This is a genomic window from Allorhizobium ampelinum S4 (genome assembly GCF_000016285.1).
Taxonomy (GTDB): Bacteria; Pseudomonadota; Alphaproteobacteria; order Rhizobiales; family Rhizobiaceae; genus Allorhizobium; species Allorhizobium ampelinum.
On the sequence record NC_011989.1, the window covers coordinates 3,381,588 to 3,496,930 of the forward strand.

Consider the following 115,343-nt stretch of genomic DNA (forward strand, 5'->3'; position numbering starts at 1 on the left):
AAGAGCCATTGAGAATGGCTCTTCGCATTCCCTATGAAAAAACATCAAGCCTCTGATAAAGTTGATATATTTTCTATTTTTCAAGTCAAGCATGCATGAGCATTTTGGAGACTTGGTATAAAGCATCGTGCCAATTCCGCTTTTCTGCACGATGCTATCAAGCCAGATCGATAAAAGCCGAGATCAAAGCGTCTTCAGCCCGTCGATCAGGTTTTTGGCGTCCTCACTGTCCCATACGGCGGGGCCATTCATGGAGCCGAGCAGGCAACCCTTGCCATCGATCGCCAGCGTCACCGGCAGGCCGAAAGCCAGACCCTGCTTTTTCAGTGCATTGAAGACGCCCATGGAGCTGTCGCGGTAAAAGCCGAGATGATCGATGCCGTTGTCGCTGAGAAAGGCTTTCGGCCTTTCGTCGCTGCCACTGTCGATATTGATCGCCACGACCTCAAATTTATCACCGCCCTTGGCCTGTTGCAGGCGGTTAAGGGCGGGCATTTCCTCCCGGCAGGGCAGGCACCAGGTCGCCCAGAGGTTGACCAGCAGCGGCTTGCCCTTGAAATCCTGGAGGCTCTTGTCGGCGCCGCTGGCATCCTTGAAGGTGAGACCGGTAATCTGGCGCGGCGGATTGGCCGCCACCACAGCCGCAACCTGGCCCTTGATCAACGGGTCAAGCGTCTTGACCGCCTGTGCTGCCGTCTCACACCCTTGGGCGACAGCGATTTCAGAGCCATTGCCAGACCCCGTCTCCTTCACGTATACCGCAACCGCGCCGGCCAACACACCGGCAATCGCCGCAAACGCAATCAGCTTGGCGGAAGGAAGTCCCAGCGGTCTTTTTTTCGTCATCGACGTCTCCAGGATCTATTGAGCATGGCCGAGGACACCAAAGACACGACATCCTCCAACCAGATGTGGGGCGGCCGTTTTGCCTCTGGCCCGGCGGCCATCATGGAGGAGATAAACGCCTCAATCGGTTTCGACAAGAAGCTCTATGCCCAGGATATCCGCGGTTCGATTGCCCATGCCACCATGTTGGCCCATCAAGGCATTATTTCCGGCGAAGACAAAGACAAGATCGTCACCGGGCTGAACACGATTTTGTCAGAGATCGAAGCGGGACAATTCACCTTCTCCCGCAAGCTTGAAGACATTCACATGAATATCGAGGCGCGGCTGGCCGACCTGATTGGTCCCGCCGCCGGTCGCCTGCACACCGCCCGTTCGCGCAATGACCAGGTGGCGCTGGATTTTCGCCTCTGGGTCAAGGAAGAGCTGCAAAAAGCCGAAAGCCTGCTGACAGACCTGATCGCCGCCTTTCTCGACCGTGCCGAGGAACATGCCGAGACGGTCATGCCCGGCTTTACCCATTTGCAGACCGCGCAGCCAGTCACCTTCGGCCATCACTGCATGGCCTATGTGGAAATGTTTGGCCGGGATCGCCAGCGGGTACGCCACGCTATCGAACATCTGGATGAAAGCCCAATCGGTGCTGCCGCTCTTGCCGGCACCGGCTATGCTATCGACCGCCATATGACCGCAAAGGCGCTCGGTTTTCGCGAGCCGACTCGCAATTCCATCGATACCGTGTCAGACCGCGATTTCGCGCTGGAATTCCTGTCGATTGCCGCCATTTCGGCGGTGCATCTGTCGCGTTTGGCAGAAGAAATCGTCATCTGGTCAACACCGCAATTCGGCTTTATCCGGCTCTCGGATGCGTTTTCGACCGGCTCCTCGATCATGCCGCAGAAAAAGAACCCGGACGCCGCCGAACTGGTGCGCGCCAAGACGGGCCGGATCAATGGTTCGCTGATTGCACTTTTGACCATTATGAAGGGCCTGCCGCTCGCCTATTCCAAGGACATGCAGGAAGACAAGGAACAGGTCTTCGACGCTGCCGAGAGCCTGGAACTGGCGCTGGCCGCCATGACCGGGATGATCCGCGACATGACTGTGCGGGCCGACCGGATGAAGGCCGCAGCCGGTTCCGGCTTTTCCACGGCCACCGATCTGGCTGACTGGCTGGTGCGCGAGGCAGGGCTTCCCTTCCGCGACGCCCATCATGTCACGGGCCGGGTTGTCGCCCTGGCGGAGGAAAAAGGCTGCGATCTTGCCGATCTGCCGCTTGAGGACTTGCAAGCCATTCATACCGCCATCACCGCCGATATCTATTCGGTCCTGACGGTGGAAGCCTCGGTTGCCAGCCGCAAAAGCTATGGCGGCACGGCACCGGACGAGGTGCGCAAGCAGATCAAATGGTGGCGTGGCCGCAACTGATCGTCAAACCCGATCGATCCATCACAAAAATCGGGATGCATAGAGCCCGGTTTTTGGCTAGACATAGGCCCACCACCACGTTGGACAGGATATTATGGCTGTTTCCTATCGAAGACTGATGATTTCTGCCACCTTGCTCGGTGCCGCCAGCATTCTGGTAACCGGCTGCGGCCGCAAGGGCGATCTGGACAAGCCTAGCACGCCGGTTGCCCAGCAGAACAAGGCGGACGCGCCAACCCAGACCAAGGCGCCAGAGAAGAAATTCTTCCTCGATCCGCTTCTGTGATAGGCGCACCGTGAACCATTTCCAGTATCGCGATGGCATTCTCCATGCCGAGGATGTGTCCGTTCCAGACATCGCCAAGGCGGTCGGCACCCCCTTCTACTGCTACTCCACCGCAACGCTGGAGCGCCATTACCGGGTGTTTTCCGAGGCCTTCGACGGCGTCGATTCCATGGTCTGCTACGCGGTCAAAGCCAATTCCAACCAGGCGGTGCTGAAAACCCTTGGGCAATTGGGTGCTGGCGTCGATGTGGTCTCCGAAGGCGAATTGCGCCGGGCGCTGGCAGCTGGCATTCCCCCCAGTCGCATCCTGTTTTCAGGCGTCGGCAAGACCCCGTCGGAAATGGATCTCGGGTTGGAGGTCGGGATTTACTGTTTCAATGTCGAATCCGAACCGGAACTGGACGTCCTCAATCAAAGAGCGCTGAAAGCCGGTAAAACGGCGCATGTCTCCTTCCGCATCAACCCGGATGTTGATGCTGGCACCCATGCGAAGATTTCCACCGGTCGGAAAGAAAACAAATTCGGCATTTCCTATGAGCGCGCCCGCGCCGTCTATGCCCGCGCCGCCAGCCTTGAAGGTATCAAGGTCACCGGTATCGACATGCATATCGGCAGCCAGATCACCGATCTCCAGCCATTTGCCGAGGCCTTCAAGCTGCTGCGCGACCTGGTGACCACGCTGCGGGCCGAAGGCCACACTATCGATCACGTCGATGTCGGCGGTGGGCTTGGGATTCCCTACAAAGACGACAACAATCCGCCGCCCGACCCGGCAGCCTATGCAGCCATCGTCAAGCAGCAATTGGCCTCGCTGGACTGCCGGATCGTCGCCGAGCCGGGCCGGCTGATCGTTGGCAATGCCGGTATTCTCGTCACCGAAGTGATCTATGTGAAGGACGGTGGCAACAAGACCTTCGTCATCGTCGATGCCGCCATGAACGACCTGATCCGCCCGACGCTCTATGACGCCCATCACGAGCTTCGTCCGGTGCTGCTGTCTGCGGCCAGCGCCCCGCGCATCCGCGCCGATGTGGTCGGGCCGGTCTGCGAGACCGGCGATTATCTGGCGCTCGACCGCGAAATGAGCATGCCAAGGCCCGGCGACCTGATCGCCATCGGCTCGGCAGGGGCCTACGGCGCTGTTCAATCGAGCACGTATAATACGAGACGACTGGTGCCCGAAGTGCTCGTCAAGGGCGACCAATTCCACGTGATCCGGCCAAGGCCGAGCTATGAGGATATGATCCGGTTGGACAGCCTGCCCGATTGGCTGGCATCCTGAGCAGGCTGTCTTTTCAGGAGATAGCGTTCACAATTTAGCCGGATGGCTGAAAAAACCACCCCTGTACCGGGCCTGCCCCTCGTCTTCGCCACAAACAATGCTATCCTAACATGTCAACGCTGTCGTGAACCGTATGAGTTGCGATGCGCAGTATAAGCGTTGAGATGACAGGAAACCGGAGACTGCCCATGACCGCTTCCGGCACGAAAAAGAGCCAAGTTGCTCTAAACGGCGATCAAAAGCTGGCCCGCAGGCTGGCCGTGAACCGCTGGGCGGCAAGGCTCGTGCTGTTTTGTGAGCGGTTGCTACCCCTGCTGCTGCTTCCAGCCTCGATTGCCGCCATTTTCCTGTCGCTGGCCTGGCTCGGCTTTTTTCGCGAGGCACCCAGCTATCTGCGCTGGCCGCTGGTTTTCCTGTTGGTTTTCGGCTTTCTCGCCTCGCTTTTGCCTCTGGCCCGTCTGCGCTGGCCTCACATTGGCGAAGCAGACCGGCTGCTGGAAGAGCGCAATCATCTGCCGCATCAACCCATCGGCGTGCAGGGTGAGGAACCGGCCTTCGACACGCCTTTTGCCCGCGCCCTCTGGCATGAGCACCAACGGCGCATGGCGACCCGGATCGCCACGCTCGATGCCGGACGGCCAAAGCCTGATATCGCCCGCTTTGACCGCTTCGGCCTGCGCGCCTTGCCCGCTCTGCTTTTGGCGGTAGCCTTTGCCTATTCCGGCTCGAATGGCGCTGGCCGTCTCACCGATGCCTTTCTGCTGCAAGACAGGGACGACGCCGCCCCTACCCTGCGCATCGATGCCTGGATTACCCCGCCGGGCTATACGGGCCGCCCCCCTGTTTTCCTCACGGGACGCAATGGCGATGGCACCCAGGATATCGCCGTTCCCACCCAATCGGTGGTCACTGTACGGTTGACCGGCAGCACCGGAGACGAACAGGTAGACTTCAAACCGGCATCCGGGGCAGCGGCAGTCGCTTTCCAAGCGGTCAAGGCCGACCAGGAAAACACGCCCGGCCCCTTGGCCACCCCCTCGCCTAGCGTCTCGTCAGCGACGCCAACGCCCGCCCAGACGGACGGCAGCGCCCGTACGCTGACCCTGACATTGGGTGAAAGCGGCACGCTGGATCTTGGTAACAGGCAATGGCCGCTGAAGGTCATTCCCGACCATGGCCCAACCATCGCCTTTGACGGCATTCCGAAACGTGCGGTCAACGGAGCGCTGGAAATCGGCTTTACCGCCCGCGACGATTACGGTCTGCTGGAAGCGCGCGCCGAGATCGTCCCTGTGGATGCAGATCCGCAGGCCAGCCCTCTCTATCCCCTGCCCGAGTTCAAGCTGGACCTGCCAAGCCGCAATGCCCGCGACATCAAAAGCATATCGAGCCGCAACCTGACCGAACATCCGCTGGCTGGAAAGAAGGTGCGCATCACCTTGATTGCCAAGGACGGATTGGGCCAGGAGGGCCGCAGCCCAGCCCATGAGATGATCCTGCCGGGCCGCAATTTTTCCGAACCGCTGGCCGCCGCCGTGGCCGAACAGCGTCAGGTCTTTGCGCTGGACACGCGGCAGATGCCCCGTGCCTTGGCACTCAACGAAGCGCTGACGCTGCGCGCCGATGAAACCATTCCGCAGCTTTCCCATTACCTGCTGATTTCCTCGGCCCATGCCCGTATGCAGATGGCCAGCACGACCGAAGCCTTGAAGGACACGGCAGATTATCTCTGGGAAATCGCGCTTGGCATCGACGATGGCGATGTGTCACTGGCGGAACGCAAGCTGAGCGAGGCCCAGCAGAAGCTGGCGGAAGCGCTGGAGCGAAATGCGCCCGATGCCGAAATCAAGAAGCTGATGGACGAGGTCCGTCAGGCAATGCAGGACTATATGAAGGCTCTTGCAGAGCGCCAGCAGCCGCAAAACGGCCAGCAGAACCAGCAAAGCGCTCAGAAAATGCTGACCCAGCGCGATCTGGAAAACATGATGAACCAGATCGAGAACCTGGCCCGTTCCGGCAACAAGGATGCCGCCCGCCAGATGTTGCAGGAGATGCAACGGATGATGAACAATCTCCAGGCCGGACGTCCACAGCGCTCCAATCCGCAGCAGCAACAGCAGACCAGCGAAGCGCGCAAGCAGATCGACAAGCTCGGCCAGATCATGCAGGACCAGCAGAAGCTGATGGACCAGACTTTCAAACTGGATCAGGAATTACAGAGCCGGTCACAGATGGGCGATGACCTTCAGCCGGAAGACGGTGACGGCATGAGCCAGGACAATCCTCAGGCTGAACCAACGCCCGATGGCGATCAAAACCAGCAACAGGGCCAAAACCCGGACCAGAACCAGAATAAAGACAGCGCCGGAAAAAATCCCTCCTCACCGGATCAGATGACCGCCGAGCAATTGCGTGAAGCGCTCAAACAATTGCGCCAGCAGCAGGATGCGCTTGGCAAGCAGCTGAAGGGCGTCCAGGACGGACTTGGCAAGCTCGGCATCAAACCGGGGGAGAATTTCGGCCAGGCAGGCCGGGAAATGCAGGGCGCGGGCGAAGCACTCGGCAAAAGCCAAGGAGACCGGGCGGTGCAGGGTCAAGGTCGGGCGCTGGAAGCCCTGCGCCAAGGGGCGCGTGATATGATGAACCAGATGATGCAGGCCATGCAGCAAGGCCAGGGGCAAGGTCAGGGCCAGGGGCAAGGCATGGCGGAAGGCAATCAGGGCGGTCGCGACCCGCTGGGGCGGCCACGGTCAACCACCGGACCGGATTTTGGCGAGCGCGTCAAAGTCCCCGACGAAATCGACGTGCAGCGCGCCCGCGAAATCCTTGACGCGATCCGCAACAAGCTGGGCAATAATGCAAGCCCCGAAGTAGAGCGTCGCTATCTGGAACGGTTGCTGGACATGTAATGGAAGGGCGAGGAGGGGCGCTCGCGCCCTTCAAGTCCATCAAAACAAATGACCGGATGGACCTGCAATCCGTTCCAGGCGAACGTCGCGAGACCAACCGAATACCGTCAGGCTGTCAAAGCCTGTGCAACGGCCTTGCGGATATCGGGAAGCGCAAAGGGCTTTGGCACGACATCGATGATTTTTTCAAGCAGATCGTCGGCCCGTTCGCGCTGTTCGGCATAGCCGGTCATCAGCAGGATTTTCAGGCCCGGAAAATCCGAATGGGCGCGGTGCGCCAGTTCGATCCCATCCATGACCGGCATGCGGATATCCGACAGCAGCAGATCGAAATTGCTGGTAGCCAGCATTTCGAGACCCTCGGCGCCGTCTGCCGCCTCATGGGTTTCATGTCCGTCGAGCCGCAACGCCCGGGCAACGAAGGACCGCAGGGCATCCTCGTCTTCGGTAATCAGTATCTTGGCCATATCGCATTCCCATCTTGAAGCCTGCCACATCACCATTCGACCAAACGCGATCAACGGTTGTCATCATGCGGCATGTTGTACCAGGGCATGAGGATGCTCACGCATCCCCGCCGCTACAGCGCCCTCCCCGAATCATAGAGGATGGGTGGCGCTGTCATTACTGAAGCAAATCACCAGTTTTTCCTTTGCGAGAGGTAAACAACCGGCAGCCAAGACGAGAGGATGGTTAATAGTTTCTACCTGTTGAGCGCGATGACGTCCCACTTCAGGACGCCAGCCGCAATAAGGCATTCACGCCATAAATATTTGTAATCAATATCTTTTATCGCAGATTATGACGCTGCATCGCCGGTAACAACACCGACAAAAGGCAATTCGCGGAAAGCGTGAGCGACATCCATGCCATAGCCGACGACAAAATAATCCGGGCATTCGAAACCGACATAATCGGCCTCGCACACTTCCTTGCGCTTGACCTTCTTGTCGAGCAGCACGGCAATGCTAACATTGGCAGCACCCCGCTCATACATCAACGTGCGGGCAAACAGCAGGGTTCGTCCCGATTCCAGGATGTCGTCGATCAGCAAAACATTGCGGCCACGGACATCGCTGTCGATATCCTTGAGGATCTTGACCCCCTGCGACACAGTGCCGGTGCCGTAGCTGGACAAGGTGATAAATTCCACCTCCGGCGCAATGCCGACATGATGCAGCGCCCGGATCAGATCAGCGGCGAAAATAAACGAGCCTTTCAAGATCGAAATCACCAGAAGATCCTCGGAAGGACCATCGACAATCGCCTTGGCGATCTCGATATTGCGGGCGGCGATCTGTTCGGCTGTGAACAAAGGTTCGATATTTTTTCCGCGAACGACAGGCATGGAGTCTCCAGGATTTCGCTGCCGATCTTCAGGCGACAGGGTTTTCTTTCACCCTGCCGATAGCACAATCAGGATTGCGAGGCATCCTTAGGTGCAAAGGAAAGCTTGAGTTCCGGTTTTTTTCCACCGGGATGGCGCAGCCGGGCCGCAATGCCACGGCTATGGCCGACACCGATTTCCGGTGCGGGCGGGGTAATCAGCGTGGAGGCAACAAGACGACCCTCCGAATAGAGATCCGCCCTTATATCCGGCAGAGCCTGCGTCGTCGCGGCATGATTCTCAACAATCGCGTTGACCAGCAGGACCGGCATGCCGCCAGCAGTTTGCGGGGTCAGGCTGACATGGGTTATGTCGAGCGGGTTTCTGGCCGGGACCGCCTCCGTGCCGCCAATCAGGCAAAAGCCACCGGCGCTGAAAAACATCAGCACGGCAAGGGCTGCAATCAACGAGGTGAAAGACCGTTCCGATAGCTGCCCAAGGCGATTTTCCAACCGGACGACATGCCGGACAACATGATTGACGATAGAATGCAGCACGCCCTGCGGTGCTGGCGCCTGTGGCCGGTATGGGGTCTTCATTTCCGCCTGGATTCGGCTGCGAAGCGCGCCGACGGGATCACCGACCGTGACGAATTTCGCATCGCTCACATCTTCCGCCAGTCGGAAGCCGGGACGCGGCATGGGCCGATAGGGCCGCTCGGGCGGCAGGAGATCGATATCGGGTTCGACATATTTAGGCCGAAAACGGAATGCGTTCATGGAACCCTCGCCAGAGCAAGTCCGGATATCGGAAAATGTGACCCCGATCCCGGCTTGATTGAAACAGATGAAGCACCCTTGATCGAAAGCTTCGCACCAGCCAGATGCGATAGAATACGAAGGGGCATTGAAACCTATCCTTTCAAGTCGTAAATTCGAATGGTTAATGATTTGTAAAAAATCACCGGATTGGCGCCGTAACATCGCGGCGTTTACCAAATGGTAACCGGAACCGTTAAGAACTGAGCAGTCGTCAACAGGCTCAAGCCCGGGTTTATCCATTGATCCACTTCGAAAATGTCGGCCTGCGATACGGGATGGGGCCTGAAATCCTCCGCGACCTGACCTTTGACATCCCAAAGCGCTCCTTCCAGTTCCTGACCGGGCCGTCGGGGGCTGGCAAGACCACGCTTTTGCGACTGCTGTTCATGTCGCTGAAACCGACACGTGGCCTGATTCGCAGTTTCGGTCGTGATATTACCCAGATTCCACGCGATGAATTGCCTTTGCTGCGCCGCCGGGTCGGCATCGTCTTCCAGGATTTCCAATTGCTCGACCATTTGACGACCTATGAAAATGTCGCATTGCCGCTGCGGGTTCGCGGCAAGGACGAGGCGAGCTATAAGCAGGATGTGCTGGAACTGTTGAAATGGGTGGGGCTGGGCGAGCGTATCAACGTGTTGCCGCCAATCCTCTCAGGCGGGGAAAAGCAGCGCGTTGCGATTGCCAGAGCCCTGATCGACCGGCCCGAAGTGCTACTGGCCGACGAGCCGACCGGCAATGTCGATCCGCCAATGGCGCGCCGCCTGCTCAGCCTGTTTCTGGAGCTGAACCGGCTGGGCACCGCCGTGGTGATCGCCACCCATGACCTGACCCTGATGGACCAGGTTGATGCCCGGCGGATGATCCTCACTGAAGGGCGGCTCGATATTTATGAATGACCGCAAATCCGCGCCGCAGCCGCCGAAAAAAATACCCCTGAGCCCACCACTGGCCAAGACCCCGCCACCGGCCAAGAGCCCAGCGCCGGAGCGGGCCAAGGCACAAAGGCGGGTGGAAATGCAGGTGCGCCCCACCGGCCCCATCCTGCCACCCTCCAACATCCAGGGCAATGCGCTGATGGTGGTGATCGCTATTATGGCGTTCCTCGCCTGTCTGACACTTGGCGCGGTGTCGATGATACGCGGAACGGCAGCGAGCTGGCAAAGCCAGATCTCCCGTGAGGTGACGATCCAGATCAAGCCGGACGACACTGTCAACATGGATGAGGCCTTGACAAAAGCCAAGGACCTGGCGCTGACCTTCGTCGGCACCAAGACGGGACAGATTGTCGATGAGGCCGCAACGGCCCGCCTGCTGGAGCCCTGGCTCGGCACCGGACTGGATATCAACGACCTGCCGGTGCCTCGGCTGGTCATTATCACCATTGACGAGAACAACCCGCCTGACTTCGCCGCCATGCGGGATCTTTTGACCTCGCAGATCCCCCAGGCCTCGCTGGATGATCACCGCACCTGGGTGGATCGCCTGGTATCGATGGCCCGCACCACGGTGCTGATTGGCTTTGGCCTGCTGATCCTGGTGTTTACCGCCATGGTGCTGACGGTGATTTTTGCAACGCGCGGCGCCTTGTCCGGCAATCGACATATTATCGAGGTCCTGCATTTCGTCGGTGCCGAAAGCCTGTTCGTGGCGCGGGAATTCCAGAAGCATTTTCTGAAGATCAGCCTGAAGGGCTCCGCAGCTGGCGGGCTTGCCGCAGCTGGCCTGTTCGCACTGGCCAGTATCTGGCAGGACAATACGCTCGCCACACCGCAAGCCGATCAGGCCACCGCCATGTTTGGTCGGTTCGAAATCGGCTTTACCGGCTATCTCGGTATTTTCGCCACGATGATCGTTATTGCTCTGCTGACAACGGTCACGGCCAGGTTGACTGTGATGCGTGCCATCTATGAAATCGACCAGATCAGGTCGGACCCTAGCCGCAGTGGCGGGTTGCCACCCGAATGATCTTTTTATACGTCCTCGATGCGAGGATGCACCAGCATCCTCGATGCAGTCCCATTACCCACGAGCAATGATAATGCGCCAAGCAGACCCTGATAAGGATCGAGGCAGCCGGACCGCCAAACTATTCCATCGGCAGGCACCGCTGCGCCGCCTGCTTCGCTATGGAGGCTACGCCATTCTCCTGTTGATGGCCTGTCTTGTCGCTGGCTTTCTGCATTTTGCCGATGACGTCACAGCGATGATGCCGCCTGCTGAGCCCAAGGCTGATGCCATTGTCGTGCTGACGGGTGGCTATCAGCGCATCGACCAGGCTGTCGACCTGTTGCGCAAGGGATCGGGACGGCGACTGTTGATCTCAGGGGTCCATCCATCGACTTCGCCCGCGACGATCCGCAAAATGACGCAAGCCTCGCCCGATCTGTTTGCCTGCTGTGTGGACATGGGCTACCGCGCCATTGACACCATCGGCAATGCCAATGAAACCGCCCAGTGGATCCACGACAAGGGCTTCTCCTCGGTTCTGGTCGTCACCAGCAATTACCATATGCGCCGCAGCTTGATGGAACTGCGCCGTACAGATCATGAAACCCAGTTTATTCCCTATCCAGTCGTCACCGCCGATTTGCGCACCAGGGCCTGGTATGCCGATCCCAATGCGCTGCGTACGCTGATGTCGGAATACGCCAAGATCCTCATTGCCTATACCCGCGATCTCGGCGGCTGGGACAATTGGCAGGGGCTTCGCACGCCTGGCAATGCATCGCAGCAATCCTCCCAAAGCTAGTCGGACCTGCGATGTCGAACCATCTTCCTCTTATTGGAAAATTCGTATAGGCAGGGCCATCTGTCGGCGGAATATCTTCATGCTTGCTTTGCGGTCCCATGTTTTCAACGTGCTGTTCTATGCCTGCCTGATCCTCTGGATGGTCTTGGCCGCGCCGATCTATTTCATCTTGCCGCGCAAAATAGCCTATTCCGTCCCCAAGACATGGGCGCGATTCAGTCATTGGCTGATGAAAACCGTGGTCGGCACGACATTCGAAATTGAAGGCCTGGAGAATATCCCGCACTCCGGCTACATCCTCGCGCCAAAGCACCAATCCTTCTGGGATACCTATGCGCTTCTGCCCTGGCTGGACGATCCGGTCTATATCCTCAAGCGGGAATTGATGTGGATTCCGTTCTTCGGCTGGTATGCCGCCAAGCAGAACATGATCCCGGTCAATCGCGGTGGACGGGGTAAAGAAATGGTCAAGGTCATGCAACGTGCCGCCGTGGAAGTGCGCAACGGCCGTCAATTGGTCATCTATCCCGAGGGGACAAGACGCCCGCCCGGCGCCGACCCTGAATATAAATTCGGCATCGCCCGGCTTTACCGCGACCTCAAAGTGCCGGTCGTGCCGGTTGCCATGCATGCCGGCCTGTTCTGGCCGCGGCGCAGCCTGATGCGCTATCCCGGGCATTACAAGATTCGTATCCTTCCCCCCATCCAACCGGGAATGAAGCCCGATGCATTTTTTGAAACATTGACCCGCCAGCTGGAGACGGCCAGCGATGCACTGCTGCTGGAGGCCGCCCAGACCAATCCGGATCTCCCCATGCCGCCGACCGCCAAACACCGTCTTGAAACCATGAGAGCGCAGGAACAGGCCAAGAACCCGTCATAACGTCGGTTTGTTCAGTCCCTTGACCACGTGTTCCAGCCAATGATCACGGATGCCTATGCTGCGCAGGTGTTCCACGGTATTCTCGACATAGGCCCGGTTATCACCCGACTGGCCGCTGGCCTGCGCGGTAACCTGTACCGCCTCCTCAACGGTAATCGCTCCCGCATATTGACGGTGGTTTCGGTCCACCACATAACCAACGCCAAGCACCCGCCGTCCATCAGACAATTGCAAGCGCAACGTTCTTTCCTGATAGACCATCGTCACCAGTTCCCGCGCTCGCAAATAGTCCAGCGTTTGCGTCCATGCCGATGGACTGACGCGAAACGCCACACCGTGGCAGGAACCGCCGCGATCCAGCCCCAGAACCAGACCGGGCGTCTGTTCGGTGCCACGATGCACGAAAGATCGAACACAAAGGGAGCGACGAAACCCGTGGGCCCTGGCACCCTGCCGTTCTTCATGGACAAAGCCGGGATTCCACATCAAAGATCCGTAGCCAAACACCCAAAATTCGTCCATATCGCACGTCATAATGCTCGCTCCTGCTGTCTCATTCTCGAATTCTGATAGGTTCGGGTTGAAATTATCCAGCAGAAATGAATTTTTACAGCAGTCTTTGCACTGATAACCGGTGCTGGGCTCTGATGACTCAAAAGTCGCTTCAGTGACCGCTGGGCAAAATGGAAGACAATTGGAGAAGCGCATGGCCATGTCCAGCCGGACGAAGAGACCACGGAAGAGATCGCCAGTTCTCTTGGTGGGCATTGTCCTTGTCCTGCTCGGTATCCTCTACACCGCAGGCTGGTTCGCCGCTGCCAATTACGCCACGACGAAACTCGAACATGCCTTTGATGGCGATAATCCGCTGGCCTCTGCCCTCGATTGCCCGGGAATGCGGATGAGTGGCTTTCCACTGCATATCGGGTTGAATTGTACCAAAGTGTCGGTCAACGACAGCCGCAATGGTATTACCGGATCCTCAGGCGCCTTCCGGTCATCGGCCGAAATTTTTCGGCCCGGCAGAATCAAATGGGAAATCGACGGGCCAGCCATTCTGCAAACCTCCACCGGGCTTGCCGGTGCTTTTCAGTGGGACAGTTTTCGCTCCACTCTGTCGCTCGGCATGAACGGCGTCGATTCGTCAGCAAGCGTGATCCAGAAATTGCAGGCCAACCTGACCGATGCACTCTCCGGTCGGGTTCTGAGGATCGACGCCACTGAGAGCCGGACGCGGCTGCAACGCGATGGCGAGGATCTTGTGGGAACCGCCCGCCTGACCGGAATGGATTTTGGCCAGGACGACCGTAACCCCGATCTGCCGCCCATGGCCGCACAGTTGGATGTGAAATTACTCGGCCAGGCCCGCGCCCTCGATATCGAACATCCTGAACCCATAGAATTGCGGGGTCTAAGCGGCGACATCCGCAATCTGCAAATCGATATGGGCCAAGGCAGGACGATCACCGCCAGTGGACCGATTTCCATAGATAACGCCGGCCTTGCCAATGGCACGCTCAAGCTGGAAATCGGCAAGGTCGATGCCTGGCGCGACCTGGTGATTGCCGCCTATCCCGAAACCAAGGACATCGCCCGGATGGCTGCCAAGGGGTTGAAAGCGGTCTTCCTCGGCCAGAACCAGGGCCAGGTGACCCTTCAGATCACCAATGGCGTCGTGGTGCTGGGCTTCATCCCGCTTGGTAATATCCCGCCCATCTGAACCGGCCGCGAGACTGTTATCCGTTCGTCTTGCCATCCAGCCCATGACGGCCGAAATCCGGCACGTCCACATCCTGGCCAGCGTCGATGATCGAGCGGCGTATGGTGCGGGTGCGGGTGAACAGTTCGAACAGTTTATCGCCCTCCCCCCAACGGATCGCCCGTTGCAGATAGGCGAGGTCTTCTGAAAACCGCGCCAGCATTTCCAGAATGGCGTCCTTGTTGTGCAAGCAGACATCGCGCCACATGGTGGGATCGGACGCCGCCAGACGGGTAAAATCGCGAAAACCGGAGGCGGAATATTTGATGACTTCCGATTCCGTCACAGCTTCGAGATCATCCGCGGTGCCGACGATATTATAGGCGATGATATGCGGAAGATGCGAAACGATCGCCAATACCTTGTCATGGTGCAGCGGGTCCATTTCATCGACGCGCGAGCCCAGTGCTTCCCAAAAACGCTTGAGCCGGTCAATCGCCTGCTGATCCGTATTCTCCAGCGGTGTGAAAATGCACCAGCGTCCATTGAACAACCCGACAAAACCGGCATCGGGGCCAGATTTCTCCGTGCCAGCCAGCGGATGGCCCGGAATGAAATGCACATGATCCGGCATATGCGGCGCCATTTGCGCAATGACCGAAGCTTTGGTGGACCCCACGTCTGTGACGATAGCTCCCGGCGCAAGATGCGACGCAATCTGGATGGCCACCGCTTCGGACGCCCCGACCGGTACCGAAACGATCACCAGATCGGCCCCTGCAACCGCCTCGGCAGCCGACGTCGTATAGCGATCCCCAAGCTGCAATTCCTCAGCCCGCCGCAAGGTATCCACCGAGCGGGTTGAGACGACGATCTCACGCGCCAGGCCAAGCGCACGCACGTCACGGGCAATGGAAGAGCCGATCAGGCCGATGCCGATCAGTGCGATCCGGTCAAACTGAATGCTGGCCATCACGGCTTGCCCATAAATTCGGTCAGGGCATCCATCACGCCAAGATTGGCCTCGGGCGTGCCGATCGACATGCGCAGCGCATTGGCAAACCCATAGCCCTTGACTGCCCGCAGGATGTAGCCACGGCTGGTCAGGAATTCATCGGCCTCCGGCGCCCGCTTGCCATCAACATCGGGAAAATGGATGAGCAGGAAATTGGTGACCGACGGCGTGACCTTCAAGCCGATCCCCTCGAAGGTTTCCGTCAACCGGTCCAGCCACTCGAGATTGAAATCCACGGCCTTATCGGCAAAATCGCGGTCAAGAATGGCAGCGGCACCCGCAGAAATCGCCGGGGCATTCATGTTGAACGGTCCGCGCACCCGGTTCAGGGCATCGAGAATGGCAGCTGGACCATACATCCAGCCGATCCGCAGCGCTGCCAGCCCGTGGATTTTAGAGAAGGTGCGGGTCATCACCACATTGCGGTTTTCAGAAACGATTTCCAGCCCGGCTTCGTAATCGTTACGGCGAACATATTCGGCATAGGCCGCATCCAGCACCAGCAGCACATGTTTCGGCAGGCCAGCAACCAGACGGCGAATATCGGCACCCGGCACATAGGTCCCCGTCGGATTGCCAGGATTGGCGATGAACACCATCCGTGTCTTGTCGGTCACCGCCGCAAGAATGGCATCGACATCGACGCGGCAATCCTGCTCCTTGACCGTGACCGGCGTCGCGCCTGCCGCCATGATCTGAATACGGTAGACCAGGAAACCATGCTCGGTGATAACAGCCTCGTCGCCCGTGCCCAGATAGACATGGCAGAGCAGGCCGAGCAGCTCGTCCGAACCATTGCCGCAGAGAATATTGGCCGGGTTCAGCCCGTGCGCACTGGCAATCGCCTCCCGCAGCTTCACAGCCTGGCCATCGGGATAAAGCTCCAGATTGGCAGCACCCGCCTTAAATGCCTCGATGGCCTTCGGGCTTGGTCCCAGCGGCGTTTCATTTGATGACAGCTTGAACACTTTCGCAACGCCAGGGGCATGTTCCTTGCCGGGAACATAGGCGGCAATATCGAGGATCCCCGGGCGTGGAACGGGCTGGTTCATGGTGCTGCTCATTGACGCGATTTCCTGATTCTGACCTTGAACCTGATCCGGTTCAAACAATTTACGCAAGTAGCCCGGAACCTCTATTTTGTCGAGGGCGGCAAGAGGGTCTGGCGTGTGGTTGGCACGCCCTGCGGGCTCAAAACCGGAGCAAATACCCGGCGCGACGCGCGCATGGCAACGGGCAGGCCCTGATAGAGCCGCTTTTGCGCCTCGACAACAATAACGCCGGCAAAAGCCGGTGACAGCATGCGACCGAAGCGCTCGAAGGCACTATGCATTTTCAACATGGTTCTGAGCTTCGATGGAGGGAAAAACAATGCCTCGGTGCTGGCTCCGGGGGTAAAATTGGTCTCGCGCAGCAGCGCCGTCAACTGGCCCCGAGAATAGGGGCGACCGGAGCCAAAAGGCGTATGCTCCATCCGCGCCCAGACCCCGCGACGATTGGGCACAACCATGACCAACCGCCCACCCGGTGCCAGAACCCGCCAGATTTCCTTGAGCGTCTCGCGCGGATTCTCGGCAAATTCCAGGGAATGGACCATCAAAACCCGGTCGATGGAACTGTCGGGCAGCGGCAATTCCTCATCGAACACCAGCGACGTGGCCGAAAGCTCACCCGGCGGCCAGTTCACCGCGCCTTGTCCGGCAGGCATGAAGGCGAATGTGCGCTCGGTATCGGCCCGAAACCGATCCAGGTACGGCACCGAATAACCCAGCCCCACCAGCCGCTCCTCCGGCAGCCGCGCCCAGAGCGACGACAGCGCCATAGTAATGGATTGCTCGGCGGCATGACCGAGCATGGTGTGATAAAACTGACGAAGATCGACTATATCCACATGCATGGCATGATTGTTAGCAGCCAGTGGTTGGACATCAAGGCCCCAGGCACTAGATTTTCCTCAAATCGCCCTGCAATCGCCACTGCAAAGCCAAAGGGTCACCCCGATGAAAAGCCCGGATATCGAAATCTTCCCGTGTCGCACCGACAATTACGGTGTGCTGGTCCATTGCCCAGAAACCGGCTTGACCGCGTCCATCGATGCACCGGAGGAAGGCCCGATCGTGGCCGCTGCCGAAAAACGCGGCTGGCAGATCAGCCATATCTTCACCACCCATCACCATAATGATCATGTCGAAGCCAATCTGGCGCTGAAGCAACGATATGGCTGTGAGATCATCGGGCCGGTCAACGAGGCTGTCGCCATACCCGGACTGGATCGGTCCGCCTATGATGGGGAAGAGTTTTTATTCGGACCGCACCGGGTCCAGGTGATCGAAACGCCGGGCCACACGGCAGGCCATGTCTGCTATCATTTTCCAGACGCCAAACTGCTGTTTGCCGCCGATACGCTGTTTGCGCTCGGCTGCGGACGGCTGTTCGAACGCCCCGCTGCCGACATGTGGCATTCCCTGCAAAAGCTGGCCGTGCTGCCGGATGAAACCGCCATCTATTTCGGCCATGAATACACGCTTGCCAATGCCCGTTTCGCCCTGACCATCGACCCTGACAATGAGCGGCTGCAAGCCCGTGCCCGCGACATCGAGGCGATGCGGGCGCAAGGGCAGTTCACCATTCCCACCACCATGTCTCTGGAAAAGGAAACCAATCCCTTCCTGCGGGTGGCCGATCCAAAAATCCGCCGCAACCTGGTGATGGAAAGCAAGAGCAATGAAGAGGTGTTTGCCGAAATCCGCAAGCGCAAGGACAATTTCTGATGGCCGATGCCGATGAGATCATTGCAGCGCTGGCCATGCAGCCCCACCCTGAAGGTGGCTGGTACAGCGAAACCTTCCGCGACGGCGCAGGTGGAGCGCGTGGCCATTCCACGGCCATCTACTATCTGCTGAAAGCAGGCCAGCGATCGCATTGGCATCGGGTCAAGGACGCCGCCGAGGTCTGGCATTATTATGCTGGCGCGCCGCTGGCGCTTTACCGTTCGAATGACGGACAATCCGTGGAAACCTTGGTTCTTGGTAGAGACCTTGTGCGCGGCGAGCGACCCCAGGCCATCATTCCAGCGCTTAGCTGGCAGGCCGCGGAAAGCCTTGGGGAGTACACACTGGTTGGCTGCACGGTCGCACCGGGCTTTACTTTCGACGCTTTCGAAATGGCCCCGCCGGACTGGGAACCAGGTCAGCCTCTTTGATAACCTGGCATACTGTTATGCTTCAGGCCCCCATGTGCTTCAGGCCCATGTCAGCATGAACCGCTTTGTTGCGCTGCAAAATCCGATTTTTTTGGAGTGGCAACATGACGATGAATATACCTCTTAATGTGATCGAATCGCGCGGCACGCGCTACAATAGCGGCATGATCTGGCTGCATTGGGCAACGGCGCTGCTGGTGCTCACCCTGTTTTTCTCGGCGGAAATCTGGGAATTTACGGAAAAAGGCGGTGCGCTGCGCAATGGCCTCAAGGCACTGCATTATGGTGCCGGAATCACACTGTTCGCAGTGTTTATACTGCGGCTTGTCTGGCGGATCGCCAGTCTTAAAACGCTGCCAGAGGAAGAAAAAGGCGTTTTGGGGTTGATGGCGAAGGCTGTGCATTATCTGCTCTATTTCGGGCTTGCCGCGCAGATTTCCCTCGGCTTTCTATGGCGCTGGTCGCAAGGCAAACCCGTGGACTTCTTCGGGCTGTTTTCCATTCCCGATCTCATCGGTATATCGCCTGACTATCGCCATCTGCTGGGTGACATGCATTCTCTCCTCGCCTGGATCATCATCGGCGCGGCCACTCTGCATGCCGTTGCGGCGATTTTCCATCATACCGTGCTGAAGGATGGCGTGTTGATGAAGATGATGCCCGGCAGGTAACCGTCAAGCCGCATCTTCGATGGCTGTCTTGCGGCGGAACATGCCGCTTGCAGCCAGGACCGCGCCACCCGTGATCAGCACACAGGCACCAAGAATGCGCAGGTTTGCCTCACCAAAACCAAAAACCAGCAGCACCAGCGTCGATAGCAACGGGGCGGCATAGGACGCTGCCCCCAGGATCTGGATATCGCCATTCTTGACCCCGTAATCCCAGGCATAGAAGGCTGCTCCGACCGGCAACAGCCCAAGACCCGCCACAGCAAGCCACTGGCTGGCGCTATCCGGCCAAACGGACGTTTCGAGCCAGAGGTGGCAGAGCAGCGACAACAGTGCCGTGGCGAGGCAGAAGCCGGTCACCACATCGGTGGAGACCGCATCGAACCGGCGCGTGACCAGCGAGTAGCTGGACCAGGTCAAGGCGCAGAGCAGGGCCGCGCCATAGCCCATCGCATAGGCCGGATCAAAGGACAGGCCGTTTTTGCCGATGATCAGCACGGTGCCGCATAGCCCGGCAATCGCGCCCGCCATATGATACCAGCGCAGCCGCTCCCCCGGCAGCAGCGCTGATCCAAACACGATCAACAGCGGCCAGAGATAGGCAATCAACCCGGCTTCCACGGCAGGGGCATTTCTCAGCGCCGTGAAGTACAGGAAATGATAGCCGAACAGGCCAGCAATCCCGATCACCCAGACCTTGACCGGTTGTTTCAGCAATTTAAGCCGCTCCGGTCGGACAACGAAGGTGGCAATGCCGGGAAGACTGCCGATGGCAAAGCAGATGGCCGAGAGCTGGAAGGGCGGCATGGTGCCGGACGCTGTCGTAAACAGCGCCAGAAAAGACCACATCAAGATGGCTGAAAACCCGATCAGCGTTGCCCGAACCTTCATCCGCCCCTCATAATTTTACCGCTGATCAGGCTCCAAACCGGGTCGCTGTGATCGACAGCGTTCCCACCCGCGTTGGCACCCGCGCATAAACAGGGGCATATAAGGTCATGGTTCCGGTCTTGGCAAACCAGATTTCCATATCGTTGGCGCTGCGCAGATATTCGATATCGCTGCGGCCCTTGTTAAAGCCGGATTTCGGCACATAGCGAACGGAGCAGACGATCGCCTCGCCGGAAACATTGCCCGCGGTAAACTTGTTCTTGCCCTTTGGCGACATCACCAGGTCCAACCGGCTTTCACCATCGAAAATCGGCAGGGTCCGGGAGCAGATCTTGCCATCATCTGGCAAGGTCAGCCCACCGACCGGATCGAGCACTGAGCGTAGATCCCCGGCACTCACCGGTATCCAGCGATCCTTGTTACGGTTCGGTTGAGGGGTGATTGTCGTGGAGACGACATTGCCGCCCGCATAACGCACGTCATAGACCCGCGTCCTTTTGCCCCGCGTATAGACCAGATTGTAATTGCTGGCCTGCAAATGCTTGTCATCAGCCACCTGCCCCGTCACCTTGGTCTTTGCATCGAGACTAGTGAAGACATTGGCAATGCCCGCCGACGAGATCGTGCCGGTAATGGTGTAGCCGGGACGTGTGACCTCGGTAACGAAGGTCGCACGGGCGACGGGCAGACCAAGCAGGGTGACGCGGTATTCATTGCGATAGGTCTCTCCTGCAAAGGCAGAACCGCTCCCAGAGGCCAGCGGAGCGCCAAGCGCGACCAGCAGAAAAGTCAGTTTACGAACAAGCTTAAAACGCATTGCGACACCATGGCTCCAATGTCTGTTACCCCTTCATTTATGACGTTCACTATGGCAAGACCATAGCCGAAGCGTCGATAAATCCGCCCTTTTGCCAAGGTTTGTCTTGACGGGGCGGCTTCAGCTGACTATAGAACCGCAACTTTCCAATCAGACCGCGTTGGATTGCGCCCTGGGTTATTGCCCGGAAAGCTCTCTGACTGCCAATAAGAATAGGTGCATCATGTCCCGCAGTTGCGAATTGACCGGCAAGGGCGTCCAGTCGGGTAATAATGTAAGCCATGCCAACAACAAGACCCGCCGCAAGTTCCTTCCGAACCTGTGCGATGTTACGCTGATTTCCGATGCCCTCGGCCAGCGCTACCGTCTGCGCGTCTCTGCTGCTGCTCTTCGTTCCGTCGAGCATCGCGGTGGCCTGGATGCCTTCCTTTTGAAGGCAAATGAAACCGAACTGAGCATGCGCGCTCGTCTGCTGCGCCGCCAGATCGTCAAGAAGACCGCAGTCGCCGCCTGATATCAGGCAGCCACAGCATTGACATAACGAATGGGCTTGAACGGTAAAACGTTCGAGCCTTTTCGCTTGGGCCGTTCTTGCCAAAGTCTTTGGCATAGCGGCAAATATCGACCCTTTCTTGTTATGGCCAGTCCGCATGTGGGCTGAGCTATAGCTGGTGGCATCTCCCAGGATAAAAAAATGCGGATCACACGGCACATCTTCGTCTACAGCCTACTCATGACCCTGGTTGTGGTCGCCTCCAACATCCTCGTGCAGTTTCCGCTGTCGGGGCAATTGGCGGGCGTGCAGCTCGGCGACCTCTTGACCTATGGTGCCTTCACCTATCCGGTCGCCTTTCTGGTCACGGATCTCACCAATCGCCAGTTCGGCCCGTCCACGGCCCGCAAAGTGGTGTTTGTGGGCTTTCTGGTGGGCGTGGCGCTATCCTTCGTCACCGGGCAGCCACGCATCGCCATTGCCTCGGGCACTGCCTATCTGGTCGGGCAATTGCTTGATATCAGCGTCTTCAACCGGCTGCGCCAGCAGGACTGGTGGAAAGCACCGCTGGCCGGTTCACTGTTCGGCTCGGTACTCGATACGGTGATTTTCTTCTCGCTGTCCTTTGCGCCGGTCTTTGGCTTCATCGGCCCGAATGATGATTTTGCTATCAGCTCAGCGCCGTTGCTTGGCGCGTTTTCCCCTGAAATCCCGCGCTGGATCTCCTGGGCCATCGGTGATTTTACCGTGAAAATGCTGGTCGGCCTGATCATGCTTTTGCCCTATGGGGCATTGATGAACAGGCTGAAGCCCTACCAAGTTGCGCGGGCTTGACACCTGCTGCCTTACGGTAGCAGCCGGAATTCCAGCATCAACGTCCGTTGCAACATGAAGTGGTTGTCGTCAGAGACCAGGATCAGGCGAAGGTCGCCATTGCCCATATCCACCACATCCAGGCCTTCCATATTGTCGATCTGGAAGGTTTGATCGGCCTCGAGCAGGATCTCACCATCCACCAACGCGCCCGGCTTGATGCTGTCGCCCTTGACGCGCACGACGCGCATCCCCAGCCCACTGGGAAACCGGAACCGCCGCTCCAAGAGCAGCAGATCGCCATCCGGCAGCCATGCGCCGTCAGTGACGTCAAAATCGTCACGGCGCACCAGCTTGAAGCCGCCTGGATGCGGACCATCGACCACGCCAGCATAGAGATTACCCTTGGCGTCCAGGCTCTCCTCGGTGATCGTTACCAGGCCACCGGCAAGCGGCCCTTGCGCAGGCGATGCTGTCAGCATTTCCAGGCTGCGATTGCTCTTCAGGACCGTCTTGGGAAAAGGCAAAGGCAGGCTTTTTTCCGGCTTGGCCGTTTCAAATCCGTCGAGTGGATATTGATCGATCCGATGGCGTTGCTCAAAGCCGACATAGATCTTGTCGCCACGGATCGCCAGGCTCTCGGCATCCATCGCCCGCTTCGGCGCATTGCTGCGGCCTTCGCGGTCCAGCATCGGAGCCAGCGACACACCATCGATGCCGGAAAGGCGACCCTTTTCATCTCGTTTGATTTCGCCGGAAATCCAGTGACCAGTGTCCAGCACGCCAATGAAACGCTTGCCATCCGGTCGAAACCGGATCGAAGACCAGGCACCGAACAGACTGTCTGACGATGTCAGGTCCAGCCCACCGAGAAATTCCAGCTTGCCGAACACGGTCTGGTCCGAGGCCGGATTGAAATATTCAATTTTTCGGCTACTCACCGCCGCAGACTCACCCACGGCCTGAGATGCTGCCAAAAGCAGCGCGGAGCCGCAGCAGAAGGCAGCCAAGGCTTTGCGGGAGGTGATTAGCAACAGATCACACGCACTCAGCTGGCGCGGCGGAACGAACCGCCACGGGCACCCTTAGTGGGCTTGTCTTCGAAGAGGCCAGCCAATTGCTCGGTCATCGCACCTGCCAATTCATCCGCATCGACAATGGTGACGGCACGGCGATAGTAGCGGGTGACGTCATGGCCGATGCCGATCGCCAGTAATTCGACCGGAGACCGGGTCTCGATCTGCTCGATCACAGCGCGCAAATGCCGTTCCAGATAATTGCCGGGATTAACCGACAAGGTCGAATCGTCCACCGGCGCACCATCGGAAATCATCATCATGATCTTGCGCTGTTCGCGCCGCGCCAACAGCCTATTATGCGCCCAGATCAGCGCTTCGCCGTCGATATTTTCCTTGAGCAGGCCTTCGCGCATCATCAGGCCGAGATTGCGCCGTGCCCGCCGCCACGGCGCATCCGCCGATTTATAGACGATATGGCGCAAGTCGTTGAGGCGGCCCGGCGTCGGCGGCTTGCCGCTGGCCAACCATTGCTCGCGGCTCTGGCCGCCCTTCCAGGCCTTGGTGGTAAAGCCAAGGATTTCCACCTTGACGCCGCAGCGCTCCAATGTGCGGGCCAGGATATCGGCGCAGGTGGCGGCAACCGTAATCGGACGCCCACGCATCGAGCCGGAATTGTCGATAACCAGCGTCACCACCGTATCGCGGAACTGGGTGTCCTTTTCCCGCTTGAACGACAGCGGCTGCATCGGATCGATAATCAGCCGGGTCAACCGGGCCGGATCGAGATAGCCCTCTTCCAGATCGAAATCCCAGGACCGGTTCTGTTGCGCCATCAACCGGCGCTGCAAGCGGTTGGCCAACCGGCCGACCGCACCCTGGAGATGGGCAAGCTGCTTGTCGAGAAAGGCGCGCAACCGGTCAAGTTCGGCTTCATCGCACAGCTCTTCCGCCGAAGTCTCCTCATCGAAGGCCTCGGTAAACATCTTGTAATCGACTTTTTCATTGAAATCGTCGAACGGGCTAGCCGGACGGCGCATTTCACCGGGAGTCTCGCTGTCTTCGTCGCCTTCCTCTGACATATCGTCGTCGGAAATTTCGGCACCGTCCATCTCGCCGTCGTCCATCTGCTCTTCGGCAGATTCGCTTTCATCGGCGGGCGCGCTTTCAGAGCCGGCTTCCTGCTCGGAATTTTCCTGCTCTTCCTCGCCGCTGCGCTGCTGGTCTTCTTCCGAGGTTTCTTCCTGCTCGGCCTGTTCCGGGTCCTCGCCGAAATCCTCGGCCATTTCCATCGAAGACAGCATATGCCGCACAACGCGAGCAAAGGCCTGCTGGTCCTCAATCACATTGGCCAGATTGGAAAAATCACTGCTGGCCTTTTCCTCGATGAAGGAGCGCCACAGATCCAGCACTTTACCGGCACTTTCCGGTGGCTTCTGACCGGTCAGCGCCTCACGCACCATCATCGCCACCGCTTCCGACAGCGGCGCATCCTCGCGCCGTTCGATGCCGGAAAAATTGGCCTTAGCATATTTTTCCGAGGTCATCGATTTCAGATTGGCGGCAACGCCGGTCATCCGCAAGGCACCGATCGATTCCACCCGGGCCTGTTCGACCGCATCGAATACCGAGCGGGCATCCTGCCCCTCCGGTGCCATCGAGGCATGGACTTTCTGGTCATGGCAGGCGAGCCGCAGCGCCATGGAATCGCCAAGACCCCGCGTCACCGCCAGTTCATGGGCGGTGGGACGCTTGGAAATTTCCGGCAGGCGAATCCGCTCACCGGCAATGCCCGGACGATCATTGGCAAAAGCCACTTCGACATTGGCATCGCCGGCAATCGAGCGCACGCAGCCGGTAATCGCCCGGCGCAACGGTTCGGTATCGACCGCCGTGCCGGGTTTCGCCTGGGAATTATCGCCGCGACCTGCCATGTTCCTTAAGTCTCTTTTCAGGCGCCAAGAACGATATTGGCAGCACTTTCCTTGAGTTCAATGCCAAACGCGCGCTGGTATTGCTCGGCCACCAGGGTCCGCTCCAGTTCGTCGCATTTGTTGAGGAAGGTGACGCGGAAGGCAAAGCCGATGTCACCGAAGATCTCGGCATTTTCCGCCCAGGTGATCACAGTACGCGGGCTCATCACGGTCGAAAGATCGCCATTGATGAAGGCAGACCGGGTGAGATCGGCCAGACGCACCATCTTGGCCACATTATCGGGACCGTTCGGGGTGGCGGCAAAGCCCTTGACCTTGGCCAGAACGATATCGACTTCCTTTTGATGCGGCAGGTAGTTCAAGGTGGTGACGATCGACCAGCGGTCCATCTGTGCCTGGTTGATCTGCTGGGTGCCATGGTAAAGGCCGGTCGTGTCGCCAAGCCCAACCGTATTGGCCGTCGCAAACAGCCGGAAAGCGGGGTGTGGACGAATGACGCGGCTCTGGTCGAGCAGGGTCAGGCGGCCAGAGGATTCCAGCACCCGCTGGATAACGAACATCACGTCCGGGCGTCCGGCATCGTATTCGTCGAACACCAGCGCCACATTGTGCTGATAGGCCCAGGGCAGAATGCCATCCTTGAATTCGGTGATCTGCTTGCCGTCCTTCAGGACGATGGCGTCCTTGCCGACCAGGTCGATACGGCTGACATGGCTATCGAGGTTGACGCGCACGCAGGGCCAATTCAGCCGGGCAGCGACCTGCTCGATATGGGTGGATTTGCCCGTGCCGTGAAAACCGGACACCATGACGCGGCGGTTGTGAGCAAAACCGGCAAGGATGGCCAGCGTGGTTTCCCGATCGAACAAATAGTCGGGATCGAGATCCGGCACATAAGAATCGCCCTTCGAATAGGCAGGCACGCGAATGTCGCTGTCGATGCCGAACACCTCCCGGACGGAAACTGTCGTGTCGGGCAGGTTGGCGATATCAAGGTCAATTTTGCTCATCGTCTCTCCAAGCCGGGCGGCATCTCCCAGCGCATACAATCAAGGTCGCATACAATCAGGTCGCATACGCAATCGGATATAGTCTTCGATTAACAGAAACCTGCCTGCTTTAACAATTGATAGGCCTGAATAACAGCCCGAAAACGCTCTTCAGAACCTCTGTCTCCGCCATTTGCATCTGGATGATGTTTTTTGACAAGCTCTTTATAGCGCCTCTTGATATCTTGGGCGGTGGCAGCGCCCGTCAAGCCCAGGGCATCGAAGGCTTTTGCTTCCAGCGTCTTCAACTTTCGCGCCTGCGGCTCGAACCGCGACGCATTGCCGCGCCCTTGCGAGACAAAGCCGAAAGGGTCCCTCATCCGCGCCTGCGCCGTGGCCGAGCCGGAGCGCTGGGTGGAGTGAATGGGTGATCCCTTGGCCGCCTTGTTGACACCAACCGTCCAGGTCGGGCGATGGCCGGTGATCGCCTCCTTCTGGTAGCGGGCAATTTCGCTGTCGGACAGACCGGAGAAGTAATTGTATCCCTTGTTGTATTCCTTCACATGCTCGAAGCAGAACAGGAAAAACTTGCCTTCGGCATTGCGACCCACCGGTGCCCGGTGCACGCCCGGTCGCTCGCAGCCGTCCCACTGGCACGTGGTGACAGGCGGCTCCGGTTCCGCATCCTTCTTGCGGCGCGTTCTGATCTTGTCGAAATATTTTGAGTCGAGTTTCATTGGCAAATTATGAGGCTTTCCCCATCTCACAACAAGAATTGACAAATCATATTGTTCTTGGCCATTTGGAGGCTTTTCTCTAAACGCCCGAATTGGTCAGCAGAATTGGACGCCACCGCATGCAGAGCCACCAGATGTCACTTCGCCAGACGATAGAGCAGAAATTGACACAGGCCTTCCAGCCCGAGCGCCTGCTGGTGATCGATGAAAGCCACCACCATGCAGGACATCAACCTGATATGACCGGCACTGGAGAAACCCATATGCGGGTGCGCATCATCTCAGGCAGTTTTACCGGCCTCAGCCGCCTGGCCCGGCACCGGGCTGTCACCGACCTGTTAAAGCCAGAACTGGATGCCGGCCTGCATGCGCTCGCCATCGAACCATCAGCGCCCGGCGAGGCCACACGCTGGTGAGATCAGCCGGGCAGATTGTCTTGTAGAAAACTCAGCACTTCCGAGGACGGCACATCGTCGGCGACGAAAGACTGTCCGATACCGCGGGTGAGAATGAAGGTCAATTGACCGCCCTTGACCTTCTTGTCCTGGGCAATGGCCTTCATCAACTCTTCTGCGGGCGGCATATCGCCGGGAATCTCAGCGATCCGGGTGGGCAGCCCAACCTCTTTCAAATGGTGCTCGACCCGCTTTGCATCATCAGGGCTGGCCAGATTGAGCCGGGCCGAAAAATCATGGGCCAGCACCATACCGATGGCAACACCTTCCCCATGCACAAGGCGGCGGCTATCATAGCCCGTGGCCGCTTCCAGCGCGTGGCCGAAGGTGTGACCGAGATTGAGCAGGGCTCGGCGGCCATGTTCACGCTCATCAGCCACGACCACATCGGCCTTGGCCTGGCAGGACAGCGCAATTGCCTGCGTGCGGGCCGCTCCACCGGCAAACACCTCGCGCCAATTGCGCTCCAGCCAATCAAAAAACTCCGGCTTGTCGATCAGGCCATATTTCGCCACTTCGGCATAGCCGGCGCGAAACTCTCTTTCGCTCAACGTATTCAGCACTGCGGTGTCGGCCAGAACCAGATCCGGCTGGTTGAAAATGCCAACCAGATTCTTGCCCTGCCTTGCATTGATACCGGTCTTGCCACCGACGGAACTATCGACCTGCGACAGAAGCGAGGTCGGGATCTGCACGAACCGCACCCCGCGCCGAACGATACCCGCCGCAAAGCCGGTGAGATCGCCGATAACGCCGCCGCCAAGCGCGATCACCACATCATTGCGCTCGATGCGGGCTTCCAGCAGCACGTCGCAAACCTTGGTCAGGTGCTCAAAGCTCTTGGTCTTTTCACCGGCGGGCAGGGTCAGCGACACGGCTTCAAAGCCGTCCGCCTCCAGGCTGTCCATCAGCGCGCCGTGGTAAAGCGCCCCGACATTCTCATCGGTGATGATGGCTGCCTTGCGGCCCTTGATACGGGTGGAAATCTCGCCGCCCGCCCGTCCGATCAGGCCGTCGCCGATCAGGATATCATAGGCGCGCTCACCAAGCGGCACATGGACGAGGCGCTCTGAGGATTCGGGGCGTTCGGATGCCTGATCTGTGCTCATCGCTTGCTCCTGCCTTTGCTGACATAGGCGATCACCGCGTCCATGATCTCAGCGGAGATGGCTTCCTTGCGCCCATCGCGCGACAATACGGTAATATCGGCACGCTGGTAGATCGGGTAGCGCTCCAGCATCAGCTTTTCCAGCGTCTGTTTCGGGTGTTCGGTTTTCAACAGCGGGCGATGATCGCGCTTGTTGACCCGCTCCCACAGCACATCCAGATCGGCTTTCAGCCAGATGGAAATACCACCACGCTCGATCTGCCTGCGGGTCCGGTCATTGATGAAGGCGCCGCCGCCGGTCGAGACCACTTTCGGCCCGGACCTGAGCAGCCTCCGGATCACCCGGGTTTCCAGCGCCCGGAATTCCGTCTCGCCATAGGCTGCGAACAATTCGCTGATCGTCATGCGCGAGACCCGCTCGATCTCGGTATCGGTATCGATGAACGGCAGATTCAATTGCTGGGCCACGAGACGCCCGATCGCGGATTTTCCAGCCCCCATCAGGCCGACGAAAATCAGGTTTCGACGCCCGAGCACCGAGCGGGCACGCTCAGCAAGAGGTAGAACAGCATGGGGCATCGAGTGGGTCATCAGCCTTTTCGCAACAGGTTTACCACCCTATTGACAAATGCCGGGGCCACGTCAAGCACTTGCCGCATATGCCAGCAAGAAACAATCATCTGCATGGCCCGTGGCCTCCCTTAACTGCCAGGGGTTTAGGGTGTTATCAGGCAAAACCTGGCACGTTCCATCTTGAAACAGGAACGGCTCCAGCCGATATTGCTGATGTGTGTTGCACTGAGGGAAAAGCAAAACTGTTCTTTCCCGAAGAGATAAACGACACCCAGAGAACCCAAAGTGTTACAGCAAACTCGACTGCTTCTTCTGGGAAGCACGGCACTGTACACCATGCCTTTTAAGGCAGGAGGCCGTCATCATGCCCACCTTGTTCCGCTTCCTGTTCGTCATTGCCACTGTGGCGGCCATGATCTATGCGGCGATGTGGGCTCTGGTCATCTTCGTGGAACCAGGCCAGCGGGAGATCACCGCAACCATTCCCGCCGCGCAAATCAAGCCGCAGCAGCCATGACCGTGATGGCACAGACACCAAACAATAGAAACGACAGCACCCATGGTTGATCTCGGCCACGCCCGTATCGAAGCTTTCCTTGAGATGATGAGCGCCGAGCGCGGTGCGGCGGGCAATACGCTCTCTTCCTATGAACGGGATCTGGAAGATTTGCATGGCTTTCTGGCCACGCGCAAAGTCAGCGTCATGGCCGCCACCAGCGACGACCTCTCCGCCTATCTGGCCGATCTTGGCCATCGCGGTTTCGAAGCCTCCTCCCAGGCCCGCCGGCTGTCGGCGCTTCGGCAATTCTACAAGTTTCTCTATGCCGAGGGACTGCGCGGCGACGATCCGACCTCGATCCTCGATACCCCGAAAAAGGGCCGGCCTCTGCCCAAGACCCTGTCGATTGCCGATGTCGACAAGCTCCTGTCCCTGGCCCAGGCCGAGGCGGCGTTGGACGGCCCAGACCGCCTGCAAAGGCTGCGGCGCCTGGCGCTGCTGGAGCTTCTTTATGCGACGGGCATGCGTGTCAGCGAACTGGTCTCGCTTCCGGCCAATGTGCTTGCGCAGGAGGGCCGGTTCCTGGTGATCCGCGGCAAGGGCAACAAGGAACGGCTGGTACCGCTGTCGCGCTCTGCCATCGCCGCCATGCAGGTTTACGCGCAGGCCAAGGAAATCGAACAGGCAGAAAAACCACCTTCGAAAAAAACAGCGTCGAAACAAACAGAGTCGAAACTGGGAAAATCATCGGGCATTGGCTTCCTGTTTCCAGCCGCCAGCCGTGAAGGCTATCTGCCCAGGCAGGTTTTCGCGCGGGAATTGAAAGATTTGGCCATTCGCGCCGGCCTCAGCGGCGATGCGGTGTCGCCGCATGTGCTCAGGCATGCTTTTGCCAGCCATTTGCTCGAAAACGGCGCGGATCTGCGTGTTGTGCAGGAATTACTGGGACATAGCGACATTTCGACGACGCAAATCTACACGCATGTGCTCGAAGAAAGGCTCCAGATTCTGGTTGAGACACATCACCCTCTTGCAAAACATAGGAAAAACCACGATTAGAAGCCCGGCTAGGCGATGTGCTAAGCCCCTTTGGTTGGCACGCAAATTGTCTGCAAGACAGACATGCGGCCAAGCATTGCGAAGACATTTACGGTTTCACACCATCAAGGATGGGTGGTGAGATCAGGCATATAGTCAGAGATTACGATGGCCGCCGCTCAGCCAACATCGTAAAGCAGGATAGAGTAACGGATCGGAACGGACCTGATGATCAACTATCTCGATTTCGAAAAGCCTATTTCCGACCTCGAAGGCAAGATTCACGAGTTGAAGAAGCTAAAGAGCGAGGATGAAAGCATCGACACCTCGGAAGAGATCGGTCGTCTGGAAGTCCGCGTGCGCGAAGCCATGGAAGAGATTTATTCCAAGCTGAATGCCTGGCAAAAAACCCAGGTCGCCCGCCATCCGCAACGTCCGCATTTCGTCGATTACGCATCGCGCCTGTTTACCGATTTCACGCCGCTGGCTGGCGACCGCAAATTTGCCGAGGATGCAGCCATCCAGGCTGGCCTGGCCCGTTTCCGGGGTATACCGGTGGCCATTATCGGCCAGGAAAAAGGCAGCGACACCAAATCGCGCCTGAAGCACAATTTCGGCAGCCCCCGGCCTGAAGGATATCGCAAGGCGATCCGCGTCATGGAAATGGCCGACCGTTTTGGCCTGCCGGTGATTTCGCTGGTCGATACCGCTGGCGCCTATCCTGGTGTCGGTGCGGAAGAGCGCGGCCAGGCCGAAGCCATCGCCCGCTCGACGGAAATGTGCCTTAACCTGAAAGCCCCGTTGATATCCGTCGTCATCGGCGAAGGCGGCTCCGGCGGCGCCATTGCCATTGCCACCGGCAACCGCGTCTATATGCTGCAACACGCCATCTATTCGGTGATTTCGCCTGAGGGTGCGGCCTCGATTCTATGGCGTGACAGCACGCGCGCCAAGGAAGCCGCCACCAATATGAAGATCACTGCGGAAGACCTGAAAGGTTTCGGCATTATCGACGATATCATTCCCGAACCGGTTGGCGGCGCCCATCGCAATCCCGAAACGGTTATCGACCGTACCGGGGAAACCATTGCAGCGGCACTGAAGGATATGTCTGGCCAAAGCGGGGCGGAACTGCGCACGGCGCGGCGCCAGAAATTCCTCGATATCGGCCGTAATCTGTAAAACGCCCAGAGTACAACTCCTTTTGCATCGCCTTGCGATGCAGCCGGTGATTTGCCCCATAAATGTTTCAATCGGGCCTTATACCGACAGTCATAACCAAAGACTGTCGGTATAAGTGTTGTGAACGACAAAAGCCTTGGCAATTAAGGCAAAGCTTGGAATGGGCAATCAGTGCACGTTCACACTTTAGAAACCATATTCGGGCAAGGATCGAGACTGGATCGACAGGCTCCGACTTGATATGGTCCCGCCTGGATGATCAATGCTTCGTCGTCCCATGATAAGGACATACTCACGCATCCTTGTCCTGAAAGAATGCCTTCGCCCCAATGAGACCCAGTTGAGCTCGACAATGCGCATTTCAAACGCCGCCCTGCTGATCGCCACCGCCCTGCTTCTGGCAGGGTGCAACGATACCTTGGATAGCGTCAGCGAAAAGAAGATGCCGGCCAATGTGTCCAACAAGGTAGAGCAACCGCTGCCACCTGAAATCCTCGCCTCGCTGAAGGCGAAGGGCATGGAGCGAAACTCGCCGATCGCCATCCGGATTTTCAAGGAAGAAGGCGTTCTGGAAATCTGGAAAGCCAAGACTGACGGGCGTTTCGAGAAAATTGCCGACTACCAGATTTGTGCGTGGTCCGGGAAACTGGGACCGAAAGAGAAGGAAGGCGACCGGCAGGCGCCGGAGGGTTTCTACGCCCTGACGCCCGCCAATCTCAATCCCTATTCAAAATATTACCTGGCGATCAACACCGGCTTTCCCAACAAGTATGATGCCGTCAACAATCGCAACGGCACCAATCTGATGATCCATGGGGCCTGCTCGTCCTCCGGCTGCTATTCGATGACGGATGCCCAGATCCTGGAAATCTATGCCTTTGCCCGCGATGCCTTTCGCGGTGGCCAGCAGACCGTGCAATTGCAAGCCTTTCCGTTCCGCATGACCGCCGAAAACATGGCCCGGCATCGCTACAGCACCCACATGCCCTTCTGGCAGATGCTGAAGGCTGGCTACGACCAGTTCGAAGTCACCAAACAACCGCCACAAGTTGGGGTTTGCGACAAGAAATATGTCTTCAACCAGCAAGTCGAAGCAGGCAAAAGCCTGAACCCGGCGGGTGCCTGCCCACCGATGAGCACACCACCGCAACTGTCTGCGGCGCTTGCCTCCTATAATTCGGCCTATAGCCGCGACTATGCCAAGGCCATGAAGAAGTATGAGGACAAGGTCTGGTACGATCCAAGCGAAGCCGAACGCAAGGCTCTGGTTGCCGACCTGAAGAAAGGCCGCGACCTCGCCTATGCTCCGACAGGCTCAGCGCTGAAGGCTGGCAAGCTGTTGAAATTGTCCGAGGTCGCCGATCCCGCCAATCCGGTCATCAGCCCACGGAAAACCGCAGCGACAGCCGCCCCGCTGTTCGCATCGCTGGACAATTCCGCCAAGACCGGTCGCTATGGCGCGCCAAGCGATCCGCAGACGGCAAGCACTATGAGTTCTGGTGCTGTGAGTTCTGGTGCTCCGGCCAACATCGACCCAACGCAGACGGCAACCGTCGCCCTCCCGGCCACCGGCCCGGTTCCCGTGCCGAACCCGGTGGCGCCACCGCCGCCGCAAGCCAGCATGGTGGCCATGGATGCGGCCTCTGAGCCAGCGGCAAAACCCTTCTGGAAATTCTGGGCCGCCCGGTGACCCCGGAGCCCGAAGACATCCTGGACCTCAAAGGGCTGAAATGCCCGCTTCCCGTGCTAAAATCGCGAAAACGTCTGTCGGGAATGGCGGTCGGTAGCCGGCTCATTGTTGAAACCACCGATCCCCTGGCGATTATCGATATCCCGCATTTCTGCCGGGAAGACGGATATATCCTGCTGTCCAGCGAGAGATCCGCGACCGGTCACCGCTTTGTGATCGGCAAGCCTGATCAGATGCCCACCCGATGATGCAGCGTCCGAGATAACCGCCGATCAGAAGGTCATGCCCGGCACCGCGAGGGGATTGTCTTCCAGAGCCTTCCGATCCGGCCGGTCTATCGCCACTTTACCTGTGAAAGCATCAAACAGGTCCCGCACATAGGCTTCGTCCAGCCCATCTGTAATCATCACCAGCCGGCTCCGGCGGTCGGAGGGATCAGGCCAGGCTGCCAGCCGATGCGGCGGATGAAAGATCGATTGCACACCATGAATGACGACCGGCCGCTCGGGATCGTCTTTCAGCCCGACCACCGCCTTCATCCGCAGCATTTTTTCACCATGAGCCGACCGTAGCAGGTCGATGAACATATGGAGAGCCGCCGGATCGACCGGATCGTCGTGAAGGATGGAGAAGGAGCGGATCGTGGCGCCGTGACGTGTGACATCGTCATGGTGATGGTGGGCATGATAATGGTCGTGGTCGTGGTCGTGGTCGTGGTCGTGGTCGTGGTCGTGGTCGTGGTCGTGGTCGTGGTCGTGGTGACGATGATCCTCCGCGTGTTGCTCTTCCTGCAACCACCGCGCCACGTCCGGCATTTTTGTCGCCGGATCATAAAGGCCATTGTTCAGGATCACCGCTTCACCGGCAGCCGATGTTTCCGCATCGACAACAACCGCCCGTGGGTTCAGCCCGGCAATCCGGCTCTTCAACCTTGCGACGGCACCTTCATCAGCAAGGCTCGCCTTGGTCATCACCAGCCGGTCGGCCACCGCCACCTGCCGGACAGCTTCACTGTAACTGTCCAGCGTTCTCTCGCCATTGACGGCATCAATCACGGTGACCAGCCCTTCCAGCTGAAACGATTGAGACAAAACAGGATGTCCCATCACCGACTGCATCACCGGGGCGGGATCCGCCAATCCGGTGGTTTCGATCACCACCCGCGACAGAGACTTGATCCGCCCGGTCTGCAAGGCATCGACAAGTTCGGCCAGCGTATCGATCAATTCACCACGCACGGTGCAGCACAGGCAGCCATCCGAAAGCTGGACGATGGAATCGCTGGAGGCTTCGACCAGAAGGTGATCTATCCCCACTTCACCGAATTCATTGATGATCACCGCGGCGTCGCGCATGGCGGGATCCTTCAGCAGCCGGTTCAGCAGCGTGGATTTTCCAGCACCGAGAAAGCCGGTCAGGATGGAAACAGGAATGCGATCAGCAAGGGCAACCATGGTCATGACCTCTTCTTATACCAAGGCTGGGAGATGCTCACGCATCCTCGCCTTGGAAGAATTTCGAATTTTACAAATCTATTAAAGGCTTGAGTTATTCGAAAAGAAAAAACGGACTGCCATTATCAATGGCGCCCCGCATTACATTTGCGGGCGCGGCGTGGGGCGCGGAACTTCGCCCATCTGCTGCTGTTTGGCACCCGAAGCAGCCGGTGGCGGATCCGGCGGCTCACTGCCGGGGATGAGGCCAGCAAAGACTGGCACCGGCGGCGCGGACATTTCATGGATATAGGGCGATTGCAGCTTCATCCGGCCGGTCTCGTCCCGGGTTTCGCTGCGCCGCTTGCGTGCCTCCGTGGAGCACATTTCGGCGGACACGTCATTCACCGCGTTCAAACCGTCAACGCTGTCAGGCCCTAGCGCCGAAAGGCGCGATCCCTGAGCATTGGGTCGATCGAAATATTTCTGGAGCAGATTGGCGGAAATATCGGCGCGTGCTGCCAGGCTGTCAGCACCCATCACCACGGTGATCAGCGTACGGCCATTGCGGGTCGCAGAGGTGATCTGGTTAAAACCGGAGGCACAGATATAACCGGTCTTCATGCCATCGACCCCATCGAAACGGCCGACCAGCATGTTGACATTGGGATAGACCTTTTTGCCGGTATCAATCGCTTCGATCTTGAAATAGCCCGCATATTCAGGAAATTCGCGACGAATGGTCACGGCCAGCACCGCAAGATCGCGGGCCGTGGAATATTGGCCGGGAGCTGGCAATCCATTCGGATTGACGAAATGGCTGGATGTCATGCCGAGCCGGGCGGCCTCGGCATTCATCCGGGCAACAAACGCCGCCTGGCTGCCGCCGACATTTTCTGCCACGGCCACGGCGATGTCATTGGCAGATTTCACCAGCATCATCTTCAGGGCATCGTCCAGCGTCATTTTCGAGCCGGGCTTGAAGAACATTTTGCTCGGTGCTTGCGACGCTGCAAAGGCACTCAGTGTCACCACGCTGTCCAGGCGCACTTCACCGGCTCTCAGCGCCCTGAACGTCGTATAGGCCGTCATCAGCTTGGTCAGCGAGGCCGGATACCATTTCTTGAAACTATCCTGATGCTCCAGCACCGTCAGGGAGTTGACATCCACCACCAGCACGGGGTTGGCTGCGACCGCAGACGGCAGCATGGCGGCAAACAAGGCAACGGCAACTAAGGCGCGCCGGATCTGGCGAGGCAGCACGGACAATGACTTCTCCTTCCGGAAACTGGACAGACCACCCTGAATGTCTCTCGCATCGGGCAACCATATGTCCTATATGTCGAACCAATGGCAAAGCCCATCAGCAACGTCAATTGCAACCGAGTGATAAATGAGCCGGACCTGCCCGGTTCAAACGCATGTGATCAGGAAAACCGATGCCAATCTTGAACCGCGCCGCAGAACTGGAAGCCGATGTCCGGCAATGGCGCCATCATCTGCACCAGAATCCGGAAATTCTGTATGACGTCCATGAGACGGCTGCCTTTGTCACAGAAAAACTGAAGGAATTCGGCGTCGACGAGGTGGTCACGGGTTTAGGACGCACCGGCGTCGTTGGCCTGATCAAGGGACGCGGCGATGGCAGCCGGGTGATCGGCCTTCGCGCCGACATGGATGCCCTGCCCCTTCAGGAAATCACCGGCAAAGCCTGGGCATCGAAAACCGATGGCCGCATGCATGCCTGTGGTCATGATGGCCATACCGCCATGCTGCTGGGTGCCGCGAAATATCTGGCCGAGAACCGCAATTTCAACGGCTCCGTCGCCGTAATTTTCCAGCCCGCCGAAGAAGGCGGAGCAGGCGCGCTGGCCATGGTGGAAGACGGCCTGATGGAGCGCTTCGACATCGCCGAAGTCTATGGCATGCACAACATGCCCGGCATGCCGGTTGGCACCTTCGCGATCCGCAAGGGCGGGATCATGGCGGCTCCGGACAAATTCTTCATCACCATCAAGGGCCGTGGCGGCCATGCTGCCGAACCGCACCGCGCCATCGATCCGATTGCCATCGGCGCCCAGATCGTCACCAATCTGCAATTGATCGCGGCGCGCAGCGCCAATCCGGTGCGCTCGGTCGTCGTCTCCGTCACTCGCTTTCAGGCAGGAACGACCCACAACATCATTCCCGAGCAGGCCGAACTGACCGGTACTGTGCGCACCCATGACGACGAAACACAGGACATGGCAGAGCGCCGGATCCGCGAAATCGTCGCTGGCGTCGCCAGCGCCCATGGGGCAGAAGCAGATGTGATCTATGAACGCCCCTGCCCGGTCACGGCCAATCATCCTGAGGAAACCGACAATGCCGCCCGCGCCGCCATCGATATCGTCGGCGAAGGCAATGTGAACACCGACGTCGCCCCCTCCATGGCAGGCGAAGACTTCGCCTTCATGCTGAAGGCCAGACCCGGCGCCTATATCATGATCGGCAATGGCAATACGGCGGGCCTTCACAACCCGGCCTATGATTTCAACGACGAAGCCATCGCCTACGGCATTTCCTACTGGGTCAGGCTTGCCGAACAGCGGCTGGCGGATTGAGATATCGCAAGGAAAAGGCTTGGCTTCACGAACGGGTTTTTGTAAGGAGATAGGCAGTGGTTCCGTAGCTCAGCAGGATAGAGCATCAGATTCCTAATCTGAGGGTCACGCGTTCGAATCGCGTCGGAATCACCATTTTTAAGCCAAAAGCGAAATAAACGAAATTTTGCAGTGCGGCCGCCATATTTTCACAAGCTTTTTGGAATTAGGAACTACTATCGGTCGACCGGGCGCGGACCTGCGTCGGCTCATGCTGAAGTTATCATGCTTCAGAGAGGCTTTTGGATTTCGGAGTGTACTGGTGACCGTGAGAACTGCGAAAAACGATAGCGTCGTGACACCGCCCGCCGTTCCTGTACGGCGAGCTGCCGCAGAGCGCTATGCGCTGGTTGCCCCAACTTCGGCCGCGCGCTGGCTGCTGCTGGCCGTCTTGATGGCTAGCGCCTATTTTTTCTACGGTTTCATTGTACCCCTGCTGGCCGCCATGGTGATCGGCTTTGCAAGCTGGCCGATCTATCGGCGCATCCTTAGCCTCGCCCGTGGCAATAGGACGATTGGTGCAACGATTGCCATCATTCTTGTGGTCTCCTTCATTGTCGTCCCCATCTCGCTGGCGGGCATCTATGCCGTCGATGAGGTGAAAAGCTGGGGCGTTTGGGCCTTGAGGGCCAATGAAGTCGGTGCGCCGGTCCCGCAATGGTTAATCCAGGTTCCTCTGGCCGGAGCCTGGCTTTCCGAGCATTGGGATCAATATGTCGGCCATCCCGGCGCGCTTGGCGAATTGGTGCAACTGATCAGCGGCGCCAATATCGGCACGATTTATCGTGGCCTGCTGGTGGTCGGCTCCTCGGCCTTCCATAGCTTTCTCACCCTGCTCTTCATGCTGATCGCCTTGTTTTTCGTCTATCGCGACGGGGAGCGTATTGTCGCACAGGTGGATATCGTCGGCGAACGCATCCTGCCCGGGCGCTGGGAACGGGTATCTCGTCTGGTTCCGCTGACCATCAGTTCCACGGTGACCGGCATGACGATCATTGCGGTCGGCGAAGGCATCGTGCTTGGCCTCGCCTATTGGATCGCCGGCGTGCCTTCCCCTGTGACGCTGGGCATCATCACCGGCTTCATGGCGCTTATTCCCGGTGGCGCGCCGCTGTCCTTCACCCTGGTCTCGATCTATCTGGTTGCCAGCGGATCGACCATTGCAGGGGTCGGATTGCTTGCCTGGGGAACCGTGGAGCTTTTCATTGTCGATAAGACATTGCGGCCAAGACTGGTGGGCGGACCAATCAAACTCCCCTTCCTGCCAACATTTTTCGGCCTGATCGGCGGCGTCAAGACCATGGGCATGCTCGGCCTGTTCGTCGGCCCGGTGCTGATGGCGATCCTGGTGGCCATCTGGCGCGAATGGCTCCTGGAAGCCAAACAGCCCGAGTGATCGCGCTTCGGTAGCGCTTTCCGCCAAACCGGTTCGGGAATGTCTGCCAGGCAAAGAAGCCGACAGGGAAATCTATTTAGAAACTCAGTTGATATAGCCGAGCCTGATAGCCTTGGCGATTGCCTGTATACGGTTGACCGAATCAAGCTTGATCGTCGCCGAGCCCAGGTAAGCATTGACGGTATGGACCGAGAGGCCGAGATTTTCGGCAATTTCTTCGCTGATCCGCCCGTCGCCCGCCAATTGCAGGCAGGCGATTTCCCGGTCGCTCAACGCCTCGGAGGGCGCTACTTTTCGCTCGCTCAGGGATAGAATATCCATCATCAGCTTGCAGCTGCGATTATGCATGTCGATCATCACATCGCTATCGAGATCCTCAGATCCGTTTAATGCGAAGATGACATAGCCATTGCCGACAGCGCCCAGCCGGACAGGAAAGGCAACACCCGAAAACGGCAGATTGCCAGCAGGCAGGCGCGATACGAAAGCCCCAAACTCACTGCTAATACAGAATGTGGCGTTGTCCTTGGCATTCCACATCAAAGGCAGCAGCAAATCGTCGATATGGCTCAGCAGAAGGTCGCCGTAGCAGGACACAAATGCGTCGCTATAGCTGCCGACCATGCCGCTAGCCGCCCAGCTCTCACATTCGCATTGCAACATGCGTTTGCGCGGCAGGCCTGAACCCGCCACCCGAAACACCGCGAAGCTGCGGGCGTTGATCGCCTTCTGCATGGCAATCAGCCGAGGAAAAATATCGCCCCGGTTCGCAGCCAGCCGGGCTTTCAGATCTGCCGCCGATCCTGTCCTGCCGCTCGACATGTCTGCATTAAACGCCATGGCTGCCTTTCATACCAACGCTTGAAGATGCGAACGCATCTCCATCTTGAAGTGGTTGTGGATGTCTCAAGACATCAAAGACTTGAGATATCCTGAATTAGAATGCCAACCGTCACCTTGAAGGGCAGTCGGCGCTTAGACCAGATTGTTGCGAACCGCGTAGGCAATCGCTTCAGAGCGAGTTTTCGTAGCTGTCTTGCGCATCACACTGGTGATGTAATTATTGATTGTATTGCGGGAAATACCCAGAATCGTGGCTATTTCATCGCTTGTCTTGCCTTCAGCAATCCAAAACAGGCATTCCAATTCGCGTTCCGTCAGCTCAAAATCACGATCTGCTTTCTGCGACCGTCCCGTCGACAGGCTAACGCAATAGGCTGCCAACAAACCCACGTCCCGCAACCGGTCCGGCGAGATTACGAATCCGTCCGGAAGAAGCATGACCAGCGCCAGCCGTGTGCGCCCAACATTGAACATGACGGAGCAATATTGACGGCTGGCCCCTAAGGGCAGTTCCAGGTCGTCAGGCAGGAGCACGAATTTTGCTTGCAGCAGACCCAGGCATTTTTCAAGCTCGGTGGCCCGTGAACAGGCAGCCGACAATTCCGTGGCAACCCCACGCGCCAGATCGAACGGCCAGTCGGCCGTCACCACGAAATCCAGCCCATGTTCCTGAATAAGGTCGTATCGCGCTAGGAGATAGTGCGAGGCTCCGGCATAATCCGTCAGGATATGCATTGCCACCCGAAGCTTTCCTGAGGACGCTGCCGAGGAAAGCTGCCTGATCATCGCATCACGCAACCTGGGCCCTTCAGGCCTGTTCGCCGTCTTCTGGCTACGGATCCCTTGATAGCCCCCAGGCTCAAGGAGTTCGACACTCATAAGGCTCCCCTTTCAAGGGACGAAACGGCCACCTCTCACTATGCTTTGCCACGGAAGCCGCCCATTCCGTGGTTAGGCGCGTCATTCGAAACATGCCGAATCACCATGTTGTTATTGTATGTAAATAACTTCTAAACGCTACGGGGATTAGCACAGAAGGTGTGGCTTATCCGCACCATACAAAAATGCTGCGCCGACTTTCGCTGGCGCAGCACTGTTATTGCCCGTGATTGAAGGATCAGGCTGCGTTCTCGACCGCCCATTTGCGCAGGATCTTGGCAGCGCGCTCTTCCGAGATTTCCACCATACGCGCCAGGCGCCGTTCCGGGCCTTCCTTGACGCGACGGTTGAAGCCGCCATTCGGGTCATTGTCGAGGGCAAGGACATCATCGGCGCTATCGAAGCCGAAATCGGAACCAAAGCCATCCATCAGGCCGCCGCCGGCACCGGCATCAAGACCGGGCGAGAAGTCGGGCAGTTCCAGTCCGGCAACAGCGTCGCTGCCACCCTCAAGCGCCGCAGTTCCACCGCCGCCCATCGAGCGTACCATCGGACGAATGCCCATCCAGACAACAAGGAAAGCAACGGCGAGGAAGGCAAGCGAGTTGATAATACCCGCCATGTTGCGGCTGAGGATTTCCATCACACCGGGTCCGGTTGGTGCCTCGCTCAGCAGCTGATTCTCCAGGAAGTCCATCGCCGTCAGCGTCACCACGTCGCCACGCTTGTCATCGAGCCCGGCAGCCGATTTGACGATCTTCTGCATTTCCGCCAGATAGGCATCGATCTTGGCCTGATCGACCGGCTCGCCGACCATGGTGGCGATGCGCTGCTTGTTGACCACAACGGCCACGGAAAGCTTGTCCAGCGTATAGCCGTTCTTGACGGTGGCAATCGTCTTGCTGTTGATTTCGTAGTTGGTCTGCTCTTCCTTCTTGTCCTGCTGGTCGGACGATTCAGGACCAGCACCGCCCGCTTGCGGAGCGGCCTGTGGAATATTCTGCTCCACAGTCGCTGCGGTATCGGATTGCCGCTGCTGCGACTTCTGCGCTTCCTTGGTGGTGCGGGTCGAGCGTTCGACCTTGGATTCGGGATCGTAGACCGTTTCCTGGATCTGCTGCTGGTCGGTATTCAACTGCGCCGTAACGCTGGAGCGGAAATTGTCCATACCGAGGAAAGGTGCGAGCGCCTTGTCGATGTTCGATTCGATTTCCTGTTGAACCGACTGGGCAACGCCGAGATTCCGGTTTGCAGCCCCGCCCGTCTCATCGCCCGATGCCAGCAACTGGCCGGTCGAATCCAGAATGGTGACATCATCGATTTCAAGACCCGGCACAGCCGAAGCCACCAGATGGCGGATCGAAGCCGCAGATTTGCGACCGGCATCGGAGCCGGCTCTGATCATCACCGAGGCCGTTGGCTTCTGCGCGCCGCGCCGGAAATTCCCGACATCCGGCATGACGATATGCACGCGGGCTGCCGCAATACCGTTGATCTGCTGGATCGTCCTGGCAATCTCGCCCTCAAGGGCGCGCACCCGAGTCACTTCCTGCATGAAGGATGTCAGACCCAGGGAGCCGACATTGTCGAACAGTTCATAGCCCGCATTGGTGCTATTGGGCAGGCCGCGTTCGGCCAGCAACAAACGGGCCTTGCCGGTCATTCCGGCCTGGACCTGAATGCTCTTGCCATCGGCGCCAGTCTGGAAACCGACGCCCGCTTCAGCCAGCGCAATACTGATTTGATTGACGTCTGTCGCTTCGAGGCCAACGTAAAGGGTCTCAAAGGCAGGCTTATTGATAAAAAACGCCGCACCGATAACCAGCGCCACCGAAACGACGCCAACACCCGCAAGGGTCCATAGTTTAGTCGGTCCCAAGGACGAAAGGTTCTTGAAGACCTGGAGTAGTTGATTGAACAGATTCATTCTGTCTCGCACCGTCAAACATGAGGTTACGGCTTTTGGCCTAGTGTCACCCTAGGACGCGAAGCTTGTGCGAGCGTTTCCTGAAGCCTGCGAAGGAAGCCCGGTGTGCGGAAACGGACGTCCCAAAACGAAGATCGCCCCGGAAAGGAGCGACCTGAACACTTTAGTATCTATGTATTTATGGAATTACAAAAATTCTTTCTCTTCATTTCTTGGCATTTGCGGGGGCAAACCGCCTCGCACTTTTGCTGGAAATACTCTCTCGGGGCTTGCAGAGATCAGAAAAAATCGAAATCGCCCGCAGCTTTGCTGAGAGGCTGCGAATGGCCATGGCGCAAACCATCGCCCAGTGCCTTCTGCATTTCGGCCAGCTTGACGAGGCTGAGCGCCGTCGTCATGTCCACTTTCCAGTCGTCAGACACATCCGCCGTAATGGTATCGATAAATTCCGCCAACCCGCGCGATTTCTGCACGGCGAGATCGATACCTTGCAAGACTTTCAGCGTTTCAGCCGATTCCAACGCCTTTGAGCCACCCAGTTCCAACAATTGCGGCTCGACCCGCTCGATCAGATAGGCAACGTCGTGAAGTTCCGTCACAACACGCATCAGAATTTCAGGTAGTGATTCTTCCACGCTCGTGGCCTCCAATACTGACTCAGGCTTCGCAGTTCTGTTCTCCCGGAACCCACCACAGACAAAAGCCACGCGGCACGCTCCATTTATGCTTTTTATTCAGTTCCCGCCCTGAGCTTGTATAAACGAGCGAGGGGTTGTCCGTTCCGCTCATCCGAAACCGCAAACAGGGTTCGGATGGTCATTCATTTCATGACAGCCTTGCTCGAACACATCGTGCCGTCAGCCGCATCACATACCTTAGATTGTCCTTCAAAATCGTTACGCAACTTTGATCAATATGGATTGCCTGTGAAAGACCGGAACCGTTAAAAAAACTCGATCGAGCTTTCCACCGGCTTTTGCACTTTGACCGGCCGCTGTTCCATGGCCACGGTTTTTTGCGTTTCCGCTCCTGTCAGAGGATACTGGCGGGCACGACCGCTGATCGGCCAGAATTCCAGCTTGCGGCCATGCTCACCGCCCGTGGAAGAACCAACCACCTTGATGCCTTCATCTTTCAGAAACTGCGCAGCAAAGGCAGCATTCTGTTCGCCGACATTCGAGAACGTCGCAATCGTCTTGGCGCCTCCGAAAATCTTGGCTTCCAGACGATCGCGCCGCGCGCCCTTCTTCAAGAGGCCGTTGATCAGCAATTCCATCAGATGGACGCCATAGCGCGTGGCATCCCCGCCTCCCATGCCGGGATTGGCAGAGCCCGGCAGGAGGAAATGGTTCATACCGCCGACACCGGCAATGGGATCACGTATGCATGCAGCCACGCAGGAACCCAGGATGGTTGAAAGCACCACATTCGGGTCGCTGACAACCTTGTATTCACCTTGAATAATATGGACCCTGCGAGCCGCAGCTTCGTCACTCATTTTAATGCTCCGAAAACAGCTTCAATGGCCGCCTTCATCTTTTCGATGGTAAACGGCTTGGCGAGGACGTTATTGGCACCCAATTGGGCCGCCTTCTGCACCAGCGCCCTGTCCCCTTGGGCAGTCAGAATGATAAAGGCCGCCTTCTTGGTCGCCGGATTGGCGCGAACAGCCTGGAGAAGGCCGAGACCGTCCATCTTCGGCATGTTGAAGTCAGAGATCACCAGATGATGGGGCTGTTGCGCCATGATCTTCATCCCCTGCTCACCGTCACCGGCAGCCGTGATCTGCTTGAAACCCAGCTGAGTCAGCGCATCACTTAAAAGCAAGCGGCTGGTCACCTGGTCGTCCACTATCAGGACCTTAATTTTTTCAGCTATTGACATTATTCATAACCTTCTTTCCGTGCGGCCGTGAGTTTGAGAATTTCTTCGCCGATTGAGCCAAGCGGCAATTGATGCTCGACGGCACCCAGTTCATGGGCAACGCGAGGCATACCATAGACCACACAGGTCTTTTCGTTCTGCCCTATGGTCCGTGCGCCTGCACTTCGCATTTTGAGCAATCCAGACGCTCCATCGCGTCCCATACCTGTCAGTATGACGCCAACAGCATTGCGTCCAGCCAATTCCGCCACCGAATCAAAGAGAACATCGACCGATGGCCGGTGTCCATTGACCGGGGGCGTGTCCAGCAAACGGCAACTGGGCGCGGATGCGTTCACCACTTGCAGATGCCGTTCTCCACCAGGGGCCAGATAAATCTTGCCGATCTGCAATCTGGCACCGTCAGTTGCTTCCTCTACCACCGGAGCGCAGAGCCGGTTCAGCCGCTCCGCAAAACTCTTGGTAAATGTCGGCGGCATATGTTGGGTAATCACCGTCGGCGGGCAATTAGGTGGAAATTTCTGCAACACGGCAATCAGCGCTTCGACACCCCCTGTCGAGGAACCGATCGCCACGATCTTGCGACCCACCCGAAAATCGGCCGCAGGCGTGGCAACAGGCGCCGCCTGCATGATCTGCCGGCGCTGGGAGCGGGCCGCCGCCTTGACCTTCTCGGCAAGATCGCCGAACGGACGAGCCTCGCCCGGCATCGGCTTGCCGACACAGTCGAATGCGCCAATTTCCAAGGCAGCCAGCGTCGCTTCAGCGCCGCGATGGGTCATGGTCGAAACCATGATGACAGGCATCGGCCGCAGCCGCATGATCTTTTCGAGAAACTCCAAACCATTCATGTTTGGCATTTCAATATCGAGCGTCACCACATCCGGGTTCAGCTGCTTGATGGCGGCACGTGCCTCCATGGCATCCTTGGCCTGGCCAATGACGCTGACTTCCGGATCGGAATTGAGAACGGCGGTGATCAGTCCCCGCATGGTTGGGCTGTCATCGACGACAAGAACGCGAGCGGCTGATATCATGCTTTGCGCCCTCCGGTCTTGCCGGTATATTTGTAGGTGGTGATACCGATATTATCGAACAGGTTCTTCGGATCGCCAGATACCCGCTCGGAGTGGCCGATATAAAGATGACCACCTTCCGGCAGAAGCCCGGCAAACCGCGACCAAATCTTCACCTGGGTGGGCTCATCGAAATAGATCACCACATTGCGGCAGAAGATCACGTCGAACGGTCCTTTGATCGGCCATTGCGCCATCAGGTTCAGCTCGTTGAAGGTGATCAGCTTCTTGACCCGGTCATCGACCTGGAATTTCCGGCGTCCACCGACATCGACATCGCGGAACCATTGCTTGCGCATGGCCGGGCTCACGGTTTCCAGCGCCGTTTCGTCATAGGCTCCGGCCCGGGCCAGCGCCAGGATCTTCGGATCGATATCCGTTGCCAATATCCTGAAATCGTAATCGGCAGCATTCGGCATCAAGGACAGGACCGTCAGGGCGATGGAATAGGGCTCCTGCCCATCGGAACAGGCGGCAGACCAGATCCGCACGCGACCGCCAGCCTTGGCGCGGTTGATCAACCCCGGCAGAACCTCGGTGCGCAAATGATCGAAGTGATGGTTCTCACGAAAGAAGCGGGTGAAATTCGTTGTCAGATGCGACAACATTTCACGGCGCGCCCCGGCCCCCTCCTGGGACGACACCAGCGCGCAATACTCCCGAAAGCCACGCAATCCAAGATTGCGAATATGCTTCGACAGTCTCGAATAGACAAGGGAAGCCTTGGAATCGTTCAACGCAATCCCGGCATCGGCATAGATCATCGCAGCAATTTCGTTGAGATCGCGACGGGTCAACGGGTATTCGCCACTGGCCATGATCTCGTCGTCCGATTGCCGGCTATGCGCAGAAAAGGTCGATGTCATGCCGCTTCGCTTTCAGTTTCAGAGAAAAGGCCCGCCAGCTCAATCAAACAGATCATCCGTTTGTCAATGGCGAGGATGCCTCTTGCGTATTGACGCTCGAGATCAGACGAGACCTCAGGTGTCGGTTGTATTGTCTCATCTGTCACGCTCAGTACGTCGGACACGGCATCCACCAGCAGGCCGACGACCTTGGTCCTGGTCTGGACCACGATAATCACATGCCGGACTGTCGGTTCTGTCCGCTTCAGCCCGAGCCGAATCGCCAGATCGACGATCGGTAAGACGGCGCCGCGCAGGTTGATCACGCCCATCACGTAATGAGGAGACTGCGGCAACGGCGTTGCGGGGGTCCATCCACGGATTTCCCGCACCTGCATGATGTTGACGCAAAACTCCTGATCACCGATGCGAAACGCGATCAACTCGCGATTTCCCTGAACCAGATTTTTGACCGCATTCGACATAAAACTATCCTGCGACGGCTAACGACATTTCCTGCTTGAGAGACTGACCGCGCGAGGCAGCGACGACAGCATCCACATCCAAGATCAGAGCCACGCGGCCATCGCCCAGAATGGTTGCCGCGGCGATGCCGGGCACATGCGTATAGTTAGCCTCGAGGCTCTTGATGACCACCTGGCGCTGACCCTGGATGGCATCGACCATCAAGGCGCGCTGACCGCCACCTTCCGATTCCACCAGCAGAGCAACACCATCGATCGGGTTGGCCTGGACTGACCGGAAATTCAGGATCCGACCGACATCCACCAATGGGCAGAAGCTGTTGCGGATCGAAATCAGCCGCTGGTTGGCCCCGAAGGAATGGATATTCTGGGCTTCCGGCTGCAAGGTCTCAACGATGGCCGTCAAAGGAACGACAAGCGTTTGGCCAGCAACGGTAACGACCATGCCATCCAGAACCGCCAGTGTCAGCGGCAAGCTCATGGTGAAGGTCGAGCCCTGACCGGGGCGCGAACTGATGGAGATGCGCCCGCCCAAGGCCTGGATGGACCGCTTGACCACGTCCATGCCAACGCCACGGCCGGAAATGTCGGAAATCTTGTCCGCCGTCGAAAAGCCCGGCATGAAAATCAGATTGTCGATTTCCTCGTCGGACAGATTGGCGTCGGCAGCGATGATATCGTTGTCGATTGCCTTCTGGCGGACCCGTTCGCGGTTGATACCGGCGCCATCGTCGACCAGTTCGATCACGATACGGCCAGACCGGTGCTTTGCCGTCAGCTTGACCGTGCCTTCCGGGTTCTTGCCGGCGGCACTACGCTTTTCGGGGGTTTCAATACCATGGTCAACGGCATTTCGGATCATGTGGGTCAGCGGTTCGGCCAGCTTGTCGATGACCGTCTTGTCCACTTCAGTGTTTTCACCTTCGGTGACCAGACGGATCGATTTGCCAACCATATCAGCAACTTCGCGCACGATACGCGACATGCGCTGGAACACCGGCTTGACCGGCTGAGCACGGATCGCCATGACCGAATCCTGGATCTCACGGGTGAGCTGTTGCAGCTCTTCGAGGCCCATATTGATCGACGACGTGCCGTTGGTGTCATTTTCGATGACGCTCTGCGACAGCATGGCCTGGTTGATGACAAGCTCGCCCACCAGGTTGATCAGGCGGTCGACGCGATCGAGATCGACGCGGATCGTTTGCCCGGCAGCAGAAGCTGCGGACTGGTTTTGCGCAGCGGCAGCGGCGGCAGCAGCGGCTGGAGATTCTCTCTTCTCCCTGACGGCACTGACCACTTTGGTTGCCGTATCGGCGGCTTCCACGGCCTCGGCAATCAAGTCGGCCGAGCTATCGTCAGCCTCTTCAACGCCGCTATCGTCGTCCAGCGCGGACAGATCGAACGGCACCGGTACCATCGGCAGCTCATCGCTCCCTTCAGCAACAGTCGCTTCCTGTTCCTTGATTTCCAGTTCGCAATCCCATTCGGCAAACTCGAAAACAGTCCGAACGCCTTCTTCGCCTTTTTCGCTCTTCACCAGGATCTTCCAGGAGAAGTAGGCCTCCTCAGGATCCATGGATTCCAGCGTCGGAACGGCGCTTACGTTGCAGTTCAGGCTGACTTCGCCGATGCGCGACAGATCACGCAGCAAAAGCGTGGCGTCATTGCCCTTGGCGTAGAGATCCCGGCGCGGCTTGAAGCTCACTTCAAGCGGAGGAGACACAATGGGAGGCTCTTCGTCGGCAAAATCGTCAAAGGAGAATGGAACGGGTGCAAAACCGCTGTCATCCGTCGCTGCTGGCGCAGGTGCAGGCTTGGCAGCCGCCTTTGGAGCGGGTGCTGCCGCTGTGGCGGATGACGACGAAGGTACTTCACCCTTGGCAAGCGCTTCCAATTCCTTGACAAGGCCGCTTGAACGAGACGGATCGACGCTGCCGCCGTCACGAGAAGCATTGGTCAGGTCGGCGAGCACGTCGGCCGACTTGAGCATGACCTTCATGACTTCAATGCCCGGTTCCAGCTTATTGGATCGAACGCAATCAAGGGTCGTCTCAAAAACGTGAGCGAAGGCAACGAGATCGTCGAGACCGAACGCGCCTGCGCCTCCTTTGATGGAATGAACAGCTCGGAAAACAGCATTCACCGTCTCCGGGTCACGATCCCCATCGTTCATTTTCAGAAGACCGGATTCCAGTTCCGCGAGCTGTTCCTCGCATTCCTGGAAAAAGATCTCTTTGATTTCGTTCATATCCATCGAAGTCAGACCCCGTTAGGCGGTTACACGTTCAATCGCATCGATCAGTTTCGTCGGATCGAATGGCTTGACGATCCAGCCGGTAGCGCCAGCCTGGCGCGCACGGTTCTTCTTCTCAGCATCGCTTTCGGTCGTCAGAACGAGGATCGGAACGGCACGGTATTTTTCATTGCGGCGTACGCCCTCGATAAAACCAAACCCGTCAAGGCGCGGCATGTTGATATCGGTGACGATCACGTCGGGATTGCACTCTTCAAGCACTTCAAGACCTTCGACGCCGTCTTCGGCCTGGATGGTCTCGAAACCCGCATTGTTGAGGGTCACGAGAAGCATGTTGCGGATGGTTCTAGAGTCATCCACGGTTAATACTTTTTTCTTCATTGCCGGATCTCCGCGATCAGTTGATCGTTGTTCAAGCCCAAGAGCTGTATGGTTTTGGTGAAAGCGTCTGACGCCTTCTTTATCGAGAAGGTTTTCTGGTCTTCTTCCCAGGTTTTCGCGCCCGAGACGAGCACCTGGGCGCAAAGTGCTCCCATCCGCTCGACACCGGATGCGTCGATTTCAATTGCTCCTCCCCGCATGGACAGAAGCTTGTCCTTGAGCTGAGACGCTTCATTCAAGTCGAGCACCGATGCCAGCTTAAGCTGCGCCGATGCGCCTTTCTTGCTCGCCATAGACTGTTTCCCTACCGTTTCTATCGACCGCCCCATAAGGGTGTGAGAGTTCAAAACCTAAGCGCTTCTCCGGCACGAAAAGCCGTTTTCATCCCGAACCTTCCTCCGTTGTATAAGAGGTAGGTAAATAAACCGCTCACATCGAAAGGCCTCCTGCCCGAATCGGCACTAAAAAATCGTGCCCCCCGAAGTCCTCGGAAAAAGCCGCCATCGGCAGCTCTGCCGTTTGCGCTGATGACACCGGATAACCGTTCGACGGATTGGTCTGGCTGCCCCGATAGTGCGTGCGCTCAATGGTGAATTGCCGCACGGTCTTGCCAAGCTCGACGATCACCGTATGCAGATCGGCACTGTCATCCGCAGCCTGACGTGACAACTGTGCGCTTGCACGCGATGTTTCGCCCTGGGCTTCGAGCACGCAAGCGACGCTATCCAGGGCTGCGGCCTGCTTGGCCGTCTCGCCAGCCATCACCGAGACCGACCGATTGATATCGACCACCTGCGTCACGATGCTGGAAATCGCATCCTGGGTGCGATTGACCATCTCCACCCCGGCCTCGACCTGATGCTTGGTGGCCGCAACCAGAGCCTTGATTTCACGCGCACTGTCGGCGGACCGCTGGGCCAAAGCCCGTACTTCCTGGGCAACGACGGCAAAGCCCCGACCAGAATCACCGGCGCGAGCCGCCTCGATGCCGGCGTTCAAGGCCAGAAGGTTGGTCTGGAAGGCAATTTCATCGATGGAGCCGATAATATGGCCGATCTGCTCGGCGGAGGTTTCGATATCCGCCATGGCGGCGATGGCCTTACCAACCACCTCGCCGCTCGCTTCGACCGCCTTGACGGTCATCTCGACAGCCTGCTCGGTGAGTTTCGACTGCGCCGCGTTATGGCTGACTGTTTCGGTCACCTGCCGCAGGCTGGCACTTGCCGCATCAAGGCCCGCTGCGGCCTCATCGGCCCGCACACCCAGCGCGGATCCTTGCTCGCCAAGGGCAGCGCTGACGTCCTCCGCCGTGCGGCGGCTGGCGTCCATCACGGAAACCGCAGCGCAAATGCTCTCCATCGCGCCATTGAAACTCGACACGAGATCCTGATATTCCTCGGGGACATCACTGTTCAGCCGGCTGGACAGATCGCCCTGCGACAGCGCCGTGAATGCGCCTTGGAACAGATCCGTGACGCTGGCGCGCTCCTTACGCCGCAGGTCGGCCATGTCGCGATGATGCTTGAGGCGCAATTCGTTGAAGCGCAGGGAAACGGCAATCTCCACATCCACCATGACCAGGCGAATGAGCGCGCTGACCAGCGCCTGCAATTCGGCTGCCCGCTTGCGCGAGGACGGCATGAAACCGCGATTGGCAAGATCGGCGAAGACGGAACTGACCAGGCCCTCCAGAACAACGGCATGGCCGGCAATCTGCCAACGGGGATCAAGCCCCATCCGGCTTTGGCTATCAGCCAGCACTTTGACACGTTCGGCATAGAGCGCATCGAAACGCGCGTCGGTCATCACGTCCCAATGGGAAACATAGAGATCATGGAGGCGGTCGATCTGCCGCTCGCCGGTAAACTGGCGGGCCGCATCGGGTGCCGTCTGCAACTTGCGAAAAAACGCGTGCAGACCCGTTTCCACGTCAGTCTCCAGCCCAACCCGGTGGCGTCGCAAAAGACTGCAAGCATCCTGGTCCAGGCCGGCAAAATTCAGCCGGTCCCGCAAGCTGCCAGCCTGCGATCCACCTGTCCGTTCTGCCTCAGCGTGCTGAACCAATTGCCAATCCCCGCGGGGTCGGCCCTGTCGAACCAGGAACTGACCGCCATCACCTGTTAAATCGTCCGCATGGATGCGCTATACGCCGCATAACCTGGAGAACCGCTCTGTACTGGAGATACCGGATCGGAACCGGTACGGTGGGACTGGCATCATGCCGAGTGGGACGCGCAACGCGCCCATTCCTCCGTGTCCTACAATCTTTATGGTTAATTCGTTGATTGGAGGTTAATGTTTATTCGCTGCTCAACTTTACTGCCAAATTCTTAAAATTTGAATCGATTTGTGAAGGCGTAAACGTGAAATCAAGCTTGGAGCAAGGTTAAGTTGTGTTAATGTGTCACCAAGCGGCATGAAGGTCGAAGAGGTGAGCAATGATTGTTCTAGGAATAGGGGCTGCGCTGATTGCAGCAAGCACGATAGTGGTTGTATCGCTGAATGAGCGAGGCAAGTTAGCGGTCGCGACAAAGCCGACATTCTGACATACCATGCGTTTAACCCGCGCATGAAGAGCAGTCTTACCTAGTAAAACTGCTGGTTTTTGTCGTTTCCACTCGAAAAATTTCCCAGATGTCTGGTCCATATCCTTGTAAGGATTGGTCGACTGCCTGTGCCATAGCAAATCATCTGAAGCCTTCAGAGGCGCCTTCCATGGTCCATCAGGGAACGCCATTGGCTTGAAGCTTGCCGCCTTGCCCATTCCCCTGTAGACGCATGGGGAACAGGTGCAATTGCCGGATATATCTATGAATACCGCCACGTCCCAGCCCCGCCGCCTCACCATTCTGGGGTCGACCGGCTCTATCGGAACCAACACGCTTGACGTGATCAGACAAATGGGCGGACGCGATCGCTTCGACATCATGGCCCTGACAGGGCACGGCAATGTCGCTCTTCTGGCGGAGCAGGCACTGGTGACAGGCGCAAGGCTGGCAGTTACCTCTGATGAAAATCAATATATTGCCTTGAAAGACCTGTTATCGGGCAGCGGCATCGATGTTGCAGCCGGCAGCAGCGGGCTACAGGAAGCAGCATGCCTTGAGGCGGACTGGGTGATGGCCGCCATTGTCGGGACCGCCGGTTTGCAGCCAACCTTGACAGCCGCCGCACGCGGCGCCGATATCGCGCTGGCCAATAAGGAATGCCTCGTTTCGGCTGGCGAATTGTTCATCGAGACGGTGCGTAAGGGCGGCGGCAAGATTATCCCCGTCGATAGTGAGCATTCGGCAATTTTCCAATGCCTGGACGAAAATCACCGTGACACGCTGGAGCGGATTGTGCTGACGGCTTCTGGCGGGCCGTTTCGCACCTTCACCCGCCAACAGATGGCTGATGTCAGTGTTCAAACCGCCCGCGCCCATCCGAATTGGTCCATGGGACTGAAGGTGTCGATTGGCAGCGCCTCGATGTTCAACAAGGCGCTGGAGATGATCGAGGCCAAGCACCTGTTCGATCTGACACCCGACCAGATCGAGGTTATCGTCCATCCTCAATCGATCATCCACTCCATGGTGGGCTATAGCGACGGCTCCGTGCTGGCCCAGCTTGGCGTACCGGATATGCGCACCGCCATCGGTTATGCGCTGAGCTATCCGAAACGCGCGGCGCTGGATGTGGACCGGTTGGATTTTACCAAGCTGGCGCGGCTGGATTTCGAAGCGCCGGACCTGGACCGTTTTCCGGCCATCCGTCTCGCCCGTACAGCGCTTGAGCGCGGCGGCTTGCAGGGCGCCGTGCTGAACGCCGCCGAAGAATGTGCCTTTGAGGCTTTTGTCGAGGAAAAAATCGGTTTTCTCGCCATGGCCGATGTGGTCGAGGATGTCATGGATCATCTATCGGGCTTGGCACCGGCGACCGTGATTGCCGATGTCTTTGCCGCCGATGCGCAGGCACGACGCCGAGCCCAAGAGGTCATCCTGAACCAAGGCCGCACGCGATAATCCAGAATGCTGCAACACTTTAAATCTGCTGCATAATTTTTCTTGAGCCTATTCCGGCTTCAGGAATTATCCAGTCGCGCATACCGCAGCACGCAAGCGCTCGACATACGCACCGTCACAGCCTTCCAATGCCGTATTGCTCAGGCTGACCACGGTCAAACCGGCCTCGGGAATGATGAACCACGTATTGCCATAGACACCACCCCATTGCACCGCGCCCGGCGGCAGGGCGGTGGCCGCTGCGGCGGAATCGGTGATGACAGCACCGAGAAAGCTGAAGCGCTTGCCGGGAAGCCCCATGGGGAGATCGCCGATCTGGTTGGAGAGACACATTTGCGCAAGCTCGGGTGACATCAGTCCACCCCCACCAGTACGAATGGTTTCGAGCAGCGTCAGCACATCCAGCGCCGTGCCTGCCATCCCCCCGCCCCCGGACTGAAAGGCACGCGGATTGAAAATTCGCGAGGGGGAAAAAGCCGGTCCTTCGCCCGATACACCGGTTGACCGCCATTGGTCTTCCATGCGCTCGGCCCTGTGTTCGCCGTCCCGATACGGAACCGCCAGCCGCGCCATATCCGTGACACGAAACCGGGCATCCGTCAGGCGCATGGGTTCGCAGACATGCTCGACCACCGCCGCCTCCAGCAGGTTTCTGCCTTCGATAGAGCCGAAATACCGGGCGAATGCCGTCGTGCTTGTTGTGCCTGGAACCGGAGCTGCTGCCCCGTCATCTTCGCCCTGCTCTCCCGCCCGCCTCTCGCCATGCACTTTGGCCACCACAGCGCCGAGCAGATCAGTGCTCACCGAATAGCCCCAACGCTCGCCAGGGGCAAAAGCCAGCGGAATGGCATTATGGCGGCTGAAATTCTCCTCAACCGTCAGATCCGTATCGAGAAGACCGAGATTGATCGCCCGCTCGCGCGGCAGCCTTTGCAGCGCCGGATCATAGGTCAGACCTGATGTATGGGTGAGCAGATGACGCACCGTGATGGCGGCAAACGTGCCGGCGGGCGTTTTTGGCCGGAACCAGGGAAGATGATCGGCCACCAGATCGTCAAGGCCCAGCAATCCCTTGTCGATCAGGCTGAGCGCCGTGGCCGCGACAAATGGTTTTGTGACCGATGCGAAGCGAAAAATCGTATCGAGCCGCACCGGAATACGCGCTTCCCGATCCGCATAGCCAATGGCCCGCCGCAGCAGGGGCTGTCCGTGCCTGAACACCATGACCACCGCCCCAACCAGAGCCTCGCTTGACACAGCCTCTTCCAGCACGCGGTTGACCCGCTCGACAATCGACATCCTATCCCTCCGCTAAAACAAAATGCGGGCCATGTGACCATGACCCGCACAACCTGCGCAAGAGTGAAATGGAAAAATCAGGCGACAGCCCGCGCCAGCGCACATCTCGACCAGAGCTGATGTAGGGCTCCGACCAGATGATCGACATCGGCATCGCTATGCAACGGCGTGGGCGTGATGCGCAGGCGCTCGGTTTTCTTCGGCACCGTCGGGTAATTGATCGGCTGCACATAGATATTGAAATTGTCGAGCAGGATATCGGAGATCCATTTGCATTTGGCGGCATCGCCAACCAGGACCGGCACGATATGGCTGGGATTGGGCATATGAGGAATGCCGCGCGCATCCAGAAGCGACCGCAACCGGCGCACACGTTCCTGATGAGCGAAGCGCTCGATCTGGCTGGATTTCAGATGCCGGATCGAGGCGACTGCGCCAGCAGCCAGCGAAGGTGGCAAAGCCGTGGTGAAAATAAAACCTGACGCAAATGAACGGATGAAATCGCACAAGGCGGTTGAAGCGGTAATATAGCCACCCATCACCCCAAACGCCTTGCCAAGCGTGCCTTCGATGATCGTAAGTCGGTCCATGATGCCTTCACGCTCGGCAACACCGCCGCCGCGCGGCCCATACATGCCGACCGCATGCACTTCGTCCAGATAGGTCATGGCGCCGTAGCGATCGGCCAGATCGCAGATTTCCCTGATCGGCGCGATATCGCCATCCATCGAATAGACGCTCTCAAAGGCGATCAGCTTCGGCGCCTTGGGATCGGCGGCCTTCAGCTTGGCTTCCAGATCCTTGACGTCGTTATGCTTCCAGATCACCCGTTCGCATTTCGCATAGCGAATGCCTTCGATCATCGAGGCATGGTTCAGGGCATCGGAAAAAATAATCAGGCCGGGGATCTTCTGCCCCAGCGTACCGAGCGTCGCCCAGTTGGAAATATAACCTGACGTGAAGATCAGCGCCTGTTCCTTGCCATGCAAGTCGGCCAGTTCCTGCTCCAGCAGCACATGATAGTGATTGGTGCCGGAAATATTGCGGGTGCCTCCAGCACCCGCGCCACAGTGATCGATGGCGTTTTTCATCGCCTCGACGACCTGTTCGTTCTGGCCCATGCCCAGGTAGTCGTTCGAACACCAGACGGTCACGTCATGCTGACCGTTTTCCGTGTAGCGGGTAGCCCGTGGAAAATTGCCGCGCTGGCGCTCAAGATCGGCAAAAACCCGGTAACGGCCTTCTTCGTGCAGGCCATCCAGTTCGCTCTTGAAAAACGCTTCAAAATCCATTGCGCCTGCTCCAATCTTCCTGGATCTCTTTTGAGATCGTTCGGGGCAGCGGTCAACCCCTTAAAGTGATTCTAAACTGCGACAAAAGGCACCGGCGCTGATGCGGGGTCCGATAACCACTGCCACCATCGCGGTCCGACGATCGATCTCTCCTATCGCGACAGGCCGCATGCTCGTTCAGTAGCCGATACGGATCCAAACAGACTTGATCTGTGTCAAGCTTGACGGCGCGCAGAGCAAGAGTGAACCTGAACACAGCAGACATTTATTATAGAATAAACTAAAACAAAATAACTTTAATATGGGTTACTACCCGGCATCCTCGGCTATAAGCCCAATTGCAATTTAGCGGCATTCACAACCGGAATACGAGCGGATTTCTTCATTGATCATTGTTGCAAGTCGCCTACCCTGAAAAAAATCGTCCATGCTGACAATCTCTTTGAGAGACACCTTAAAAAACAGAGCGTTTCCGGTGGACATTCGCCGCTCTCGCTATATGTTTTTGCAATGTTGGGATTCCAGCAATGGACAACAATCGGCAGGAAATGCGTCAAAAGACGACAAATAATGCTGAATAACAAAATATCAGCGCAGGGGCGGACGCGCCGGCAGACCCAAATCTGGCCAGGATAAAGAACGATCGGCGAGACCTGGGTATCCGGATAAATCCAATACGGAGATGGACATGAAAAAGGCAATTATACTCATTCTGGCAGGCTTGGCCGTCGCCGGTTGCACGGAAACCGAAAAGGGCGCCGGCATTGGCGCCGCGTCGGGTGCCATCATCGGCGGCGTCGCCACTGGCAATGTCCGCGGTGCGGCGGTTGGTGCTGCCGTGGGCGGCGTAGCAGGCGCCATCATCGGACGCGTCAACGAGCAGCCGGGCCAGTGCTACTATCGTGACCGCTACGGTCGTCGTTACGTCGACAACTGCCCACGCGGCTACTGACATCCAGCCACCGCCGGATCCAGCCGTTTTCGGCCCGATCCGGCGGTGGCCATACAATACCGGAAAAGTTCACCGAGGAACTGTTCCGGCTATAATCGCAGATGGGAATAGCGATTTCGGAGCAAGGGGTGCGGGATGGTTTTGCTCCGGCCAAATTGAGGACTTCAGACACTGTTTATACCGAGTAGGGTGACATTGCCGAATGTCAGTAAAGCGTTTCGGAAGTCAGGCACCGCTCTGGCATGTGTCGTCGTGGGTGCGGCGGCTTTGTCGTTTCCAGTTGATGCCTATGCCTTCAAGATTTTCGGGATAACCCTTTGGGGCCGCGATGAAGGCAAAACGGATGTCGTTGATCCCGTGCGGTATTCTGTCGATTTCCAGTCGAAAGAAGCGTCCGGCGATCGCGATGAGAAAGATGCTTCCGGCGATCTGAAAGACGCGCTGGAAAAAAGCTCGCAGCTGATACAGGAGAAGGACAAGCCGGTCTCCGGCGATCTTGGCGTGGTCATCAAGGCCCGCGAGGACCGGGAGCGGCTACTGGCAACACTTTACGAACACTCCTATTATGGCGGCGTCATTACCATGACGGTCAATGGCACGCCCCTGGATAGCCTGCCCCCCAATCCCGAATTCCCCCACACGAAACCCGTGCCGGTTAAAATAGAGGTCGAACCCGGCCCGCTCTTTACCCTCGGCAAGGTGACGCTGACCGGCGATGCCGCAAAGCTTGACCCAACGGCCTATGATCTTGTGGCAGGCAAGCCAGCTGGTTCCCTTGCGATTATCAAGGCGGCTAACAAGATGGCCGATGATCTGAAGGCGCAAAGCCGCCCTCTGGCCCGCATTTCCGAGCGGCAGGTGGTCGCGGACCATCAAAGTAACCGGGTGGATGTGACTATTGGTGTGTCCGCCGGGCCAGTCGCGCCCCTGGGTCCGGTTGCAGTCTCCGGCACCAAGGCCGTGGATCCTGGTTTCGTGCAGAAATATTCAAGGCTCAATGCCGGTCAGCCCTATTCGCCGGAAGATCTGCGCAAAGCATCCGACCGCTTGCGCAAGCTTAACGTCTTCTCCAGCGTGACCGTCACCCAAGCCGATAAACTCAACTCACAGGGCGCCATTCCGCTCAATATCACCGTTTCGGAAGGCAAATTCCGCTATTTCGGGGCCGGGGCAACCTATGACACCATCGACGGTGCGGGATTGCAAGGCTATTGGGGCCACCGCAACCTGTTCGGCCAAGCCGAATCCCTCAGGATCGAAGGCACAGTCAGCGGCATCGGCGAGAAAACCGATGCAACGGATTTCGATTATTCCGCTGGCATCACCTTTACCAAGCCAGGTTTTCTGTTGCCGTCAGGCACACTGGAAGCCTCGATCAAGGCCGCAACACTTAGCACCGATTCCTATGATGCCGACACCATCACCGGCAAACTCGGCTATTCCTATGAGTTGACTGACTATGACACGGTTTCGGCAGCCACCGCGCTGGAATATGCCCGGATCGACGATGCCTTTGGCCGAAACGATTACCTGACCTTTTCCGTACCTCTCGATTATGTGCGCGATACCCGAGACAACAAAATGAACCCGACCACCGGCTACCGCGCCACGCTCAGCGCCGCGCCAAGCTATGAATTCCTCGGCAGCACTGTGTTTTCCAATTTCGAAGGGTCGATTTCCGGCTATTACGGACTTGGCATGGAAGACCGGGTGGTGCTGGCGGGCAAATTGGCGGTAGGGACCTTGTTTGGCACCGGCGGGCTTGCCGATATTCCAGCGACGCGACGGTTCTTCGCTGGTGGCGGTGGTTCGGTGCGCGGCTATGGCTATCAAAGCATTTCGCCCAGAAACAGCGCGGATGACGCCACCGGCGGGCTTTCCTATATGACCGCATCACTGGAAACGCGCATCGGCATTACCGAAACGATTGGCCTGGTGCCGTTCTTCGACGTCGGCACCGTGTCCAGCGGGCATGTGCCTGATTTCTCCGATATCAAGGCAGGCGCGGGCATCGGCCTGCGCTATGCGACGCCGTTCGGCCCGATCCGCCTGGATGTGGCCGTACCGCTCAATCCCTATCCCGACGGCGACAAATACGGCATATATGTCGGTATTGGACAAAGTTTCTGACGCAGAAGCAGCCGTTCGGGACAGAAGAAGGTCGGAACAGACAGTGAGCGCACTCAAAACCCTATTCTCAGGCCTTGGCCGCATTCTCGCCTATGGTTTGCTGGTGCTGGCCGCGATGCTGGTCGTGGCGCTGACGCTGGTCGGCACAACGCAATTCGGCAGCCGGTTCATCGGCGATTTCGTCGCCTCACTGATGTCGAAGCCAAACCGGATCATCGCCGTGGACGGGATCAGCGGCCTGCTGGACGGGCATTTGCGGGTGGACACAATCACCGTTTCCGACGCGAACGGTGCTTATGGCCGAATTCAGGATCTCTCCATCGACTGGTCGCCGCTGGCGCTGATGTCACGCCGTTTCGAGGCCTCGCAGATAAAGGCCGCCTCCTTGACATTGGCCCGCAAGCCCTTGCCGGCTGAGGAAACGGCGACAGAAGCCTCCAGCAGCAATGGCTTCAGCCTGCCGGTGGATATCCGTATCGAGCGGGTGTCCGTGCCAGAGATCCGGCTGGAACAACCGCTGCTCGGCACTGCGGCCAAACTGGCTTTGGACGGCAATGTCGAGGCTGAACGAGGCAGTGAAGCGAACCAGCAATCCATCACCTCGCAGTTGACGGTGAGCCGTGCAGATCTGCCGCAAGCAAACCTGTCGGCCCGGCTCGCCTACGCGCCGCAGCAGAACCGGCTGGATGTCGATGCCATCTTGCAGGAACCGAAAGGCGGAATCCTCGCAAACCTGCTGCAATTGCCGGATGATCCGGCGCTTGCCATCACGGTCAAGGGCGGCGGTCCGATCAACGACTGGAAAGGCTCGCTGGCGGCAACGCTCGACGGCACACCGCGATTGGACATCACCGCAACCCATAGACTGGCCACGGACGGTCGCCATGTGACCATCAATGGCGACGGTTCCTTCGATAGCCTGATGCCCGCCAATCTCCGCGACCTGTTTGCCGGCAAAACCATGATCGACATTGCCGCCCGTCTTTCCGATGACGGTGCCTTGAGCGTGGAAAAAGGCAGCGTCGAGACCGGCAGCCTGTCGCTTGCCGCCAGCGGCACCTATACGCCGAAAGGCGAAAATTCCCTTCACGCTACACTGACCGGCAAGAATGGCCCTGCCGCGATCCGTTGGCCGCTGGACGATGGCACCCTCGCCGCCCAAGTCTCCGGCCTGACATTCAGCCTGACCGGGGCTGCCGAAGCGGCAAAGCTTGAAACCACCGCGGCGCTGGCGAGCCTGACACTGCCGCAGGGCACGCTTGGCGATATCGCCCTTAAAGCAAGCGCGCCTGCTTTCAACCTGACCACCCGTTCCGGCAGCATCGATACCACACTGACCGTACAGCAAGCGCAGTTGACGGACCCGACGCTGGCGCGCGCCATAAAGGCGCCCCTGACCCTTAAGGCCCCGATTGCGGTCAGCCCTCAGCAGATTACCGCCCAACCGCTCACCATCGAAAGCCCGGCGCTTGGCGGCAGCGTGACGGCTGCCTATACCATCGCCAGCAAGGCCGTGGAGGCACAATATACACTGTTTGCGCGGCCTGAAGCGCTGCCACAAGCCGTGACGGAAAAGCTGTTGGGAACGCCTGGTGGCACCGAGCAAACCAATATGGTGAAGCTTTCCGGCGAGGCACGCTATTCCGCAGGTGATGGAATTGTCATTCCCGGTTTTACGCTGGAAACACGGCTGCTGAACGCTTCGGGCAAACTGTCTTTTGTCAGGCAGCAGCTGGCCACCACACTCTCGGGGATGATCACCGATCTCAGCATCTTGCAAGCCAATGCATCGGGAAAGGCGGCATTCGAACTCCAGGCCGATGGCCCGATCAATGCCTTGCGGACCAATGGCACCCTCACCATCAACGCCGCAAAGCTTGCTGGTCGCGCCCTCACCGGCTTTTCCATGGCGGCGAAAGCCGACCTGACACGCGGCGCGCCCTCTGCAACGCTGACCGCGCAAGGCGCGCTGGATGGCAAGCCAGTGCGCTCCAATCTCAACCTCACCTCCAAGGACGGCGTCATCGCACTGCCGGATCTGAGCTTGACGGTGGGTGACAACCGCTTGAACGGCGCCTTGAACTTTTCCCGTGCGCTGCTTCCCAGCGGTTCTGTCGATTTTGACTTTCCCGATCTCGGCCTGCTGGCCGCCCTTGGCGGACAGACCGCATCGGGCGATCTGAAAGGCTCCATCAGACTGGACGAGGCCAATGGCAAGATTGCCGCCCGGATCAAGGCCGAGGGCACTGCCATTCGCCAGGGCACGACAACAATCGCGCAGCCGTCGGTCGATGTGACCACCAACGACCTCCAATCGCTGGCCTTGCAGGGCATGGTGAAGGCGGACCGGATCTCCACTGGCTCTGCCCTTGTGGAACAGCTGGCGCTTCAGTTCGACCGGAGAGGAACCCGCACCGATATCGACCTTTCAGGACGATATGACAATGCACCTTTGACCGGAAAAGCACTGGTGCAGCAGGATGGCAATAGCATCGGCATTGCCCTTCAGGATTTTGCCGTCAGCCCACGCGGCATCGCCATAACGCTGGCCCGGCCCACTGACATCACCGTGGAAAATGGCACGGCAACAATCGACACGCTCACTATCAAAGCTGGCAGCGGTACAGTTTCGGTTGCTGGCAAGGCAGGCGCGGTTCTGGATATGACAGCGCAGATCAACGCGCTCCCCGCCTCGCTTGCCAATACATTTTCGGCCAATCTGGGCGCGACCGGCACACTCTCCGGCAAGATCACCGCCACCGGCAGCACATCCGCGCCGAAGATCGCGTATGACCTGCGCCTCGATGATGCCAGCGTCACGCAGATGCAGTCCGCTGGCCTGCCACCTCTGGCGATTACCGCCTCCGGCACCTTTGCGGACAATCGCCTGTCCGTGGACAGCCGCGTGACCGGCGGCGGTGGTCTGAATGTCACAGGCGGCGGCTCGCTGACGCTAGCAGGCGACAAACCCATCAACATGGCGTTCAAGGCCAATCTGCCGCTCAACGCATTGCAGGGCCTGTTGACCAAGCAAGGATTGACGGCAGAAGGCAATGCCAATGGCGATATCCGCATTGGCGGCACCCTGTCCTCCCCGGCGTTATCCGGTACCATCAGCACGGCCAAGGCCCGGCTGATTGATGTGAAACACAATATCGCTCTTGAGCAATTGGCCGTGGACATTGCCTTGACCGGCGATCAGGCCCGGATCAACTCCGCAACCGGCAGGATTTCCGCCGGAGGCAGAGTGTCGGCGACCGGCACGATCGACCTGAAAGGTCAGGGATTGCCCAGCGACCTGACAATCAAGCTCGACAACGCCATCTACATCGATGGTACCTTGGTCACCGCGACCGTCAACGGCAGCATGGGGTTGAAAGGCCCCTTGCTGGATGGACCGACCCTGTCCGGCAAGCTGACACTGGACAAGACCTCAATCACCATTCCGTCCCGGCTGCCGGGATCGATTGCCCAACTCGACATCAAGCACAAGAACGCTCCGGCCGACGTGCGCCGCCAAACGGCAATTCTCAATCCAGAGAAAACGGGGGATGGCAGTAGCTCGCCGATTCTGCTCGATCTGCAAATCGCGGCACCCTCGCAAATCTTCGTGCGCGGACGCGGAATCGACGCAGAACTGAACGGCACCGTGAGCATCAAGGGCAGTATCGCAGCACCGCAAGTCTCGGGTGGCTTCACCATGCGTCGGGGCCGGATGGTCATTCTCACCAAGCGGCTGGATTTCAGCTCAGGCAAAATTACCTTTAGCGGTGGCCTTATCCCAGTCGTCGACTTCGAGGCTACCAGCACATCAGGCAGCACGACGCTGACAGCCAAGGTATCCGGCGTGGCGACCGACCCGGATATCAGCTTTTCATCCGCCCCCGCCCTGCCGCAGGACGAGGTCCTCGCCCAGCTTATTTTCGGCCAGTCGATGGCGAAACTGTCGCCGCTGCAAATTGCTCAATTGGCGGATGCCGTCGGTCAGTTGGGCGGTGGCAATTCGACATCGCTGTTCAACAGTCTTCGCAGCGCCGTTGGCGTTGACGATCTCGACATCAGCACCGATTCCAAGGGCAATACCCAGTTCAGCGCCGGAAAATATCTGAACGACAAAACCTATCTCGAATTCCAGCAGGGCAGCACCGGCAGCAAGGCCGTGATCAACCTGGATGTCGGTCGTGGCTTCAAGCTGAAAGGCGAGGCTGGCGCCAGTGGATCGAGCGGCGGCGGTGTGTTCTATGAGAAAGAATACTAGAGTGTGTTAGACTCACAACGTCTCCGACAGGTTTCAAGGCGCGATCCACTCGCTCTACAGCCTCGTAATTTATAAGTGCGCGATGCATAACACCTTAAATTTCCTGCGTAATTTCTTAAATCAAGCTGAGATCAAGGAATTATGGAAAAACAAAACCGTGCATCGCCAGCGCTTTATCACACGCATAAATCCCAACTCAATATTTTTTCATGCTCCGAATCCTTTTCTCTTTAAATCCGGCGAGGATTTAAGGAATTGTACAGCGGATTGTCGGTAGAATTCAGCTTGATAAGCCCCGACCTCCGGTGTCCTTAACGTCCCTGGAAAGACGGGAGCTATCGATACATTTCAAAGGATGCTTGAATAGCTATTTCTTAACAAAATACCCGTATGAATATAGGGCTTAAGGCAAGGTCGTTGATCACACAACAAAGAATGTGAGAATGCGCTCCGCACTTGACGTCGCACGAGCCAACACAGTTGGCTTTATGCATAGGCTCTTGGATCTAAAAAATCGATCTCACTGAAGAATTCTACGAACAGTCATTGAAAGTGACATTCGTATTCAACGTTCAATTTCCCAAGGTGAGGATGCGATTCACATCTTCAAACCCTTGGTATGGTTCGAGAAATACAAACATCACGACTAAAAGCACCACGGCGTCATCAGGGAATGCCCCAACAGGATACGCGTGCTACAGGACACAGAGGAAGAACGATGCTGGGTTTCGGTTCAGATGCAGAAAACATTCTGTCGGCGCTTGCAAAATCTCAGGCCGTCATTGAGTTCGATCTCGAAGGCACGATCATCACCGCCAACGACGTGTTCTGTCGGTTGATGGGATATCGGCCTGAAGAACTCAAAGGGCGCAAGCACGCGCTGTTTTGTGATCCTTCCTATGTGTCCTCTGCGCAATATAAGGCCTTCTGGCAAAAGCTGTCAGGCGGGCAATCCGAAACGGCCACCTTCAAGCGGATCAACAAGGCAGGCCAGGAGGTCTGGATCAACGGCTCCTATAATCCCGTCTGCAACAGCCGAGGCAAGCCCTACAAGGTGGTAAAGATCGCAGCCGATGTCACCACCGCACAGTTGCAGACCCTCGAAGACCGCGGCAAGATGGCCGCGATTTCACGCGCTCAGGCAGTCATTGAATTTACCAAGACCGGAGAGATTCTTTCTGCCAACGAAAACTTCCTGAGAGTGCTGGGATATAGCCTGGCGGAAATCCAGGGCAAGCATCATTCGATGTTCTGCGAACCCTCCTACACCGCGAGCCGAGACTACAAACTGTTCTGGGAAAAACTCAGCAATGGCGAGTTCATCGCAGAAGAGTTCAAGCGCATCGGCAAGGGCGGTAAAGTGGCATGGATTCAAGCCTCCTATAACCCGATCTTCGATGCCGACGGCAAGGTGATCAAGGTGGTGAAATTCGCCACCGATGTCACTGACCGGGTGCGGTGCGTGCAGGAAATCGGGCACGCTTTGCAGGCTCTTTCGGATGGCGACCTGACGGTGACGCTGGAGCGGCCTTTTGTGTCAGGCCTCGACCAGATCCGGCTGGACCTGAACAATGCCATGGAAAAACTGACAACCGCGATGCGAACCGTGGCCATGAACGCCAATGCAATCGCCGCTGGAACCAACCAGATCAAATCCGCTTCTGACGATCTTTCCCGCCGCACTGAGCAGCAGGCTGCCTCTGTCGAGGAAACCGCCGCAGCCCTTGAGGAAGTAACCCAGACGGTCACCGACAGCGCAAAACGGGCCGCCGAAGCCGCCAATCTCGTTGCTCGCACCAAGGCCCAGGCCGAAGCCTCAAGCCAGGTGGTTCGCAACGCCATTGACGCCATGGGCCAGATTGAAAACTCCTCCAATGAGATTTCAAACATCATCGGCGTGATTGACGATATCGCCTTCCAGACCAACCTTCTGGCGCTGAATGCCGGAGTTGAAGCCGCCCGCGCGGGCGAGGCCGGCAAGGGTTTTGCCGTCGTTGCCCAGGAAGTACGCGAACTGGCGCAACGCTCTGCCAAGGCCGCCAAGGAAATCAAACTTCTGATCACCACGTCAAGCAACCAAGTCGAAACCGGCGTATCGCTGGTGGGCGAAACCGGCAAGGCGCTGACGACGATCCTGGCGGAAGTTCAGGAGGTCAACCGTAATATCGGCGCCATTGTCGAGGCTACTAGGGAACAGGCAACCGGCCTTAGAGAAATCAACAAGGCCGTCAACACCATGGACCAGAATACCCAGCAGAATGCCGCCATGGTGGAAGAAAGCTCGGCGGCGAGCCATGGCCTTGCCCAACAAACCGAAAACCTGCGCAACCTGCTCGAACAATTTAGATTTGAGAAACATTCTTCCGCTAGGATGAGCCATGACAAATATGCGGCTTAGCGGCAATCGCTACGCATCGCATGGACGAACATCGGACTAATGATCGCAATACAGCCCCGGCGGGTAACCTGTTTACAGGAAGCGGAGGGCGAAAGACAGGCGGGACGGATATCATGGCAACACCTATTACCCCTACCAGCTTCGGCGGTGAAAACCTCGAAATCATCGCGTTTCGCCTGCATGATCAGGAGTTTTGCGTCAAGACCACCACAATCCGGGAAATCCGCGGCTGGGCGCCTTCCACGCCCATTCCGCATGCACCGGCCGATGTGATCGGCGTGATGAACCTGCGCGGTTCGGTCATTCCGATCATTGATCTTGCCTACAAGCTCGGCATGAAGAGCACGGTTGCCAATGAGCGCTCCGCCATTGTCGTCGCTGAAGTGCACAATATGGTCATTGGCATGCTGGTGGACCGGGTGTCTGACATCCTGACCATCCCCTCCAGCCAGGTTCAGCCGGTTCCAGAAGTTTCGGCCTCTTTTGACAAGACGTTTTCCGAAGGCATCATCGCCAATGAAAACGGCATGATCTGCTTCCTGAACCTTTCCAAGATGTTCAAGGGCAGCGAGCTGGAAGAGCTTGCGGCCTGATCTTATAAAACGATAATATCAAAAGCGGCCTCATCGGGCCGCTTTTTTGTTTTTGTGCTTTTGCTCTCTTCTGCATGGCTCGGATCAAAAATGCCGCCCTGCTTTTAAGCAGGGCGGCATGACGAGATCGGTTAGCCAAACAGCACAAGCGTGCTGCGCAGAGTGACCCAAACACCCCAGAGCAAGGGAATGCCGACAACGGCCCAGGCGAGTGCCGCCTTGGCGTCGAAACCGCCTTTGCCAATGCCGAACGAGCCGGTCGGGCCAGCACTGGCGGCAGCGGTCTTGGCCTGAAGGGCGGCAACCTCGTCATCCGACATGAACCATTTCTCCGGCAGTGGACGGATCAAGGCATTGGCGACAAGGCCGAGCGCCAGCATGCCGGCCAGGATATACATCGTGCCGGTATAAAGTGCGGGACCGGGAGAAATCCCGGCAGCAATCTGGGCCTCGCGGATATAATTGACCACGACAGGACCGACGATGCCCGCCGTTGCCCAGGCGGTCAGCAATCGGCCATGAATGGCGCCCACGAATTGCGTTCCGAAGATATCGGCGAGATAGGCCGGAATGGTGGCAAAACCGCCGCCATACATCGACAAAATGACGCCAAAGGCCAGAACGAACAGCGCCTTGGAGCCCAGGCCCGCCAAGGTCGGTGCCAGCGCATATAGCAAAATGCCGAGCAGGAAAAAGCAGTAATAGGTGTTCTTACGCCCGATCTTGTCCGACATCGACGCCCAGAAAAACCGTCCGCCAATGTTGAAGAGCGACAACAACCCGGTAAATCCGGCAGCGATGGCGGCGATCTGCGCCTTTTGCGCGGTGTCCAATTGCGAGAATGTCAGGTCCGGCAGACCGATCAGCGAGCCGGCAAAAATTTCCTGAAGCATGGGCGAGGCCATGCCGATCACTCCGATACCCGCCGAGACATTCAGGCAGAGCACAGCCCAGATCAGCCAGAATTGCGGGGTTTTGTGAGCATCACGCAGATGCACGTGGCGATGGGTAATCATGCTGCTCTTGGCAACAGGCGGGGTCCAGCCTTCTGGACGCCAGCCTGCCGGCGGAATGCGGTAGCCGAAAGCGCCGCCCATCATGAAGACGAAATAGATGGCAGCCATAACCACGAACGTCTGCCAGACGCCCGGCCCGGCATCGGAACGGAACACGCCCATCAGAAGGTTGGCGAGCGGCGCACCGATCATCGCCCCGCCGCCAAAGCCCATGATTGCCATACCAGTCGCCATGCCGCGCCGGTCGGGAAACCATTTGATCAACGTAGATACCGGAGAAATATAGCCAAGGCCAAGCCCGATACCGCCGATCACGCCTGCGCCGATCCACATCAGCCACAGTTGATGGGTGAAAACCCCCAGTGCCGCGACCAGAATGCCACCGCACCAGCAGCAGGCCGAAACAAAACCGGCACGACGCGGGCCAACCCGCTCCAGCCAACCGCCCCAAAGCGCTGCGGAACAGCCAAGCAGCACGAAGAACAATGTGTAGATCCAGCCAAGGTCGGCAACGCGCCAATTACACTCGGTGGTGAACAGCGCGCCGGCAAGCGACAGACCAGCGCAGCTTGCAGGCGCGGCGGTACCCAATGCCTTGCTAAGCGGTAGCCAGAAGACGCTAAAGCCATAGGCCATGCCAATGCAAAGATGAATGGCAAGCGCTGCTGGTGGTACCAGCCAACGATTGAAACCCGGTTTTGCAATGATCCGTTCCCGATCAAGCAAACCGGCAGATGATGACAGCGCTGTCCCCGGCGCATTCGTAACTGCCATAAATATCCCTCCTCGTGCTTCTATCCAAATGGAGGCCCCAGCCGCATTTGGAGAAGTCGTTGCTCAAACAAAAAACCAGCGCATGATGGCATGAACAAAGTGAATGCATCACGGCACTGGTTAGCTTGTCTATTCCCATCACTATCTGTCGCGGACAGCGCAACCGCCGCCGCCACACATAGCGCGTCTGTCGAAAGGCCAGATATGGCCCTTATCAACCTGTTCAAATCTTTACAATATTTGGCGCAGCATCCGAGGTCTTTGTCCACTCGAACGGCACTCAGACTGTCCCCTGCCCCGCCATTCCAAAGGCCTCGGCACTATTATCCACCGGACGTTTGATCAGTTTCGCTGCCTCGATCACCAGCGGGTCAAATCCGTCGCGACCTGCATCAATCATCTCGAAAAACTGGCGGCGCATGCGCGGTTCCCAGAACTTGTTGATATGGGTCGCCACGCCTTGCACCCGCTCATGCTCCGGCTGCGTGTTGAAGAATTGAGCGATCTGGTTTGCCATGCGGATCAGTTTTTCAGCAATATGGTCATGCGACATCGGCGGAAACCCCGGATACGATACGGTCAGGACGGGTAAACACTTCAAAATCATCGCCACGGGCAATGCCGATCAGGGTCATGCCCGCCGCCTGCGCGGTGCGGATGGCAAGCGCGGTTGGCGCAGAAATCGCCAATAGAATCGGCGCACCCAGCATGGCCGCCTTCTGCACCATCTCCACCGACAACCGGCTGGTGACGACCACCACCCCATCTTCGCCCCGGCGTCCGGCCTTCAACACCGCACCGACCAATTTATCAAGGGCATTATGACGTCCCACATCTTCCCGGATCGCCAACAGTCCTTCGCCGGGAATGAAGAAACCAGCTCCATGCACCGCATGGGTTTGCCGGTTAAGCGCCTGCGCCCGGCTGAGCGCATCGACAGCCTCACGGATATCCGCCGGTGTCAGCGTCAATCCGCCGGTGACGATCGGTACATCCCGGCTGGCCTGTTCGATTGACTCGATCCCGCAGAGACCACAGCCAACAGGCCCCGCCATGCGACGACGGCGGGTCGTCAGGGCGTCCGCTGTCGTATCCAGCAGCGTCACTTGCACATCGATGCCACTTCCCGCCTCGATCGGTTCAATGGCAAGAACCTCATCCAGCCGGGTAATAATGCCCTCGGCCAGCGAAAAACCCAGCGCAAAATCCGCGAGATCGGCGGGCGTCGCCATCATCACGGCGTGGGTAGAGCCGCCATAGGAAAAGGCCACGGGCACTTCCTCCGGCACGATCCGGTGGGCCTCCTTGGTCATCCCTTGGCGATACTGCACCTGCGGCACGAGACAGGTGGTTTTCATCTCCGGCATAACGGCAAAACCCTCCTTTCCGTTATCCTCCCTGACCACCATTCTATTCCGCCGCTTCCAGCTTGCCGGAAATCCGGCGGGACTGGCGCGACAGTTCATCATAGTCCCGCTGCCATTCGGTCGGACCGTTCGAGGGCGAAACCTGCACTGCGGTCACCTTATATTCGGGGCAATTGGTCGCCCAATCGGAATAATCCGTGGTGATGACATTCGCCTGCGTATCGGGGTGATGGAAGGTGGTATAGACCACGCCCGGCGCGACGCGGTCGGTGATCAGTGCCCGCAGCGTCGTGTCGCCAGAACGGCTGGCCAGCTTGATCCAGTCTCCTTCCTTGATACCGCGCTGTTCGGCATCATGCGGATGGATTTCCAGCCGGTCTTCTCCATGCCAGACGGTGTTTTCGGTGCGCCGCGTCTGCGCGCCGACATTATACTGCGACAGAATACGCCCGGTGGTCAGCAGCAGCGGGAAGCGCGGGCCGGTGCGCTCGTCCGTCGCCACATATTCGGTGCGGATAAACTTACCCTTGCCGCGCACGAAGCCATCGACATGCATTATCGGCGAACCGTCTGGATGCTGTTCGTTGCAGGGCCATTGCACAGACCCCTTTTCCTCCAGCATCTCATAGGAAACACCGGCAAAGCTTGGCGTCGTCGCGGCGATTTCCGCCATGATCTGGGACGGATGGCTGTAATTCCAGCCTAGCCCCATGGCCTCAGCCATTTTCTGGGTCACTTCCCAGTCGCTATAACCATTTTTCGGGCTCATCACCTTTCGCACCCGGTTGATGCGCCGCTCGGCATTGGTAAACGTACCGTCCTTTTCCAGGAAGGTCGAACCCGGCAGGAAGACATGCGCGTAATTGGCGGTTTCATTCAAAAACAGATCGTGGACAACAACGCATTCCATCGCCGCCAAGCCTGCCGAAACATGCTTGGTATCCGGGTCGGATTGCAAAATATCCTCGCCCTGGACGTAAAGCCCCTTGAACGTGCCTTCCACCGCCGCATCTAGCATATTGGGAATACGCAGGCCCGGCTCGTTGTTCAGCGTCACACCCCAGAGTTTCTCGAAGGTCTCGCGGGTGGCATCGTCGGAAATATGCCGATAGCCCGGCAGTTCATGGGGGAAAGACCCCATATCGCAGGACCCCTGCACATTGTTCTGCCCACGCAGCGGGTTCACCCCGACACCCGGACGGCCGATATTGCCGGTCGCCATGGCCAGATTGGCAATCGCCATGACAGTGGTCGAGCCCTGGCTATGCTCTGTTACGCCCAACCCGTAATAGATCGCCCCATTGCCGCCGGTGGCATAAAGCCTGGCCGCCCCGCGCAGATCAGCAGCAGGTACGCCTGTAAACGCCTCAGTTGCTTCCGGGCTATGCTGAGGATCGGCCACAAAAGCCGCCCAATCCTCAAATTCTGACCAGTCGCAGCGCTCGCGGATAAAGGCTTCGTTGGCGAGGCCCTCGGTGACGATCACATGCGCCAGCGCCGTCAGCACGGCAACATTGGTGCCGGGCTTCAGCGGCAAATGGAAAGCCGCCTCGACATGCGGCGTCTTAACCAGATCGATACGGCGCGGATCGATAACGATCAGTTTCGCGCCCTTCCGCAGCCGCTTTTTCAGCCGCGAACCAAACACCGGATGGCCATCGGTCGGATTGGCACCGATGACGAGCACCACATCGGAATGCTCGACACTGTCGAAATCCTGCGTACCCGCCGACGTCCCGAAGGCTTGGCCGAGACCATAACCGGTCGGCGAATGGCAGACGCGGGCGCAGGTATCGACATTGTTATTGCCAAAGCCAGCGCGGATCAGCTTCTGCACCAGATAGGTTTCTTCATTGGTACAGCGCGAGGAGGTAATGCCGCCGATGGAATCGCGGCCATATTGATATTGCAACCGCTTGAACTCGGAGGCCACATGGGCAAAGGCCTCCTCCCAGCTCACTTCCCGCCACGGATCGGTAATTTTCTCCCGCACCATCGGATTGAGGATGCGATCCTTGTGGCTGGCATAGCCATAGGCAAACCGGCCCTTGACGCAGGAATGGCCGCGATTGGCCTTGCCGTCTTTCCACGGCACCATGCGCACCAGTTCTTCGCCGCGCATTTCCGCTTTGAAGGAACAGCCGACGCCGCAATAGGCGCAGGTCGTCACCAGCGAATGCTCCGGCTGGCCAATGGCGATGACGGATTTTTCCGTCAGTGTCGCAGTCGGACAGGCCTGCACGCAGGCCCCGCAGGACACGCATTCCGATTCCAGAAATGCCTCATGGGCGCCGGGCGACACCCGGCTACCGAAGCCGCGCCCCTCAATGGTCAGCGCAAACGTACCCTGCACTTCCTCGCAGGCCCGCACACACCGCGAACAGACGATGCATTTGGAGGGATCATAGGTGAAATAAGGATTGCTTTCGTCCTTCGGCATGTAGCGGGCATTCAACCCTTCACCAGCCCGGGTCTTGACGTGGTTGTCACCCTCATAGCCGTAGCGAACATCGCGCAGGCCCACGGCCCCTGCCATGTCCTGCAATTCGCAATCGCCATTGGCTGCACAGGTCAGACAGTCCAGGGGATGGTCGGAGATATAAAGCTCCATCACCCCCTTGCGGATGGCTTTAAGCCGCTCCGTCTGGGTGTGAACGACGATACCGGGCGCGCAGGGCGTGGTGCAGGAGGCCGGGGTACCATTGCGGCCCTCGACCTCCACCAGACAGAGCCGACAGGAACCAAAGGCATCCACCATGTCGGTGGCGCACAGCTTCGGCACCTGAATGCCAGCCTCCATCGAGGCCCGCATGATCGACGTACCTGCCGCCACCGTCACCTCACGACCATCAATGGTCAGCGTCACCGTCTCGGTGGAAAGCGAAGCCGGGGTGCCGTAGTCAATTTCATGGATCAGAGACATGGTCTTTACTCCGCCGCTTCAACCAGGGGGGCAGGCGCAAAATCCTGCGGGAAATGGGTCATCGCACTCATGACAGGATAGGGCGTAAAGCCGCCAAGCGCGCAAAGCGATCCGAATTTCATAGTGTTGCAGAGATCTTCCAGCAGCACCTTGTTCTTTTCCGGCTCAATACCCTTGGCGATCCGGTCCACCGTTTCGACGCCGCGTGTCGAGCCGATCCGACAGGGCGTACACTTGCCGCAACTTTCGACCGCGCAGAATTCCATGGCAAACCGCGCCTGTTTCAGCATATCGGCGCTGTCATCGAAGACCACGATCCCGGCATGACCGATCAAGCCGCCAGCTGCGGTAAAGGCTTCATAGTCGAACACCGTATCAAACAGCGAGGGCGGGAAATAAGCCCCCAGCGGTCCGCCCACCTGCACCGCCTTCACCGGACGGCCCGTCAAGGTGCCGCCGCCGATATCGTTGATAATCTCGCCCAGTGTCAGGCCGAAGGCTGTCTCGTACAGACCGCCGTGTTTGACATTGCCAGCAATCTGGATCGGGATGGTGCCATGCGACCGGCCAACGCCGTAATCGCGGTAGAACTGCGCGCCGCGGTCCATGATGACAGGAATGGAGGCCAGCGACATGACATTGTTGACAACGGTCGGCTTACCAAACAGCCCCTCCAGCGCCGGAAGCGGCGGCTTGGCCCGCACCACACCGCGCTTGCCTTCCAGGCTGTTGAGCAGCGAGGTTTCCTCACCACAGACATAGGCGCCGGCCCCTTCCCGGACCTCCATATCGAAAGCGTAAGCAGAGCCTAACACGGAAGCTCCGAGAATACCCTGCTTGCGGGCGATCTCGATGGCTTCACGCATCACGACGATGGCATGAGGGTATTCCGAGCGGGTATAAACATAGCCCTTGGTGGCACCGACAGCGATCCCGGCAATCACCATGCCTTCGATCAGCACGAAGGGATCACCCTCCATGATCATCCGGTCGGCAAAGGTGCCGCTATCGCCCTCATCGGCATTGCAAACGATGTATTTCTGCTCGGCTTTGGCATCCGCCACGGTTTTCCATTTGATACCGGTCGGAAAGCCCGCCCCGCCGCGACCGCGAAGGCCGCTTTCGGTGACTTCCGTGACGATGTCGGCGGGCGGCATGGCAATCGCTTTGGCGAGACCGGTCAGGCCCTTATAATGCCGATAGTCCTCCAGCGACAGCGGATCAGTAATGCCGCAGCGGGAAAAGGTCAGCCGCGTCTGGTTCTTCAGGAACGGAATATCGCTGGTCAGGCCGTGACAGAGCGGATGGGCAGCCCCGGTCAAAAACCCGGCATCGAACAGGCCCGCGACATCAGAAGGCTTGACCGGACCATAGGCGATCCGACCGCTGTCCGTGCGCACTTCAACCAGGGTTTCCAGCCAAAGCATGCCCCGCGACCCATTGCGAATGATCGTCACATCGACATGGCGCGCCACAGCTTCACGCTCTATGGCGGCGGCAACCTTATCGGCCCCGACCGCCAGAGCAGCGGCATCCCGGGGAACGAAAACGGTAATACTCATCGGCCCGCTCATCGACGGGCCTCCATCAGCAGATCGTCAAGACAGTGCTCATCCAACCGGCCATGCAATTCCCCGTCCAGCATGGCGGCGGGCGCGCAGGCACAGAGCCCAAGACAGAAAACCGGCTCCAGCGTCACCGCGCCATCAGCGGTGGTTTCATGCCAGTCAATACCGAGCCGGGCCTTGATTGTTTCGCCAAGAGGCTCGCCACCCAGGGATTGGCAAGCCTCGGCCCGACAGAGTTTCAGGACATGGCGACCAGAGGGATGATCACGAAAATCATGGTAGAAACTGACAACCCCATGGACTTCGGCTCGCGACAGGTTCAAGGCACGGGCAATCACCGGCTTGGCGCTATCAGGCACGCATCCGAATGTGCGTTGAATTTCATGCAGGATCGGCAGAAGGGGGCCTTCGAGATGCTTGAGGCCATCGATGATCGCCTCCACCCTGGCCATATCGGCTTCCGCCGCCACATGCATATTCATCGCTTCCTCCTCAACGGCCAGCAACGACGGCATGGGTCGCGCGGCAGAACGGTACACTCACCCGTTTTGCGAGAATGAATCCAGCCTGTCGCTCAGGTCAATACCGCAGTATTGTTACGCGATAGAAAAAACCTATCAAAGACTTGTGCAGCTGCGAGGCGGCGCGCCTCATGCAATAGCGCTGAAACCAATGGCGTATAGGGTTCGCGATGGGTGGCAACCAGCCCGACAAGATGCTGGGCCTGCGGCTCGACAATCGGCACCATGCGAATTTCCTCCGGAAAACCGAAGGATTCCGCAACGTTACGCGGCATGATCGATGACCATTGTCCGGTTCGGATATGAGAAAACAACACGATCATCGAGTTGGATTCCAGTGTCGGTCGAGGCACCACTCCCGCCTCGGTGAAATGCTGATTAATGATGCGCCGGTTCTGCATATCGGCCGTCAATAGGCAAAGCCGAAGATCAGAAACCTCTCGCCAGGTCACACTTTCCCGGTCGGCCAGCGGCGTGCCGGTCGCCGCAATCAGGTGATAACGCTCGGCATAGAGCGGGACAGACGTCACCCGGCCAAGCGGTTCATTGTCGAGATAGGTGATACCTGCATCAATCTCGAGATTTTCCAGAAGACTGAGGACCTGGAGAGAATTGCGCGACACCACCTGGAACGTCACAGCCGGATGATGCGCCTGAAATGGTTCCGTCAGCCTCTGCACCATGGCCAGCGCCGTCGGGATCACCGCAAGGCGAATATGTCCAGCCAGACCATTGCGCGCCGCCCGCATTTCCTCGCGCATGGTGCGCGCATCGCCGACAATCCGCCGCGCCCATTCCAGCACCCGCTGCCCCTCGGGCGTCAGGCCTTGAAACCGGGAACCGCGTTGCACCAGGATCACACCCAGCTGATCTTCAAGCTGGCGGATTGCCGCTGACAGCGTGGGCTGGGAAATGCCGCATTCTTCCGCAGCACGACCGAAATGCTGGGCGCGGGCAAGAGCGATGAAAAATTCCAGCTTGTCGATCATCGCTGCACCGCCTGTCGCCCGAGCCTTGAATCATCGGAAAGGCCGAAGCACATCCTTTGTCGGCAGTCCCATGCGCATCAATCACGCAGGTCGAATGTCGTCTCCTCGCCCGCAGGTGAACAATACATCTGGTACAGCACCGATACCAGTTCCTTCACCGCCGGATTGGTGATCGAATAATAAATCTGGCGCCCGGACCGGCGGCTTTCCACCAGATTGTCCATCCGCAACCGTGCCAGTTGCTGTGACACAATGGCCTGCTGCAATTGCAGAAGCACTTCCAGCTCGCCAACCGTCTTTTCCCCTTCGCTGAGAATACACAGAATCAACAGCCGGTTTTCATGGGACAGGGCCTTCAGAAGAGCAGCGGCGCCTGCTGCTTTCTGCATGAAGTTGGCCAATTGGCTCGCCGGCGTTTCGGCGTCTGTTGAAGAAGCGATCATAGGTTCCATCGAATGACAATGTCTACGGACTGCTGAACACCGGATGAAGGGAAGCGGATCAGCGACGGACAAAAACTGCTCAACATGGCACAGACAGCGCGAGATCCTTCAGCATCCTTGCGCTCTTTGCCAAGGCAATCCGCTCTGTTTCATCAAGATCAGGCACAAGATCCATCAGAATTCCGCTCGAGCCAATCACCCGTGGCACGGACGCAGCAACATTCGTGACCCCTGCCAGCTCCGCTGTGACGCTGGAAACGGAAAGCACATCACGCTGATCGCTGGCAATCGCTTTGACGATCCGTGCCAGACCGGCACCGATGCCGTAATAGGTGGCACCTTTTCCCTTGATAATCTTGTCGGCGGCATGGCGCACACCGGCGTCGATCTCGCTGCGAACCGTGTCTGTCACCGGCTTGCCCGCCTGCTTGGCAAAAGACATCAATGGCACGGCGCCAACCATTGCATTCGACCAGGCCAACACTTCGCTATCGCCATGCTCGCCCAGAACATAGGCATGGACGGATTGCGGCGAAATCTCCAGATATCGCCCGAGCAAGCTGCGAAACCGTGCGGTATCGAGTATGGTGCCGGAGCCGATCACTCTTTGTGGCGCAAGGCCCGACAACCGGGTCGCGATATCGGTCATGATATCGACAGGATTGGAAGCGATCAGCAAAATTGCATTCGGTGCTGCTGCGAGAACCTGGTCCACGACCTGCCGGAATACTTCCGCATTGCGGCCAAGCAATTCGAGCCGGGTTTCACCCCGTTTCTGGCTGACACCTGCCGAGATGATAACCACGCCCGCTCCAGCGAAATCACCATAATCTCCGGCTCGTACAAGGGTTGCTGAAACGAATGGCACGGCATGGGATATGTCCTCGGCCTGGGCTTGGGCCAGATCCGTATTATAATCAACCAGCACGATTTCCGAGGCGATGCCAAGCATTGTTAATGCATAGGCCGATGCACTGCCCACCATGCCCGCTCCCACTATGCCGACCTTCATATCCCCACTCCTGACCGCGAAACTACCCGCGTTACTGACCCCGTATTCACGCCACATCGTGCATCTCCGCATGGCGATCTGCTTCGAAATTTCTTCAATCCCAGAGGGTCCAAAGACACTGTTATGGACTATAACATAATTTCAAAACGGCCAAAAATGCACGATATGCGATGCCAGACGTCGTTATGTTTTCCCCATACCACCATGCTTATGAAGGTCTGCTGCGATCGTCACCTGCACCGCTTTACTTCACGTCTAAATCAATTGAGAAGAGTATTACTTCTGAGTAAGCGCGGACAGTGACGTTACGTGAGGCGAGTGTCAACCGCGGCATCCGGCCATTTTTGTGATAGAATGACCCCTTCGGACATAAAAAAATAATGGTAGCGCAATCATTTGGGATAGGAAGGTCGTCGGCCTGCTTTCGAGAGCATTGGCACCATTTGGAATCAGCAATTACGCTGTGCAGCGAGCGCTAAAGAGAAGCTGGAAAACAACGCTCAAACACCACTACCCAAAACACAGGCTCGCCTTGCCCAACACTGAATGGCGGAAAGTGAAACTTTCGATGTGTTTTATTTTAATCTGAATAAGGGAAGAGTACACATTGAAACCGTACGACCGAAAGTATTTTAAAAATCATCGGCTGCTTCCGCATACTTTCCCAAATCCAACCGGCTTGAACGAAAAAATTACGCCGAAAGCTTAAAAGATTACAGTATTTTAAGGGTGTTTGATGAAATCGAGCACGCTTTAGAAGTTATCACAAAAAAAGCGGCCACGAGGGCCGCCTTGAAAACCGAAAAATGAAGACGCCGTCAATCAGGCTGGAACCAGGACGCCGTTAAGATGCGTCATTGCGTTCAAGAACTGCTCCAGCTTGGTCCGGTGTTCGTGATTTTCCGTATCGTCCAGCTCAGCTTTGGCCAATTCGATCCGCTTCATCAGCGTATCGCGGCTCAGCTCATCGACCGGTACGGCACTTTCCGCCAGCAGAGTCAGTCTTTCCGGTGTGATATCAGCAAAGCCACCGAAAATGACATATTTGCCGGTTTTTCCGGAAGCAAACTTCACCGTTACGACACCTGGCTTGATCACCGTCATCGTCGGCGCATGGTGGGCCATGACGGTCATCTCACCTTCGGTCGCCGGAATGACAACCTCGCTTACCTTTTCCGAGATCAGCAACCGCTCGGGGGAAACGAATTCGAAATTGAAATTGTCAGCCATGGCTTTTTACTTTCTAACGCTGGAAACTGAACGCACGATCATAAACCGTGCGTTCTTCGATCCATGGATCAGGCAGCAACAGCTGCCAACTTCTTTGCCTTTTCGATGGCTTCGTCCATTGAGCCGACCATGTAGAAGGCGGCTTCCGGCATATGGTCGTAGTCGCCATTGACCAGGCCCTTGAAGCCCTTGATCGTGTCTTCCAGCGACACCAGCTTGCCTGGCGAACCGGTGAAGATTTCAGCAACGTGGAACGGCTGCGACAGGAAGCGCTCGATCTTACGGGCGCGGGCAACCGCAATCTTGTCGTCTTCAGACAGTTCGTCCATCCCGAGGATGGCGATGATGTCCTGGAGCGACTTGTAGCGCTGCAGAGTCGACTGAACCTTACGGGCCACTTCGTAATGTTCTTCACCGACAACCATCGGGTCGAGCATGCGCGAGGTAGAGTCGAGCGGGTCAACAGCCGGGTAAATACCCTTTTCAGCGATCGAGCGGTTCAGAACCGTCGTTGCATCCAAGTGGGCAAACGACGTTGCCGGAGCCGGGTCGGTCAAGTCGTCGGCAGGAACGTAAATCGCCTGAACAGAGGTAATCGAGCCCTTGTTCGTCGTGGTGATGCGTTCCTGAAGGGCACCCATGTCGGTTGCCAGTGTCGGCTGATAACCAACCGCCGAAGGAATACGACCCAGAAGAGCCGACACTTCAGAACCAGCCTGCGTGAAGCGGAAGATGTTGTCCACGAAGAACAGAACGTCCTGGCCCTTGTCGCGGAAGTCTTCAGCGATGGTCAGACCGGTCAAGGCCACGCGCGCACGCGCACCCGGAGGCTCGTTCATCTGGCCATAAACGAGGGCGCACTTGGAACCAGCAGCAGAACCACCGTTTTCATGCGGGTCGACGTTCACCTTGGATTCGATCATTTCATGGTACAGGTCATTGCCTTCGCGGGTACGTTCACCCACGCCAGCAAACACCGAGTAGCCGCCGTGTGCCTTAGCAACGTTGTTGATCAATTCCATGATCAAAACGGTCTTGCCAACGCCCGCGCCGCCGAACAGGCCGATCTTACCGCCCTTGGCGTAAGGAGCGAGAAGGTCAACAACCTTGATGCCGGTCACCAAAATCTGAGATTCAGTCGATTGCTCAACATACTCAGGAGCAGGCTGGTGAATCGCGCGACGAGCAGTCGTCGTCACCGGCCCAAGTTCGTCGACCGGTTCCCCGATGACGTTCAGAATACGTCCGAGCGTTTCGTCACCGACAGGCACGGAGATCGGAGCGCCGGTATCGGAAACCGGTTGACCACGTACCAGACCTTCGGTCGAGTCCATGGCAATGGTCCGCACCACATTTTCACCGAGATGCTGCGCCACTTCCAGAATCAGACGATGGCCGCCGTTTTCTGTTTCCAACGCATTCAGGATCGGCGGCAAGACGCCGTCGAATTTCACATCGACGACGGCGCCGATGACCTGGGTCACCTTGCCCGCTGCGGGAGATGTCTGGGTCGCTGCCCTAGCCATATTCATACCCTCTTTTGTTCAAGCTCAGAGCGCTTCGGCGCCTGCAATGATTTCGATGAGTTCGGTGGTGATCTTGGCCTGCCGCTGGCGATTGTAACTCAGCGTCAACTTGTTGATCATCTCACCGGCGTTGCGCGTGGCATTGTCCATAGCGCTCATTTTAGCGCCCATTTCACCGGCGGCATTTTCAAGAAGCGCACGGAAAATCTGCACCGCAATGTTGCGCGGGATCAGGTCGGACAAGATCGAAGCCGCATCCGGTTCGTAATCATAGATCGCGGCAGCGCTGCTGGAAGCTGCCGGAGCATCGCCAACAGCCGCTGGAATCAACTGACGGGCTGTCGGGATCTGGCTTATAACCGACTTGAACTCCGAATAGAACAAGGTGCAGACGTCGAATTCGCCCTTGTCGAACATGGAGATCACCTTGCGAGCAACCGTATCCGCATTTTCAAACGCAACGCGCTTGACCTCGCGAAACTCTGTCCGCTCGACGATCAATGCACCGAATTCCCGGCGCAAACTGTCATAGCCCTTCTTGCCGACGCAATAGATCTTCACGGTCTTACCCGCTGCCAACAAGCTGCGCACATGATCACGCGCAAAGCGCGAGATCTGTGAATTGAAACCGCCGCAAAGACCACGCTCGGCCGTGCAGACGACGAGCAGATGCACGTCGTCCTTGCCGGTGCCTGTCATCAACGTGGACACGCCGTCATCGCTGCCAACCGCCTGGGCGATATTGGCGAGAACAGCGCCCATGCGCTGCGAATATGGCCGGGCGGCCTCGGCCGCCTCCTGCGCACGACGCAACTTAGCCGCAGCGACCATTTTCATCGCTTTGGTAATTTTCTGCGTCGCCTTGACGGAGGCGATCCGGTTTTTCAGATCCTTTAGTGAAGGCATCCGTTAATCCGTCCTTGGCTCGAGTCCGATTTAGGCGAAAGACTTTGCGAACGTATCGAGAGCAGCCTTGAGCTTGCCCTTGACGTCATCGCTGATAGCCTTCTCCGTGCGGATTGCATCAAGGATGTCCTTGCCTTCTGTCCGGAGATAGGAAAGCACGCCATGCTCAAATCGACCGACATCACTGACGGCAAGCTTATCGAGATATCCGTTGACACCCGCGAAAATCACAACAACCTGCTCTTCCACCTTCAACGGGGAGAACTGCGGCTGCTTCAGAAGTTCGGTAAGGCGCGCACCACGGTTCAGCAAGCGCTGCGTGGCAGCATCAAGGTCGGAACCGAACTGGGCGAAGGCGGCCATTTCACGATACTGGGCAAGCTCGCCCTTGATCGAACCAGCAACCTGCTTCATGGCCTTGATCTGAGCGGCAGAACCAACGCGCGAAACCGACAGACCAACGTTCACAGCGGGACGAATGCCCTGATAGAACAGGTCGGTTTCAAGGAAGATCTGGCCGTCGGTGATCGAAATCACGTTGGTCGGAATGAAAGCCGACACGTCGTTGCCCTGGGTTTCAATCACCGGCAGAGCGGTGAGCGAACCAGCGCCACGCTCGTCGGAGAGCTTGGCAGCACGCTCAAGCAGACGCGAATGCAGATAGAAAACGTCACCAGGATAAGCTTCGCGGCCCGGAGGACGACGCAGCAACAGCGACATCTGACGGTAAGCAACAGCCTGCTTGGACAAGTCGTCGTAAGCGATCAGGGCGTGCTGGCCCTTATCGCGGAAATATTCGCCCATCGTGCAGCCAGCGAACGGAGCCAGATACTGCATAGGAGCAGGATCAGAAGCGGTTGCCGCGATGATGATGGAGTATTTCAGAGCGCCACGCTCTTCCAAAACCTTGACGAACTGGGCAACGGTGGAGCGCTTCTGGCCGATAGCCACGTAAACGCAGAACATCTTGTCATCGCCACCAGCATCATGTGCAGGCTTCTGATTGAGGAAGGTGTCGAGAATGATGGCGGTCTTGCCGGTCTGACGGTCGCCAATGACCAACTCGCGCTGGCCGCGGCCAACCGGAATCAGAGCATCGATGGCCTTGATGCCCGTCGACATCGGCTCATGAACGCCCTTACGCGGAATAATGCCAGGAGCCTTGACGTCAACGCGCGAACGGATTGCCGAGTTGATCGGACCTTTGCCGTCAATCGGATTGCCGAGAGCGTCAACAACGCGACCCAGCAGCTCAGGACCAACAGGAACTTCAACGATGGCGCCTGTCCGCTTAACGGTGTCGCCTTCCTTGATGTCGCGGTCGGAGCCGAAGATAACCACGCCGACATTGTCGGATTCGAGGTTCAGCGCCATGCCCCGGATACCACCGGGAAACTCGACCATTTCACCGGCCTGAACATTGTCCAGACCGTAGACGCGGGCAATACCGTCACCGACGGACAGAACCTGGCCGACTTCGGAAACTTCAGCGTCCTGGCCAAAGTTCTTGATTTGATTTTTCAGAATTGCGGAAATTTCCGCGGCGCGGATATCCATCAGCCAACCTCTTTCAGTGCAAGCTTAAGGGTGGAAAGTTTGGTGCGAAGAGACGTGTCTATCTGACGGGAGCCGATCTTGACGATCAGACCACCCAGGAGAGACGGATCGACAGTCACGAACATCGTAACGGTCTTTCCGGTCGCGCTCTTCAGCGCCTCCTTCAGTTCGGTTTCCTGCGCCGGGGTCAGCGCATGAGCAGAGGTCACATCAGCAGCCAGTTCGCCACGGTGGCGCGCCGCGATCATGCGGAAGGCTGCGATCATGCCGGGAACGGCAAACAGGCGACGATTGGCTGCAACGAGCTTCAGGAAATTGCCGACGAGGCCGCCAATTTCAGCCTTGTCACACAGAGCTGCGATGGCAGAAGCCTGCTGCTCGCTGGTGAAGGCCGGGCTGGTAACCAGCCGCTGCAGATCAACGCTCTCGTCGATCATCGCCTGGAAACGATTGAGATCGCCAGCCACCGCATCCACAGAACCCGCCTCGCGCGCCAGCTCGAAAAGCGACGACGCATAGCGCTCTGCAACTGCGGAAACCGGCTGACCGGACATAGGCTGGGATGTGTCTGCCACGGGCACAAAATTCCCTGAATGTTACTCAAAACTGTCGCATGCGCCGGCTGGCGCAACACCAGTTTGATATCGTTTAAGTTTTCCCCCGGACTTCACAAGCAGTGCAGCTTGTATCGTCCAAATTTGCGGTCCGTCTAGCATACGATCCCCGGACTCGCAACACGGGTATTAACGGAATAAACGAGGAGGGCAACCCGCTTTTGACGATTTTGTGATCTTCGCCGTCAAATTAATGAGGCGGATTGCGCGAAATCGCGTCACACTAGGCCAAAGACGTAGATGAAAGGCAAAATGCCTAAAACAGTAACGGCAATTATAAGGTGAAAATTGCGCCAGGTCGCTCCGCGAGCTCCCCCATGGTCCGACAGGATCGACAAAATCAAACCAAACAGCCCGACCCCCAGAGTGATCCCATAGGCCAGATAGAGCATTGGCTGGGCCAGCATCACGGCGCTTGCGCCAAGGCCGGTCATCATGCCGCCACCCAGACGTAGCGCGGCCAACCCTTCCCGGCGGCCCTCCCACCCGCTCAAGCCGAGCCCCCGAAGGGTGATGCCCGGGGCAAACATAATGAGCAGGCCCAGAAGGGCAAAGAGCGCGGCGCTGGCAAAGGCCAGTTGCTCGCCGGTTTCGGTCGGAAAATAAAATTCCATGACAGCCTCTGGTGGTCCTTTGTAATCGTCCCTGCCTCAGGCCTGGATACGGCGCAAAACAGGAGGATGAATCGTATTTGCGCTCTTATGCCACAGGCAAATCCAGGCGCAATATCCGGCTTTCGTCACCTCAAGCGCCGTAGGCCCCTTATACGAAGGATTATTGGAAATCACCCGTCGTATTCCCCGGTATCAAAGAAAGCTCTGCGGATCGACATCCACTTGCACCTGGATGGAGCGACGCTCTTTCGGGCCGTTGCCCAGCATCGCAGCAACGAAAGCCTGCATGTCGCTGGCTTTACGGCCATGAATGAGCAGTCTGAAACGATGGCGGCCACGGATCAACGCCAGCGGTGCCTCGGCAGGCCCCAGAATGGCGATGCCGCCGACAGCAGGGGCGGCCTGGCGCAATTGCCGGGCATGGGTTTCGGCATCCGCCCTGTTGTCCGCCGACACGATGATCGAGACAAGCCGTCCGTAAGGCGGCAGCACCGCCCGCTCCCGCTCGGTAATTTCCCGCTCGTAAAACGCATCGGCATCACCGGAAACAATGGCTTGCATCACCGGATGCTGCGGCTGATAGGTCTGCAATAGGCCATGACTCTTCAAACCGGTACGCCCTGCCCGACCCGTCACCTGGCTCAACAGTTGAAAGGTGCGCTCGGCGGCGCGTGGATCACCATTGGCCAGGCCGATATCGGCATCAACGATACCGACAAGCGTCATCAGCGGAAAATTATGCCCCTTGGCCACCAATTGCGTGCCGATGACGATATCCGCCTCGCCCTTGGCAATGGCTTCCAGTTCCAGCCTGAGCCGTTTGACGCCGCCGAGATCCGACGACAAGACCAGCGTGCGAGCGTCTGGGAAGTGCCGCTCCACCTCCTCGGCAATCCGCTCCACGCCCGGCCCGCAGGCAACGAGATGGTCCAGCGTCCCGCATTCGGGGCAGGCATTGGGCGTCGGCTCGGCATAACCGCATTGATGGCATTGAATCTGGCCGCGAAACCGGTGTTCCACCAGCCAACTGGAACATTGCGGGCATTGGAAACGATGGCCACAGACCCGGCAGAGCGTCAGCGGCGCATAGCCCCGCCGATTGAGAAACAACAGTGCCTGTTGCTGCTTTTCCACCGTCTTGCCGATGGCCCGCAGCATGAGAGGCGAAAGAAACCCGCCCCGTTCCGGCGGATGGCGGCGCATGTCGACAAGATGCAGATCCGGCATCGCCGCATCGGCAAAACGGGTCGGCAGGTGAATACGCTTGTAGCGACCGCTATAACTGTTGACCTGACTTTCAACCGACGGCGTGGCCGACACCAGCACAGCAGGAATGCTGGCAATCCGCGCCCGCACCACTGCCATGTCCCTGGCATTGTAGAACACCCTGTCTTCCTGCTTGAAGGCCGGATCATGCTCCTCATCGACAATGATCAGCCCCAGATCGGCAAAGGGTAGAAAAAGCGCCGAGCGCGCACCGGCAACCACCCGAATATCGCCTGTCGCCGTTTGGCGCCAGACTTTTTCCCGCGTCCGGGTGGCAAGGTCGGAATGCCATTCGCCGGGCTTGGCACCAAAACGGTCCTGAAACCGCTCCAGAAAAGCGGTGGTCAGCGCGATTTCCGGTAGAAGGATCAGCACCTGGCGGCCCTGGCGCAGGGTTTCGGCAATCGCTTCGAAATAGACTTCCGTCTTGCCGGATCCTGTGACGCCATCGATCAGCGCCACCGAAAACCCGCCATCCCGAACACTCTCCACCAGCACCTCAGCTGCGCCCAGCTGCGGACCGGAGAGACGATGGGCGGCGTAATCCGGGTCCGGCAGCGCCACCAAGGGTGGAGGCGGTAGAAATACGGTTTCGAACAGGCCGAGCTTTGCCATGCCGTCAACAACCGAGGTCGAGACCCCTGCTGCATGCGCAAGCCCGCTCTTGGTCCAGGAAAGCCCGTCCTCGGCCAATTCCAGCACTTTCCTGCGGGCCGGGGTCAGTTTTTCCGGGGCATGACCGCTGTAGCGCAAGCCTTCGATCATCGGGTCCGGATCGAAAGCGGCAGGCGCACGCAAGGCCATGCGAGCCACCAATCCGGGGGGAGAAAGAGTATAGGCCGCCACCCAGTCGATGAACCGGCGCATGCCCACGTCCAGCGGAGGGCAATCGAACAGCTTTTCGATGCTGCGCAGTTTGGCGGGATCGACCTTGGCCCCGTCACCCTCGCCATCCCAGACAACGCCGACCACTTTGCGGGGCCCAAGCGGCACTTGCACGATGGCGCCCGGCGTCAGCATCATCTCATCGGGAACGGCGTAACTGTAAGGCCCCGGTGCCGGCAAGGGCACCAGGACGGGGACGGCGCGGCGGGCAGGACCGGCCTTGGCGCGCGGACCAAACAGATCTGACGATTCGGTGCTCATTGCGCCGGACCATGCCCCCGAACAGAACAAAATGGAACCGGAAATTTACGCCTTAATAGCCCGCACCCGACACTGGGATGGATGCGGGCAGTAGGTTGCTCACCCCACCCGCCGCAAGCCGGTCGGCTGCTGGGAACCGGTGGCTCCATGGGAGGGATGAAGATTAAACCGCCGAACCAGATCAAGCAGAACCGTTGCCTCGGAGGCCAGCGCCGCACTCGCTGCATTGGTTTCCTCGACCATGGCGGCATTTTTCTGGGTGACCTGGTCCATCTGGTTGACGGCGGTGTTGACTTCGGACAGCCCGACAGACTGTTCGCGCGCGGAGAGAGCAATGGCATCCATATGCCGGTTGATCGTCACGATATAATCCACAATGGTCTTTAGTGATTCGCCGGTATTGCGCACCAGTTCCACGCCTCTATCCACTTCGACCGTCGAATTGCGGATCAGTTCCTTGATTTCGCGGGCCGCCTGGGCGGAGCGCTGGGCAAGCTCGCGGACTTCCTGAGCGACGACGGCAAAACCCTTGCCAGCCTCGCCCGCGCGCGCCGCTTCCACGCCAGCGTTCAGCGCCAGAAGATTGGTCTGGAAAGCGATCTCGTCGATCACCCCGATAATATTGGCGATCTGGTTGGACGATTGTTCGATGCGCTGCATGGCATTGACCGCATCCGCCACAACACGGCCCGAGCTGGTCGCACTGCTATTGGCCTCGACGGCGACTGTTCTTGCTTCTTCGGCACGCTTGGAAGAATTGCCGACATTGGCGGTGATCTGGTCCAGGGCTGCGGCCGTCTCTTCCAGCGATGCAGCCTGCTGTTCCGTGCGCTTGGACAGTTCATCGGAACTGCCGCTGATTTCCAGTGAACCGTTGTCAATCGATTGCGAGGCCTGGGTCACGGCGATCATTGCCTCGCGCAACTGGGTGATGGCCGCGTTGAAATCGGCCCGCAGGCTTTCGAATTCCGGCGCGAAGGGCTGGTCCAGCCGGAACGTCAGATCGGCATTGGCAAGATGCTTGAGGCCATCGGCAAGGCCGGACGTGGCCTGGGCCATCGCTTCGGCCCGCAACCTGTCGACTTCTGCGGTGCGGCGACGTTCGGTTTCCGTTGTCTGGCGGCTGGCGGCCGCATCCTGCTCCAGTTGGCGGTTCGCGACTGCATTGTCACGGAACACGCCGACCGCATCGGCCATAGCACCGATTTCATCGGCCCTGCCCGCGCCAGGAATGGTGATATCCGTCTCGCCACCGGCAAGCTGGCCCATGCTGGCCGTCATGGCCCGGATTGGCTTGGCAATGCTGAGCGCCACGAACCACATGGCACCGATACCACCGGCCGCAATGATCAGGGCGACGATAGCCTGGAAGATGATATCACTGCCGCCGCGCTGGTTCAGCGCCTGGTCCAGGCTGATTGCCTCGGCCATCGCCACCGGCCTGGGCACGGACACGATCACCGACCATGGTGTCTTGGTACGCCCAATGGCGATTGGGGAAAATGCCTGAAACTGATCGGCATCGGCAAGAACGTCGGCCTTGCCACCCTGGATCATCGGTAGAAGGCCGGAGAGCGCCGGTGTCGTCTTGTCAAAACGCTGCCCGATTGTGTCTGGATGCTCGCTATCGGCGACCACCAACCCCTTGTAACTCACGATCTTAACGCCTGCCTTGCCGCCATAGATTGAAGCGCGCACATCCTCTGCCAGCTTCTGCACGAAGCCGAGATCGAAATCGGCCCCGGCGACACCGCGAAACTTGCCATCAATCATGATTGGCACAGACATGGTGGCAAGAAACACGTTCTTGCCCTGAACGATATAAGGCAATGGATCGAGAATGCTCTCGCCCCCGCCCTGCTGCGGACCGATATACCAGCCGCCCTTCATCACTCCGTTCGGATGCAATTCTGCACTGTCATATTCGACAAGCGGTTGAATGGCGATCTTGCCCGCCGCATCCCGGGTCCAATAGGGCAGGAAGCGCCCCGTCGCATCGGACCCCAGATCGCGGCGGTCGCGGAACTGACTGTCATTGCCATCAAGCGCATTCGGCTCCCAGGCACTATAGGTGCCGTTGAAACGCGGATTATCCTTGAGCAGGTTCAGCAACATGGCGTTAAGCTGCCCGCGCCTCAGCTCCACCGCCGTACCATTGACCTTGTCGCCCGCAGCAACCTCAAAACTACGTGCCAGATTCCGTGCGGCATCGAAAGCGCCATCCAGCGATGACCGGATGATGCCCGACTGGGTGGAGGCGAGCGTGGACAGGGCTTCCCGGGTTTTGGCTTCGGTGAGCTTGGTGACGTTATCGCCGACAAAATCTCTTGTCTGCCCGGCGGAGACAATGCCATAGCCGACCAGGCCAGCCGTGGCAGACAGGACGCAAAGACCTGCAAGCACGGCAATTTTCATTTGTATGGACTTAAACTGCATGTTGGTTTCTTTCGCCAGCCGAGATCTTCCCGCAAGATCTTCAGATTGGCTGATATTTAGATATTCCGACTATTAATATATTCAAAATATCCCCTCAATATCGAGGGCATAAAACCAAAGTATAGAACCGATTTTGACGATTGTTAAACCATCATAAACTAAGAGTATATTTAATATTTTCAATGCACGCCTTGGCATGTGTCGCATCAGTCCAGTGACCTGGGCGCGTCGGTTAATCTTTCCCTAATGGCTCTCCGGCAGGATGGCTTTGGTGTGTGATTCCTGGGCTGTTTAAGACCAAGACAGACACCACTGTATAAGACGATCAATCACGAAGGCCCTGCCGTGACAGAATTGCTGTTGATTGCCGCCCCCGACCTGATGGCGGAACGCCAGAATTGGCTTGCGAGCCTGTCTGGACAAAGGCGGCTCGCTGATCATACGTTGACCGCCTATGAACGCGATACCCGTCAGTTTCTCGGATTTCTGACCGGTTATTTCGGCGGTCCTCCGTCAATCGATGATATCAAGGCGTTACGACCTTCCGACCTGCGCGCATTTTTGTCGTCGCGCCGCAAGGAAGGTGCTGGCGCGCGCTCGCTCGGGCGCCATCTCGCCGGTGTCCGGTCGCTCTTGCGCTATCTGGAGCGCAAGGGCCTGGTCAATGCTGCCGGTGCCGGTGCCATCCGCTCACCCAAGCAGCCGAAATCGCTGCCGAAGCCGCTCAGTGCCGCCCAGGCTTTGACGGTGGTGGCCGCGGAAACACAATTGAACGAGGAGCCTTGGATCGCGGCGCGGGACGCTGCGGTTTTTGCTTTGCTCTATGGCTGCGGCCTGCGCATTTCCGAGGCGCTGGACCTGACACCCGCCGATATCGTCGCCACGACGACAACACTACGGGTGACCGGCAAGGGCAACAAGACCCGGCTCGTGCCGCTCTTGCCCATTGTGCGGCAAGCGGTTGAATCCTATCAAAGCCTCTGCCCCTATCACCTCCCAGCCACAGAGCCGCTGTTTCGCGGGGCGCGCGGCGGGAAATTGCAGCAAGGCATCATCCAGCGGGAAATGCAGCGCTTGCGCTCGGCACTCGGCCTGCCGGATACCGCAACGCCACATGCATTGCGCCATTCCTTTGCCACGCATCTGCTGAGCGGCGGCGGCGACCTGCGCACCATTCAGGAATTGCTTGGCCATGCCAGCCTCTCCACCACCCAGATCTATACCGGCGTGGATTCGGCACGGCTGTTGGATGTGTATGACCGGGCGCATCCCCGCGCGTGATACCAAATGTTTAAATTTGGAAAATAGGGTTCTGTAAAAGGGAACCGGCGGTGCCAGACAGACACGCCCAGATGGACCTTAGAAAGCAGGCAGGATGTTTAAAGCCAAGAATATGTCAGCGATAAACACAAGCGTTTCCCGCTGGGCTGACCCACGCTGGGCCGCCCCCCGCTGGATTGACCGTGCCTTGGCCATCGTCATGGCCTTGCCACTGCTGTTCCTGACGTTGCTGATTGCGGCTATCGTGTCATCGAGCTTCGCCAAGGCCGAGGACCTTTCCTGCACCGGACGCGATCTCCTACCGGATTTGCAGCAAAAGGACCCGAAAGCCTATCAAGCGCTGGAAGCCGAAGCGGCCAAGGTGCCGAATGGCCATTCGATTTTCTGGAAGATCGAAAAGCCAGGCATTGCACCGTCCTTCCTGCTTGGCACCATGCATGTCACCGACCCGCGCGTGTTGACAATGCCGAAAGGCGCACCGGACGCCGCTGCGGCAGCCGATACCATCATCGTTGAATCCGATGAGGTCCTCGACGACAAGAAAGCCGCTCTCGCGCTTCTGGCAAAGCCGGAATTGTCGATGTTTACCGATGGTACGACGATTACCAGCCGCCTGACACCTGAGCAGACGGCAACACTCGAAGCCGGACTGAAAGAACGAGGTCTGTCGCTCACCGCCGTCAACAGGATGAAGCCCTGGATTCTCGCGGCTTTCGTGGCACTTCCGGCCTGCGAAAAGGCCCGCAAAGCCGAAGGACAGTCCTTCCTCGACAAGCAGATTGCCGAAAATGCCGCCAAGGCCGGCAAGCGGGTGGTCGGATTGGAAACCTATGCTGAACAATTGGCTGCGATGAACGACCTGCCGATGGCTTTTCACTTACAATCGCTGATCGAGGCCGTCGAGCTTGGTGACAAGATCAATGACGTCAATGAAACCATGATCTCCCTTTATTTGAAGGGCGAGGTCGGGGAAATCATGCCTATGCTGAAAATAGTGTCCCCGAATGGTGAAACAGATAAGGCAGGTGGCCAAGCTGATTTCGATCAGCGGATCGTGATCGACCGCAACAAAGTCATGGCACAGCGCGCTGGTCCGCTTATTAGCCAAGGCAAGGTCTTCATGGCTGTCGGCGCCTTACATCTGCCGGGCGAAAAAGGTCTGGTCGAATTGCTACGTGCTCAGGGCTTCACCCTGACGGCCCTGCAATAAAATCAGAAAAGCCGTGGCTTGAACATCAAGCCACGGCCTCAAGATTGCAAAACGGTGATAACTGCGAGTTCTCACTTCTTTTAGAGCATCGGATTTATCCGAGAACCGGTTCTTAACTTTCGGTCAGATGCTCTAAAAAAGAGCGCAGATCACATGTGAATCGGCTTGGCGAAGGTGGCCAATGCTGCTTCCTTCACGGCTTCCGACATGGTGGGATGCGCATGGCAGGTGCGGCCAAGATCTTCCGAAGAGCCGCCGAATTCCATCAGCACAGCCGCTTCATGGATCATTTCACCAGCCCCAAGGCCGATGATGTGAACGCCAAGCACCCGGTCGGTCTCCTTATCAGCGAGAACCTTGACGAAACCGTCCGTCGCCAGCATGGCGCGGGCGCGGCCATTGGCGGTGAAGGGGAACTTGCCGACCTTGTAGGCGACGCCTGCGGCCTTCAGCTCTTCTTCCGTCTTGCCGACGGAGGCGACTTCCGGCTGGGTGTAAACCACGCCCGGAATGACATCGTAATTCACGTGGCCGTGCTGGCCGGAGAGGATTTCCGCAAGTGCGACACCTTCATCTTCAGCCTTATGCGCCAGCATTGGACCCTTGACCACGTCACCAATGGCGTAAATGCCGGCAACATTGGTCTTGAAGTGATTGTCGATTTCGACGCGGCCACGGTTGTCGAGGGCAACACCAACGTCTTCCAGCCCAAGGCCTGTGGTGTAAGGCTTGCGGCCCGTGGCGATCAGCACGACATCGGCTTCCAGCACGGTGGCTTCGCCGCCCTTGGCAGGTTCGAACGTCACCTTGGCACCGGTACCGGTCTTTTCAACAGCGGTTACCTTAGCGCCGAGGTTGAATTCCATGCCCTGCTTGACCAACATGCGCTGGAACTGCTTGGAGACTTCGCCGTCCATGCCGCCGAGAATAGTGTCGAGATATTCGACCACCGTGACCTTGGCACCCAGACGCGCCCAGACCGAGCCAAGCTCAAGGCCAATCACGCCGCCGCCAACCACGATCATCTTGCCCGGCACCTTGTCCAGCGCAATACCGCCGGTGGAAGAGACAATGATCTTTTCATCGATATCCACGGCAACGCCGGGAATGCCAGCCACATCCGAGCCGGTGGCGATGACGATGTTCTTGGTTTCAAGGATCTGTTCTTCACCCTTGTCATTGGTGACGGAGACCTTGCCGGCAGCCACGATCTTGCCGGTGCCGATGACACCGTCGATCTTGTTCTTCTTGAACAGGAAGGACACGCCTTCGACATTGGCTTTCACGGTCGCATCCTTGTGCGCCATCATCTTCGGCAGGTTCAGCACCGGCGCGCTGACATCCACACCGAGCTCAGCCATGCCATGGGCGGCATGGTGGAACATTTCGGACGCATGCAGCAGGGCTTTCGATGGAATGCAGCCGATATTGAGGCAGGTGCCGCCATAGGTGGCACGCTTCTCGACAACAGCCACCTTCATTCCAAGCTGGGCAGCCTTGATCGCGCAGACATAACCGCCGGGGCCGCTACCGATGACAACAAGATCATATGCCATTCAATCATTCCTTCACATCAAACGTTATGCCGCCCATCATTGTGGGTACCGGCAAAATCACGAACAGAGAGGGCCAAGGCCCGCATGAGACAAGCGCAAAGCGCTCACATTAACTGGCCTTTTCCGTCGCAAGCTTCAAACCAAGCACAATGAAGACTGCACCGCTGATGCGGTCGATCCATTGGCTGGCGCGTGAAAAGGCCGCACGCATTTTCGGCGTCGTCATGAAAATACTGACGCCGACAAACCAGGTGATCAGGCAGGTCGCCATCACTAGGCCATACCCGAACTTAACCGCGATCGGCGTGTGAATGCTGACCACCGTGGAGAAGATCGACAGGAAGAAAAACACCGGTTTCGGATTGAGGGCATTGGCTGCAAAACCGAGAAAGAAGGACTTGGAGATCGACTGGCGTTTTTGATCGCCCGCCTCCACAGTCGGCTGCGCCGTCATATCGGATTTACCCGCCCGCAAAGACTTTACGCCGATGTAAAGCAGATAGGCGACACCACACCATTTGACGATATTGAACAGGTAGATCGACTGGGAAATGATCAGGCCAAGGCCGAGAATGGTGTAGGTCACATGAAACATCAGCGACGAACCAACACCGAAACTGGTGATGATCGCCTCACGCCGTCCATGTACCAGGGATTGGCGCATGACCATAGCCAGATCAGCACCGGGAGAGACGATAGCGAAGGCGAAAATAGCCATCAGGGATGCGAGTTCAAACAGATAGGGATGCATCGACTTTCCTCACTCCGCGCCATAAGCAGCCGCTTAAAACAACAGGACCAACAGCATCGCCACCAGACCTGCCATCGAGCCCACCCATACCAGCGACCGGATATAGGGAATTCCCGCCAGATAAAGCGGAATGTAGATAATCCTGCACACCAGCCAGACCCACGCACCGATCAGGCCGAACCCATGTGGATCACCAGCCAGAATGAGGCCGAATGCAAGGGCAATGAACCCGGGATAGGTCTCCCTGAAATTCGTGGAGGCCCGCGCCGCACGGCCCGCGAGCTGACCGGTCGGTTTCCTGTCGTCATCTCTCGGACCGGCATTCCAGTTTGTCCCGAGTTCCTTTGTCGCCGTCATGCCTTGCAGCATGATGTGGATGAACAGCAGGACGACACTGATACCAATCAGCGGCAAAAAAGGCGAAGCGGCAAGAAAAGTCGGTTGCATGTTCATGCTCCACTTTTTGGTTCACACCATTCCCGATGGAATGCCGCATCGCATTTTGTGATCTGACATCTTCCGCCACCTATTGGCAGCGGAAGACGATCTCATTTGGTGTATTAGAGGTCGAGAACCAAACGTTCCGGATCTTCCAGGCTTTCCTTGACGCGCACGAGGAAGGTCACGGCTTCCTTGCCGTCAACAATCCGGTGGTCATAGGACAGTGCCAGATACATCATCGGGCGGATGACGATCTGGCCACCAACCACGACCGGACGATCCTGGATCTTGTGCATGCCCAAGATACCGGATTGCGGCGCATTGAGGATCGGCGAGGACATCAGCGAACCGTAGACGCCGCCATTGGTGATGGTGAACGTGCCGCCCTGCATGTCAGCCATTGAGAGCGAGCCATCGCGGGCAGCCTTGGCAAGACGACCGAGATCCTTTTCGACTTCCGAAATCGACATCTGGTCGGCATCGCGGATCACAGGAACGACCAGGCCCTTGTCGGTTCCGACGGCCATGCCGACATGGCAGTAGTTCTTGTAGATGATATCGGTGCCGTCGATCTCAGCGTTGACGGCAGGCAGTTCCTTCAGGGCATGGGTGACGGCCTTGGTGAAGAAGCCCATGAAGCCCAGCTTGACGCCATGCTTCTTTTCGAAAATGTCCTTGTATTTGTTGCGCAGGCTCATCACCGCCGACATATCCACCTCGTTATAGGTGGTCAGCATGGCAGCCGTGTTCTGCGCATCCTTCAGGCGCTTGGCGATGGTCTGGCGCAGGCGGGTCATCTTGACGCGCTCTTCGCGCGACGCATCGTCGGCGGAGGAGACCGGACGCGGCGCAGCGACCGGGGCCGGGGCCGGAGCAGCGGCAGGCGCCGATGCACCCTTTGCAACGGCGGCGATTACATCGCCCTTCAGCACCTGGCCACGCTTGCCGGAGCCATCCACCTGATCGGCAGAGATATTGTTTTCAGCGAGCATCTTGGCTGCGGCAGGCGCTGCCGGCATGGCAGAACCCGCAGCCGGAGCGGCAGGGGCCGCCTGTGCAGGTGTAGCAGCAGGCGCCGGGGCAGCAGCAGCAGGTGCAGCCGCACCAGCCGATGCGCCTTCGGCGATCTGGCCGAGCAGAGCGCCAAGACCAACCGTTTCACCGTTCTGGGCAACGATTTCGGTCAGAACGCCCGAAGCAGGACAAGGGACTTCAACCGTTACCTTGTCGGTTTCCAGTTCCACGAGCGGCTCGTCCGCCTTGACGACATCGCCGACTTTCTTGAACCAGGTGCCGACGGTGGCTTCGCTGACGGATTCACCCAGAGTGGGGACGCGGATTTCAGTGGCCATGATGATAAATTCCGTTGATCGATATGGATTTCGAGCGAAAGGGTGGACCCGGCGGCATCAGCCGCCGAGTGCGTCCTCCAGGAAGGCTTGCAGTTGGGCGAGATGCTTGGACATCAGACCCGTCGCTGGAGAGGCGGCAGCCGGGCGGCCGGTATAGCGCACGCGCTGATACTTGGCGTCGATATGCGCCAGCACCCATTCCAGGTACGGATCGATGAAGGACCAGGCCCCCATGTTCTTCGGCTCTTCCTGGCACCAGACCATTTCCGCATTGCGGAAGCGGCTGAGCTCATTGATCAGCGCCTTGGCCGGGAACGGATAGAGCTGTTCGATACGCAGCAGGTAGACATCGTCGATGCCACGCTTTTCGCGCTCTTCCAGCAGGTCATAATAAACTTTGCCACTGCACATCACCACGCGGCGGATCTTGGCATCCTTCTGGAGCTTGATCGGACCGTCCTTGATGATCTCGGCATCATCCCACAGCAGGCGATGGAAAGAGCTTTCGCCTGCCATTTCCGCCAGGGTAGACTGGGCCCGCTTGTGGCGCAGCAGCGACTTCGGCGTCATCAGGATCAGCGGCTTGCGGAAGTCGCGTTTCACCTGACGGCGCAGGATATGGTAGTAATTGCTCGGCGTCGTGACGTTGGCAACCTGCATGTTGTCTTCGGCGCACATTTGCAGCCAGCGCTCCAGACGAGCCGAAGAGTGTTCCGGTCCCTGACCTTCATAGCCATGCGGCAGAAGGCAGACGAGGCCGGACATGCGAAGCCACTTGCGTTCACCCGACGAGATGAACTGGTCGAACACCACCTGGGCGCCGTTGGCGAAGTCACCGAACTGGGCTTCCCACAGGGTCAACGCATTCGGACGTGCCAGCGAATAGCCGTATTCGAAGCCAAGCACGGCCTCTTCCGACAGCATCGAATTGATGACTTCGTAGCGAGCCTGATTGGGGGCCAGATTGGCCAGCGGAATGTAGCGATCTTCGCTTTCCTGATCGTAGAGCACCGAATGACGCTGGCTGAATGTGCCGCGCTCGCAATCCTGACCGGACAGGCGGATCTTGTGGCCTTCAACGACCAGCGAACCGAAAGCCAGTGCCTCGGCCATCGCCCAATCGATACCCTCGCCGGTCTCGATCATCTGGGCGCGGTTTTCCATGAAGCGCTGGATGGTGCGATGCGCTTTGAAGCCATCAGGAATGGTCGACAGCTTGCGGCCGATCTCCTTCAGGGACTTCATCGGCATGGCTGTCTTGCCGCGACGCTGCTCATCGGCATTGTCGGCAGCGCGAAGACCGGACCAGACGCCATCCAGCCAGTCAGCCTTGTTAGGCTTGTAGGACTGGCCAGCCTCGAACTCCTGCTCGAGATTGGCGCGCCAATCGGCCTTCATCTTTTCGAGATCGCCTTCGGTAATCACGCCTTCAGCAATCAAGCGATCGCCATAGACCTGAACAACGGTCTTATGGGCGCGGATTTCCTTGTACATCTTCGGCTGGGTGAACGAAGGCTCATCACCTTCATTATGGCCAAATCGACGGTAGCAGAACATGTCCACAACCACAGGCTTGTGGAACTTCATGCGGAATTCAGTCGCCACCTTGGCGGCATAAACTACAGCTTCCGGATCATCCCCATTGACGTGGAAGATCGGCGCTTCGATCATCTTGGCCACATCCGATGGATAAGGCGAGGAGCGCGAGAAGCCCGGATTGGTGGTAAAGCCGATCTGGTTGTTGATGATCACATGCATCGTGCCAGCCACGCGGTGACCGCGCAGACCGGATAGGCCGAGAATTTCAGCTACAACGCCCTGACCCGCAAAGGCAGCGTCACCATGCAGCAGCAGCGGCAGAACCTTGGCGCGTTCCTTCAGCGGAATCACGTCGCCTTCCCAGACTTTGGCCAGCTGGTCCTGCTTGGCGCGGGCCTTACCCATCACCACAGGGTTAACGATTTCCAGATGCGACGGATTGGCCGTCAGCGACAAGTGAACCTTGTTGCCATCGAATTCGCGGTCAGACGAGGCACCAAGATGGTACTTCACGTCGCCGGAGCCTTCAACTTCATCAGGCTTGAACGAACCGCCCTTGAACTCGTGGAACACGGCGCGATGCGGCTTGTGCATCACATTGGTCAGCACGTTCAGACGGCCACGATGCGCCATGCCAAGCACGACCTCTTCAAGACCCTCCTGACCACCGCGCTTGATGATCTGCTCCAGCGCCGGGATCAGCGACTCGCCGCCATCCAAACCAAAGCGCTTGGTGCCCTTGTACTTCACATCGATAAACTGCTCAAAGCCTTCGGCCTCAACCAGCTTTTGCAGAATGGCCTTCTTGCCCTCGACGGTGAAATCGACGCCTTTATCCGGGCCTTCGATGCGCTCCTGAATCCAGGATTTTTCTTCCGGATTGGAGATGTGCATGAATTCGAAACCGAGCGTCGAGCAATAGGTGCGCTCAAGAATTTCGATCATCTCACGCACGGTGGCATATTCCAGCCCCAGAACGTTATCGATGAAGATCTTGCGGTCAAAATCGGCTTCGGTAAAGCCGTAAGACAATGGTGACAGCTCGTTGTAATCTTCAACCGCCGTAGCAATGCCCAGCGGGTCGAGCTTGGCGTGCAAATGACCGCGCATGCGATATGCGCGGATCATCATGATGGCGCGCACGCTATCACGGGTCGCCTGCAACACATCGGTTTCAGAAACCGGTTTACCCGTGGTTGCGGCTGCGGCTTCTGCCTTGCCCTTGACCTTGGTTTCAATGGCCTTCTCGACCAGACCCCAATTGCCATCCAGCGCCGATACCAGATCGGTACGAGGCGTCAGCGGCCAATTGCTCCGCTGCCAGGAGGCTCCCTTGGCCGCCTTTTTCACATCGCTTGGATTATCGCCCAGCGCCTTGAAGAAGGATTGCCACTCAGGCGATACCGAATTCGGATCGTCTTCGTAACGCGCATAAAGCTGCTCGATATAGATCGCATTCGATCCGTCCAGGAACGAGGTGATCTGAAACTGCTCGTTGGCTTCTTGCCTTGCCATGGTTTTTTGCGGGCCTCGTGCCCGCCTCCCGACTTGAGGTCATCACCGAACTATTCGACCGAATATTCGGTTTGTCGAATATCTGCCAGTCAAGGCTTGCGCTCGACTGGACTTGAAATGCCTGCACGGGCAGACGCCATAAAGACGTCTGCCCGCTCATCTCTATGTGGTCTCAGCCCTTGAGAACTTCAACCAGCGTCTTGCCAAGGCGGGCTGGCGAGGGCGAAACCCGTATGCCCGCCGATTCCATGGCTTCGATCTTGTCTTCCGCGCCGCCCTTGCCGCCGGAGATCACAGCGCCTGCGTGACCCATGGTGCGACCGGGAGGAGCCGTACGACCGGCGATGAAGCCAACCATCGGCTTCTTGCGGCCCTTCTTGGCTTCGTCCTTGAGGAACTGTGCGGCTTCTTCTTCAGCCGAACCACCGATTTCACCGATCATGATGATCGACTTGGTGGCTTCGTCAGCGAGGTACATTTCCAGGATGTCGATGAACTCGGTGCCCTTGACCGGGTCGCCGCCGATGCCCACAGCCGAGGTCTGGCCGAGGCCTTCATTCGAGGTCTGGAACACTGCTTCGTACGTCAAAGTGCCGGAACGCGACAACACGCCAACAGACCCCTTGCGGAAAATCGAGCCCGGCATAATGCCGATCTTGCATTCTTCCGGCGTCATCACGCCTGGGCAGTTCGGGCCAATCAGGCGCGACTTGGACTTGTCGAGGCGCGCCTTGACCTTGACCATGTCGGCGACCGGAATGCCTTCCGTGATGCAGACGATCAGCGGAATTTCAGCTTCGATGGCTTCGATGATCGCCGCAGCAGCACCGGCTGGCGGAACGTAGATCACCGATGCATTGGCGCCAGTGACGTCCTTGCCTTCGGCAACAGACGCAAAGATCGGCAGGGTTTCACCCTTGGAGCCGGTCCAGTTGCTACCGCCCTTGGCCGGGTGAATACCGCCGACCATCTTGGTGCCGTAATAGGCAAGCGCCTGCTCGGTATGGAAAGTGCCGGTCTTGCCGGTCAGGCCCTGTACGAGAACCTTGGTGTCTTTATTGATCAGAATCGACATTACTCGGCTTCCTCTTCCTCGAATTCGAGGGGTTCAAATGCCTCAAAGGCGTCATTGGAAAAGCGATAGCCCATGCCCTTGGCTGGCTTCTGCGTCAGCTGCTTCTCAAGGCTCTTGGACCATTGGGTAAAGAACCAATCGAACTGGCCGTCGCCCTTGGCAATAGCAAGCTCGCCCTTCCAGACAAAGAGGCTCGCGTCCTTGGACTTGTCAGCGAAATAGGCGAGCGCATCGTCATTATCGTTGAAATGCACCCAACGTTCGGCGACGTCGCCATCGGTTGGAAGCTCGCTGTCGAAGCAGACGAAGTAGCACAGATTGATATCTGTCTCATTCGGGCCAAAAGGCTGACGCTTCACGGTCTTGGATGTATCGGCCATCAGATCACGCTGCCTTCACGGCTGCGACGATCTTCTGCGCAGCATCGTCCAGATCATCCGCCGAAATGACGTTGAGACCGGATTCGTTGATGATTTTCTTGCCCAGCTCGACATTGGTGCCTTCGAGGCGAACAACGAGTGGAACGGTGAGGCCGACGTCCTTGACGGCAGCCAGAACGCCTTCGGCAATCACGTCACACTTCATGATACCGCCGAAGATGTTGACCAGAATGCCCTTCACAGCCGGATCGGCAGTGATGATCTTGAAGGCTGCCGTTACCTTTTCCTTGGTCGCGCCGCCACCAACGTCGAGGAAGTTTGCCGGCTCAGCACCGTAGAGCTTGATGATGTCCATGGTTGCCATGGCAAGACCTGCGCCATTGACCATGCAGCCGATATTGCCATCGAGCGCGACATAAGCCAGATCGTACTTGGAGGCTTCAATTTCCTTGGCGTCTTCTTCGGTCTTGTCGCGCAGAGCCACCACATCTTCGTGGCGGAACAGGGCGTTGCCGTCGAAGGACATCTTGGCATCGAGAACGCGCATACGACCGTTCTTCATGACGATCAGCGGGTTCACTTCCAGAAGCGCCATGTCCTTTTCGACAAAGGCTTTGTACAGGATTGGGAACAGCTTTTCAGCGTCAGCCTTGGCTTCGCCTTCGAGCAGCAAAGCCGCAGTCAGGGCTTCGAGATTGGCAGCCGTTACACCAGCTTCTGGATCAATCGCAACGCTGATGATCTTTTCCGGGGTGTCGTGAGCAACCGTTTCAATGTCCATGCCGCCTTCGGTGGAGACCACGAAAGCAACCTGACCAACAGCGCGGTCGACGAGCAGCGACAGATAAAGTTCGCGCTCGATATCAGCACCGTCTTCAATATACAGGCGGTTCACCTGCTTGCCAGCGGGGCCGGTCTGGTTGGTCACCAGCGTGTTGCCGAGCATTTCAGCAACATGCGACTTCACTTCATCGATCGAGAACGCCAGGCGAACGCCGCCCTTGGCATCCGGGCCGAGTTCCTTAAACTTGCCCTTGCCGCGACCACCAGCGTGGATCTGGCTCTTGACGACATAAAGCGGGCCAGGAAGCTGCTTTGCGGCCGCCTCGGCTTCATCGGCGGAAAAGATTGCCACACCTTCGGCAACCGGTGCGCCAAAGCTCTTCAGCAGAGCCTTGGCCTGATATTCATGAATATTCATCGTCTGGTCCTGTGTTCGGAGCAATTCCAGAACCAGCGGTCATGCCGCCCGGCTTAGAACTGCGTTAAAACCATGCGCGGCTGCGCCATCATCCGCAGATGAAGGCGCAGCCGCCAAAGGCGATTACTTAAGAGCCGGAGCAATATTGATGCAGGCTTCGCAGAGACCGGCGACAGCGCCGACCGACTTCTGGAAAGCCGCTTCCTCGTCCTTGTTCAGTTCGATCTCGATGACGCGTTCGACGCCGCCAGCACCGATCACCGTGGGTACGCCAACATACATGTCCTTGACGCCGTACTGACCGGTCAGGTGTGCAGCGCAAGGCAGAACGCGCTTCTTGTCCTTGAGGTAGGATTCAGCCATTTCGATCGCCGAAGCGGCTGGCGCATAGAAGGCCGAACCGGTCTTCAACAGGCCGACGATTTCGGCGCCGCCATCACGGGTGCGCTGAATGATCTCTTCCAGGCGTTCAGCGGTGACCCAGCCCATCTTGACCAGATCGGTCAGCGGGATACCGCCAACCGTGGAGTAACGAGCCAGCGGCACCATCGTGTCGCCATGGCCGCCAAGCACGAAAGCCGTGACATCCTGAACCGAAACGTTGAATTCCTCAGCCAGGAACAGGCGGAAACGCGAGCTGTCGAGAACGCCGGCCATGCCGACAACCTTGTTGGCCGGAAGGCCGGAGAACTTCTGCAACGCCCAGACCATGGCATCGAGCGGATTGGTGATGCAGATCACGAAGGCGTTGGGGGCATATTTCTTGATGCCAGCGCCAACCTGTTCCATGACCTTGAGGTTGATGCCGAGCAGGTCGTCGCGGCTCATGCCGGGCTTGCGCGGCACACCAGCGGTGACGATGCAGACATCCGCACCTTCGATGGCGGCGTAGTCGCTCGAACCGGTCAGCTTGGCATTGAAGCCTTCAACGGGCGACGACTGCGCAATGTCGAGACCCTTACCCTGCGGTACGCCATCGGCAATATCGAACAGGACGATGTCGCCCAGTTCCTTCAAGCCGGCCAGATGGGCCAGCGTACCACCGATCATTCCAGAACCAATAAGTGCGATCTTGTTGCGCGCCATTGAAGTGCTTCCTTTTAGATCCAAAACCAAGTCGGCCCTCCAATAGAGTGACCGGCCTTTGGGCCATTCGCATAGCGCGACCTGGAAAAAAGCGCAACCGATATTTATGAGAGCATATTTTTCAATCGTTTAGACTATAAAATTCTTACGTAAAGGTAAGATATTAAGTCATCAATTCTTCACATTTCAGCAATGCGGGCTGCATGCGCTTCGAGATATTCACGGCTACGCATCTCAAACAGCCGCGATGCTGTCCGGTCGAATTCGAACCCTTCGGTTCCTTTTCTCGCCGTCAACAAGGCTTCGGGCTCAGCGGCTGCGCTAGCATGCACCCGGACATGATGGTCGTAAAGCGCGTCGATCAGGATGATGAAGCGCTTCGTCTGATTGCGTTTTTCAGGTCCAAGATAAGGAATATGGTCGATGAAAATAGTGTGAAAGCGGTCGGCAAGCGCCAGGTAATCGGAGGCACCCAGCGGCTGCTCGCAAAGCTCGGCAAACGTGAAGCGCGCCATTTTTCCAACGGCTCGCCTCACCGGCAAAAGCCTGCCTTTCATCTCGATATCCAGCGGCTTTTCAAGACGGCCTGCGGTCATCATTTTCCAGGCGCGGTCCATTTCCCGATCCGCTACAGCATCGGCCGGAGAAAGATAGATCGGAAGCTGATCGGCCTTTTCCAGCCGGTAATCGGTCGGCGAATCGAGCGAGAGGATCTCGACATATTGTTTGAGCAAGCCGATGAACGGCACAAACAGACCCCGATTCAGCCCATCCGGATAGAGATTGTCCGGCTCAACGTTAGAGGTCGCCACCAGAATGCAGCCACGGGCGAAAAGTTCGGTAAACAACCGCGACAGGATCATCGCATCGGCGATATCGGTAACGGTGAATTCATCGAAGCACAAAAGCCCGGCTTCAGCAGCCAGTTGCTCCGCAACCGGCGGCACGGGGTCGGCCTGTTTTGTCTCGCCATTTTTGAGTTTCTGCCGATGGATGTGAATGCGATTATGCACATCGGCCATGAATTCGTGAAAATGCGCGCGCCGCTTCTTTTCCACGGGCGCCATGCGAAAGAACAGGTCCATCAGCATGGTTTTGCCACGCCCGACGCTGCCATGCACATAAAGCCCCATGATTTTGGTTTGGGGCGCGCGATGCCGTGCGAAGATCCAGCCAAGCGCCGAGGACTTTTTCGCTGGCTTGCGTTCTTTCAATTGAAGCAGGACTCGATCAAGCCGGGCTGCGACCGCCATCTGGGCGGGGTCGGCCATCAGCTCCCCCGACAGGGTCCGCGCCTTCAAATCCTCGCTGACGCTGAGGGCATAATCGGGCACAGGCTGCATGTCGAACTCCGCGGAGGATATAGGCCCGCCCCTATTGCATCAAAGGGCAGAAATCAGAATGAAGGGTGGCTCAGCCCACCCTTTTACCGGCTGAGGCTGACAGGCTGGCCAGCGCTGGTGGAGCCGTTGAAGCGATTGTCTGCTGTCTTGTAGAGAGTGCCGATCACATTGCCGTCGCGATCCTTCAGCATCAACTGCTTGTTGGCGACGTCCCAGGCGCCCATCGTCGTCAGCGGGCCGACGCAACCGCGTGTACCGCCGCGCGATCCACCACCCAGATTGGTGAGGGTCAGGAACATGTCGCAGCTGGATTGGCCATTGGCCACACGCCAATTGCCAACCATCTGTTCCTTGGTGAAATCGAGAGAGCTACCCGGCGGCGGCGCATTCGGTGTCAAGGCAGCGCTCTGGTTAGACGTGGGAGCGACCGGAAACTGGCTCGCACCTGGAGGCGGCAATTGCCCCGATTGAACCTGAGGCACCGGTTGCGCCTGCAAAGGCGGCAGTGACGAGGAACCGTAATCGCTTGACGTACGCTGACACCCGGCAAGAGAAAGCACGACCATCAAACCCGTCGCCGCAAATTTCAGTTTCATCCTAACACTCCCGGTTGCTTCATCATCGTCAGCTTTCGCCTTTCAGCGGCAGCTATCTTGCACCAAACGCCCGGAAACTAGCGCCAAAGCTGGTTTGAAATCAAGGCAGAAGCCTCTTCAACGGCAAGCAAATAGCGGGTTTGCGTCCAGAAGATCGATATTTTCATTACAAAACCGCGTGAGATGCAGCCAATAGCACCGCCAGAGACTGTCGCAACCGCGACAGCAGCCCGCCCGCGCCACTCACATGATGAGACATTGAAGATGGATCATCCTGTCTCTTTTGCAAATATCTCAAGCAAGCAATGCATTTGAGATATTTGGAATGCCTTCAAGGCGAGGATGCCTGAGCATCTTCGCCTTGGGCTTGACCACGTCGGGCAACCTGCGTCAAACGCGGCGCTCGACCATCATTTTCTTGATTTCGGCAATCGCCTTGGCCGGATTGAGGCCCTTTGGACAGACTTGCGCGCAATTCATGATCGTATGGCAGCGATAGAGCCGGAAGGGATCTTCCAGATTATCCAGTCGCTCGCCCTTGGCCTCGTCACGGCTGTCGATCAACCAGCGATAGGCTTGCAGCAGCACGGCTGGGCCGAGATAGCGGTCGCCATTCCACCAATAGCTCGGGCAAGACGTCGAGCAGCAAGCGCAGAGAATGCACTCATAAAGGCCGTCCAGCTTCTGCCGGTCGTCATGGCTCTGCTTCCATTCCTTAACCGGCGTCGGAGACACCGTTTTCAGCCAGGGCTCGATAGAGCGGTGCTGGGCATAGAAGTTTGTCAGGTCGGGAACCAGATCCTTGACCACAGGCATATGCGGCAGAGGATAGACCTTCACGGTCCCCTTCACCTCGTCGGTACCCTTGGTGCAGGCCAGCGTGTTGGTGCCATCGATATTCATCGCGCAGGAGCCGCAAATGCCCTCACGACAGGACCGGCGGAACGTCAGCGTCGGATCGATCTTGTTCTTGATATAGAGAAGACCGTCGAGAACCATCGGACCGCAATCGTCCATATCGACATAATAGGTGTCGAGGCTTGGATTTTTGTCGTCATCGGGGCTCCAGCGATAGATCTGGTATTCCCGCAGGTTCTTGGCACCTGAAGGCTTTGGCCAGACCTTGCCCGGCTTGATCTGAGAATTCTTGGGAAGCGTCAGTTCAACCATGTCGATATCCTCACATCAATAAACGCGGGCCTTGGGCTCGATCTTCTTGGGATCGATCCCATCAGCCAGAAGCTCGGTGTGTACAGGACGGTAATCCAGCTTCACATCGCCGGCTTCATTGACCCAGGCCAGTGTGTGCTTGCGCCAGTTGACGTCGTCGCGACCACCATAAGGGCCGTCAACAAAATCCTCGCGGGCATGCGAACCACGGCTTTCCTTGCGGGCTTCTGCGCCATAAACCGTGGTAATGGCATTGGCCATCAGATTGTGCAGTTCCAGCGTTTCCACCAGATCGGAATTCCACACCAGCGACCGGTCCGTGACCTTGATGTCGGGCATTTCCTTCCAGATTTCCGAGATCCGACGGCAACCACTTTCCAGGGCTTCCTGGGTGCGGAACACCGCAGCATCTTCCTGCATGGCGCGCTGCATCTTGTCACGCAGCACGGCTGTTGGCGTCGAGCCGCTGGAATGGCGGATGGCGTCAAACCGTTCCATGATCTTATCACAGGCAGCGACGTTCAGCGCCGGAATTGGCGAGACCCGGTCGATGACCTCGGCGGCACGGATGGCCGCAGCACGGCCAAACACCACGAGGTCGATCAGTGAGTTGGAGCCAAGACGATTGGCCCCATGCACCGAAGCGCAACCGGCTTCACCGACAGCCATCAGGCCGGGTGCGATCCGCTCGGGGTTTTCAGCATCGGCGTTCAGCACTTCGCCCCAGTAATTGGTCGGAATGCCACCCATATTGTAGTGAACGGTCGGCAGAACCGGGATCGGTTCGCGGGTCACATCGACGCCGGCAAAAATCTTGGCGCTCTCGGAAATGCCCGGCAGGCGCTCATGCAGAACGGCGGGATCGAGATGGTCGAGATGCAGGTAGATATGGTCCTTGTTCTTGCCAACGCCGCGGCCCTCGCGGATTTCCAAAGTCATGCAGCGCGAAACCACGTCACGCGAGGCAAGATCCTTGGCCGATGGGGCATAGCGTTCCATGAAACGCTCACCCTCGGAATTGACCAGATAGCCGCCTTCGCCGCGCGCGCCTTCGGTGATCAGACAGCCAGCACCGTAAATACCGGTCGGGTGGAACTGAACGAATTCCATGTCCTGAAGCGGCAGACCGGCGCGGGCAATCATGCCGCCGCCATCACCGGTGCAGGTATGAGCCGACGTTGCCGAGAAATAGGCGCGGCCGTAACCGCCGGTCGCCAGCACCACCATCTTGGCGGAGAAGCGATGGATCGTGCCGTCATCGAGGTTCCAGGCCACGACGCCGGTGCAACGGCCATCCTCGGCCATGATCAGGTCGAGGGCGAAATATTCGATGAAGAATTCGGCATTATGCTTCAGGGATTGACCGTAAAGCGTATGCAGAATGGCGTGGCCGGTCCGGTCGGCGGCAGCACAAGTGCGCTGTACCGGCGGGCCTTCGCCGTAATTCTGCATATGGCCGCCGAACGGACGCTGATAGATTTTGCCTTCTTCGTTACGCGAGAAGGGCACGCCGTAATGTTCCAGCTCATAGACAGCCTTTGGCGCTTCCATGGCCAGATATTGCATGGCGTCCACGTCACCCAGCCAGTCCGAGCCTTTGACGGTATCGTAAAGATGCCACTGCCAGCAGTCTGGCGTCATGTTGTTGAGCGAAGCGGCAATGCCGCCTTGGGCTGCAACCGTGTGGGAGCGGGTCGGGAAAACCTTGGTGATACAGGCGGTCTTGAAACCCTGCTCGGCCATGCCGAGCGTGGCGCGCAGGCCAGCGCCACCGGCGCCGACAACGACCACGTCATAAGCGTGATCGACATAGGTATAACTGCGGCCATTGATGGTTGGGCCGGCCTTGGAAGAAGAACTTGTCGCTGCCATGATGAATTATCCTACAAACGCGATCTTGAGGATGGCGAAAAGACAGAGCGCACCCGTGATGACCACGAAAAATGTGTTGAGCATCATCAGCCCCATCTTCATAACTTCGTTATGAATATAGTCGGCGATGATTTCCTGCATGCCGATCTTCATGTGGATCAGGCCGGAAAGCACGACCAGTCCCATGATAACCGCCACGAGAGGGTTCGACAAAGCGGACACGACATCGGCATAGGGTGCGCCGGCATGGGTCAGCATGAAAATGATGAAGAACAGCATGAGCGGCACGTTGGCGATGGCCGTCAGGCGCTGGCGCCAGAAATGTTCCGTGCCGTCCTTTGCGGAGCCGAGACCGCGAACTTTACCGAGCGGTGTACGCATATCCATGATTAAAATCCCTCAGCGGATGATGAACGCGACGACCCAGACCAGAACGGTCAGGACGACGGATGCAACGGCTGTCGCCTTGGCGAGCTTGGTGTTGAAGTGTTTCTCCAGACCATAGCCCAAGTCCCATGCGAAATGGCGCATGCCACCCAGCATGTGGTGGATCAGCGCCCAGCTGAAGCCGAACAGAATGATCTTGCCGATGAACGTCCCCATGAACCAGGAGACCCAATCGTAATAATCCGCTCCCGTCGAGGCGGCGATCAGCCACCAAGCAACCAGCGCGGTCCCAAAATACAAGGCTCCGCCGGTAATGCGATGCACGATGGACATCAACATTGTCGGAACAAGCTTGTAGATTTGCAGATGCGGCGACAAAGGCCGTTGTTTTGTCACGTTCGCCATCTCGTCCTCACGGCGTTCAAGTGCATTCCACCTTTGGAATGGAAGGGATATAGGGCGCTCCTTGATGGAGTGCAGTGCGTCAAATTGGACCTTTAATCCTCCGATTGATGCAGGACAAGGCGGATTTGAAACTGGCTTTCAATTTAATCGATTGGCAAGTCCCTGATCATGCGCCTCTCCAACCAAAGACGTACGGCGCGACAATAAACAGCAGTTCTTAAGAAAATCGACCAGATAGCTGGAATGACTTGATTTTCCCATGGTTCGAATTAATCTCTTATTAACCACGTTTTGATGGGGACCGGAGAAAAAACCTTGCCTGCCACTGGTAAAATCACCCGTATCAAAGCAGCCGCCCTGGCCCTGGCCTGCGGATGTTTGCTGGCCCAGGCCGCCTATGCGGGCGGCACAAATGATGGTTCCGCTTACCATGGCCAGCAGAGAAGGTCGCATACCGGTTCTGCGGCGGGATCGATCATCGGGATCGGCACCCCCGGTGGCACTTATACTTTCGGTGTTTCTGCCTGGCGCACCGATAGGAATGGCCAAAACTCCGCCCCTCTGGCTCCAAAGGCCAAGATCATCGACGTCAAAGCGCAGCTGGAAACCTCGCCCTGCACATATGAAGCAGGTGTTTGCATCATACGCCCCTGACCGATGCGGACCCATCAGCAAAACTTCCAGACGGTGGTTTTCTTCACCTCGCTGTCTTCAAGCATCCGCGTGACCGGGACCTGATAGGTCGCCAAGGCCCGCATCCGATCAATCGGACAATAGCTTCGCCCGGGATCACCGATCAGAATATCGGTACCCTCGCCGCACAGCGTTGAAAACCAGGGTACCAGTCGGTCGGCAAAGCTCTTGTCGTAAAAAACGTCGCCAGCCAGGAGCAGGTCGGCATCCAGTGTCTGACCGATCAGATCCTTGCCCCAAAAGCCGAGTTCCACCCCGTTTTCAGCCGCATTGAGGGCAATTGCCGCCTGTACGAAAGGATCGATGTCCACGCACAGCACCGAAACAGCACCAGCCTTGGCGGCGGCGATGGCAACGAGACCGGAACCACTGGCGAAATCCACCACACGCTTGCCCGCCACAAGCTGCGGATTGTCGAGGATATGACGCGCCAAGCCCTGGCCGCCGGCCCAGGCAAAGGCCCAGAACGGCGGCGGCAGGCCGATTTCCGCCAGATCGTCCTCGGTTTTCAGCCAGAGATCATGAACTTCACTGGCCAGATGCAGCCGGATTTCCGGCACATGCGGCGGAGCGATCAGATCGGTATTGTCGAGAATGAAGCGCCGGGGATCGATCTTCACAGGGGAAACGCTCACACCGGCGGGTTTTCAAGCCCGCCCATCCGGCAGATCTCGAAATATTCCTCCTCGGTCACCGGCTGCACCGAAAGCCGCATCGACGTCACCAGCGCCATCTGCGCCAGTTTCGGATTGGCCTTGACGTCCTTCAGGGTCACCGGTTTTGGCATATCCCGCACGGCGCGGATATCGACGCAGTCCCAACGAGCATCGCCCTCAGCGGTCGAATCAGGATGGGAGAGCGCGCAAACCTCTGTGATGCCGACCACTTCCAACCCCTCGTTGGAGTGGTAGAACAGGCCTTTGTCGCCTACCTGCATCGCCCGCATATTGTTGCGGGCCAGATAGTTGCGCACCCCGGTCCATTCGGTACCCGCCTCGCCCGCATCCTTCTGCATGGCCCAGGACCACTTGAAAGGCTCGGATTTGTAAAGCCAGAAAGCCATGCGTCTCATGCCTCAGGATTGTTGAAGACCCAGTTATAGGGCTTGATCTCGACGCTTTCGAACAGTCCGGCCTTGGCATAGGGGTCCTCAGCAGCGATCGCCTTAGCGGCGGCGAGGTCATCGGCCTTGATCAGCAGCATCGAACCGCAGGGCTTGCCATCGGCATCCAGGAAAGGCCCGCCGATTTTCAACACCCCGTCGGCATTCAAGCCGTTCAGCCACTCCACATGCGGAGGGCGGGTCGCCATTCGAAGATCAAGATGGTTGGGTTTATCGGCGCAGATCACGGCAAACAGCATGGCTCGTCTCCTCAAAAATTATTCCGTGGTAATGGGGCGGGTCATCAGCGCATCAACCGCCCGGTCGATATCCAGCACACCATCGATGATGGCGGCAATGGCCTGGGTAATCGGCATGGCGATAGCGTGGTGTTCAGCAAGGCGGGCCGCGACGGCAGCCGCAAAGGCACCCTCGACCAAACCACCGCTGCCAAGCTGGCTTTGCTCGCCCTTGGCAAGGGAAATACCATAGCGCAGGTTGCGGGATTGATGGCTGGTGGCCGTCAACACCAGATCGCCAAGGCCCGACAGGCCGCGCACCGTATCCGCCTTGCCACCCATGGCGACGACCAGCCGCGACATTTCCGCAAGGCCACGCGCAATCAACGCCGCACGGGCTGATTCGCCCAATCCCCGGCCCTCGACAATGCCGCAGGCTATCGCCAGCACATTCTTCAACGCTCCGCCCAATTGCACACCAATCCGGTCGTCGGCGGCATAAAGCCGGAATGTCCGGGTGGACAGCGTGCGGGCGAGTTCCTCGGCCATGTCAAGATTGTCAGCCGCCAGTGCCATCGCCGTCGGCAGGCCTCGGGCGATATCCATGGCAAAGCCTGGTCCTGACAGAACCGCGACGGGATGATGCGGCAATTTTTCTTCCAAAAGCTCGGTCAGCAGCCGGGAGCTTGCCCGGTCGATGCCCTTGGCGCAGGTCACGACCATAGCGTCGGCGGAAAGATAGGGACCATAGGTCGATGCGGCATCGGCCTGCGCCTGCGAGGGCATGGCAAACAACACGATATCGGCATCGGCCAGCACATCCGGCTCGAAGGCGAATTCCAACCCGAAAGGCAAGGCGACACCCGGCAGAGCCGCATCATGCATGCCATCGGTCCTGAGATCGGCCATCAAGGACGGATCACGGCCCAGCAAGGTCACTTTGGACCGGCCTTCCAGCGCCATGACAGCCGCCAGCGCCGTGCCGAAGGCTCCGGCACCGATGACCGCAATGTGATGCTGTCCACTCATGCTTTTGCGCCTCGCTTGCCGGAGCCAAGCAGGGTCGCCGCATTGGCGTCCAGCGGCCAGCGGGCGCGTGGCGAGACCGACAGGTCATCAGCCGGAAAGCCATGGGCCAGCCGCTCTAGCCCGGCCCAGGCGATCATTGCCGCATTGTCGGTGCAAAGATGATGCGGTGGCGCGATAAAGCGAAACCCATGCCGGTCGCAAAGCGTCTGCAAGGCAGCACGCAGCGCCTGATTGGCGGCGACGCCGCCAGCCACCACCAGGGCTGGCTTGGCCTCAAGGCCCGGATATTCCGTATTGAACCGCTCCAGCCCCCGGCCGATCCGGTCGTCCATGGTGCGGGCGATGGCGCGCTGGAAAGAGGCGCAGATATCGGCGATATCCGCTTGGCTAACCGGCGCTGCCGCCTGTGCCGCCTGCCGCACCGCGGTCTTCAATCCAGAAAAGGAAAAATCCAGCCGCGCCTCGCCCACCAGCGGTCGCGGAAAATTGAAGCGTTTTTCGTTGCCATGAAGGGCGGCGCGCTCCACCGCCGGGCCACCCGGATAGGGAAGGCCGAGCAGCTTGGCGGTCTTGTCAAACGCCTCTCCGAGCGCATCGTCGATGGTGGTGCCCCAGCGCTGGTAATCGCCGACGCCGCGCACCAGAACCAATTGGGTATGACCACCTGAAACCAGCAGCATCAGATAGGGAAAGGCAACATTGTCCGTCAGCCGCGCCGTCAGCGCATGGCCTTCCAGATGGTTGATAGCAAAAAGCGGCTTTCCCGCCGCCCGGGCAATCGCCTTGCCGGTCATCAACCCGACGATCAACCCGCCGATCAGGCCGGGACCGGCGGTGGCCGCCACGGCATCGATATCGCAAAGCCGGGTATCGGCCTTGGCCAGGGCCTCTTCCACCAGCGTATCCAGCGCCTCGACATGGGCGCGGGCGGCGATTTCCGGCACGACGCCGCCATAGACGCTGTGTTCGTCCAGCTGGCTCAACACCACATCGGACACGATTTCGCCGCGCCCATCATCATGGCGCAGAACGATAGCGGCTGCGGTTTCATCGCAGCTGGTTTCGATGCCGAGAATCTTCAAAGGACCTGTCATGGAGGCTGAGTTGCGTCGATTTGATTGATTGCGAGGAAGAGCAAACATGGTTACGAGAACCTCCGGTAACAATGGATGACTTCGGATGCAAACGAAACCTTTCCGCATCGGCACACGCGGCAGCCCTTTAGCACTGGCCCAGGCCCATGAAACCCGCGAGCGTCTGGCGACGGCCCACGGCCTTTCGCCTGATATGTTCGAGATCGTCGTCCTCTCGACCACCGGCGACCGCATTACCGACCGGTCTTTGGCGGAAATCGGCGGCAAGGGCCTGTTCACCCTGGAGCTGGAACAGCAATTGCTGTCCGGCGGGCTGGATTTCGCCGTGCATTCCTCCAAGGACATGCCAACCGCCCTTCCCGACGGGTTGGAGATTTCCGCCTATCTGCCACGGGAAGACATGCGCGATGCCTTTATTGGCCGCACGGCACCGAAACTGCTGGAGCTTGCCGAGGGCGCGGTCATCGGCTCGGCCTCGCTCCGGCGTCAAGCGCTGATTCGCAGGCTTCGGCCTGACCTCCAGGTCATTACCTATCGCGGCGCGGTGGAGACCCGGCTTCGCAAGCTGGCCGCAGGCGAGGTCGATGCCACGCTGCTGGCCGTGGCCGGTCTGAAGCGGCTGGACAAGGAAACCGTGATTACCCAATATCTAGACCTCGAAAGCTTTCCGCCGGCACCGGCCCAAGGGGCGATCTGCATTGAGGCACGGGTCGATGACCGGCGCATCCAGGATCTTCTGGCTCCGATCAATCATCGCCCGACTTTTGACGCGGTTTCCTGTGAGCGTGCCTTTCTGGCCGCGCTCGACGGTTCCTGCCGCACGCCGATTGCCGGCTATGCGATATCGGATGGCGAAATGATCCGTCTAACCGGGACGATCCTGACGCCGGACGGGCAGGTCTCGCATTCGGTCGAGGCCGAGGGCCGCTGTGCCGATGGCCTTGCGCTCGGCTGGTCGGCGGGCGAAAAGGTAAGAGACAAGGCCGGACCCGGCTTTTTCGAGGGATGGACCTGACACCATGCGCGTTCTGCTGACCCGGACCGAGACCGCAAGCCGCAAAACGGCAGACCGTCTCCGCGCCCTGGGTCACGAACCCGTGGTTCTGCCGCTGGCCCACGCCATACACCACGTCGATGATACACTTTCTGCCCTCTCCCAACCGCATGCAGCCCTGGCAGTCACCAGCAGCGAGGCGATCAGAAGCCTCGCATCTCATCGCGAGGCGCTTCGGGGCCATTTCGAAACCCCGCTGTTTGCCGTGGGTAAGGCGAGCGCCAGCACCGCACGAGCGCTTGGTTTTCGCAAGGTTCTGAGCGCCCGAGGCGATGGCGCCGCCTTGGCTGAACAGATTGCCGCCGCCCCAATCGCCTGGGCAAATCCCCTGCTTTATCTGGCCGGGCAGCCCCGCAAGCAGAGCCTGGAACACGGGCTGCGCCAGTCCTCCATTACCTTTCGCGTTGTGGACTCCTATACTATGCAGGGACTGACTTATCATGAGGGCGACATCTGTGCCCGGCTCGAGCAAAAGGCGGTGGACGCTGTGCTGCTATATTCAGCCGAGACCGCCAGACGGTTTTTTGCCCTGCCTCTTTCCGGTAAAGCCGCCGGTCTTTTCGCATCCGCACACATTTTCTGCCTAAGCGCCGACATTGCCGAAAACGTGGCAAAACCGTTCAGGAACAGGGTATCCATTGCCCCTCAGCCTCGTGAGGACGATCTGCTTTCTCTCCTGTAAAACCACAAGGCATGCGGCAAATGCGGGCAAGCCCCTTTCCTTCCAGACGATCCCTGACTAATTTCATTCCACACCCATTGAAAACGAGGTTGCCATGGTTTCCGGAAAACCCCCACGCCGTTCCAAAACGACCGAAGAGCCGGTGACCATCGACCTGACGGCAACGCCCGTTCAAGCGCCTGAAATCGGCAAACCGCTGGTGCCGGGTGACAAACCGGAGGAACAGGCCGTCAGCTCGGATCACACGCAATCGCCCGATCACGAGCAATCGCTGGACAAGGTAGACCAACCCAAGGAAAATCCTGTCGATCCCGTGGCAGAGCCGGAAAGCGCGCCGATCTCGCAGGCCGAGGACCTGAGGCGGGAGGATATCAACGCCGACGGAGCAAAGGTCTGGCCGGGCAAACCTGAGGACGCCCATTTTGGCGGTGAGACCTCGGCCTTTTCGCCACCCCCGCCGGACGAGCCGGAACCACCGCTGATGGAAGCATCCGCTGAGGGCGAGGCATCCGCGCCACCCCCACGCGCCTCCTCTCCCACCATGTCAGGTTTCGTGGCCGCAGGCATTGTTGGCGGATTGATTGCGTTGGTCGGCGCGGGCGCCCTGCAATATGCTGGCGTGATCCCCTCCACCGGTTCAGCAAAGGACGACAGTGCGGTCAGTAAACAGGTCGCCACCCTTGCCGCCGAGGTCGAGAGCCTCAAGGCAGGCAGCGCCAATGGTGCAGTCCCAGCAGATCTTTCCGGTCTCGAAAATCGGCTGTCACAGCTGGAAGCAGGCCAGCAGCAAACCGCCGTGGACCCTGCCGCCGTCAGCGAATTGCAGGCAAAGCTTGCCAGCGCCAACCAGGCAATCGACCAGCTGAAATCGGATCTTGCCGGTCGGGTGGAAAAGCTCACCGAAAACCAGACGGAAGTTTCCGACAAGGTGAGCGCCATTGAAACCAAGATCAACAAGCCGCGTGACGACATCGAAGTCGCCCGCGCCATTGCCGCCTCGGCTTTGAAGACCGCCGCTGACCGGGGCGGGCCGTTCCTGGCCGAGTTGCGCACGCTGGGCAGCATCGCACCGGAAGACACCGCCATTGCCGCTCTGGAGCCTTATGCGACCACGGGTGTCACGTCCCGTATCGAGCTGCAACGGCAATTCGGACCGGTTGCTGACAAGATTCTCTCGACCATCAACGCTCCAGCGGAAAGCGCCAATATCGGCGAGCGTCTCTGGGCCAGCGCCATGTCTGTCGTCAAGGTCCGGCCAGTTGGCAATGTCGAAGGTGACAGCGCCTCGGCCATCGTCGCCCGTATTGAAGACAAGATCCGTAATGGCGACCTGAAGGGTGCGGCAGCCGAATGGGACAGCCTGCCGGAGGCAGGACGCAACGTCTCTGCCGAGTTCAAGAAGGCGCTTGACGCCCGTATTACCGTTGAAAACCAGGTTTCCGACGCGCTGGCCCGTGCCGTCGCCGGACGGCAAGGATAAGCATCATGATCCGTATCATCGTCTATATCCTGATCGTCCTGGCGCTTGGCTTCGGTTTTTCCTGGCTTGCTGATCGTCCGGGTGAGTTGCAGATTGTCTGGCAGGGCCAGCTGATCGAAATGAGCCTGACAGCGGCGGCCACCATGATCGTTGCCATCGTTGCGGTGGTGATGATCGGCTGGTGGCTGGTGCGCACGCTCTGGACCTCACCGCATTCGATGCGCCGCTATTTCCGCGCCCGCAAGCGTGACAGAGGCTATCAGGCGATCTCGACCGGCCTGATTGCCGCAGGCGCTGGCAATGCCGCGCTGGCCCGGCGGATGAGCGCCCGCGCCCGTGGCCTGGTGCGTGCCGATCAGGAACCGCTGATCATGGTGCTGGAGGCGCAGGCCGCCCTGATCGAGGGCAAGCATGACGATGCACGGCGGATCTACGAGCAGATGGTCGCCGATCCCGAAACCCGTGAGCTTGGCCTGCGCGGTCTCTATGTGGAGGCAACGCGGCTGGGTGCCCACGAGGCTGCGCGGCAATATGCCGAAAAGGCCGCCGAGGATGCGCCTTATCTACCCTGGGCT

At 58.2% G+C, this 115,343-nt stretch carries 106 protein-coding genes and 1 tRNA gene (1 of these 107 only partly in view); 35 read left to right on the plus strand and 72 right to left on the minus strand.

All coding sequences use genetic code 11. The features are described 5' to 3' along the window. Positions 1 to 183: 183 nt before the first annotated feature. The gene (gene tlpA, locus AVI_RS15870; RefSeq protein ID WP_015917311.1) at positions 184 to 846 is read right to left on the minus strand and encodes a thiol:disulfide interchange protein TlpA; all 663 of its coding nucleotides are present in this window, start codon (positions 844 to 846) and stop codon (positions 184 to 186) included. A gap of 24 nt (positions 847 to 870) precedes the next feature. Here tlpA and argH point away from each other — a divergent pair, with 24 nt between their 5' ends. The 4 genes from argH (at position 871) to AVI_RS15890 (ending at position 6,751) form a co-directional block, all read left to right on the plus strand. Then, positions 871 to 2,274 (plus strand): argininosuccinate lyase, encoded by a 1,404-nt coding sequence (gene argH, locus AVI_RS15875; protein WP_015917312.1) that lies wholly within the window; start codon positions 871 to 873, stop codon positions 2,272 to 2,274. A gap of 94 nt (positions 2,275 to 2,368) precedes the next feature. Further along, the gene (gene lptM, locus AVI_RS15880) at positions 2,369 to 2,560 is read left to right on the plus strand and encodes an LPS translocon maturation chaperone LptM (RefSeq protein ID WP_015917313.1); all 192 of its coding nucleotides are present in this window, start codon (positions 2,369 to 2,371) and stop codon (positions 2,558 to 2,560) included. A 10-nt stretch (positions 2,561 to 2,570) separates the two neighbouring features. Further along, a complete protein-coding gene (gene lysA, locus AVI_RS15885; protein WP_015917314.1) occupies positions 2,571 to 3,842 on the plus strand; it encodes a diaminopimelate decarboxylase in 1,272 nt (423 codons plus the stop codon). A 188-nt stretch (positions 3,843 to 4,030) separates the two neighbouring features. Then, on the plus strand, positions 4,031 to 6,751 hold the full coding sequence (locus AVI_RS15890) for a TIGR02302 family protein (RefSeq protein ID WP_041697137.1): 2,721 nt from the start codon (positions 4,031 to 4,033) through the stop codon (positions 6,749 to 6,751). Between the two features lie 107 nt (positions 6,752 to 6,858). Here the strand turns inward: AVI_RS15890 and AVI_RS15895 are convergent, their stop codons facing one another. From AVI_RS15895 to AVI_RS15905, 3 genes are all read right to left on the minus strand, one after another. After that, on the minus strand, positions 6,859 to 7,218 hold the full coding sequence (locus AVI_RS15895) for a response regulator (RefSeq protein ID WP_015917316.1): 360 nt from the start codon (positions 7,216 to 7,218) through the stop codon (positions 6,859 to 6,861). Positions 7,219 to 7,550: 332 nt separating this feature from the next. Beyond that, on the minus strand, positions 7,551 to 8,099 hold the full coding sequence (gene hpt / locus AVI_RS15900) for a hypoxanthine phosphoribosyltransferase (protein ID WP_015917317.1): 549 nt from the start codon (positions 8,097 to 8,099) through the stop codon (positions 7,551 to 7,553). Between the two features lie 68 nt (positions 8,100 to 8,167). Continuing rightward, positions 8,168 to 8,857, minus strand: coding sequence for a hypothetical protein (locus AVI_RS15905; protein WP_015917318.1), 690 nt, complete (start codon positions 8,855 to 8,857; stop codon positions 8,168 to 8,170). 281 nt (positions 8,858 to 9,138) lie between these two features. On the opposite strand from AVI_RS15905, the gene ftsE reads away from it, so the two are divergent. The 4 genes from ftsE to AVI_RS15925 all read left to right on the plus strand — a co-directional run bounded on the left by ftsE (position 9,139) and on the right by AVI_RS15925 (position 12,534). After that, positions 9,139 to 9,798 (plus strand): cell division ATP-binding protein FtsE, encoded by a 660-nt coding sequence (gene ftsE / locus AVI_RS15910; protein ID WP_041697140.1) that lies wholly within the window; start codon positions 9,139 to 9,141, stop codon positions 9,796 to 9,798. Positions 9,799 to 9,916: 118 nt separating this feature from the next. Beyond that, positions 9,917 to 10,867, plus strand: coding sequence for a cell division protein FtsX (locus AVI_RS15915; protein WP_015917320.1), 951 nt, complete (start codon positions 9,917 to 9,919; stop codon positions 10,865 to 10,867). Between the two features lie 73 nt (positions 10,868 to 10,940). Beyond that, positions 10,941 to 11,651, plus strand: coding sequence for a YdcF family protein (locus tag AVI_RS15920; RefSeq protein ID WP_041697142.1), 711 nt, complete (start codon positions 10,941 to 10,943; stop codon positions 11,649 to 11,651). 79 nt (positions 11,652 to 11,730) lie between these two features. Then, a complete protein-coding gene (locus AVI_RS15925) occupies positions 11,731 to 12,534 on the plus strand; it encodes a lysophospholipid acyltransferase family protein (protein ID WP_041697144.1) in 804 nt (267 codons plus the stop codon). Here AVI_RS15925 and AVI_RS15930 read toward each other — a convergent pair. Then, positions 12,529 to 13,068 carry a gamma-glutamylcyclotransferase gene (locus AVI_RS15930; protein ID WP_015917323.1) on the minus strand — a complete coding sequence of 180 codons (540 nt, stop codon included), beginning with the start codon at positions 13,066 to 13,068 and terminating at the stop codon, positions 12,529 to 12,531. The two genes, AVI_RS15925 and AVI_RS15930, sit on opposite strands and share 6 nt — an antisense overlap. 226 nt (positions 13,069 to 13,294) lie before the next feature. Here AVI_RS15930 and AVI_RS15935 point away from each other — a divergent pair, with 226 nt between their 5' ends. Next, the gene (locus AVI_RS15935; protein WP_041697146.1) at positions 13,295 to 14,254 is read left to right on the plus strand and encodes a DUF2125 domain-containing protein; all 960 of its coding nucleotides are present in this window, start codon (positions 13,295 to 13,297) and stop codon (positions 14,252 to 14,254) included. 16 nt (positions 14,255 to 14,270) lie between these two features. On the opposite strand, the gene AVI_RS15940 is transcribed toward AVI_RS15935, so the two are convergent. From AVI_RS15940 to AVI_RS15950, 3 genes are all read right to left on the minus strand, one after another. Beyond that, complete coding sequence (locus tag AVI_RS15940) at positions 14,271 to 15,206, minus strand: prephenate/arogenate dehydrogenase family protein (protein WP_015917325.1); 936 nt, start codon at positions 15,204 to 15,206, stop codon at positions 14,271 to 14,273. Beyond that, on the minus strand, positions 15,206 to 16,312 hold the full coding sequence (hisC, locus tag AVI_RS15945; RefSeq protein ID WP_041697149.1) for a histidinol-phosphate transaminase: 1,107 nt from the start codon (positions 16,310 to 16,312) through the stop codon (positions 15,206 to 15,208). Before hisC ends, AVI_RS15940 begins: the two co-directional genes overlap by 1 nt. Positions 16,313 to 16,383: 71 nt before the next feature. Then, positions 16,384 to 17,145: a class I SAM-dependent methyltransferase gene (locus AVI_RS15950; RefSeq protein WP_015917327.1), complete on the minus strand. Its 762-nt coding sequence runs from the start codon at positions 17,143 to 17,145 to the stop codon at positions 16,384 to 16,386. A 103-nt stretch (positions 17,146 to 17,248) separates the two neighbouring features. Between AVI_RS15950 and gloB the strand changes: the two genes are divergently transcribed. The 3 genes from gloB (at position 17,249) to AVI_RS15965 (ending at position 19,121) form a co-directional block, all read left to right on the plus strand. Beyond that, a complete protein-coding gene (gene gloB / locus AVI_RS15955; RefSeq protein WP_015917328.1) occupies positions 17,249 to 18,019 on the plus strand; it encodes a hydroxyacylglutathione hydrolase in 771 nt (256 codons plus the stop codon). Then, complete coding sequence (locus AVI_RS15960) at positions 18,019 to 18,450, plus strand: cupin domain-containing protein (protein WP_015917329.1); 432 nt, start codon at positions 18,019 to 18,021, stop codon at positions 18,448 to 18,450. The genes gloB and AVI_RS15960 overlap by 1 nt, the downstream gene beginning before the upstream one ends. Before the next feature lie 104 nt (positions 18,451 to 18,554). Further along, the gene (locus AVI_RS15965; protein ID WP_015917330.1) at positions 18,555 to 19,121 is read left to right on the plus strand and encodes a cytochrome b; all 567 of its coding nucleotides are present in this window, start codon (positions 18,555 to 18,557) and stop codon (positions 19,119 to 19,121) included. Between the two features lie 3 nt (positions 19,122 to 19,124). Here AVI_RS15965 and yddG read toward each other — a convergent pair whose 3' ends face one another. Both yddG and AVI_RS15975 read right to left on the minus strand, forming a co-directional pair. Further along, positions 19,125 to 20,009, minus strand: coding sequence for an aromatic amino acid exporter YddG (gene yddG / locus AVI_RS15970; protein ID WP_015917331.1), 885 nt, complete (start codon positions 20,007 to 20,009; stop codon positions 19,125 to 19,127). A gap of 25 nt (positions 20,010 to 20,034) precedes the next feature. Continuing rightward, positions 20,035 to 20,826, minus strand: a complete 792-nt coding sequence (locus tag AVI_RS15975; RefSeq protein WP_015917332.1) for a DUF3108 domain-containing protein — start codon at positions 20,824 to 20,826, stop codon at positions 20,035 to 20,037. Positions 20,827 to 21,049: 223 nt separating this feature from the next. Between AVI_RS15975 and rpmB the strand changes: the two genes are divergently transcribed. Further along, positions 21,050 to 21,340: a 50S ribosomal protein L28 gene (gene rpmB, locus AVI_RS15980; RefSeq protein WP_015917333.1), complete on the plus strand. Its 291-nt coding sequence runs from the start codon at positions 21,050 to 21,052 to the stop codon at positions 21,338 to 21,340. Between the two features lie 180 nt (positions 21,341 to 21,520). Then, positions 21,521 to 22,153 (plus strand): queuosine precursor transporter, encoded by a 633-nt coding sequence (locus AVI_RS15985; protein ID WP_015917334.1) that lies wholly within the window; start codon positions 21,521 to 21,523, stop codon positions 22,151 to 22,153. 11 nt (positions 22,154 to 22,164) lie between these two features. Here AVI_RS15985 and AVI_RS15990 read toward each other — a convergent pair whose 3' ends face one another. From AVI_RS15990 to AVI_RS16005, 4 genes are all read right to left on the minus strand, one after another. Next, positions 22,165 to 23,142: an esterase-like activity of phytase family protein gene (locus tag AVI_RS15990; RefSeq protein WP_041697152.1), complete on the minus strand. Its 978-nt coding sequence runs from the start codon at positions 23,140 to 23,142 to the stop codon at positions 22,165 to 22,167. Positions 23,143 to 23,180: 38 nt separating this feature from the next. Then, the gene (gene cobT, locus AVI_RS15995; RefSeq protein WP_015917336.1) at positions 23,181 to 25,082 is read right to left on the minus strand and encodes a cobaltochelatase subunit CobT; all 1,902 of its coding nucleotides are present in this window, start codon (positions 25,080 to 25,082) and stop codon (positions 23,181 to 23,183) included. A 17-nt stretch (positions 25,083 to 25,099) separates the two neighbouring features. Beyond that, positions 25,100 to 26,092, minus strand: a complete 993-nt coding sequence (cobS, locus tag AVI_RS16000; RefSeq protein WP_015917337.1) for a cobaltochelatase subunit CobS — start codon at positions 26,090 to 26,092, stop codon at positions 25,100 to 25,102. 89 nt (positions 26,093 to 26,181) lie between these two features. Further along, positions 26,182 to 26,808 (minus strand): J domain-containing protein, encoded by a 627-nt coding sequence (locus AVI_RS16005; RefSeq protein ID WP_041697155.1) that lies wholly within the window; start codon positions 26,806 to 26,808, stop codon positions 26,182 to 26,184. A 134-nt stretch (positions 26,809 to 26,942) separates the two neighbouring features. On the opposite strand from AVI_RS16005, the gene AVI_RS16010 reads away from it, so the two are divergent. Then, positions 26,943 to 27,224 (plus strand): BolA family protein, encoded by a 282-nt coding sequence (locus tag AVI_RS16010; RefSeq protein WP_041698237.1) that lies wholly within the window; start codon positions 26,943 to 26,945, stop codon positions 27,222 to 27,224. A 2-nt stretch (positions 27,225 to 27,226) separates the two neighbouring features. Here the strand turns inward: AVI_RS16010 and aroB are convergent, their stop codons facing one another. Further along, complete coding sequence (gene aroB, locus AVI_RS16015) at positions 27,227 to 28,372, minus strand: 3-dehydroquinate synthase (RefSeq protein WP_015917340.1); 1,146 nt, start codon at positions 28,370 to 28,372, stop codon at positions 27,227 to 27,229. Next, positions 28,369 to 28,962, minus strand: coding sequence for a shikimate kinase (locus AVI_RS16020; protein ID WP_015917341.1), 594 nt, complete (start codon positions 28,960 to 28,962; stop codon positions 28,369 to 28,371). The genes aroB and AVI_RS16020 overlap by 4 nt, the downstream gene beginning before the upstream one ends. A 346-nt stretch (positions 28,963 to 29,308) precedes the next feature. Between AVI_RS16020 and AVI_RS31165 the strand changes: the two genes are divergently transcribed. The 5 genes from AVI_RS31165 to AVI_RS16045 all read left to right on the plus strand — a co-directional run bounded on the left by AVI_RS31165 (position 29,309) and on the right by AVI_RS16045 (position 33,601). Continuing rightward, a complete protein-coding gene (locus AVI_RS31165) occupies positions 29,309 to 29,461 on the plus strand; it encodes a hypothetical protein (protein WP_015917342.1) in 153 nt (50 codons plus the stop codon). Positions 29,462 to 29,503: 42 nt separating this feature from the next. Continuing rightward, a complete protein-coding gene (locus AVI_RS16030; protein WP_015917343.1) occupies positions 29,504 to 30,502 on the plus strand; it encodes a site-specific tyrosine recombinase XerD in 999 nt (332 codons plus the stop codon). Between the two features lie 207 nt (positions 30,503 to 30,709). Continuing rightward, the gene (locus tag AVI_RS16035; protein ID WP_041697158.1) at positions 30,710 to 31,663 is read left to right on the plus strand and encodes an acetyl-CoA carboxylase carboxyltransferase subunit alpha; all 954 of its coding nucleotides are present in this window, start codon (positions 30,710 to 30,712) and stop codon (positions 31,661 to 31,663) included. A gap of 352 nt (positions 31,664 to 32,015) precedes the next feature. Continuing rightward, positions 32,016 to 33,353, plus strand: coding sequence for a L,D-transpeptidase family protein (locus tag AVI_RS16040; RefSeq protein WP_015917345.1), 1,338 nt, complete (start codon positions 32,016 to 32,018; stop codon positions 33,351 to 33,353). Continuing rightward, a complete protein-coding gene (locus tag AVI_RS16045) occupies positions 33,350 to 33,601 on the plus strand; it encodes a sulfurtransferase TusA family protein (RefSeq protein ID WP_041697160.1) in 252 nt (83 codons plus the stop codon). The genes AVI_RS16040 and AVI_RS16045 overlap by 4 nt, the downstream gene beginning before the upstream one ends. A 24-nt stretch (positions 33,602 to 33,625) precedes the next feature. Here the strand turns inward: AVI_RS16045 and AVI_RS16050 are convergent, their stop codons facing one another. Together AVI_RS16050 and AVI_RS16055 are read right to left on the minus strand one after the other, a co-directional pair. Then, a complete protein-coding gene (locus tag AVI_RS16050) occupies positions 33,626 to 34,807 on the minus strand; it encodes a CobW family GTP-binding protein (RefSeq protein ID WP_041698239.1) in 1,182 nt (393 codons plus the stop codon). Between the two features lie 141 nt (positions 34,808 to 34,948). Continuing rightward, the gene (locus AVI_RS16055) at positions 34,949 to 36,049 is read right to left on the minus strand and encodes a D-alanyl-D-alanine carboxypeptidase family protein (protein ID WP_015917348.1); all 1,101 of its coding nucleotides are present in this window, start codon (positions 36,047 to 36,049) and stop codon (positions 34,949 to 34,951) included. Positions 36,050 to 36,225: 176 nt separating this feature from the next. On the opposite strand from AVI_RS16055, the gene AVI_RS16060 reads away from it, so the two are divergent. The 3 genes from AVI_RS16060 to AVI_RS16070 all read left to right on the plus strand — a co-directional run bounded on the left by AVI_RS16060 (position 36,226) and on the right by AVI_RS16070 (position 38,824). Continuing rightward, complete coding sequence (locus AVI_RS16060) at positions 36,226 to 37,389, plus strand: M20 aminoacylase family protein (protein WP_015917349.1); 1,164 nt, start codon at positions 36,226 to 36,228, stop codon at positions 37,387 to 37,389. A gap of 58 nt (positions 37,390 to 37,447) precedes the next feature. Beyond that, a tRNA-Arg gene (locus AVI_RS16065) sits at positions 37,448 to 37,524 on the plus strand. 199 nt (positions 37,525 to 37,723) lie between these two features. Continuing rightward, complete coding sequence (locus AVI_RS16070) at positions 37,724 to 38,824, plus strand: AI-2E family transporter (protein ID WP_234617692.1); 1,101 nt, start codon at positions 37,724 to 37,726, stop codon at positions 38,822 to 38,824. Between the two features lie 84 nt (positions 38,825 to 38,908). On the opposite strand, the gene visR is transcribed toward AVI_RS16070, so the two are convergent. The 14 genes from visR to AVI_RS16140 form a co-directional block, all read right to left on the minus strand. Further along, complete coding sequence (gene visR / locus AVI_RS16075; protein WP_015917351.1) at positions 38,909 to 39,664, minus strand: transcriptional regulator VisR; 756 nt, start codon at positions 39,662 to 39,664, stop codon at positions 38,909 to 38,911. Between the two features lie 135 nt (positions 39,665 to 39,799). Next, positions 39,800 to 40,546, minus strand: coding sequence for a transcriptional regulator VisN (gene visN, locus AVI_RS16080; RefSeq protein WP_015917352.1), 747 nt, complete (start codon positions 40,544 to 40,546; stop codon positions 39,800 to 39,802). A gap of 238 nt (positions 40,547 to 40,784) precedes the next feature. Further along, positions 40,785 to 42,473 carry a flagellar basal-body MS-ring/collar protein FliF gene (fliF, locus tag AVI_RS16085; RefSeq protein ID WP_041697162.1) on the minus strand — a complete coding sequence of 563 codons (1,689 nt, stop codon included), beginning with the start codon at positions 42,471 to 42,473 and terminating at the stop codon, positions 40,785 to 40,787. Between the two features lie 278 nt (positions 42,474 to 42,751). Next, positions 42,752 to 43,123: a chemotaxis protein CheT gene (gene cheT / locus AVI_RS16090; protein ID WP_041697164.1), complete on the minus strand. Its 372-nt coding sequence runs from the start codon at positions 43,121 to 43,123 to the stop codon at positions 42,752 to 42,754. Between the two features lie 293 nt (positions 43,124 to 43,416). Next, complete coding sequence (gene cheD, locus AVI_RS16095; protein WP_015917355.1) at positions 43,417 to 43,971, minus strand: chemoreceptor glutamine deamidase CheD; 555 nt, start codon at positions 43,969 to 43,971, stop codon at positions 43,417 to 43,419. Continuing rightward, on the minus strand, positions 43,968 to 44,357 hold the full coding sequence (locus AVI_RS16100) for a response regulator (RefSeq protein ID WP_015917356.1): 390 nt from the start codon (positions 44,355 to 44,357) through the stop codon (positions 43,968 to 43,970). Before AVI_RS16100 ends, cheD begins: the two co-directional genes overlap by 4 nt. Continuing rightward, positions 44,357 to 45,394, minus strand: a complete 1,038-nt coding sequence (cheB, locus tag AVI_RS16105) for a protein-glutamate O-methylesterase CheB (RefSeq protein ID WP_015917357.1) — start codon at positions 45,392 to 45,394, stop codon at positions 44,357 to 44,359. The genes AVI_RS16100 and cheB overlap by 1 nt, the downstream gene beginning before the upstream one ends. Beyond that, entirely contained in the window at positions 45,391 to 46,299 is a 909-nt protein-coding gene (gene cheR, locus AVI_RS16110) for a protein-glutamate O-methyltransferase CheR (RefSeq protein WP_015917358.1), read from the minus strand. The genes cheB and cheR overlap by 4 nt, the downstream gene beginning before the upstream one ends. After that, the gene (locus AVI_RS16115) at positions 46,296 to 46,763 is read right to left on the minus strand and encodes a chemotaxis protein CheW (RefSeq protein WP_015917359.1); all 468 of its coding nucleotides are present in this window, start codon (positions 46,761 to 46,763) and stop codon (positions 46,296 to 46,298) included. The genes cheR and AVI_RS16115 overlap by 4 nt, the downstream gene beginning before the upstream one ends. A gap of 4 nt (positions 46,764 to 46,767) precedes the next feature. Beyond that, a complete protein-coding gene (locus AVI_RS16120; protein ID WP_041697167.1) occupies positions 46,768 to 49,020 on the minus strand; it encodes a chemotaxis protein CheA in 2,253 nt (750 codons plus the stop codon). A 15-nt stretch (positions 49,021 to 49,035) separates the two neighbouring features. Next, positions 49,036 to 49,401, minus strand: a complete 366-nt coding sequence (gene cheY1 / locus AVI_RS16125) for a chemotaxis response regulator CheY1 (protein ID WP_006726298.1) — start codon at positions 49,399 to 49,401, stop codon at positions 49,036 to 49,038. Further along, a complete protein-coding gene (locus tag AVI_RS16130) occupies positions 49,398 to 49,694 on the minus strand; it encodes an STAS domain-containing protein (RefSeq protein WP_041698243.1) in 297 nt (98 codons plus the stop codon). Before AVI_RS16130 ends, cheY1 begins: the two co-directional genes overlap by 4 nt. A gap of 136 nt (positions 49,695 to 49,830) precedes the next feature. Beyond that, positions 49,831 to 51,465 (minus strand): globin-coupled sensor protein, encoded by a 1,635-nt coding sequence (locus AVI_RS16135; RefSeq protein ID WP_041697172.1) that lies wholly within the window; start codon positions 51,463 to 51,465, stop codon positions 49,831 to 49,833. A 340-nt stretch (positions 51,466 to 51,805) separates the two neighbouring features. Continuing rightward, on the minus strand, positions 51,806 to 52,165 hold the full coding sequence (locus AVI_RS16140) for a hypothetical protein (protein ID WP_041697175.1): 360 nt from the start codon (positions 52,163 to 52,165) through the stop codon (positions 51,806 to 51,808). A 46-nt stretch (positions 52,166 to 52,211) separates the two neighbouring features. Here AVI_RS16140 and dxr point away from each other — a divergent pair, with 46 nt between their 5' ends. Beyond that, the gene (dxr, locus tag AVI_RS16145; protein WP_015917363.1) at positions 52,212 to 53,405 is read left to right on the plus strand and encodes a 1-deoxy-D-xylulose-5-phosphate reductoisomerase; all 1,194 of its coding nucleotides are present in this window, start codon (positions 52,212 to 52,214) and stop codon (positions 53,403 to 53,405) included. 66 nt (positions 53,406 to 53,471) lie between these two features. Here dxr and AVI_RS16150 read toward each other — a convergent pair whose 3' ends face one another. Next, entirely contained in the window at positions 53,472 to 54,704 is a 1,233-nt protein-coding gene (locus AVI_RS16150) for a serine hydrolase domain-containing protein (RefSeq protein WP_015917364.1), read from the minus strand. Between the two features lie 77 nt (positions 54,705 to 54,781). Further along, entirely contained in the window at positions 54,782 to 55,996 is a 1,215-nt protein-coding gene (hemA, locus tag AVI_RS16155) for a 5-aminolevulinate synthase (protein WP_015917365.1), read from the minus strand. A gap of 688 nt (positions 55,997 to 56,684) precedes the next feature. On the opposite strand from hemA, the gene AVI_RS16160 reads away from it, so the two are divergent. From AVI_RS16160 to AVI_RS16180, 5 genes are all read left to right on the plus strand, one after another. Next, positions 56,685 to 56,948 (plus strand): glycine zipper domain-containing protein, encoded by a 264-nt coding sequence (locus tag AVI_RS16160; protein WP_015917366.1) that lies wholly within the window; start codon positions 56,685 to 56,687, stop codon positions 56,946 to 56,948. 177 nt (positions 56,949 to 57,125) lie between these two features. Next, a complete protein-coding gene (locus AVI_RS16165) occupies positions 57,126 to 59,078 on the plus strand; it encodes an autotransporter assembly complex protein TamA (protein ID WP_448800442.1) in 1,953 nt (650 codons plus the stop codon). 43 nt (positions 59,079 to 59,121) lie between these two features. Next, positions 59,122 to 63,336 (plus strand): translocation/assembly module TamB domain-containing protein, encoded by a 4,215-nt coding sequence (locus AVI_RS16170; RefSeq protein WP_015917368.1) that lies wholly within the window; start codon positions 59,122 to 59,124, stop codon positions 63,334 to 63,336. 718 nt (positions 63,337 to 64,054) lie between these two features. After that, entirely contained in the window at positions 64,055 to 65,734 is a 1,680-nt protein-coding gene (locus tag AVI_RS16175; RefSeq protein WP_080517008.1) for a methyl-accepting chemotaxis protein, read from the plus strand. Between the two features lie 113 nt (positions 65,735 to 65,847). Beyond that, positions 65,848 to 66,327 (plus strand): chemotaxis protein CheW, encoded by a 480-nt coding sequence (locus AVI_RS16180; protein ID WP_015917370.1) that lies wholly within the window; start codon positions 65,848 to 65,850, stop codon positions 66,325 to 66,327. Positions 66,328 to 66,458: 131 nt separating this feature from the next. On the opposite strand, the gene AVI_RS16185 is transcribed toward AVI_RS16180, so the two are convergent. From AVI_RS16185 to AVI_RS31440, 17 genes are all read right to left on the minus strand, one after another. Beyond that, positions 66,459 to 68,117 (minus strand): OFA family MFS transporter, encoded by a 1,659-nt coding sequence (locus AVI_RS16185; protein ID WP_015917371.1) that lies wholly within the window; start codon positions 68,115 to 68,117, stop codon positions 66,459 to 66,461. Positions 68,118 to 68,397: 280 nt separating this feature from the next. Continuing rightward, a complete protein-coding gene (locus AVI_RS16190) occupies positions 68,398 to 68,670 on the minus strand; it encodes a formate dehydrogenase subunit delta (protein WP_015917372.1) in 273 nt (90 codons plus the stop codon). Next, the gene (gene fdhD / locus AVI_RS16195; RefSeq protein WP_015917373.1) at positions 68,660 to 69,484 is read right to left on the minus strand and encodes a formate dehydrogenase accessory sulfurtransferase FdhD; all 825 of its coding nucleotides are present in this window, start codon (positions 69,482 to 69,484) and stop codon (positions 68,660 to 68,662) included. The genes AVI_RS16190 and fdhD overlap by 11 nt, the downstream gene beginning before the upstream one ends. Positions 69,485 to 69,527: 43 nt before the next feature. Continuing rightward, positions 69,528 to 72,407: a formate dehydrogenase subunit alpha gene (gene fdhF / locus AVI_RS16200; RefSeq protein ID WP_015917374.1), complete on the minus strand. Its 2,880-nt coding sequence runs from the start codon at positions 72,405 to 72,407 to the stop codon at positions 69,528 to 69,530. Positions 72,408 to 72,412: 5 nt separating this feature from the next. Then, the gene (locus tag AVI_RS16205; protein ID WP_015917375.1) at positions 72,413 to 73,969 is read right to left on the minus strand and encodes a formate dehydrogenase beta subunit; all 1,557 of its coding nucleotides are present in this window, start codon (positions 73,967 to 73,969) and stop codon (positions 72,413 to 72,415) included. A gap of 8 nt (positions 73,970 to 73,977) precedes the next feature. Continuing rightward, positions 73,978 to 74,457: a formate dehydrogenase subunit gamma gene (locus AVI_RS16210; RefSeq protein WP_015917376.1), complete on the minus strand. Its 480-nt coding sequence runs from the start codon at positions 74,455 to 74,457 to the stop codon at positions 73,978 to 73,980. Between the two features lie 92 nt (positions 74,458 to 74,549). Continuing rightward, positions 74,550 to 75,485, minus strand: a complete 936-nt coding sequence (locus tag AVI_RS16215; protein WP_015917377.1) for a LysR family transcriptional regulator — start codon at positions 75,483 to 75,485, stop codon at positions 74,550 to 74,552. A 77-nt stretch (positions 75,486 to 75,562) separates the two neighbouring features. Further along, positions 75,563 to 75,874: an ArsR/SmtB family transcription factor gene (locus AVI_RS16220; protein WP_049777320.1), complete on the minus strand. Its 312-nt coding sequence runs from the start codon at positions 75,872 to 75,874 to the stop codon at positions 75,563 to 75,565. A 133-nt stretch (positions 75,875 to 76,007) separates the two neighbouring features. Next, complete coding sequence (locus tag AVI_RS16225) at positions 76,008 to 76,940, minus strand: L-lactate dehydrogenase (protein WP_015917379.1); 933 nt, start codon at positions 76,938 to 76,940, stop codon at positions 76,008 to 76,010. Positions 76,941 to 77,762: 822 nt separating this feature from the next. Then, positions 77,763 to 78,170 (minus strand): F0F1 ATP synthase subunit epsilon, encoded by a 408-nt coding sequence (locus AVI_RS16230; protein ID WP_015917380.1) that lies wholly within the window; start codon positions 78,168 to 78,170, stop codon positions 77,763 to 77,765. Between the two features lie 68 nt (positions 78,171 to 78,238). Continuing rightward, the gene (gene atpD, locus AVI_RS16235) at positions 78,239 to 79,696 is read right to left on the minus strand and encodes a F0F1 ATP synthase subunit beta (RefSeq protein WP_015917381.1); all 1,458 of its coding nucleotides are present in this window, start codon (positions 79,694 to 79,696) and stop codon (positions 78,239 to 78,241) included. 24 nt (positions 79,697 to 79,720) lie between these two features. Next, positions 79,721 to 80,602, minus strand: a complete 882-nt coding sequence (locus tag AVI_RS16240) for a F0F1 ATP synthase subunit gamma (RefSeq protein WP_015917382.1) — start codon at positions 80,600 to 80,602, stop codon at positions 79,721 to 79,723. A 30-nt stretch (positions 80,603 to 80,632) separates the two neighbouring features. After that, on the minus strand, positions 80,633 to 82,159 hold the full coding sequence (atpA, locus tag AVI_RS16245; protein WP_015917383.1) for a F0F1 ATP synthase subunit alpha: 1,527 nt from the start codon (positions 82,157 to 82,159) through the stop codon (positions 80,633 to 80,635). Continuing rightward, positions 82,159 to 82,740 carry a F0F1 ATP synthase subunit delta gene (locus tag AVI_RS16250; protein WP_015917384.1) on the minus strand — a complete coding sequence of 194 codons (582 nt, stop codon included), beginning with the start codon at positions 82,738 to 82,740 and terminating at the stop codon, positions 82,159 to 82,161. The genes atpA and AVI_RS16250 overlap by 1 nt, the downstream gene beginning before the upstream one ends. Positions 82,741 to 82,991: 251 nt before the next feature. Then, the gene (locus AVI_RS16255; RefSeq protein WP_015917385.1) at positions 82,992 to 83,387 is read right to left on the minus strand and encodes an AGROH133_08824 family phage infection protein; all 396 of its coding nucleotides are present in this window, start codon (positions 83,385 to 83,387) and stop codon (positions 82,992 to 82,994) included. A gap of 192 nt (positions 83,388 to 83,579) precedes the next feature. Next, complete coding sequence (locus tag AVI_RS16260) at positions 83,580 to 85,799, minus strand: primosomal protein N' (protein ID WP_015917386.1); 2,220 nt, start codon at positions 85,797 to 85,799, stop codon at positions 83,580 to 83,582. Positions 85,800 to 85,898: 99 nt separating this feature from the next. Then, the gene (locus AVI_RS31440; protein WP_015917387.1) at positions 85,899 to 88,235 is read right to left on the minus strand and encodes a methyl-accepting chemotaxis protein; all 2,337 of its coding nucleotides are present in this window, start codon (positions 88,233 to 88,235) and stop codon (positions 85,899 to 85,901) included. 345 nt (positions 88,236 to 88,580) lie between these two features. On the opposite strand from AVI_RS31440, the gene AVI_RS16270 reads away from it, so the two are divergent. Continuing rightward, entirely contained in the window at positions 88,581 to 89,516 is a 936-nt protein-coding gene (locus tag AVI_RS16270) for a tyrosine recombinase XerC (RefSeq protein ID WP_041697186.1), read from the plus strand. Between the two features lie 199 nt (positions 89,517 to 89,715). After that, the gene (locus AVI_RS16275; protein WP_234617695.1) at positions 89,716 to 90,726 is read left to right on the plus strand and encodes a TraB/GumN family protein; all 1,011 of its coding nucleotides are present in this window, start codon (positions 89,716 to 89,718) and stop codon (positions 90,724 to 90,726) included. Positions 90,727 to 90,875: 149 nt separating this feature from the next. Here AVI_RS16275 and lpdA read toward each other — a convergent pair whose 3' ends face one another. The 21 genes from lpdA to tsaD all read right to left on the minus strand — a co-directional run bounded on the left by lpdA (position 90,876) and on the right by tsaD (position 111,552). Further along, positions 90,876 to 92,282, minus strand: coding sequence for a dihydrolipoyl dehydrogenase (gene lpdA / locus AVI_RS16280; protein WP_015917390.1), 1,407 nt, complete (start codon positions 92,280 to 92,282; stop codon positions 90,876 to 90,878). Positions 92,283 to 92,391: 109 nt separating this feature from the next. After that, complete coding sequence (locus AVI_RS16285) at positions 92,392 to 93,033, minus strand: LysE family translocator (RefSeq protein ID WP_015917391.1); 642 nt, start codon at positions 93,031 to 93,033, stop codon at positions 92,392 to 92,394. 33 nt (positions 93,034 to 93,066) lie between these two features. Continuing rightward, complete coding sequence (locus AVI_RS16290) at positions 93,067 to 93,480, minus strand: MAPEG family protein (RefSeq protein WP_041697189.1); 414 nt, start codon at positions 93,478 to 93,480, stop codon at positions 93,067 to 93,069. 113 nt (positions 93,481 to 93,593) lie between these two features. After that, complete coding sequence (gene odhB, locus AVI_RS16295) at positions 93,594 to 94,826, minus strand: 2-oxoglutarate dehydrogenase complex dihydrolipoyllysine-residue succinyltransferase (RefSeq protein WP_015917393.1); 1,233 nt, start codon at positions 94,824 to 94,826, stop codon at positions 93,594 to 93,596. A 57-nt stretch (positions 94,827 to 94,883) separates the two neighbouring features. After that, positions 94,884 to 97,880 carry a 2-oxoglutarate dehydrogenase E1 component gene (locus tag AVI_RS16300; protein WP_015917394.1) on the minus strand — a complete coding sequence of 999 codons (2,997 nt, stop codon included), beginning with the start codon at positions 97,878 to 97,880 and terminating at the stop codon, positions 94,884 to 94,886. Between the two features lie 172 nt (positions 97,881 to 98,052). Beyond that, positions 98,053 to 98,955, minus strand: coding sequence for a succinate--CoA ligase subunit alpha (sucD, locus tag AVI_RS16305; RefSeq protein WP_015917395.1), 903 nt, complete (start codon positions 98,953 to 98,955; stop codon positions 98,053 to 98,055). Beyond that, entirely contained in the window at positions 98,955 to 99,335 is a 381-nt protein-coding gene (locus AVI_RS16310; RefSeq protein WP_015917396.1) for a hypothetical protein, read from the minus strand. The genes sucD and AVI_RS16310 overlap by 1 nt, the downstream gene beginning before the upstream one ends. Before the next feature lie 4 nt (positions 99,336 to 99,339). After that, entirely contained in the window at positions 99,340 to 100,536 is a 1,197-nt protein-coding gene (gene sucC / locus AVI_RS16315; protein WP_015917397.1) for an ADP-forming succinate--CoA ligase subunit beta, read from the minus strand. 123 nt (positions 100,537 to 100,659) lie between these two features. Continuing rightward, positions 100,660 to 101,622, minus strand: coding sequence for a malate dehydrogenase (gene mdh, locus AVI_RS16320; RefSeq protein WP_015917398.1), 963 nt, complete (start codon positions 101,620 to 101,622; stop codon positions 100,660 to 100,662). Positions 101,623 to 101,801: 179 nt separating this feature from the next. Continuing rightward, the gene (zapE, locus tag AVI_RS16325) at positions 101,802 to 102,965 is read right to left on the minus strand and encodes a cell division protein ZapE (protein ID WP_015917399.1); all 1,164 of its coding nucleotides are present in this window, start codon (positions 102,963 to 102,965) and stop codon (positions 101,802 to 101,804) included. 83 nt (positions 102,966 to 103,048) lie between these two features. Beyond that, positions 103,049 to 103,561: a protease inhibitor Inh/omp19 family protein gene (locus tag AVI_RS16330; protein WP_015917400.1), complete on the minus strand. Its 513-nt coding sequence runs from the start codon at positions 103,559 to 103,561 to the stop codon at positions 103,049 to 103,051. Between the two features lie 390 nt (positions 103,562 to 103,951). Next, the gene (locus tag AVI_RS16335; RefSeq protein WP_015917401.1) at positions 103,952 to 104,731 is read right to left on the minus strand and encodes a succinate dehydrogenase iron-sulfur subunit; all 780 of its coding nucleotides are present in this window, start codon (positions 104,729 to 104,731) and stop codon (positions 103,952 to 103,954) included. 15 nt (positions 104,732 to 104,746) lie between these two features. Then, on the minus strand, positions 104,747 to 106,603 hold the full coding sequence (gene sdhA, locus AVI_RS16340; protein WP_015917402.1) for a succinate dehydrogenase flavoprotein subunit: 1,857 nt from the start codon (positions 106,601 to 106,603) through the stop codon (positions 104,747 to 104,749). Positions 106,604 to 106,609: 6 nt separating this feature from the next. Beyond that, positions 106,610 to 106,990: a succinate dehydrogenase, hydrophobic membrane anchor protein gene (gene sdhD / locus AVI_RS16345; protein ID WP_015917403.1), complete on the minus strand. Its 381-nt coding sequence runs from the start codon at positions 106,988 to 106,990 to the stop codon at positions 106,610 to 106,612. Between the two features lie 12 nt (positions 106,991 to 107,002). After that, a complete protein-coding gene (sdhC, locus tag AVI_RS16350) occupies positions 107,003 to 107,395 on the minus strand; it encodes a succinate dehydrogenase, cytochrome b556 subunit (protein ID WP_015917404.1) in 393 nt (130 codons plus the stop codon). A 138-nt stretch (positions 107,396 to 107,533) separates the two neighbouring features. Next, positions 107,534 to 107,944: a hypothetical protein gene (locus AVI_RS31170; RefSeq protein ID WP_156598865.1), complete on the minus strand. Its 411-nt coding sequence runs from the start codon at positions 107,942 to 107,944 to the stop codon at positions 107,534 to 107,536. A 119-nt stretch (positions 107,945 to 108,063) separates the two neighbouring features. Then, on the minus strand, positions 108,064 to 108,708 hold the full coding sequence (locus AVI_RS16360; RefSeq protein WP_041698247.1) for a class I SAM-dependent methyltransferase: 645 nt from the start codon (positions 108,706 to 108,708) through the stop codon (positions 108,064 to 108,066). 11 nt (positions 108,709 to 108,719) lie between these two features. Beyond that, the gene (locus AVI_RS16365) at positions 108,720 to 109,151 is read right to left on the minus strand and encodes an EVE domain-containing protein (RefSeq protein ID WP_015917407.1); all 432 of its coding nucleotides are present in this window, start codon (positions 109,149 to 109,151) and stop codon (positions 108,720 to 108,722) included. A gap of 5 nt (positions 109,152 to 109,156) precedes the next feature. Next, positions 109,157 to 109,450: a YciI-like protein gene (locus AVI_RS16370; protein WP_015917408.1), complete on the minus strand. Its 294-nt coding sequence runs from the start codon at positions 109,448 to 109,450 to the stop codon at positions 109,157 to 109,159. Positions 109,451 to 109,468: 18 nt separating this feature from the next. Then, on the minus strand, positions 109,469 to 110,458 hold the full coding sequence (locus tag AVI_RS16375) for an NAD(P)H-dependent glycerol-3-phosphate dehydrogenase (protein ID WP_015917409.1): 990 nt from the start codon (positions 110,456 to 110,458) through the stop codon (positions 109,469 to 109,471). Next, positions 110,455 to 111,552 carry a tRNA (adenosine(37)-N6)-threonylcarbamoyltransferase complex transferase subunit TsaD gene (tsaD, locus tag AVI_RS16380; protein ID WP_015917410.1) on the minus strand — a complete coding sequence of 366 codons (1,098 nt, stop codon included), beginning with the start codon at positions 111,550 to 111,552 and terminating at the stop codon, positions 110,455 to 110,457. The genes AVI_RS16375 and tsaD overlap by 4 nt, the downstream gene beginning before the upstream one ends. 85 nt (positions 111,553 to 111,637) lie before the next feature. Here tsaD and hemC point away from each other — a divergent pair, with 85 nt between their 5' ends. The 4 genes from hemC to AVI_RS16400 all read left to right on the plus strand — a co-directional run. Then, the gene (gene hemC, locus AVI_RS16385) at positions 111,638 to 112,567 is read left to right on the plus strand and encodes a hydroxymethylbilane synthase (protein ID WP_015917411.1); all 930 of its coding nucleotides are present in this window, start codon (positions 111,638 to 111,640) and stop codon (positions 112,565 to 112,567) included. A gap of 4 nt (positions 112,568 to 112,571) precedes the next feature. After that, on the plus strand, positions 112,572 to 113,288 hold the full coding sequence (locus AVI_RS16390) for a uroporphyrinogen-III synthase (RefSeq protein ID WP_015917412.1): 717 nt from the start codon (positions 112,572 to 112,574) through the stop codon (positions 113,286 to 113,288). 94 nt (positions 113,289 to 113,382) lie between these two features. Beyond that, complete coding sequence (locus AVI_RS16395) at positions 113,383 to 114,768, plus strand: COG4223 family protein (RefSeq protein ID WP_015917413.1); 1,386 nt, start codon at positions 113,383 to 113,385, stop codon at positions 114,766 to 114,768. 5 nt (positions 114,769 to 114,773) lie between these two features. Beyond that, positions 114,774 to 115,343: the start of a heme biosynthesis protein HemY gene (locus AVI_RS16400; RefSeq protein ID WP_015917414.1), read on the plus strand. The gene runs 1,011 nt beyond the window's last position; 570 of the gene's 1,581 nt are visible here — the first part of the coding sequence; the start codon lies at positions 114,774 to 114,776; the stop codon falls past the right edge of the window.

Bases quoted from the DNA above. Each gene is read 5' to 3' on its own strand.
- AVI_RS15960 (WP_015917329.1), top strand. From the start codon at position 18,019: ATGGCCGATGCCGATGAGATCATTGCAGCGCTGGCCATGCAGCCCCAC.
- AVI_RS16205 (WP_015917375.1), bottom strand. From the start codon at position 73,969: ATGAGTATTACCGTTTTCGTTCCCCGGGATGCCGCTGCTCTGGCGGTC.
- sdhD (WP_015917403.1), bottom strand. From the start codon at position 106,990: ATGGATATGCGTACACCGCTCGGTAAAGTTCGCGGTCTCGGCTCCGCA.
- AVI_RS15930 (WP_015917323.1), bottom strand. From the start codon at position 13,068: ATGACGTGCGATATGGACGAATTTTGGGTGTTTGGCTACGGATCTTTG.
- AVI_RS16275 (WP_234617695.1), top strand. From the start codon at position 89,716: ATGGCCTTGCCACTGCTGTTCCTGACGTTGCTGATTGCGGCTATCGTG.
- AVI_RS16210 (WP_015917376.1), bottom strand. From the start codon at position 74,457: ATGAATATGCATGTGGCGGCGGAAGCCGATATGGCCAGGGTGGAGGCG.
- AVI_RS15905 (WP_015917318.1), bottom strand. From the start codon at position 8,857: ATGAACGCATTCCGTTTTCGGCCTAAATATGTCGAACCCGATATCGAT.
- lptM (WP_015917313.1), top strand. From the start codon at position 2,369: ATGGCTGTTTCCTATCGAAGACTGATGATTTCTGCCACCTTGCTCGGT.
- AVI_RS16020 (WP_015917341.1), bottom strand. From the start codon at position 28,962: ATGACCCACTCGATGCCCCATGCTGTTCTACCTCTTGCTGAGCGTGCC.
- AVI_RS15965 (WP_015917330.1), top strand. From the start codon at position 18,555: ATGACGATGAATATACCTCTTAATGTGATCGAATCGCGCGGCACGCGC.
- AVI_RS15975 (WP_015917332.1), bottom strand. From the start codon at position 20,826: ATGCGTTTTAAGCTTGTTCGTAAACTGACTTTTCTGCTGGTCGCGCTT.
- AVI_RS16395 (WP_015917413.1), top strand. From the start codon at position 113,383: ATGGTTTCCGGAAAACCCCCACGCCGTTCCAAAACGACCGAAGAGCCG.
- lpdA (WP_015917390.1), bottom strand. From the start codon at position 92,282: ATGGCATATGATCTTGTTGTCATCGGTAGCGGCCCCGGCGGTTATGTC.
- AVI_RS15915 (WP_015917320.1), top strand. From the start codon at position 9,917: ATGCAGGTGCGCCCCACCGGCCCCATCCTGCCACCCTCCAACATCCAG.
- AVI_RS16185 (WP_015917371.1), bottom strand. From the start codon at position 68,117: ATGGCAGTTACGAATGCGCCGGGGACAGCGCTGTCATCATCTGCCGGT.
- AVI_RS16130 (WP_041698243.1), bottom strand. From the start codon at position 49,694: ATGGCGAGCAAGAAAGGCGCATCGGCGCAGCTTAAGCTGGCATCGGTG.
- AVI_RS15895 (WP_015917316.1), bottom strand. From the start codon at position 7,218: ATGGCCAAGATACTGATTACCGAAGACGAGGATGCCCTGCGGTCCTTC.
- gloB (WP_015917328.1), top strand. From the start codon at position 17,249: ATGAAAAGCCCGGATATCGAAATCTTCCCGTGTCGCACCGACAATTAC.
- hemC (WP_015917411.1), top strand. From the start codon at position 111,638: ATGCAAACGAAACCTTTCCGCATCGGCACACGCGGCAGCCCTTTAGCA.
- cheY1 (WP_006726298.1), bottom strand. From the start codon at position 49,401: ATGAAGAAAAAAGTATTAACCGTGGATGACTCTAGAACCATCCGCAAC.
- atpA (WP_015917383.1), bottom strand. From the start codon at position 82,159: ATGGATATCCGCGCCGCGGAAATTTCCGCAATTCTGAAAAATCAAATC.
- AVI_RS16160 (WP_015917366.1), top strand. From the start codon at position 56,685: ATGAAAAAGGCAATTATACTCATTCTGGCAGGCTTGGCCGTCGCCGGT.
- aroB (WP_015917340.1), bottom strand. From the start codon at position 28,372: ATGAGCACAGATCAGGCATCCGAACGCCCCGAATCCTCAGAGCGCCTC.
- AVI_RS16215 (WP_015917377.1), bottom strand. From the start codon at position 75,485: ATGATCGACAAGCTGGAATTTTTCATCGCTCTTGCCCGCGCCCAGCAT.
- sdhC (WP_015917404.1), bottom strand. From the start codon at position 107,395: ATGGCGAACGTGACAAAACAACGGCCTTTGTCGCCGCATCTGCAAATC.
- hemA (WP_015917365.1), bottom strand. From the start codon at position 55,996: ATGGATTTTGAAGCGTTTTTCAAGAGCGAACTGGATGGCCTGCACGAA.
- AVI_RS16040 (WP_015917345.1), top strand. From the start codon at position 32,016: ATGCGCATTTCAAACGCCGCCCTGCTGATCGCCACCGCCCTGCTTCTG.
- AVI_RS16115 (WP_015917359.1), bottom strand. From the start codon at position 46,763: ATGTCGAATGCGGTCAAAAATCTGGTTCAGGGAAATCGCGAGTTGATC.
- AVI_RS16220 (WP_049777320.1), bottom strand. From the start codon at position 75,874: ATGCAGAAAGCAGCAGGCGCCGCTGCTCTTCTGAAGGCCCTGTCCCAT.
- fdhD (WP_015917373.1), bottom strand. From the start codon at position 69,484: ATGCCGGAGATGAAAACCACCTGTCTCGTGCCGCAGGTGCAGTATCGC.
- AVI_RS15940 (WP_015917325.1), bottom strand. From the start codon at position 15,206: ATGGCCAGCATTCAGTTTGACCGGATCGCACTGATCGGCATCGGCCTG.
- AVI_RS16190 (WP_015917372.1), bottom strand. From the start codon at position 68,670: ATGTCGCATGACCATATTGCTGAAAAACTGATCCGCATGGCAAACCAG.
- AVI_RS31440 (WP_015917387.1), bottom strand. From the start codon at position 88,235: ATGCAGTTTAAGTCCATACAAATGAAAATTGCCGTGCTTGCAGGTCTT.
- AVI_RS16255 (WP_015917385.1), bottom strand. From the start codon at position 83,387: ATGGAATTTTATTTTCCGACCGAAACCGGCGAGCAACTGGCCTTTGCC.
- AVI_RS16175 (WP_080517008.1), top strand. From the start codon at position 64,055: ATGCTGGGTTTCGGTTCAGATGCAGAAAACATTCTGTCGGCGCTTGCA.
- AVI_RS16390 (WP_015917412.1), top strand. From the start codon at position 112,572: ATGCGCGTTCTGCTGACCCGGACCGAGACCGCAAGCCGCAAAACGGCA.
- AVI_RS16330 (WP_015917400.1), bottom strand. From the start codon at position 103,561: ATGAAACTGAAATTTGCGGCGACGGGTTTGATGGTCGTGCTTTCTCTT.
- AVI_RS16365 (WP_015917407.1), bottom strand. From the start codon at position 109,151: ATGGCTTTCTGGCTTTACAAATCCGAGCCTTTCAAGTGGTCCTGGGCC.
- AVI_RS31165 (WP_015917342.1), top strand. From the start codon at position 29,309: ATGCCCACCTTGTTCCGCTTCCTGTTCGTCATTGCCACTGTGGCGGCC.
- AVI_RS16030 (WP_015917343.1), top strand. From the start codon at position 29,504: ATGGTTGATCTCGGCCACGCCCGTATCGAAGCTTTCCTTGAGATGATG.
- dxr (WP_015917363.1), top strand. From the start codon at position 52,212: ATGAATACCGCCACGTCCCAGCCCCGCCGCCTCACCATTCTGGGGTCG.
- hisC (WP_041697149.1), bottom strand. From the start codon at position 16,312: ATGAGCAGCACCATGAACCAGCCCGTTCCACGCCCGGGGATCCTCGAT.
- sdhA (WP_015917402.1), bottom strand. From the start codon at position 106,603: ATGGCAGCGACAAGTTCTTCTTCCAAGGCCGGCCCAACCATCAATGGC.
- AVI_RS16060 (WP_015917349.1), top strand. From the start codon at position 36,226: ATGCCAATCTTGAACCGCGCCGCAGAACTGGAAGCCGATGTCCGGCAA.
- AVI_RS16225 (WP_015917379.1), bottom strand. From the start codon at position 76,940: ATGAAGGTCGGCATAGTGGGAGCGGGCATGGTGGGCAGTGCATCGGCC.
- AVI_RS16005 (WP_041697155.1), bottom strand. From the start codon at position 26,808: ATGAAACTCGACTCAAAATATTTCGACAAGATCAGAACGCGCCGCAAG.
- visR (WP_015917351.1), bottom strand. From the start codon at position 39,664: ATGGCGTTTAATGCAGACATGTCGAGCGGCAGGACAGGATCGGCGGCA.
- sucD (WP_015917395.1), bottom strand. From the start codon at position 98,955: ATGTCGATTCTGATCAATAAAGACACCAAGGTTCTCGTACAGGGCCTG.
- AVI_RS16050 (WP_041698239.1), bottom strand. From the start codon at position 34,807: ATGGTTGCCCTTGCTGATCGCATTCCTGTTTCCATCCTGACCGGCTTT.
- AVI_RS16370 (WP_015917408.1), bottom strand. From the start codon at position 109,450: ATGCTGTTTGCCGTGATCTGCGCCGATAAACCCAACCATCTTGATCTT.
- AVI_RS16150 (WP_015917364.1), bottom strand. From the start codon at position 54,704: ATGTCGATTGTCGAGCGGGTCAACCGCGTGCTGGAAGAGGCTGTGTCA.
- mdh (WP_015917398.1), bottom strand. From the start codon at position 101,622: ATGGCGCGCAACAAGATCGCACTTATTGGTTCTGGAATGATCGGTGGT.
- sucC (WP_015917397.1), bottom strand. From the start codon at position 100,536: ATGAATATTCATGAATATCAGGCCAAGGCTCTGCTGAAGAGCTTTGGC.
- AVI_RS15950 (WP_015917327.1), bottom strand. From the start codon at position 17,145: ATGCATGTGGATATAGTCGATCTTCGTCAGTTTTATCACACCATGCTC.
- AVI_RS15985 (WP_015917334.1), top strand. From the start codon at position 21,521: ATGCGGATCACACGGCACATCTTCGTCTACAGCCTACTCATGACCCTG.
- AVI_RS16230 (WP_015917380.1), bottom strand. From the start codon at position 78,170: ATGGCTGACAATTTCAATTTCGAATTCGTTTCCCCCGAGCGGTTGCTG.
- AVI_RS16100 (WP_015917356.1), bottom strand. From the start codon at position 44,357: ATGTCAATAGCTGAAAAAATTAAGGTCCTGATAGTGGACGACCAGGTG.
- zapE (WP_015917399.1), bottom strand. From the start codon at position 102,965: ATGCAGCCTGTGCCCGATTATGCCCTCAGCGTCAGCGAGGATTTGAAG.
- AVI_RS16375 (WP_015917409.1), bottom strand. From the start codon at position 110,458: ATGAGTGGACAGCATCACATTGCGGTCATCGGTGCCGGAGCCTTCGGC.
- cheD (WP_015917355.1), bottom strand. From the start codon at position 43,971: ATGAGTGACGAAGCTGCGGCTCGCAGGGTCCATATTATTCAAGGTGAA.
- rpmB (WP_015917333.1), top strand. From the start codon at position 21,050: ATGTCCCGCAGTTGCGAATTGACCGGCAAGGGCGTCCAGTCGGGTAAT.
- AVI_RS16240 (WP_015917382.1), bottom strand. From the start codon at position 80,602: ATGCCTTCACTAAAGGATCTGAAAAACCGGATCGCCTCCGTCAAGGCG.
- AVI_RS16260 (WP_015917386.1), bottom strand. From the start codon at position 85,799: ATGAGCACCGAATCGTCAGATCTGTTTGGTCCGCGCGCCAAGGCCGGT.
- AVI_RS16285 (WP_015917391.1), bottom strand. From the start codon at position 93,033: ATGCATCCCTATCTGTTTGAACTCGCATCCCTGATGGCTATTTTCGCC.
- AVI_RS16310 (WP_015917396.1), bottom strand. From the start codon at position 99,335: ATGGCCGATACATCCAAGACCGTGAAGCGTCAGCCTTTTGGCCCGAAT.
- fliF (WP_041697162.1), bottom strand. From the start codon at position 42,473: ATGAATCTGTTCAATCAACTACTCCAGGTCTTCAAGAACCTTTCGTCC.
- AVI_RS16140 (WP_041697175.1), bottom strand. From the start codon at position 52,165: ATGGGCAAGGCGGCAAGCTTCAAGCCAATGGCGTTCCCTGATGGACCA.
- yddG (WP_015917331.1), bottom strand. From the start codon at position 20,009: ATGAAGGTTCGGGCAACGCTGATCGGGTTTTCAGCCATCTTGATGTGG.
- cobS (WP_015917337.1), bottom strand. From the start codon at position 26,092: ATGAGCAAAATTGACCTTGATATCGCCAACCTGCCCGACACGACAGTT.
- odhB (WP_015917393.1), bottom strand. From the start codon at position 94,826: ATGGCCACTGAAATCCGCGTCCCCACTCTGGGTGAATCCGTCAGCGAA.
- tlpA (WP_015917311.1), bottom strand. From the start codon at position 846: ATGACGAAAAAAAGACCGCTGGGACTTCCTTCCGCCAAGCTGATTGCG.
- cheR (WP_015917358.1), bottom strand. From the start codon at position 46,299: ATGACATCGACCTTTTCTGCGCATAGCCGGCAATCGGACGACGAGATC.
- AVI_RS16335 (WP_015917401.1), bottom strand. From the start codon at position 104,731: ATGGTTGAACTGACGCTTCCCAAGAATTCTCAGATCAAGCCGGGCAAG.
- AVI_RS16300 (WP_015917394.1), bottom strand. From the start codon at position 97,880: ATGGCAAGGCAAGAAGCCAACGAGCAGTTTCAGATCACCTCGTTCCTG.
- AVI_RS16035 (WP_041697158.1), top strand. From the start codon at position 30,710: ATGATCAACTATCTCGATTTCGAAAAGCCTATTTCCGACCTCGAAGGC.
- AVI_RS15920 (WP_041697142.1), top strand. From the start codon at position 10,941: ATGCGCCAAGCAGACCCTGATAAGGATCGAGGCAGCCGGACCGCCAAA.
- AVI_RS15890 (WP_041697137.1), top strand. From the start codon at position 4,031: ATGACCGCTTCCGGCACGAAAAAGAGCCAAGTTGCTCTAAACGGCGAT.
- cheB (WP_015917357.1), bottom strand. From the start codon at position 45,394: ATGATATCAGCCGCTCGCGTTCTTGTCGTCGATGACAGCCCAACCATG.
- AVI_RS16290 (WP_041697189.1), bottom strand. From the start codon at position 93,480: ATGCAACCGACTTTTCTTGCCGCTTCGCCTTTTTTGCCGCTGATTGGT.
- visN (WP_015917352.1), bottom strand. From the start codon at position 40,546: ATGAGTGTCGAACTCCTTGAGCCTGGGGGCTATCAAGGGATCCGTAGC.
- argH (WP_015917312.1), top strand. From the start codon at position 871: ATGGCCGAGGACACCAAAGACACGACATCCTCCAACCAGATGTGGGGC.
- tsaD (WP_015917410.1), bottom strand. From the start codon at position 111,552: ATGACAGGTCCTTTGAAGATTCTCGGCATCGAAACCAGCTGCGATGAA.
- hpt (WP_015917317.1), bottom strand. From the start codon at position 8,099: ATGCCTGTCGTTCGCGGAAAAAATATCGAACCTTTGTTCACAGCCGAA.
- AVI_RS16010 (WP_041698237.1), top strand. From the start codon at position 26,943: ATGTCACTTCGCCAGACGATAGAGCAGAAATTGACACAGGCCTTCCAG.
- AVI_RS16180 (WP_015917370.1), top strand. From the start codon at position 65,848: ATGGCAACACCTATTACCCCTACCAGCTTCGGCGGTGAAAACCTCGAA.
- AVI_RS15925 (WP_041697144.1), top strand. From the start codon at position 11,731: ATGCTTGCTTTGCGGTCCCATGTTTTCAACGTGCTGTTCTATGCCTGC.
- AVI_RS16120 (WP_041697167.1), bottom strand. From the start codon at position 49,020: ATGGATATGAACGAAATCAAAGAGATCTTTTTCCAGGAATGCGAGGAA.
- cobT (WP_015917336.1), bottom strand. From the start codon at position 25,082: ATGGCAGGTCGCGGCGATAATTCCCAGGCGAAACCCGGCACGGCGGTC.
- atpD (WP_015917381.1), bottom strand. From the start codon at position 79,696: ATGGCTAGGGCAGCGACCCAGACATCTCCCGCAGCGGGCAAGGTGACC.
- fdhF (WP_015917374.1), bottom strand. From the start codon at position 72,407: ATGTCTCTGATCCATGAAATTGACTACGGCACCCCGGCTTCGCTTTCC.